Source organism: Rhizobium sp. BT04 (assembly GCF_030053135.1).
In the GTDB taxonomy this organism is placed as follows: domain Bacteria; phylum Pseudomonadota; class Alphaproteobacteria; order Rhizobiales; family Rhizobiaceae; genus Rhizobium; species Rhizobium binxianense.
Genome location: NZ_CP125652.1, coordinates 4494016 through 4607264, shown reverse-complemented (window position 1 = coordinate 4607264; position 113249 = coordinate 4494016). Strand labels below are relative to the sequence as shown.

Sequence of the window (113249 nt, the reverse complement as noted above, 5' to 3'; positions counted from 1 at the left end):
GCAATCTGCAGATCGGCGCTGAGATCGGAGACGGAGACGACATTCCAGGTTTCGGCGAGCGCCTTCAATTCGCTGGCGTCGGCCTCGACATGGACCTCGACGGGATTGGCCGAGATATGGCCGACCTTAACGTGATAGGAGAAGGGAACATCGTCCCGATCGTTCTTCATCACTTCCTCCTTCAGGCGACCGGTGGACAGGCGACCGGCGGGAGCGTTGCCGAGCCGGTGGCGATCTCCTCTTCGGCAAGGGCCGACAGATGCGATTCCGCAGCCATCATCCATCCGGCGAGGCCGGACATATCGGCCGGCGCCGAGGTTTCGGGGTAGATATTGCGCGTGAGCGCGAGAGCGAGCGCTTCGGCATCGCCTGTGTCCATCGCCTTCGAATAGGCTTCGAGCCGGCCATAAAACATGCCGGCGAGCTTCTTCATGCGCTTCGGTACGCTGTTGTCGCCGATGCCGAGTTCGCGGATCGAATAGTCGATATCCTGGAAGAAGGCGTCGACAATCTCCTGGGCGATCTCCTGGCCGCTGGTGGCGGAAGCACGTGTGCGGCGAAAAAACAGAATCATGGTGATCGACAGCATCTCGAAACGGCCCATGACCGTATCCGGCACATTGAGCCGCTCATAGATTTCCGGCATGCGCGCGGCCGCCGTCAGCGCCGCATATTGCCTGTCGACGATCGCTTGATTGTTGTTTTTCTTACGGAAGAGCCCGAAGATCATTGTTTTTTCCGGAAATGCCTCATTCTTCACGCTGGCCGGCCTCTGGCCTTGTTGCATGATTTCGAAAGCTGGTTTACCGAAGCAGGCGCGAATTGCAATGCCGATCATGGCCAGTTTCGGGACGACGCCTTCGATGCGTCAGCGAAACGAATTCGGGATATTCGACCCGGAATGGCCACAATGGTTTTGCAGGAGGTAAAGCGTGCAAGGCCCCAAATGGCTGCTATCGACACTCAAGGGAGTAGATGTCGTTGAAGAAACGGTATTTCAAGTCTGACGTGAAATTCTTCAGCAGTGCGGCCATTGCCTTCATAATCGCCTCCACATCAGCTCTTTCCGGTTGCCAGACCAGCACCGTGCTCAATGGCGGCTACGTCGCCGACCAGCAGTCGCTGAACCTCGTTCCGGAGGGCTCGAGCCGCGAGCAAGTGCTACTTTCGCTCGGCACCCCATCGACGACGGCGACCTTCGACGGCGAAGTCTTCTATTATATCTCGCAGCGGCGCACACGTGCCGTCGCCTTCCAGAAGCTGAAGGTCGTCGACCAGAGCGTTCTGGCGATCTATTTCGACAAGGACAGCGTTGTCAGCCGTCGCGCCAATTATACGCTGCAGGACGGCAAGGTGTTCGACACGATCGGACGCGTCACGCCGACCGGCGGCAAGGAACTCACCTTCCTGCAACAGATGCTCTCCGGCGGCAGCGCCGCGAGTGCAGCCCGCAGCCTGTTCGGCGGCGGCGCCGGCGGCACGCCGCAGAACCCAAGCAGCCTGCGCTGATCGGATACGCCTCATGCGAAACCCGCCGGATCGCTCCGGCGGGTTTTTTGGTGGTCGCTGATAGAGGCTGTAGCGAATTGCGCGTCGTCAACCGCCGCGCAATTTTTCGGTATGCATCAACCAGCAAGAACCGCGAGCAGCAGAAGTGCCACGATATTGGTGATCTTGATCGCCGGGTTGACGGCGGGGCCGGCGGTATCCTTGTAGGGATCGCCGACGGTATCGCCGGTGACCGAGGCCTTGTGCGCATCCGAACCCTTCATGTGACGCACCCCGTCCTTGTCGACGAAACCATCCTCGAAGCTCTTCTTGGCATTGTCCCAGGCGCCGCCGCCCGATGTCATCGAGATAGCGACGAAGAGGCCATTGATGATGACGCCGAGCAGCGATGCGCCGAGGGCGGCAAAGGCCGAGGCCTTGGAGCCGGAGATGAGAAGCACGCCGAAATAGACGACAATAGGCGCCAGCACCGGCAGCAGCGACGGCACGATCATCTCGCGGATGGCGGCCTTGGTCAGAAGGTCGACGGCCCTGCCGTAATCCGGCTTTTCCGTGCCCTGCATGATGCCGGGCTTTTCCTTGAACTGACGGCGGACTTCCTCGACGATGGCGCCGGCCGCACGGCCGACGGCGGTCATTGCGATGCCGCCGAAGAGGTAGGGAACGAGCCCGCCGAAGATCAATCCCGCCACCACGTACGGGTTGGAAAGATCGAAGGAAATTTCGCCTATCCCGGCGAAATAAGGGAATTTGTCGCCATTCGCCGCAAAATATTTGAGGTCGTAGGAGTAGGCTGCGAAGAGAACAAGTGCGCCGAGGCCGGCCGAACCGATGGCATAACCCTTGGTGACGGCTTTGGTCGTATTGCCGACGGCATCGAGCGCATCCGTGGATTTGCGCACTTCCGGCGGCAGATGCGACATTTCGGCGATACCGCCGGCATTGTCCGTCACCGGCCCGAAGGCGTCGAGCGCGACGATCATCCCGGCAATACCCAGCATCGCCGTGACCGCAATGCCGGTACCGAAAAGGCCGCCGAGCTGGTAGGTGGCGAGAATGCCGCCGACGATGACGATCGCCGGCAGTGCCGTCGATTCCAGCGAGACGGCAAGGCCCTGGATGACGTTGGTGCCGTGACCGGTGACCGAGGCCTGGGCGATCGAGACGACCGGGCGCTTGCCGGTGCCGGTATAGTATTCGGTGATCACCACGATCAGCGCGGTGACGACAAGGCCGATGATGCCGCAGAAGAAGAGGTGCGTGCCTGAGATATCGGCGCCGCCGACGGAGCCGATCGAGCCCCAGCCGATGGTGAGCGAAGTGGCGGCGCCGAGACCGACGATCGACAGCAGGCCGGTGACGATGAGGCCCTTGTAAAGAGCGCCCATGATCGAGCCGTTCGCACCGAGCTTGACGAAGAAGGTGCCGATGATCGAGGTGATGATGCAGGCGCCGCAGATCGCCAGCGGATAGACCATCGCAGACTGGAGGATCGGCGCGCCGGCAAAGAAGATCGCGGCGAGGACCATGGTGGCGACGACCGACACGGCATAGGTCTCGAAGAGGTCGGCGGCCATGCCGGCGCAGTCGCCGACATTGTCGCCGACGTTATCGGCAATCGTTGCCGGGTTGCGCGGATCGTCCTCGGGAATGCCGGCTTCCACCTTGCCGACGAGGTCGCCGCCGACATCGGCGCCTTTGGTGAAGATGCCGCCACCGAGACGGGCGAAGATCGAAATCAGCGAAGCGCCGAAGCCGAGCGCCACCAGCGCATCGATGACTTCGCGCGAGCCGCTCTCATGACCGAGGCCGACGGTCAAAATGGTATAGTAGATGGAGACGCCGAGCAGCGCGAGGCCCGCCACCAGCATGCCGGTGATCGCACCCGACTTGAAGGCGATGTCTAGGCCGGCGGAGAGGCTGGCGGAAGCCGCCTGGGCGGTGCGCACATTGGCGCGGACGGAGACATGCATGCCGATAAAGCCGGCAGCACCTGATAGCACGGCGCCGATCAGGAAGCCGATGGCGGCCTCGGCGGAAAGAAGCAGCCAGGCTGCGATGAAAACGACGACGCCGACAAGGGCAATGGTTCTGTATTGGCGCGTCAGATAGGCTTGAGCACCTTCGCGGATATAGCCCGCGATCTCCTGCATACGGCTATTGCCCTGATCGGCGGCAAGCACCGAACGGGTTGCCCAGGCGGCATAGACCACCGAGAGCAGACCGCATGCGATTACGCATAAAAGGATGGTCATTTCGCTCTTTCCTCCATAGGCCGGAGCTCACTCCTTCTCCGGCAGATACGCCGCCGAATCGCCTTTCCTCTCCACAGAAATGCCACAGCTAAGCGTTGCGGAGATTGCGTGGTCGATCACGTGGCGTCAAGACCGCAACGGGCGAAAACCGCTGCAGTGCGAAGAAAGACTTAGGGAGGCTGTTTGGCGGCTAAGGAGTTACTTCTTCGCCTCGCCGCGGACCTGCTTGGCGATGCGGTCGAGCACGGCGTTGACGAGCTTCGGCTCGTCGTCATCGAAGAAGGCCTGGGCGATCTCGACATATTCGGTGACGATCACCGCCACCGGAACGTCCTTGCGGTCGGTGATTTCGAAGACGCCGGCGCGCAGGATGGCGCGCACGGTGCTGTCGAGACGCGACAAGGCCCAATCATCCTGCAGAGCTGCGGCAATCAGCGGATCGAGACGGACCTGATCGCGCACGACACCGGAGACGATCGAACGGAACCATGCGGCATCGGCCTTCAGATAGGTCGCGCCGTCGAGTTCCTGGCCAAGACGGTGCGCCTCGTATTCGGCGACGATTTCCAGAACGCCGGTGCCGCCGACATCCATCTGATAAAGCGCCTGAACGGCAGCAAGGCGGGCAGCGCCCCGCTGGTTCGCAGTCTTGACCGGCCGTTCCGTCTTGTCGTCGTTCATTCGTTATGCACCCAGTTTCTGCTTCAGCTCGATCATGGTCAGAGCTGCGCGAGCGGCAAATCCGCCCTTGTCCTTTTCCGAGCGGCGCGCGCGCGTCCATGCCTGCTCGTCGTTTTCGACGGTCAGGATGCCGTTGCCGATGGCAAGGGACTCGCTGACCGCAAGATCCATCAAAGCGCGCGAGGATTCGTTCGACACGATATCGAAGTGATAGGTCTCGCCGCGAATGACCATGCCGAGCGCGACATAGCCGTCATAATGCGTGCCGCCATTGTCGTCTCCATCGAGCGACATGGCAATCGCCGCCGGAATTTCCAATGCGCCGGGAACGGTGACCACCTCGAAGGTGGCGCCGGCCTCCTGCAATGCAAAGGTCGCGCCTTCGAGCAGGGCGTCGGCCATGTCGTCGTAGAAGCGGGCTTCAACGATCAAAATATGGGGAGCAGTCTCTCTCGGCATGGTTCACCTTCGTTTTGTGGGGCGTTTTCCACTCGGCAGCCCGCGGTCAAAACATGCCTTCATCAGAATGGCAAGCACTTTCGCCCGATGCCGCAACGCCAAAGACGAAATATCCGCAAGGGGATAGCCGCGCTGCGCCCGCGTCACCGGGCAAGCCTCCGAAACCAGCTTTTCCGGATGCCTGGAAAACGGCAATTCGAAGGCCGATTTCATGAACAATTCTTAATGGGTTTTCAGTGGCTTAACCTATTGAATCGTCAAAAGGAGAACGCCAATTCCATGTCGTGACGCAGACGATCCCCTGCAACGACAGTCGACCGTCAAAGCAGATAAAAGGATACCATCATGAACCGCGTTGTCACCATTACCATCGCAGCCACCCTCTCCTCCCTCGCATTTGCCGGCGTCAGCCGGGCCGAAAGCCTTGGAATGAACACGGCCCAGGGCATCGAGCAGACGCTCCGGACCTTCCAGGGCAATGACTTCAACGTCGAGCAGGTCCGCAACTGGCGCAATCTCGACGACGAAACGACCGGCCCACGCTCGGCGCCGGAGCGTTCCGGCCAGGCCGTTCACGGCATCCAGGCCTCGATCGACGCCAACAGGTCGCTTGCCCGCCGGCTCAACAACGAAGGCGTCGATGTCCGCAACATCGTCAATGCCGAGCAGGCGGCCGACGGAAGCCTGACCTTCTACGTCCGCTGACGCTTCAGCACATCCCGGACAATCAACCGATCTTCCGGGATGCACGGGCTGAACGTGATCGAGCGTCTTGGCGTCCTGGACGCGCGGCGCTCACAGCATGGGCGGCGGTCTCCTCTCCGCCCATGCCGGGGTTTTCCGAGATAGGCGAATTCCGAGACGGGCATTGAATTTTCCGGCGCGATGATAGTTTCTCTTCCTGCAACAGGAGAACAGCATGACGACGGAACCGAAGGCGGTGATCAATATCGCCGATCTCAAGCTCGAGCACTGGAAACAGGGCGAGCTATATGAAAGCGCCGACACCTCGTTCGGCTCGCCTCTTGGCCTCGCCGGTCTCGGCGTCAGCTATAACGAAGTACCGCCGGGCAAATCGAGCTGTCCCTTCCACAATCACCATGTCGAAGACGAGCTTTTCTACGTGATATCAGGCGCCGGCGAATACCGTTTCGGCGACGAGCGCCATCCGATCAAGGCGGGGGACGTGCTCGGGGCGCCGGCCGGCGGACCGGAAACGGCACACCAGATCATCAATACCGGCACCGCCACACTCGTCTATCTCGGCATCTCGACGATGGCGAAGACCGAAATCGTCGAATATCCCGATTCCGGAAAATTCCTTGCCAAGACGAACAAGGACGGTTCAAAGGCCGGGCGCTTCCGCCATATCGGCAGGCCGGAAAGCGATCTCGACTATTGGGACGGCGAACCCGGCGCCTGAAGGCGCGATTCCACAAGGATCCGATGTGGCCGATATTCCGACCCTCGAAACGGCGCGGCTGACGCTTCGTCCTCACCGCCTCGACGATTTCGAGGCGCATGCAGCATTATGGGCGGACGAGGACGTCGTGCGCTTCATCACCGGCGTGCCATCGACACGTGAGCAGAGCTGGAGCCGCATGCTGCGCGTTGCCGGCATGTGGCACCATATGGGCTTCGGCTTTCTCGCGATCGTCGAAAAGGCGAGCGGCCGGTTCATCGGCGAAGCGGGCTTCCTGGAAGCCCGGCGCGAAATGGAACCGTCGATTGAGGGGACGATGGAGGTCGGCTGGGCGCTGATGCCGTCTGCGCACGGCCGCGGTTATGCCACCGAGGCGCTGACCGTCCTGATCGGCTGGGCGGAAACGCATTTCCCGGGAAAACGGATGAGCTGCATCATCAGCCCGGAGAATGAGACCTCGCTCAGGGTCGCAGCCAAGCTCGGTTTTCGCGAGACGGCGCGCACGCAGTATAATGGGGAAATCATTCAGTTTTCGCGTTAGAGCGTCGCGCGTCCGACAGGACGCGCTAAGGACGCTCTACTGGATCTGCGCATAAGCCCGAAAATCGATTCCGATTCTCGGGGTTATGCGCTGGGAAATTCCGCCAGCCGGGCGGCGTAGCGCGCCATGGTGTCGACTTCGAAATTGACGAAGTCGCCGGCCTTGCGCTTGCCCCACGTCGTCACTTCGAGCGTGTGACGGATGAGGAGGACGTCGAAATCCGTGCCGTCGACCGCATTGACCGTCAGCGAGGTGCCGTCGAGCGCGATCGAGCCCTTGGGGGCGACGAATTTCGCCAGATGTTCGGGCGCCCGCAGCCGGTAACGCGTGGCGTCGCCTTCCGATGTCACTGACAGGATTTCCGCCTTGCCGTCGACATGGCCGGAAACGATGTGGCCGCCGAGTTCATCGCCGATCTTCAGCGACCGTTCGAGATTGATGCGGCTGCCTTGCTGCCAGGTGCCGATCGTCGTCAGCCGCAGCGCCTCTTCCCAGGCCTCGACCTCATACCAGCGGCCGTTGCTGCCTTCGGCCGGAAGGGCGGTGACGGTCAGGCAGATGCCGGCATGCGAGATCGAGGCGCCCATGTCGATCGTCTTGGGATCATAGGCGGTCGCAACCCGCAAGCGGATACCTTCCTTCAGCGGGGAAACGGATTCGACCGTGCCGACATCGGTGACTATTCCGGTGAACATCAAAGCCCTCTTTCGTATTCGTCCAGGCGATCTTCGCCGAACATCCGCGTGCCCGTATGGGCAAAACCCGATGGTATGTCGGTTGTCTGTAGCGGGGATTCAATACCGCCTTCGCCGATGATGACAGGCGCCTGATAAAGCTGGATGCGGTCGACGAGGCCTGCTTCGAGAAAAAGTCGCGCCGTCTTTGCCCCGCCCTCGACCAGAAGCGAGGAAATGCCACGCGTTGCGAGCGCCGGCAGCAGGATTTCCGGATGGTAGGGATTGCAATAGACGACCTCGACACCAGCGGCTTCGAGGGCAGCGCGGCGGGAGTCCATGTCGGTGGCGTCGGTGGGTGAGGCACCCCCTTCTGCCCTGCCGGGCATCTCCCCCACAAGTGGGGAGATCGGCTGGGAGCTTGCTCCCTGCCCTACATCTGCCGTTGCTTGTGATGACGAGCCATCTTGGGAATTCGGATCCCGCTCCTTGCCGATCTCCGCCCTTGTGGGGGGTGAGGCGTGTGCCGGCGAAGCCGGAGCGATCGATCCAGTGGATCGATCGGAGCGCCGAACGGCCGGCAGGGCAGAGGGGGGTAAGCCCTCGGCCTCCAACAATGATACGTCCTCGCTCGCCACCACGATCACCGGCACCTCCCGCGCCGTCGCAACGAGCTTGCTGGTCAGCGGCAAAGCCAGAGTGGGATCGAGCACGATGCGAACGGGGGACTGCGCCTCGAGCCCCGGTAAACGCACCGTCAGCAGCGGATCGTCTGATATTGCCGTGCCGATGCCGACGAGGATCGCATCGGTTTCGGCGCGCAGCACCTGAACCTCGGTGCGGGCCTCCGGGCCTGTTATCGCCACTTGGCCCTCCCCTTCGCGGCCGATCATGCCATCGGCGGAAACGGCAAGCTTGAGAGTCACATAGGGGCGGTTCTTCGTCTGGCGGGTGAGATATGCGGCCAGGGAATGCCGGCCCTCCGCTTCCAGCACGCCGGCATCCACCTCTATGCCGGCGTCGCGCAGCATGGCGATGCCGCGGCCGGAGACACGCGGATCGGGATCGGTGACGCTGATGACGACGCGGGCAACGCCGTAGGCGATCAGCGCCTCGGCGCAGGGCGGCGTCTTGCCGTGATGCGAGCAGGGTTCGAGCGTCACGTAGGCGGTGGCGCCGCGAGCAGCCGCGCCGGCTTCAGCGAGCGCCTGCGGCTCGGCATGCGGGCGGCCGCCGATCGCCGTCACCGCCTGGCCGACGACGACGCCGTCCTTGACGATCAGGCAGCCAACGGAGGGGTTGGTGGCGGTGCGGCCGAGATGCAAACGCGACAGGCGGATCGCCGCCGCCATGAAACCTTCATCATGCGGCGTGATGCTCATGGCTCACCTGTCCAGCGGGTCGCGGGCGATCTTGGCGTTGATTTCGGAAATGACCTTCTCGAAATCCTCGGCAAGCGAGAAATCCCGATAGACCGAGGCATAGCGCACGAAGCCGACATCATCGAGGCTCTTCATCGCCTCCAGTACCTGCAGACCGATCTGCTCGGAAGAAATCTCGGTCTCGCCGGAGCTTTCAAGCCGGCGGACGATGCCAGAGACGGCGCGCTCGATGCGATCCCGCTCAACCGGGCGCTTGCGCAGCGCCACTTCGAAGGAGCGCACCAGCTTGTCGCGGTCGAATGGCACCTTGCGGCCGGTCTTCTTGGTGACCATCAGCTCGCGCAGCTGCACACGCTCGAAGGTGGTGAAGCGGCCGCCGCAATCCGGACAGATACGCCGCCGGCGGATGGAGGTGTTATCCTCCGCCGGACGCGAATCCTTGACCTGGGTATCTTCCGAACCGCAATAGGGGCAGCGCATCCCTACTCCTTATCCCATGTAGCCATACATGGGGAAGCGGTCGGTGAGGTTGACCACCTTGCCGCGCACGGCGGCTTCGACGGCGGCGTTGCCTTCATCGGAATTGGCGACCTTCAGGCCGTCGAGGACCTCGACGATGAGATTGCCGATCTCGCGGAATTCGGCTTCCTTGAAGCCGCGCGTCGTGCCGGCCGGGGCACCGAGGCGTACGCCCGAGGTGACGAAGGGCTTTTCCGGATCGAAGGGAATGCCGTTCTTGTTGCAGGTGACGTAGGCGCGGCCGAGCGCTGCCTCGGCGCGCTTGCCGGTGGCGTTCTTCTTGCGCAGGTCGACGAGCATCAGATGGTTGTCGGTGCCGCCGGAGACGACGTCGAGGCCGCCTGCGATCAGCGTTTCGGCAAGCGCCCGGGCGTTCTTGACGATCTGGGCGGCATAATCCTTGAACTCCGGCTGCAGCGCCTCGCCGAAGGCAACGGCCTTGGCGGCGATGATGTGCATCAGCGGACCACCCTGCAGGCCGGGGAAAACGGCCGAATTGAACTTCTTCGCCAGATCCTCGTCATTGGTGAGGATGACGCCGCCGCGCGGGCCGCGCAGCGACTTGTGGGTCGTCGTCGTCGCGACATGGCAGTGCGGGAACGGCGACGGATGCTGGCCGCCGGCAACGAGACCGGCGATATGGGCCATGTCGACCATCAGATAGGCGCCGACCGAGTCGGCGATCTCGCGGAAACGCTTCCAGTCCCAGATGCGGGAATAGGCGGTGCCGCCGGCGATGATGAGCTTCGGCTTGGTTTCTTCGGCCTTGCGGGCGACTTCATCCATATCGAGCAGGTTATCGCCTTCGCGCACGCCGTAGGAAACGACGTTGAACCACTTGCCGGACATGTTGACCGGCGAACCATGCGTGAGGTGGCCGCCCGAATTCAGGTCGAGACCCATGAAGGTATCGCCCGGCTGCAAGAGCGCCAGGAACACGGCCTGGTTCATCTGCGAGCCGGAATTCGGCTGGACGTTGGCGAAATTGACGCCGAACAGCTTCTTGGCGCGCTCGATCGCCAGTTCCTCGGCGATATCGACGAACTGGCAGCCGCCGTAATAGCGCTTGCCGGGATAACCCTCGGCATATTTGTTGGTCATGATGGAGCCCTGGGCTTCCAGCACGGCGCGGGAGACGATGTTCTCGGAAGCGATCAGTTCGATCTCGTGCCGTTGGCGACCGAGTTCCTTTCCGATCGCGCCGAAAATCTCGGGATCGACGTCCGCTAGCGAGCGATTGAAGAAGGATTCGGTGGAAGCATTGGTCATGGGCGGGCTCCTCAACTGGAATGCGCTGAGGTATTAGCCTCCCGCCGTGGCAAGGGCAATACGAAGAACGACATTTGCTGAGCAAAGCGCGCGCTCCGGTCATTTTGCGACAGCGCGGCGGCTATGAATGGTGGCCAAGGGATAGCGCGCCCTCCCCGGCATAATAAAACCGCGCCGGGAAGGCGCGGTTCGAGGGTTCGATGCAGAGGTCGCCGCTTATTGAACCGGCTGTTCCATGCCGGCCGTGGTGTCGAGCGCCAGCTCGGCATTGCCGTCCATCTGATAGATGTCGTCGCGGAACTGGACGATGCCGTCGGGCATGCCCCAGGCAGAGATGTAGACGAAATAAACCGGAACCTCCGTGGCGAGCTTGATCGGCGTGTTGACGCCGGTTGCGATCACCTGCTCCATCTGCTGGCGGTTCCAGCCGGGGGTCTCGCGCAAGAGCCAGTTCGACAGGTCGCGCACGTTCTGGACGCGGACACAGCCCGAGGATTCGAAGCGCATGAGCTTGTTGAACAGGCCCTGCTGCGGCGTGTCGTGCATATACTCGCCGTTCTTGTTGTAGAAGTTGATCTTGGTCGAGGCCATGGCGTTGGTCTTGCCGGGGTCCTGGCGGAACATCAGGTTCGGCGCCTCGCCGTTCCAGTCGATGGTCTCGGGGGCGACTTCGTTGCCCTTGCCGTCGATCAGGCGGATGGCGTTCTTTTCGAGATAGGTCGGATCCTTGCGCATCAGCGGCATGATGTCCTTCTCGACGATCGAGCGCGGCGAGGTCCAGTAAGGGTTGAGGATGACCTCGTAGATCTTCGAGTTGACGAGATGCGTCGGGCGGCTCAAGCGGCCGACAACCGCGGTGTGACGCGTCGCGACACTGCCGTCTTCGACAGCCTCGACATAGGCGGCCGGAATATTGACCATCACGTGACGGCGGCCCAGATCTTCCGGGAAGGTCTGCAGACGGACGATATTGGTGTTCAGCTGCTGCAGGCGGACATCGGCGGGGATGTTCATCGCCTTCAGCGTGAATTCGCCGAGAACGCCGTCGGCCGGCAGGCCGTGGCGCGCCTGGAAGCGCTTGACGGCGCCGTCGACATAGGAATCGAAGGCGCTCGACATGCCGGCCTCGCGCGGCAGGTCGCCAGTGATCGCAAGGCGCTGGCGCAGCGCCTGGACTGCGGGATGGCTGACGCCGAGCTGCAGGCGCTGGTCACCGGGATTGACCTCAGGCCAGCCGCCGGCTGCGGCGATCTGCTGATACTGCATGACCGCCTGCTGGGCGCTCGCAACCGATTGGGGGCCCAGGATCGGGGTGTTGGAAACGACTGCGCTTGCCGTTCGCGAAGCCGCCTTGGCGTCGAACTGGTCGTCCCAGTTGCCGCGGCGTGGCGCGTTGATCAGCGTATCGATCGCCGATTGCGCAAATGCCGGCGCGGCGATCGCGCTGGCGCCAACCGTTGCCGCGGACGCAAGGAAAGCGCGGCGCGAGAGAGCTTCAATTCCGTTTTTCTTCGACATAGTCCCAACCACTCAATGCCGCCATCAGAAGAAGCCGCGGCTCTTTGCGAAATCACTGCGCTATAACGCAGATCCCTGTCCATTCATTGTCCCGGCGTATCAAAAAACTCCGCCTGCCCATCACAAGATTGCGATGCGACAGGCTGAACATTCCTGATCGGTCCATTGAAAGCGCCGGTTGTTAAGCCTTTCGCTGCCACACCAATATGGCCAATTCGTGTTGCCGGATCGGTAGAGGACTGCCGGCTGCCGGGAACACGACGCAACGAACCATATGACGGGGTAAACCGTGCCGGTTAATAACGGCTAAAAAACGGCTTGAATACCGGGCTTTGCGCTTGTCAGCCATGCGTTGCAAAGATGCCACGCAGATCAAACGGCAAATCGGACGTGCAGGGAACACGTCCGATTTTCTGCAACCCTGAAAGGAGGTCCGGGGTCTCAGAGGCGATACATGATGCTGTCGTTCCAGAAACGGTCCAGACGCTGGAGAAGCTTGTTCATCTGGGTGAACTCGTCTGTGCCGATGCCGCCGACCTTGTCGATCGAGGTAATGTGGCGTTCGTAGAGCTTGGCGACCGTTTCGGCGATGTCCTGGCCGGTTTCGGTCAGGCTGATGCGGACCGAGCGGCGGTCGATGCGGGAGCGCTGATGGTTGATGAAGCCGAGATCGACCAGCTTCTTGACGTTGTAGGAAACATTGGAGCCGAGATAGTAGCCACGCGAGCGCAACTCGCCGGCGGTCAGCTCGGAATTGCCGATGTTGAAAAGGAGCAGCGCCTGGATGGCGTTGACGTCGCTGCGACCCTGACGGTCGAACTCGTCCTTAATGACGTCGAGAAGACGACGGTGAAGACGTTCAACAAGATGAAGGGATTCCATGTAAAGATCACGGATGCCCTGGTCCTGCTGGTCACGGAAGTTCGATACCGCCTGCGGCTTGATTTTCGTGTTCATATTGACTGCCTCACTGTTTGGTTGGCGGTGTGTTTTCTTCCCGCCTTGAGTGAGACCCTATCGAATACATATAAAATTCGACTTAAACCGCAGGCTTAACGGAGCCTTACTGGTAACTCCACGTTGTCTCAGGGTAAATCAACACTTACCTGGCGGCGGTGCCGGCGCTTTTCCAGCCACAGCAGCAGGCGGAAAATCCAGTAAACGACGGCGACCATGACATGCAGCAGGATGATCAGCTGGTTGGGGCCGAAAATATCCGGCAGCAGGCCATACATCAGGATCTGGCCGCCGGCGGCCAGCACCCAGATGACCGGTCCCCAGGAGACGGTGAGCCAGAGACCGAGAGAAGCGACGGGGAAAAGCACGGCGAGACTGGTGCTTGCCACCTTCCACGGCAGGCTCAAAAGATCGAAGCGGCCGGCGCCGACCAGCGAATAGCCGACGAGCATCGCCCAATATTGCAGGCCGAACCAGAAGCAGGAGACGGCGACCAGTCTCAGGAAGAGAATGAAGAGGATATCCGCCAGTGTGCGTTTCGGTATCGTCGGGGAATCGGTTTCCATAGCGCAGACATCGGTTCGGGGTTGCATCTTCATAAGGGCGTTAGCGCGTCCGACAAGACGCGCTGACGCCGCTCTATCACATCGAGCATGCGCATAACCGCGAAAATCGATTGGATTTCGGGATTATGCGCCAGAGGTTTTCCGCCGCGGCCAATCGTCCGGTTTGGATTTTCCGGGCGTCATGATAATGAGCGCTCCGATAAATGGAATGGGCTGGGGGCAGATATCATGCAGGACAGAACTCATCTCGTCGACGAGATCACCGGCCATCGCCGCATGCGGCGCAACCGCAAGGCGGATTGGACGCGCCGGCTGGTGCAGGAAAACCGGCTGACCGTCGACGACCTGATCTGGCCTATCTTCATCGTGCCGGGCTCCGGCATTATCGATCCGATCCCGGCCATGCCCGGCGTCAACCGCATGAGCATCGACAAAGCCGTCGAGGCGGCGCGCGAAGCGGCCGGCCTCGGCATTCCCGCACTCGCCACCTTTCCGAATATCGAGATGGAACTGCGCGACGAGACGGGCTCGAACAGTCTCGAAGCCAACAACCTGATCAATCAGGCGACGGCGGCGATCAAGAAGGCAGTGCCCAATATCGGCGTCATCACCGACGTCGCGCTCGATCCCTTCACCAGCCACGGCCATGACGGCATTCTCAGAGGCAACGAGATCGTCAACGACGAGACGGTCGACCAGGTGGCGCGCGCCGCTGTGATGCAGGCCGGTGCCGGCGCCGACATCATTGCGCCATCAGAGATGATGGACGGGCGCATCGGCGCGATCCGCATGGCGCTCGATGCGGCCGGCCACCAGAACGTCGGCATTATGAGCTATGCGACGAAATTCGCCTCCGCCTTCTACGGCCCCTATCGCGAGGCGATCTCGACGGGCGGGCTGCTGAAAGGCGACAAGAAGACCTATTATATCGACCCCGCCAACGGCACCGAGGCGATCCGCGATGCCGCCCTCGACGTCGAGGAAGGCGCCGACATGCTGATGGTCAAGCCCGGCCTGCCCTATCTCGATATCTGCTGGCGGATGAAGGAGGCCTTCGGCCTGCCGACCTTTGCCTACCAGGTTTCCGGCGAATATTCGCAGATCAAGGCGGCGGCGATGAACGGCTGGATCGATGGCGAACGGGCGATGCTCGAAACGCTGCTGTCGTTCAAGCGGGCTGGATGCGATGGTGTCCTCACCTATTTCGCTGTCGAGGTGGCGAAAATTCTCGCAAAGCGGTGATTTCGAGCGCGATTGGCGATTTAGGGGCAGATTATTGCATTTTGCCCTGCCGATACCATATCAGCCGCATCGCTTTTCCGCAGGAGATTGAGATGAGCTACAACCCCAATCCGCTTTATGCCGCACCGGAGGACTGGCGCGCCTATAGCGGCGTGTTGAGCCGCCGCGTCTTCGCCTTCATCCTCGATTACGTCATCGTGGCACTGCTCTGGATTCCAGCCGCGGTCGTGCTGTTCTTCCTGTCGATCCTGACGCTCGGGCTCGGCTTCCTGCTCTACCCTGCCCTCTTCGTCATCGTCGCCGGCATTTACTTCGGCCTGACGGTGGGCGGGTCGAGCCAGGCCTCTCTCGGCATGCGCGCCATGGGGATCGCAATCGTGCGCGTCGATGGACGGCCGATGGATTTCCTGACGGCGATCGTGCATCTGGCGCTGTTCTGGATCCTCAACTCGGTGCTGACGCCGCTTATCCTGCTTGCCGGCCTGTTTACCGAGCGCAGCCGTCTCATCCACGACCTCCTGGTCGGCACGGCGACGGTGCGTACATCCTGAGCGACTGACCGAGGCTATCGCTGAAACCTTAAGCGGAGACGAAATAAAGTCTCCGCTTTCTCTTTGCCCGGGGGCGCCAGCGCCCCATATCTAAAATTAGAAGACTGAAATGAAGGCGAAGCCCGCCTCGCTGTTGACGTTTTCTATTCTTAGGTCATGCTGTCAAGAAACGGCACGGTCTCGACAAGGAAATTTCCGCAACAGATGAATACGCAGACGACGCCATCCCCGCAGTTTTATCTGACGGCTCCGGCTGCGTGTCCGTATCTGCCGCATGAGATGGAGCGTAAGGTGTTCACCCATCTGGTCGGCCCGCGCGCCGCCGAGATGAACGACATCCTGACCCAGGGCGGTTTCCGCCGTTCCCAGAATATCGCCTACCGCCCGGCCTGCGAATCCTGTCGCGCCTGCGTTTCCGTGCGCATTCTCGCCCAGGAATTCGAACCGACGAAATCGATGAAGCGGGTGCTTGCCGCCAATTCCGACGTCATCGCCACCGAATTCGCCGCCCAGCCCTCCAGCGAGCAGTATTCGCTGTTCCGACGTTATCTCGATTCTCGCCACCAGCAGGGCGGCATGTCCGACATGACCGTTCTCGACTATGCGATCATGGTGGAAGATACGCATGTGAACACGCGAATCGTCGAATATCGCCGGCGCGAGGAAGGCTCCGGGCTGGAGCAGCGGCCGAAGGGCGAGCTGCTTGCCGCCGCCCTTACCGACACGATGAGCGACGGCCTGTCGATGGTCTATTCCTATTTCAATCCGGATATCGAGCGGCGTTCGCTCGGCACCTTCATGATTCTCGACCATATCAGGCGCACGAAAGCGCTGGGCCTGCCGCATGTCTACCTCGGCTACTGGGTTCAGGGGTCGCGAAAAATGGACTACAAGACACGCTTCCAGCCACAGGAACATCTGACCCCGCGTGGCTGGGAACGTTTCGATCCCGCCTCCATGCCCGAAAGCACCCACGATTAGAGCCTTTCCTGGCCAGATTGAATCATTCTGTTGGCTCAAACGGAGTCGGATGGTCGACCGGCTGGCGCGCGTCGTAGCCAAGCTCTACGGCCAAGCCGGCCGGTCGATCAGCCGGCCCGTTTCAGCCAACCCTCTTGCAGATTTGCGTGGCAAATCTGCAAGACTTAAAATCGCCGGACGCACTTGTCGCTTCGCCATGGCGAAGCGGTGCGGCCGGTGGGCCGGGCATCTTTCCGTCAGGGCAAAGGCGATCGGCTCGGACGTACCTTGGGGTATGCCCTTCGCCAATCGCCTTTGCCCTGACGAAAACCTGCTCCGGCAGAATGCTTCAATCTGACCAGGAAAGGCTCTGAATGTTCCCCATCGCTCTTTCCGATCATCGGAAGGGTCTGCTGCTGACGGCGGTCGGCGGGCTGGCGCTTTCCATGGATATCCCGCTCGTCCGTCTCGGCGATGGCGACATCTGGTCGATCCTGGGAATACGCAGTGCTGCAACGGTTCTCGCCACATTCGTCATCCTGGGAGCAATGCGCGTTGCCTCGGGCAAATGGCCGATCCTCGTTCCGGGGCGAGCCGGCCTAATCGCCGGCCTGCTCTACGGCATCTCGTCCCTCACCTTCGTGCTTTCAGTCTTCAACACGGCCACAGCCAATGTCGTCTTCATCGTCGCCTTCAACCCGATGTTCGCTGCGCTTCTTTCCTGGATTTTCCTCAAGGAGAAGCCGCGGCCCGCAACGCTGATCGCCATGCTGTTCATGATCTCGGGCGTCGGGCTGATCGTGCGCCAGGGGCTTGCGAGCGGTCATGTTTTTGGCGACGCCATGGCGCTTCTCAGCGCACTTATTCTTGCCGCAGCCATCACGGTAGGGCGTGCCTCGCGCCGGGAAATGGGCTTCGTACCGCTGCTGGCCGCCATCCTGCCGGCGGCACTCGGCCTCACGCAAGCCCTGCCCTCAGGGCTTGCCATCGCCCATCCCGGCTGGATCCTTTTCAATGGCGCCATCATGATGCCGGTCGCCTTCTGGTGCCTGGCGACAGGGCCGCGTTATCTCTCGGCGCCTGAAGTCGGCATGTTCTATCTCTTGGAAACGGTGCTCGCGCCGATCTGGGTCTGGCTGATCTTTGCCGAAACGCCGGCGACGATGACGCTCGTCGGCGGCGGCATCCTGGTGGTTGCAATCGCAGCGCATTCTGCTTGGATGGTGCGTAGGAAAAACATCAGGCAACTGGCAGGCTAAGACGTTGTCGCTTGCGCAGCCTCATGTTATAACGCCGTTATCACAGAGGATAAAAGCCATGAACGTCACAATCCGCAAGATCGGCAATTCCGAGGGCATTATCATCCCGAAGGAAGCTCTCGACCGTCTTGGATTGAAGACAGGCGACTCAGTGGAATTGCAGCTGGAGAACGGCGGCATCACCTTGAAACCCGCCGATGAGGATTTGTCCCGTCAGCTCGAGGCGGCGCGTTATTTCATGGACAAGTATAAGGTCGCCTTGAAAAAGCTGGCCGAATAATGGCCTTCAAATTCCTGACGCGACCATTGGTGGAGAGCCTGCAGAAAATGCAGATCGAGCGGTTCGGCGGTCTCGCAGGACTGCGTGATGAAGGCGCGCTGGAATCTGCTGTCGGCCGGCCGATGCATAAGGCAAATTGCGGCTGCGACGACGTCATCGAACTCGCCGCCGCATATCTTTTCGGCCTTGCCCGCAACCACGCATTCGTCGACGGCAACAAGCGGATAGCGATCGTCACCGCCGGTGTGTTCCTTCTCGAAAACGGCTACGAGATCGAAACGACCGATGCCAATCTCTACGCCTTCGTTCTTGCCGTCGCCGCCGGCGAGATCGACGAAGAGGGTGCGACCCGCTTCCTTCGGGATTTCAGCATAGTGCTCAACCCGTCGCCTTGAACTGCTGCTGCTCCAGTTCCCTGCCCAGCCCTTCGACCACATGCGCCCAGCCTTGCCGGGTCTTTTCCTCGTGTTCGGCCCATTCGGCGCACATTTCATGGGTCAGCGTCAGACGGCTGCCGCCTCCGAGAGGCTCGATGTCGATTTCGACACGGTCGCAATTGTGGTCGTGCTCCTCGACGGAGAAGCTGAAGACCATGCGTTGCGGGCGCTTCAGTTCCAGGAATACACCCTGGTGAAAGGCGTCGCCGGTCGGGCGGCGGTCGACGACGAAGAAACGGCCGCCGACATGCGGATCGATATCGGCGCGGATGACGTGACCGTCATCGGTGGCAAACAGGAAGCGGCGGGCGATTTCGGGGTTGAGCCAGGCATCGTAGACGACCGCGGGCGGCACCCTGTAGGTGTGGCTGACATGCAATTTGATGGTGCTGGCGGGCATCGATTTTCCTCCGGTAACGGCGTGCGCCTCTCCCAGGCGAACGTAAACTCCGGCCATTCCGCCAGCCTCGGAAGCGGCCTTCTCCTATTTTTGGTAACAATAATGAAATAGAGGAGTTCCCGCGCCCGCCAAGGGCCGAGCGCGGAATTTGTGCCTCAGCCGGCGAATTTGCCGCTGCGCGGGAAACCCTTCGGCACGGTGCGGCCGGCGGTGGCGCGGTCGGACAGCCACTCGGCAAGCTCGTCCTTGTTCTTGGTAAAGGTGCGGCCGGCGCTGTCTTCCCAGAAGAGGCCGTCTGATATCGCGAAGCAGCGGACGTCGGAAATGCCGCCATCCTTGTAGCGCTGCAGACGCACGCCCTTGCCGCGCGACATTTCCGGCACCTGCGCCAAGGGGAAGACCAGCAGCTTGCGGTTTTCACCGACGACGGCGACATGATCGCCACCGACCGGCACGAGCAGTTGGGTTTCCTCGGGCAGCGCCACATTCATGATCTGCTTGCCCTTGCGCGTATTGGCGACCAGTTCGGCCTCAGCAACGACGAAGCCGTTGCCGGCAGTGGAAACGATCAACTGCTTACGCGCGGGATCGTGGACGAATGCGGTCAGCACCGCCTGGTCGTTGTCCATGTCGACCATGATGCGCAACGGTTCGCCATGGCCGCGACCGCCCGGCAGCTTGTCGCCACCGAGCGTGAAGGCCTTGCCGCCTGTCGTGACGATCAGCATCTTGTCCGTCGTCTGCGCCGGGAAGGCCAGCTTCAAGCCGTCGCCCTCCTTGAAGGTCAGCGTCGCCGTATCGGCGATATGCCCCTTCAGGGCGCGGATCCAGCCCTTTTCGGAAATGACGACGGTGATCGGCTCCTTCTCGATCATCGCCTGCTGGATCGCTTCCTCGTCGGCTTCGGGCGCATCGGCAAACTGGGTGCGGCGGCGGCCGACCTCGGTCGCCTTGGCGAATTTCTTCTTCACTTCGCCGATTTCCCAGGCGACCGTCTGCCACTGCTTGTCGTCGGAGGAAAGCAGCGCCTCGATCTCGCCCTTTTCCTTGGTGAGTTCGTCGAACTCCTTGCGGATCTCGAACTCTTCCAGCTTGCGCAAGGCGCGCAGCCGCATGTTGAGGATCGCCTCGACCTGATTGTCGGTCAGATCCCAGCGCGCCATCATGACCGGCTTCGGCTCGTCTTCCTCGCGGATGATGCGGATGACCTCATCGATGTTGAGGTAGGCGACCAGAAGACCGCCGAGGATTTCGAGGCGTCTGTCGATCGCCGCCAGGCGGAAGCGCGAGCGGCGCTGCAGGACCTCGCGGCGGTGATCCAGCCACTCCTTCAGCACCTCGTTCAGCGCCATCACCCGCGGGATGCGGCCCATGGACAGCACGTTCATGTTGAGCGGGAAGCGGCTTTCCAGCTCCGTCAGCTTGAACATCGATTCCATCAGGATGGTCGGATCGACGCTGCGCGTCTTCGGCACCAGAACGACGCGGATGTCCTCAGCCGATTCGTCGCGGATATCTTCGAGCAACGGCAGCTTGCGGGCGATCAGCAACTCGGCAATCTTCTCGATCAGCCGCGACTTCTGCACCTGGAAGGGAATTTCGGTAATGACGATCTGGTAGCCGCCGCGGCCGAGATCTTCGGTCTGCCATTTCGCCCGCACGCGGAAACCACCGCGACCGGTGCGATAGCTCTCGATGATGCTGTCGCGGCTGTCGATGATGATGCCGCCTGTGGGGAAATCCGGGCCGGGAATGAATTCAACCAGCTTTTCGACCGTCGCATCGGGATGCTTGATCAGATGCAGGGCGGCATCGCAAAGCTCGTGGGCATTGTGCGACGGGATCGAGGTTGCCATGCCGACGGCGATGCCGGAGGAGCCGTTGGCGAGCAGGTTCGGGAAGGCGCCGGGAAGGACGACCGGCTCGGTATTCGATTCGTCGTAAGTATCACGGAAATCGACGGCATCCTGATCGATGCCTTCGAGCAGCAGTTCCGAGACCGCCGTCATCTTCGATTCCGTGTAACGCATGGCGGCAGGGCTGTCGCCGTCGATATTGCCGAAATTGCCCTGGCCGTTGACCAGCGTGTAGCGCTGCGAGAAATCCTGGGCGAGACGAGCAAGCGCATCGTAGATAGACTGGTCGCCGTGCGGATGGTAGTTACCCATCACTTCGCCGACGATCTTGGCGCATTTCCTGAAGGCTGTATTCGGCCTCAGCCCCATCTCGTTCATCGCATAGACGATGCGGCGGTGAACGGGCTTCAGCCCGTCGCGCACGTCAGGCAAAGCGCGGTGCATGATGGTCGACAGCGCATAGGCGAGATAGCGCTGCTCGAGCGCCGCCTTCAGGTCGACCGGCTGGATGTTGTCGTCGTCTCCGCCGGAAGGCGGCAAAATCTCTTGTCCCATGGGTCTTGACTAGCTCAGAAGAGCCCGCTGGGCAAGGAATCCGGGTCATAGCAGCTGTGGATGAAGTCTTCCGACTGACATCAAAGGATGTGACAAACGTTCCGCCGCAATTTGGACTTCGTTTGCCGTTCCTTTCAACGGAAATTTAGAAGTCCGCAAATATAAAGCGGGCCTAATCCGTAGTAGCGTAACTGCAGATTCAAAACCGCCACACGCCACCAGAGGAATCACCCCCATGAACTTTTACCGGACAACGCGGCTGATGCTGTCGGGCGCAGCCTTTTTCTCACTCGCCGGCTCGGCTTTCGCTCTCGATGGCACCGAGTTGCTGAAGAAGATCAATGCGGCCTACGCGGCGCAGGGCGGAACGATTTCGGCTGAAGCCGTCGATATCGACGGCACGACCGTGACCTTGAAGAACGTCACCGTCAAACCGACCGCCGGCGAAAGCCTGCCCATCGGCGAAGTCACCCTTTCCGGCGTCGAAGAAGACGAGGATGGCGGCTATTACATCGAAGAAGCCGCCTTCCCCGACATCAACAAGACGCAAGACGGCGTCACGGTGACGGCGGAGGGACTGACGCTTGGCGGCATCTCGGTCCCGGCAACGGCGGGCGGCGATACGCTCGATACCATGATGCTTTACGAAACCGCCCATACCGGCCCGCTGAAGGTGGTCAAGGACGGCGCGGAAGTGTTCTCGCTGCTCGAAAGCGACATGAACCTGACGCTGCGCGAGGATGAATCCGGCTTCGATTTCGACGGCGCCTTCAAAAGCATGAAAGCCGATCTCAGCAAGGCCGAGGATCCGCAGAGCAAGGACGCGATCGAGAAGCTCGCCCTGCAGCACGTCCAGGGCGACATCACCATGAAGGGCGCCTGGGAACTCGCCCCCGGCACGATCGACATTTCTGAATTTGCCTTCGACTTCACCAACATCGGCAAGCTGAACCTCGGGTTCAAGATCTCGGGCTACACGATGGCCTTCATGAAATCGATGCAGGATGCGATGAAGGAATCCGAAGCCAATCCGAACAAGGAACAGTCGCAGCAGGCGCTCGGCCTTGCCATGCTCGGCCTGATGCAGCAGCTTTCCTTCGAGGCGGCGCAAGTGCGTTTCGAAGATGCCTCGATCACCAAGCGTGCGCTCGATTATGCCGGTTCGCAGCAGAACATGTCGGGCAAGCAAATGGCGGATTCGCTGAAGGCGATGACGCCGATCATGCTGGCGCAGCTCAATATCCCGGAACTGCAGAATGCCGTTTCGGCAGCGGTCAACACCTTCCTCGACGACCCGAAGAGCCTGACCGTCAAGGCCGCTCCCGAAAAGCCGGTGCCGTTCCCGACGATCGTCGGTGCCGCCATGGGCGCACCGACCACCCTGCCGCAGGTGCTCGGCGTCAAGGTTTCGGCCAACGACTGACCACTTCGACCTTACGATAAAAGGCCCGGCAGTTCCGCTGCCGGGCCCTTTTGTCTTTCTGAGTTCTCTCCGGCCTCATCGCGAGGTTCCCGAAGTTGGGCCAAGCCACCCGCGCCCGTCCTTCGAGGCTTCGGCCTCTGGCCCGCGCGCCTCAGGATGAGGGCTGATCCAGATGCCGTGCGGTAAGGAAGCCGATCGGCGTGCTCTGCAGCCTGCTATATCAGTCCTTCTTGACCGGCGGGATCGGCCGGATCGAGAGTTCGCGCAGCTGCGTCGGGGTTGCCGGGGTCGGCGCGCCCATCAGCAGGTCCTGGGCCTGCTGGTTCATCGGGAACAGCGAGATTTCACGCAGGTTCTTGGCGCCGACGAGCAGCATGACGATACGGTCGATGCCGAAGGCAGCGCCGCCATGCGGCGGCGCGCCGTACTGGAAGGCGCGGTAGAGGCCGCCAAAACGGTCTTCGACATCCTGCTGGCTGAGGCCGACCTTCTCGAAGGCGGCGACCATGGTTTCCGGCGACTGGTTGCGGATCGAGCCCGAGGCGATTTCGAAACCGTTGCAGACGGCGTCGTACTGGAAAGCCTTGATGGTCAGTGGATCCTGGTTCTGCAGCGCATCGAGGCCGCCCTGCGGCATCGAGAACGGGTTGTGCGCGAAATCGACCTTCTTGTCTTCCTCGCTCCATTCGAAGAACGGGAAGTCGACGATCCAGCAGAGTTCGAACCGGTCGCGATCTACAAGGTTCAGCTCTTCGCCGGCCTTGGTGCGGGCTTCACCGGCAAACTTGTAGAACTTCGCCGGATCGCCGGCAACGAAGAAGCAGGCGTCACCGTCATCGAGGCCGAGCTGGGTGCGGATCGCGTCGGTGCGCTCCTCACCGATGTTCTTTGCAAGCGGGCCGGCGCCCTCGAGCTTGTCACCTTCCTTGCGCCAGAAGATGTAGCCGAGGCCAGGCTGACCAGTCGACTGCGCCCAGGCGTTCATACGGTCGCAGAATGCGCGCGAGCCACCCGTCTTGGCCGGGATCGCCCAGATCTCAACCTTCGGGTTGGAGGCAATCATGCCCGCGAAGACCTTGAAGCCGGAGCCGGCGAAATGCTCGGTCACGGCTTCCATGACGATCGGGTTACGCAGGTCGGGCTTGTCCGAACCGTATTTGCGGATCGCCTCGTCGTAGGGGATACGCGGCCATTCCTTGGTGACCGGCTTGCCTTCGGCGAATTCCTCGAAAATCGAGGTCATCATCGGGCCCATCGTGTCCCAGACGTCTTCCTGGGTCACGAAGCTCATTTCGAGGTCGAGCTGGTAGAATTCACCCGGCAGGCGGTCGGCTCGCGGGTCTTCGTCACGGAAGCACGGGGCGATCTGGAAATAGCGGTCGAAGCCTGCGACCATCAACAGCTGCTTGTACTGCTGCGGTGCCTGCGGCAGCGCATAGAAGGTGCCGGGATGGATGCGGGACGGCACGAGGAAGTCGCGCGCGCCTTCCGGCGAGGATGCAGTCAGAATCGGTGTCGTATACTCGGTGAAGCCGACATTGCCCATTTCGCGGCGCATGGCGGAGATGACCTGGGTGCGCTTGACGATGTTCTTGTGTAGCGTTTCGCGGCGCAGATCGAGGAAGCGGTACTTCAGGCGAACGTCTTCCGGATAGTCGGGTTCGCCGAAGACCGGCAGCGGCAATTCCTTGGCAGCCGAGAGCACTTCGATCTCCTGCGCGTAGAGTTCGATCTCGCCGGTTGCCATGTTCTTGTTGACGGTGTCTTCGGTGCGGGCCTTGACGAGGCCGTCGATGCGGATGACCCACTCGCCGCGAACCTGTTCGGCCTGCTTGAAGGCGGGCGAATCCGGATCGGCAACGACCTGGGTGATGCCGTAATGGTCGCGCAGGTCGATGAAGAGAACGCCGCCATGGTCGCGAACGCGGTGGACCCAACCGGAAATCCGGACATTGGCGCCGACGTCCGACTTGCGGAGGGCTGCACATGTGTGGCTGCGATAGCGATGCATCATCTCAATTCCCGGTATCTGGCTTAAAGACGGCAGCAAGGGGCTCCAATGGCTCTCCCGCACCGACAAGAAAATCGGGCGGAAAAGCGCATGGACGCTCCGATTTGTCAAGGCTTGGCGCGCGCAGCCCGCGCGTTTATGGCGAGTCTGCGGCCCGCATGGTGCGGCAGTTTGGCTGCGTTTGCCATATTGATGAAGATGCCTCTCAACTTTAAAAGGATCGGCACTCTCACCCATGGAGCGCCCGCATGCATCTCCTTACTCGCCGCAACCTTCTCAAGGCATCCGCCGTCGCGGGTGCCTATGGTGTCGGCATGGGCATTGCCGGCAAATTCGGGCTTGCCGAGGCAGCGCCCGAGCCGCAGCTGCTGACAGCGGTAAAGACCGAGGCGATGCTGACCGAGGCGGGCCCGACCCGGGATATCATGAGTTGGGGCGATGACGGCATGCCGCCGGTTCTGAGGATGACCAAGGGACGCCCTTACGCGGCACGGCTGAAAAACGGGCTCGACGAGCCGACGACGATCCACTGGCACGGGCTTCGCATCGACAACCGCATGGACGGCGTACCCTTCATGACGCAGCCCTACATCTATACCGGCGACAGTTTCGACTATGCCTTCACGCCGCCCGATGCCGGCACCTTCTGGTATCATCCGCATTGCAACACGCTGACGCAGATGGGGCACGGCATGACCGGCGTCATCGTCGTCGAAGATTCGGCCGATCCAGCGTTCGACGCCGAGGTAGTGCTGAACCTGCGCGACTGGCGGCTCGGCGGCGACGGGCAGTTCATCGCTCCCTTCCGGCCGCGCGACGCCGCCAAGACCGGTACCTACGGCACGGTGCGCACCGCCAACTGGCATCAGGAGCCGCGATATGACGGGCCGGCCGGCGGGCTGGTGCGGCTGCGCATTGCCGTGACCGACGTGACGCGGATCTTCTCGCTGAAGATGGAAGGAGCCGATGCGAGCGTGATTGCGATCGACGGCAATCCGGTACCGAAGCGGTTTCCCCTCGACCTGCTGCAGATCGGGCCGGGTCAGCGGCTCGATCTTGCCGTGCGCATGCCGGACAGCGAGGGCGCCACAGCGACGCTCGAAGATATCCGCGGCACGACGCCGAAGACGATCGCCAGCCTGCGCGCGGTCGGATCATCCTTGAAGCGCGATATCGGCGATCTCGGGCCGCTTGTCGAAAATCCGGTGGCGAAAGCCGATCTTTCCACCGCCGAACAGATCCCGCTGGTGCTAAGCGCCACCGCCGAGAATGCCGCCGTCGAAAGCATCTGCGGCACGCTCGGCTACAGTTTCTGGGCGATCAACAAGGTGCCGTGGCCGGGCGACACGCCCGATCCGACGGCGCCGCTGGCGGAATTGAAGCTCGGCAAGAGCTACGTTTTCAATCTCGAAAATACCACACCGCATGCGCACCCGATCCATCTGCACGGAATGAGCTTCACGGTGATCTCCTCCTCGACCAGGGAGGTAATGCCGCTGGTCTCCGATACCTATCTCATCCAGCCGGACGAGAAAGTGCAGCTCGCCTTCGTCGCCGACAATCCCGGCGACTGGCTGCTGCATTGCCATATCATCGAGCATCAGAAGACGGGGATGACCAGCTATCTCAGGGTGAGCTGATCGAGGCTGCACTTTGGGTGCCGGTGTTCGCCTTGCCTCAGTTTGGACGTGATTCTTAGCCAGCAATGCTCGAAGCCGTATGCTGTTGTATTGACATATCGAAGCGAAAGGAGAAGGAAGGTTCAACCGACCTTTTCCTGCGAATGAAATGATATGATCGAAACCACCGCCGATTTGGCGGCCGCCTGCAAAGAGCTGGCCAAGTCCGACTTCATCACCATCGACACCGAATTCCTGCGGGAGACGACCTTCTGGCCGGAGCTCTGCCTGATCCAGATGGCAAGCCCGACGACCGAAGTTCTCGTCGATCCGCTGGCGAAGGGCATCGACCTCGCCCCCTTCTTCGCGCTGATGGCCGATCCGAAGGTGCTTAAGGTCTTTCACGCGGCGCGCCAGGACATCGAAATCATCTTCAATCGCGGCAATCTCATTCCGCATCCGATCTTCGACACGCAGGTCGCCGCCATGGTCTGCGGCTTCGGCGACAGCGTCTCCTATGATCAGCTGGTCAGCCGCATCAAGAACGTCCATATCGACAAGTCGTCGCGTTTCACCGACTGGAGCCGCCGGCCGCTCTCCGACAAGCAGCTGGAATATGCACTGGCCGACGTCACCCATCTGCGCGACGTCTACCTGTCGCTGAAGGCGGAACTCGATCGCGAAGGCCGCACCTCCTGGCTCTCCGAGGAAATGGACATTCTCGAAGCGCGAGAAACCTACGACATGCACCCCGACGATGCCTGGCAGCGACTGAAGATGCGGCTGCGCAAGCCGCAGGAGCTGGCGATCCTGAAATATGTCGCCGCCTGGCGCGAACGCGAGGCACGCGCCCGCAATGTGCCGCGGTCGCGGGTGCTGAAGGATGATGCGATCTACGAGATCGCCCAGCAGCAGCCGAAAGATACCGAGGCGCTCGGCCGGTTGCGCACCATTCCGAAAGGCTGGGAGCGCTCGACGTCAGGCGCATCCGTCATCGAGGCCGTCAACGCGGCGCTTGCTCTTCCGAAGGCCGATATGCCGCATGTGCCGCGCCAGGCGCAGGCGCCCGAAGGGGCCGCTGCCGCCGTCGAACTGCTGAAGGTGCTGCTGAAGCTGATTTCGGAAAAACACGGCGTGGCGCCGAAGGTTATCGCCAACAGCGAGGATCTCGACAGGATCGCCGCCGAGGGCGAGAAGGCCGAAGTCGCTGCCCTTAACGGCTGGCGGCGCGACCTTTTCGGGGAGCCGGCGTTGCAGCTCATCCAGGGCCAGATTGGCCTGCGTTTCGTCGGCCGGAAGGTCGAAACCGTCAGTCTGTGAGACGGAACCAAATTCGCTTGACGCTTTTTTCCCAGCTGAAACAATGGCTGGAGCGACCATCACGGCGAAGAGGCGGCATGCGGGAAATATCTCCGACGCAGAACTGGATCCTGATCACGATCGTCCTGGCTGCCAGCGGCGTCGTCTACGATCTGTCGTTCTACTCCAATCAGACGCCCGTTATCGGGGCGATCTTCGCGCTGTTCATCGGCATGCCGATCATCGCCTTCGAGCGCAAGGTGCTGTTTCGCGCGCTTTACAGACGTATCCAGAAGTTGCCGACCTTTGCCTTCATCGTGACCGAACTGGTGATTTACGAGATCCTGATGAGCATCGGCTTTGCCTGCGCCGCTCTGCTGCTCTCGTCACTCGGCATGGTGAAGCCTTCGTCGTTCCTCGATCTCGTCATCATGCCGTATGAGATATTCCTCTATGCGCTGGCCGTCTGCTCGGCGATGATCTTCATCCTGCGCGTGCGGGAACTGCTCGGCCGCGACGTTTTCCTCAGCATGCTCGTCAGCCGTTACCGCAATCCGGTCAGGGAAGAACGTGTCTTCCTGTTCATCGATCTGGTCGATTCGACGGCTTTTGCCGAAAAGCACGGCGACCTCCGGGCGCAACAGCTGCTGAGTTCGCTGTTTGCGACCTTCGCCGAACCCGTCAGACGCCACAAGGGCATGATCAACGACTATGTCGGCGATGCCGCGATCATCACCTGGCCGCTGGCTCGCGGCATCAAGGGCGCTCGCTGCGTGCGCTGCATCTTCGACATTTTGGCCGATATCGAAGCCAATGCCGCCGGCTGGCGGAAAAATTACGGCCAGGTGCCGAAGCTCCGCGCCGCCCTTCACGGCGGCGAGATCATCACCGCCGAAATCGGCGTCGACCATCACAAGATCAGCTATTTCGGCGACACTGTGAACACCACCGCCCGGCTGGAAACGCTCTGCCGCAGCCTGAACCGGCCGGTGCTGATCTCCGCCGACCTTGCCCGGCGCATGGAATTTCCCGAGGACATCTCCTGCGAGGATCTCGGCACCCATGCCGTCAAGGGACGCGGCCAGGCGCTCGGTGTCATGGCACTTTCCTCACGCGCCGTCACCGTGCTGAACACGCCCGCCGTCATTCTGCACGGCTGACGAAACACTTTTAGCCGTCACCAAAGCTTCACCCAACCGTCAATTCGCTGACATCAAAGCCCTGCTAAGCGGAAGCCACTCGCATCCGTTCCATGGGGATATCATGAAGACCGTCCTTTTTGCTTCCGTATCACTTTTCATCCTGGCCGCGACCTCCGCTTCGGCCGACCAGCAGCAGTTCCCGGCCAAGCTCGCCGGCCAGGCGATCCTGCCTGCCAACACCATGGTTCCGGCACCGGCCGACGCCCCCGAATTTCTCAAGCATTCCGGCAAATTTACCACGGCGGACCGCAAGCGCACCGAAGCGCTCGGCACAGTTCCCGGTAAGGACGGCGCCCGTGTCACCGACCTGAAGCTCCCCTTCGATGGCCAGCCGGTCCAGGGCTTCTCGGGCATCAAGACGATGGCCGACGGTACCTTCTGGACGTTGACGGACAACGGTTTCGGCTCGAAGGCCAACTCTTCGGACGCCATGCTTTTCCTGCACCAGATGAAATTCGACTGGGCCGGTAACAAGGCCGAGATCATCAAGAACCTCTTCCTCTCCGATCCGAACAAGATCGCTCCGTTCCCGATCGTCCTCGAAGGCACGGATACGCGTTACCTCACCGGCGCCGACTTCGACATCGAATCGATCCAGCCGGTTGCCGACGGCTTCTGGCTCGGCGACGAATTCGGCCCCTACATCCTGAAAATCGACACGGAAGGCCGGCTGACGGATGTCATCCCGACGACGCTCGACGGCAAGCCGGTGCTTTCGCCCGACAATCCGCTGATCCAGCTCCCGGGCAACCCGGCCGCGAAGATGCCGGTCTTCAACCTGAAGCGCTCCGGCGGCTTCGAAGGCCTTGCCATGTCGAAGGACGGCTCCAAACTCTACGGCTTGCTCGAAGGCGCCCTCTATAAGGATGACGGCACGATGGAGACGGTCGATGGCCACACTGCCGTCCGCGTCATCGAATTCGACGTCGCCGCCAAGAAATGGACCGGCCGCAGCTGGCTCTATCCGTTCGAAGACAAGGGTGTGTCGATCGGCGATTTCAACATGCTCGACGACACCACCGCTCTCGTCATCGAGCGCGACAGCGGCGCCGGCACCAAGGACAGGGCCTGCGCCGACCCGAAGCAGCCGAAGCCGGATTGCTTCGAGGCTCCGGCGGAGCTGAAACGCGTCTACAAGATCGAGTTCAACGACGCCAATGTCGGCAAGGCCGTCCGCAAGATCGGCTATATCGACCTCCTGAACATTCAGGATCCCGACAATAAGAAGAAGGCGGGCAGCAAGGATGGCGTCTATGACATGCCGTTCGTGACGATCGAAAACGTCGACCGCGTCGACGCCACCCACATCATCATCGGCAACGACAACAACCTGCCCTTCTCAGCCGGCCGCGCCGTCGACAAGGCCGACAATAACGAATTCAGTCTGCTTGAGGTTGGTGAGTTCTTGAACGCGAAGTAAGCAGCAAGTCCTGAGGGCATCTGAGGGCGGCGCGATCAGCGCCGCCTCTTTTGCGCGAGGCATTGCCTCAGCCTCCCTCCTGTGCTCGTCCCAGGAATGAGGGAGGAGCGAGCTTTCAGCACGAAAAGCTAAACCACCGAATACGGCAACAGCGGACCTACCCTACTCGAACAAAAACGCCAGCCGCTTGTTCGTCAGCCTCGACAGCTGCTGCAGGCGGCCGTCCAGGCGTTCGCCGGCGAAATCGCGGTATTCGGGGGGGACGACGAATTCAAGGTCGAGATCCGGGCTCGAGGATTTGCGGAAGGTCAGGTTCTTGACGATGCCGGGCATCGAGGCCGAGAAGAGGTAGACGACCCGCAACATACCGCCGAGCAGCTTGGCGCGCTCGATGAGCAGTGGCGTGGCGATTTGCGCCAGCGGGCCGGTGGCGCCGTCGTCATGCAGGCCTTCGAAACGGTAATAGTTGGTGAGCGCGATGAAGGCGCGGCCGGGATGGCTGATGCCGACAAAGGAGGAGTGGGCGATGACGTTCAGCGCCTGCAGACCGCGATAGTCGGGATGGGCGCGCCAGCTGATATCGGCAAGCAGACAGGCGGCCTGGCGATATCGGCTTTCCTCTTCGGTTTCCTGGACGCCGAAGAGCGGCATCATCCGGCCGGTCCATTCCGCCAGTTCGCGGGCGTGCTCCGGCGAACGGGCACGCAGGATCGCCAGTTCGCCGGCAGCGGCAAGCAGCGGATCGAGGCGGCGTTCGGACTCCGACAGCAGCGAATAGAGATATCCCTCGCGCACCCCCTGCGCCGAGAAGGAAATCACCGAGGGCTTCATCGCGCTCAGCACTTCCTTCATGGCGACGGCGCCGAAGGGCAACAGCGAACGGCGATGCTTGGATACCGCCTGCAGCGCCGGCTCCCTGGAATCGCGGGCGGTCACCACCTGTTCGAGGAAAAGCATCATCGCTTCGAGCGACACCTCATAGCCCTGCATCATGTGCAGCGGATAATGGGTGATTTCCATGTGCAGCTTGGCGATGTTTCGCCAGGTGCCGCCGACGGCGTAGAAGGTGCGCCCCTCGCCTTTCGACAGCAGCTTTGCCGTCTTCACCTGCTTGCGGGCAAAGGTGCGCGCCTTGGAAAGCGAACCGCCGGCATACTCCGACAGGCGCAGGCCGCCGAGCGGCAGGGTGATGCCCTTGCCGACTTCTTTGCCCTTGATATCGATCAGTTCCAGCGAGCCGCCGCCGAGGTCGCCGGCAATACCGTCGGGATTGTAGAAGCCGCTGATGATACCGAGCGAGGCGAATTTCGCCTCCTCTTCGCCGGAGAGCACGCGGACCTTGCGGCCGAGGATTGTTTCCGCCTGATGGATGAAATCAGGACCGTTGCTCGCCTCGCGCGCGGCGGCCGTCGCCAGCACATACATGGTGGCGGCACGCGCCTGGTCGGACAGGGCCTTGAAACGATGCAGCGCCGCCAAAGCCCGGCCGACGCTGTCTTCATCCATCTTGCCGGTAAGGGCTATGCCCCTGCCGAGGCCGCAGAGAACCTTTTCATTAAAGAGGACGGTTGGTGAACGGGACATGCCTTCGTAGACGACCAGACGAATGGAATTCGATCCAATGTCGACGACGGAGACCGGGGCGATCCCCGGAAGGCGCCCCTGGGCTTCAGATTCAACCATTTAGGTCCAGTTTTACTTGTTGTTGCGGCCTTCGAGCAGACCGGCGATCAGCTTCGGCGCACTGGACTTCAGAGCTTCTCCACGGCCCGACAGGCTCGGATTGGTCATGAAATACTGCTGCGCATTGAACGGTTCCTCGCCCCTGCGCACTTCCATGCGTCGCGACGTACCGTCGGGCAATATCTCGTAGCTTTGTTGATTGTCAATCACGTTGCCGAGCATAATCTGTGACAAGACCTGCTCGTGAACGGTCGGATTCGTCAGCGGAACCATGGTTTCGACGCGGCGATCGAGATTTCGCGGCATCATGTCGGCCGAACCGATGTAAACCAGCGCCTTGTCGGACGGCAGGCCGTGGCCGTTGCCGAAGCAGAAGATGCGGCTGTGTTCCAAGAAGCGGCCGACGATCGACTTGACGCGGATCTTTTCCGAAAGGCCGGGCACCTGCGGACGCAGGCAGCAGATGCCGCGCACGACGAGATCGATCTCGACGCCGGCATGGCTGGCGCGATAGAGCGCGTCGATGATGTCGGGATCAACCAGCGAATTCATCTTCATCCAGATCGCCGCCGGCCCGCCGTTCCTGGCGTGCTGAATCTCTTCCTCGATGTGGCGCAGGATGCGCGGGCGCATCGTATAGGGCGAAATCGCGAGCTGCATGCCCTGTTCCGGCTCGCCATAGCCGGTGATGAAGTTGAAGATATTCGCCATGTCGTGGGCGATGACCGGATTGCAGGTGAAATAGGACAGGTCGGTATAGATCTTCGCGGTGATCGGGTGGTAGTTGCCCGTTCCCAGGTGGCAATAAGTCCTGAGCTTGCCTTCCTCGCGGCGCACGACCATCGACATCTTGGCGTGGGTCTTGAGCTCGATGAAGCCGAAGACGACCTGCACGCCGGCGCGCTCGAGATCGCGCGCCCAGCGGATGTTCGCCTCTTCGTCGAAGCGGGCCTTGAGTTCGACCAGCGCCGTCACCGACTTGCCGGCTTCGGCGGCGTCGACCAGGGCGCGGACGATCGGACTGTCGTTGGAGGTGCGGTAAAGCGTCTGCTTTATCGCCAGAACGTCAGGATCGCGCGCAGCCTGGAGAAGAAACTGGACCACCACGTCGAAGGATTCGTAAGGGTGATGGACGACCATGTCCTTTTCGCGAATGGCGGCGAAGCAGTCGCCGGCATGTTCGCGGACGCGCTCGGGAAATCGCGCATTGTAGGGAAGAAACCGGAGATCGTCGCGCGGCGCCTTGGTGATCTCGGACAGGGTGTTCAGCGCCAAAAGGCCCGGCAGAACGGCGACGCGATTGTCGGGGATATTAAGCGCCTGAACGACAAATTGACGGAGCGAGGCTGGCATTTCCGAATCGGTCTCGATGCGGATGACCTTGCCGCGGCGGCGGCGCTTCAGCGCCGTTTCGAAGAAGCGGACGAGATCCTCGGCCTCTTCCTCGACTTCGATATCGCTGTCGCGGATGACGCGGAACGTACCGGAGCCCTGCACCTCGTAACCCGGGTAGAGCCGATGGATGAAGATATTGGCGACATCTTCGAGGGTGATGTAGCGGATCGTGTTTCCATCATCCGGCAGGCGGACGAAGCGGTCGAGCGCCACCGGCAGGCGCAGCAGCGCCGTCATCGGCTCGCGGCCATTCTTGCTCACGAGCTGCAGACCGATCGAGAAGCCGAGATTGGGAATGAAGGGGAACGGATGGGCCGGATCGATCGAGAGCGGCGTCAGGACCGGGAAGATCGCCTGTTCGAATTCGGCGGCCAGCCACTGGCGGTCGGCATCGCTCAAGGCACCGGGGCGCACGATTAGGATGTCTTCCTTGGCGAGATACTGCTGCAGCACGGCGAGCGAGGCCTGCTGCTCCATCTGCAGATGGTCGATCTCCTGTAGGATCGAATCGAGCTGCTCGGCCGGCGTCTTGCCGTCGGGGCTACGGATGGCGATGTTCTGGCGTACCTGACCCTCGAGGCCGGCGACACGCACCATGAAGAATTCATCGAGGTTGGCGGCCGAGATCGACAGGAAGCGGACGCGCTCGAGCAGCGGATGCTCGGTATTCAGCGTTTCTTCGAGGACACGGCGGTTGAACTGCAGCCAGGAGAATTCTCGGTTGATAAAGCGCTCGGGGCTCTTGAGCAGCTCTTCCAGCGGGGGGGTGTTGTCGTTGATCTCAGGAGCGAGTTCTTGATGTTCTGCGACTGCACTATCCATTGTCCGCTTACCCCGTTCTCAATCGCCACAGGCAATTATATCAGTTTGACGACGGAACTGTGACAGTCAATCGGCCGGTTCCGAATTTCCCAATTCATTCAATACTTCGGCAGCAAGAGACCGGGTGATTTTCGTGCCCCGCGACAGGGCCAGCCGGTCAAGCCTTTCGACGATCGTCTGGGCCGCGTTCAGCGACCGCTCCATCCGGTTGACGATATAGAGCACGAGTTTGTCATCTATATAAAGCTGCCGGTCGGCAAAGAGCTTGACGATCACCTGCGACAACAGCATCTCATCAGGCTCGCCGATCTCGACGACGGTTGCGGCTTTCAGGCGCGAACGCAGATCGGGCAGCAGAACCGGCCACGACATCGGCCAGAGACGGCTTGTTATCAGCAGGCTGGTGCCGTTTTCGCGGACGCTGTTGATGACATGGAAGAGCGCATTGTCATCGAAGCCGAGGCGGTCAGCGTCCTCGAACAGCACCGGCCCAGTGGCGGCAGCAACCGCGGCGTCCGAACCGAGATCCGGATGGATGCTGACGGCGCCGCTCAATTCGCTCCAGATGCGGGCGAGATGGGATTTCCCAGAGCCGACGGGACCGGCTAGCACGACAACCGGCGACGGCCATTCCGGCCAGGCGTCGACGATCGAAACGGCGGCAGCGAGACGCTCCGAGATCAGGAGGTCGTCGCGCCCGCTGGCGGCATCGTGCGAAAAGGCCAGTGGCAGCTGCTCTCCGGCCTTGCGCTTCGGATCAGCATTCTTCACGTCATTCATTGGGAACTGATTTCGTCTTCCGGGGGCGGGTGCTCGGCGACCCGCCAAAATAAAGATCGCTCTGAAGATAGCGCGAAAGCGCAAAACGGACAAGAACGCCGACGGCGGCAGCGGCCGGCACGGCGACCAGAAGACCGACGAAACCGAAGAGTGCGCCGAAGGCAAACAACGCAAACATCAGCCAGACCGGATGCAGGCCAACGCTTTCGCCGACAAGCTTCGGCTGCAGAACATTGCCTTCCAGGAACTGGCCGGAGAAGAAGACGGCGAGCACGAGGCCGATCCAGGGATAATCCGGCCAGAACTGCACCAGCGCCACGCCGACGGCAAGAACGAGGCCGACCATCGAGCCGACATAGGGAATGAAGCTGATCATGCCGGCGAAAAGGCCGATCAGCAGACCGAAATTCAGCCCCACGAGGGAAAGGCCGACGGCATAATAGATGCCGAGGATGAGGCAGAGCGAACCCTGGCCGCGAATGAAGCCGGCGATCGCCTGATCGATCTCCTTGGCAATCTGGCGAACCTCATTGATGTAATCACGCGGAATCCAGGCATCCACCTTGGCGACCATGCGGTCCCAGTCGAGCAGGATATAGAAGGCGACGACTGGGGTGACGACGAGCAGCGAGATGACATCGACGATCGCCTTGCCGGAATTCCAGATCTGCGCGAAGAGGCCGGTGAGGAAACCCATACCCTCCGACAGGATACCGGAAAGATTGTCCTTGATCGTGCCCATCTGGTTCTTGATCCAGTCCGGCAGCAACGAATTCTGTGACTGGGTGACGAACTGCTGCAACTGACTGATATAACCCGGCAGGCGCTCGGCGAAGTCGTTGAACTGGCTGACGAGTACCGGAATGAGGATCATCAGCGCCAAGGCGAAGACGACGACGAAGGCAATGAGGATGCCGACCGTCGCCATCATGCGGCTGAGGCCAAGGCGCTCCAGCCGATCAGCCACCGGATCCAGGAAATAGGCGATCGCCATGCCGGCGATGAAAGGCAAAAGGATCGAACTGAAGACATAAAGAAAGACGATGAAAAAGACGAGCACGGCCAGCCAGAAGAAGATCTGGCGCTTGAGACTGTTGCCGCTGACATGCTGTGGCATCGCTTCCCCGCTGATCGCTCGCCGCCGCTGAATGCCGCATCCGATCCGACGCGGCCATTCAGCACATAGGATGCAGGCGCAAAGATGGTCAACCCTGTTGCGCCAAATCCCGAAAAGGCTGCGGGAGGACGTGGGAAATTGGGGGCTTTTGCCATGCAGTGCTTGCATAAACGCCCCTGTCATGCAATTGCGACCGGCAGATGACGCGGCACGTTTGCCGCCTGAAATAGCCATCGGAGACCAGCATGAGCCAGTCTGGGAAAAACGGCCTGACATATAGCGATGCGGGCGTCGACATCGATGCCGGCAACCTCCTCGTCGAGAAGATCAAGCCGGCGGTGCGCTCAACGCGCCGCCCCGGCGCCGATGGCGAGATCGGCGGCTTCGGCGGGCTCTTCGATCTCAAGGCCGCAGGCTTTACCGATCCGGTTCTGGTCGCCGCCAATGACGGCGTCGGCACCAAGCTGAAGATCGCCATCGATGCCGATTATCACGACACCGTCGGCATCGACCTCGTCGCCATGTGCGTCAACGATCTGGTGGTGCAGGGCGCCGAGCCGCTGTTCTTCCTCGATTATTTCGCGACGGGCAAACTCGATCCCGACCAGGGTGCCGCGATCGTCGGCGGCATCGCCGCCGGCTGTCGCGAGGCGGGTTGCGCGCTCATCGGCGGCGAGACGGCCGAAATGCCGGGCATGTATTCTTCTGGCGATTATGATCTCGCCGGTTTTGCCGTGGGTGCTGCCGAACGCGGCAAGCTCCTGCCCTCAGGCGATATCGCCGAGGGTGACGTGATCCTCGGCCTTGCCTCCTCCGGCGTCCATTCCAATGGCTTTTCGCTGGTGCGCAAGATCGTCGAACTCTCCGGCCTCGGCTGGGATGCGCCGGCGCCATTCGCCGAAGGCAAGAAGCTCGGCGAAGCGCTGTTAGAGCCGACCCGCATCTACGTGAAGCCGCTCCTGAAGGCGATCCGCGAGACCGGTGCGCTGAAGGCGCTTGCCCATATCACCGGCGGCGGCTTCCCGGAGAATATTCCGCGCGTGCTGCCGAAGCATCTGGCGGCCGAAATCCATCTTGACGCCGTCAAGGTGCCGCCGGTGTTTTCATGGCTCGCCAGGACGGGCGGCGTCGAGGCCAAGGAAATGCTGCGCACCTTCAACTGCGGCATCGGCATGATCGTCGTCGTCGCCGGTGAAAACGTCGCCGCGGTAACGAAGGCGCTCGAAGCCGAGGGCGAAAAGGTCGTGACCCTCGGCCGGATGATCGCCCGCGACGAAGGCGCTGCCGGCACGGTCTATAAGGGTACGCTTGCCATATGATCACGCCGCGCAAACGCGTCGTCGTCTTCATATCCGGCGGCGGCTCCAACATGATGGCGCTGGTCTCGGCGGCGAAGTCCGCCGACTACCCGGTTGAAATCGTCGGCGTGATCTCCGACAAGCCGGATGCCGGGGGGCTCTCAAAGGCGGCGGCCGAAGGCATCGCCACCTTCGCCTTCCCCCGCAAGGATTATGCCAGCAAGGAGGCGCATGAGGCGGCGATCTTTTCGGCGCTTGACGAGCTTAAACCCGACATTCTCTGCCTGGCAGGCTACATGCGGCTGCTGACGGCGACCTTCATCCAGCGTTACGAAGGCCGGATGCTCAACATCCACCCTTCCCTGCTGCCGCTGTTTCCCGGGCTGCATACGCACCAGCGCGCCATCGACGCCGGCATGCGGATCGCCGGCTGCACGGTACATTTCGTCACCGAAGGCATGGACGAGGGACCGACGATCGGCCAGGCGGCCGTCCCGGTTCTCTCCGGCGACACGGCCGAAAGCCTTGCCGCGCGCGTGCTCACCGTCGAACACCAGATCTATCCGCAAGCGCTGCGACTCTTTGCCGAAGGCCGCGTGACGATGGAAGGCGGCAAAGCGGTGGGCGCTGAGGCTTCGATTGCCGCGCCGAAGGGCCAGCTGATTTCGCTGATCGGCGACCGCGCCTAAGCGCATCGCCACGCGGCGCGAATGACCACCCTCATCCGGCTGCCGCCACCTTCTCCCCGTAAACGGGGCGAAGGGATATGCCGCACCCTCTCAGTTCCCCATCAACCTCTCGCGGGGCAGGTCCCCTCGCCCCGTTTTTACGGGGAGAGGGTTAGGGTGAGGGGCAGCCCTCTCTCTTTGTTTATGGATATCGTCGTCCCAAAACCGCAGCCTTGGGCGACATTGTCAAGCCGCCAGCGCCCGCAACGGATGCAGCGTGCCGTCACTATAGACGAAGCGGCCGGCGCGGAAGGTGGCGCGGATGCGGTTGATGTCGCCCGGCTCGACCACGACAAGATCTGCACGTTGGCCGATGGCGATCTCGCCGCGATCCGACAAGCCGGCGGAACGGGCCGCATTGCCGGTCGCCATGGCGACGGCGGCCGGCAGGCCGCCTTCCGCCATGTCGGCAAGCTTGAAGATGCCGGGCACGAAGGCAGCCGGATGATAATCGGCGGCGATGACGCTGAGCAGGCCGGCCCTTGCGGCATCAAGCGCGCTGAGATTGCCCGACATCGACTGGCCGCGCAGCGCGTTCGGCGCGCCCATCAGCGTCCAGAGGCCGCGCCGGCGCGCCTCTTCCGCTGCAGGTGCGGTGACCGGAAACTCGCTGATGGTGACGCCAAGATCGTGCATCTCGGCGACTTTTTCGACGCTGTCATCGTCATGCGAGGCAAGCGACAGCTTGTGCTTCAGCGACAACGCGACGATCTCCTTCAGCTTGGCTTCGATGTCAGGATTGCTGCGCATGGCGATGCGCTTGGCGACGATCTCCGCCGCCATTTCCTCGGAGATGGCGCGACGCTCGGAAATGCTGAGGATGTAGCTCTGTAGGTTGTTGTACTGGCCCTGGCCAGGCGTGTGGTCGGTGAGCGACACCATATCGATCTGATCGGCATCCAGCAGGCGCTCGAGCGTGGGGGCGGCGCCGACATTGGTGATTTCGTAGCGGGCGTGGACGCGGTGGTCGATCAGCAGATCGTCGCGCAGGCGGTTGATGCCTTCGATCACAGCCGAGGTCGTCTCAAGCGAGCGGACGTGGCCGTAGACGCTTTCGGTGGCGAAAGAGACCGCGGCGAACGCCGTCGTGACACCGGCGGCGGCAAGCTTCTTGTCGAGTTCGTGAATGCCGAAATCGATCGGCATATGCGCGTTCGGTCGCGGTGCAATCTCGCGCTCGATCATGTCGCCATGCAGGTCGACGAAACCGGGCATCAGCAGCCGCCCGCCGCCATCGATCGTAGCACCGGCGACAGGCTCCGGCCTGATCTCGGCAATGACGCCATCCTCAACACGCAGGGCACCTTCACTCACCACCTCGTCTGGAAGAACGAGGGTGAAATTGCTGAGCCACATGGGCTTTCTCCTACTGCATCCGATGATTGATAAACCGCAGCCCATAGAGCGGCTTCGTGACAATCGCATGAAGAACTTCCAAACTTCTTGCTCTTTCCGTTCTTGCTTTGCCATACTTGACCAATCAGTTGACCAAGTTTTGCCATGACATTACATTAGAGACAAAGTGGATGGTGGTGATGACTATCAAAGTGAAAGTGGCAGAGGCAAAAACGCATCTCTCGGAGCTTCTGACAAAGGTGGAAGCAGGCGAGGATGTGGTGATATCGCGCGGCAACAACGCGGTCGCCCGCATGATCAAGATCGATGACCGTCGCCAGAGGCTCGATGCCATCCGTGCACTCCGCAGCGAACGGGCAGAACGCGCCGGAGCGACCGCGGCTGAAATTCAGGCCTGGCGACGCGAAGGTCAGCGCTAATGCCGTTCGTGGTCGATGCTTCGGTTGCGGCGGCTTGGTTGCTTCCGGATGAGGAAAGCCGGACTGCCGAAGAAGCCTTGTCGTTTCTCGAAACGGAAGATGCCTTCGTGCCCGATCTCTTCTGGCATGAGATACGCAACATCCTATTGACCGCGGAACGGCGGAAACGCATCTCCACCGAGGACGTGCTCGCTTGTCTCATGCGACTTACCAGCCTGCCGCTACGCACTGTCTCACGAGAAGACCATCTTCCGATCTTACGACTTGCCGGAAAATATCAGCTATCGGCCTATGACGCCGCTTATCTGGCGCTTGCGGTCGCAGAGAACGTATCGCTTGCGACGCTGGACGCCAGACTGGAACGTGCCGCGTCAGCGGAAAATCTCGCCTTCGCCGGAGGTTAGGAAAGCTTCCCCCTGTTCAACAGCGCCCATTGCAAAAGCACGATGGTCTTGGCGTCGAAGATCTCGCCTGTTTCGATCATCGCCGCAGCCTCGTCGAGGGGGATTTCGAGGACCTCGATATCCTCGTGTTCCTCGTCCAGGCCGCCGCCGTCGGCCACGCGGTCGGCGGCGTCGATGAGGGCTGCGAAGAAGTGGACGACTTCGGTGATGGCACCCGGTGAGGGATAGGATTTGAAGAGGAATCGCGCATCGCGCAGACGATAGCCGGTCTCCTCCATAGCCTCGCGACGGATCGCCGCTTCGGGATGATCGTCGTCGAGAAGACCGGCCGGGACTTCGATCATCCAGGCGGGATCGCCGTTGAGATGAACGGCGAGACGGAACTGGCGGACGAGAACGACGAGGTCGCGCTTGGGATCATAAAGCAGGATGCAGGCGGCGGGCGTGCGGTGGTAGATCTCCCGCTTCAGCCGTTGGGTTGCGCCTTTGCGGTCGATATAGTCGAGCAGGTAGCCGCTCAGCCGCGTCCAGCCGTTCGACAGTGTTTCTTCGCTGACGATTTTCACCCTTGATTTCGGCTGCATCATGCTGCGTCCCTGCGAAGCCAGACCTTGTTGTCGTGTACGGCCGCCCCGCCATAGGGCGCGACGGGGTCGGCGCCGGTCAAGACGTTGATGCCCTCGCCGTCGACATGCGCCTTGTTCGGCCAAAGTCCCTCGGCGATCAGCACGCCTGATTTGACTTCGGTGGTAATGCGGGCGTGGAGACGCAGATCACCGCGGCTGTTGCCGATGCGGACAAGATCGCCGTGGGCGATACCAGCGGCGTCGGCGTCGGCCGGATTGATCATCACCTCGGGGCGGCCCTCTTTCTGGCGCGAGGTCTTGGTCTCGGAGAAGCTCGAATTCAGGAAATTGCGCGCAGGCGAGGTGGCGAGGCGGAAGGGATGCTCGGGATCAGCGACTTCGATGACATCGACCTGATCGGGGAAGGCCGGAAGCGCGGCATGCGGTCCGAGCACGCCGATTGCGGCGGGCGGCTTGTTCGGCGCCGGCTGATTGATCCAGTCCGGGCGGAAATGGAACTTGCCATCCGGATGGGCAAAGCCGTTCAGGAAATGGGCGTCCTGGAAAGCCGGCTGACGGTCGAACCATTTGTGTTCGAGGAAATGCTCGTAATCGGGCAGGCCGCTCGATTCGAGGATGCGGTCGACCATCTCGCGGGCGGTGAAACCGAAGCCGGGGCGATCGGCGACGCCGAGGCGTTTGGCCAGTTCCTCGATGACGAAGAGATTGGTGCGCAGGGTGGGTGGCGGCTCGACCAGCTTCGGCCCCAGCAGAATATGGTTCTGGCCGCCGGCCCGATAGATATCGTCATGCTCGACGAACATCGTCGCCGGAATGACGATATCGGCGATCTCGGCCGTTTCGGTCATGAATTGTTCGTGGACGGCGACGAAGAGGTCGTCACGGGCAAAGCCACGCCTGACCAGGCGCTGCTCGGGGGCGATGTTGGCGGGATTGGTGTTCTGGATCAGCATCGCCGTCACCGGGCCGCGATGGCGCAGCGCCACAGGATCGCCGGTCAGCACCCGACCGATCTGCGACTGGTCGAGCATGCGGATATCGGCATCCTTCATCGACCGGCCGGTCAGTTCGGCATTGTTCATGCGGAAGATGTCGCTGTTCGAATGGAAGGCGCCGCCGCCCTCATATTGCCAGGAGCCGAGAACGGTGGCGATCGAGGCGGCCGCATGCATGGCGACCGCGCCATTGCGCTGGCGGGTAAAGCCGTAACCGAGGCGGAAGAAGGTTTTCTTCGTCGTGCCGACGAGTCGGGCGAAGGCTTCGATTTCCTCGACCGACAGGCCGGTGATATCTGCCGCCCATTGCGGCGTCTTCGTCTTCAAATGCGCTTCGAGACCGACGGGATCGTCGGCGTACTTCGCCATGTATTCACGGTCGGCATAGCCGTCGCGGAAGGCGATGTGCATGACGGCGCAGGCGAGTGCTGCATCGGTACCGGGCCTGACGATCAGAGCCATGTCGGCCTGTTTCATCGTCGGGTTGTCGTAGATGTCGATGACGACGATCTTGGCGCCGCGCTCCTTGCGCGACTTGATGGCGTGGGTCATCACGTTGACCTGCGTCGAAACCGCATTGGTGCCCCAGATGACGACGCAATCGGTGCGGCCCATCTCGCGAGGATCGGGGCCGCGCAGCGTGCCGGTCGCCATGGTGAAGCCGGTCCAGGCGGGATTGGTGCAGATCGACGAGAAGAAGCCGGAATAGCGCTTGGCATGACGCAGGCGATCGATCGAATCGCGCTGCACCCAGCCCATGGTGCCGGCATAGAAATAGGGCCAGATCGCTTCGCTGCCGTCCCTCGCCTCGGCCTTCACAAAGGCTTCGGCGATCTCATCCAGCGCAACGTCCCAGGAAATCTGCTGCCACTGCCCTGCCCCCTTGGCGCCGGCGCGGCGCAAGGGGTGCATCAGCCGGTCGGGATGATAGAGCCGCTCGGCATAACGGGCGACCTTGGCGCAGATGACGCCCGATGTGTAGGAATGATCGCCGGCGCCGCGCACGCGGCCGATGCGGCCGTCCTCTGATATCTCGACCTCGAGCGCGCAGGTGGAGGGACAGTCGTGCGGACAGGCCGTGTGGCCGACCTTGCTGTCCAGCTTCTGGGATTTGGCTTGGATGGGGGTCGCAATGTTCATGGCATTTGTATATGCCAAGGCCTGCATGGCCAAAAGCCACAAAAACTCCCCATGACGCGAATTCATACGGACATCAGCGAAAATGAACTACCGCCACATCTACCACGCGGGCAATTTTGCCGATGTGCTGAAACATGCCGTGCTGGCGCGGCTGATCCGCTACATGCAGAAGAAGGACGGGGCGTTCCGCGTACTCGACACGCATGCCGGCATCGGGCTCTACGACCTCTCCTCCGAGGAAGCGCAGAAAACCGGCGAATGGCTGGACGGCATCGGCAAGCTGATGCAGGCCGATCTCGGATCGCAAGTTGCCGAACTGCTGGAGCCCTATCTCGCAGCAATCCGCGAGCTCAACCCTGAGGGCGGCATCCGCTTCTATCCCGGATCGCCGAAACTTGCGCGCATGCTGTTTCGGCCGCAGGACCGCTTGTCGGCCATGGAACTGCATCCCGAGGATTACCTCAGGCTGCACCGGCTGTTCGAGGGCGATCACCACGCCCGCATCACCGAACTCGACGGCTGGCTGGCGCTCGGCGCACATCTGCCGCCGAAAGAGAAGCGCGGCATCGTGCTCGTCGATCCGCCCTTCGAGGAAGAGGACGAATATCAGCGCCTGGCCGAGGGGCTGGAAAAGGCCTATCGCCGTTTTCCCGGCGGCACCTATTGCCTGTGGTATCCACTGAAGAAGGGGGCGCCGATCAAGGAATTCCACGCGACGCTGCAGGCGCAAGACATTCCGAAAATGCTCTGCGCCGAACTCACCGTTCGCAGCGACCGCGGCATAACCGGACTGACGGGCTCGGGCCTCGTCATCGTCAATCCGCCCTTCACACTGAAGGACGAGTTGCACCAGTTGCTGCCGGCGCTAAAGGACCATCTGGCGCAGGACCGTTTCGCCTCGCACCGCGCCTTCTGGCTGCGCGGCGAGACCAAGGCGGTCACGGACGATTGACCCCGTAATCGCCTTCAGGAATAGTCCGCGCCGCAGATTCACAATCTCATCAGGTGTCCCATGAAGCTCCTTTGTTCGCCCGCCTCGCCCTATTCCAACAAGGTGCGGATGGCCGCGCATTTTCTGGAGCTGGAGTTGAACGCCATCCGGGTCGACACCAATACCGCGCCGGCGATCCTGGTGGAGAACAATCCGCTCGGCAAGATCCCGACGCTGCTGACCGATGACGGCGTCTCGATCTATGACAGCGTGGCGATCATGCATTATTTCGACCGGCTGACGAAGGGCGGGCTCTATCCTTCCAAGAAGGGGAAGCGCACGGATGCGGAAATCCTCGAGGCGCTCTGCGACGGCATCTGCGATTGCCTGCTGGCGATCGTCTACGAGCGGCGCTTCCGCGACGAGGAAAAGATTCACCAGCCGTGGATCGACCGGCAATGGAAGAAGGCGACGAGCGGGCTCGCTCACCTCAGCGCCAATCCGCCGAAAACAGGCAAGAAACTCAATGGCGGACATTTCGCGCTGGCCGCGACGCTCGATTATCTCGCGCTGCGCTTCAAGGACCAGTGGGAAGCCGATCATGCGCCGCTCACCGACTGGCTGCGGCAGTTCGACAAGAAATTCCCCGCCCATAACGAGTTCAAGTCCCAGGGCTGAGTGCTTCAGAACAATGAGCCGACAGAAAAAAGCCGGGCGACGTGCCCGGCTTCTTGATGTCGGTATGTTCAGTCGGCTTAGAACTTGACGCCGATACCGAGCTTGACGCTGTTCTCGTCGTAACCGCGCGAGAAGCTGCCGGAGTCGAGGTCGTAGTCCTTGCTCTGGTAGTCGGTGTAACGATATTCCAGGCGCGTCGTGATGTTGTTGGTCACGAAGGCTTCGACGCCGGCGCCGACCGTATAGCCATAGTTCGTCTTGCTTTCGTCCGAGGTGCCGTCGGAAACCTTGACGTCGCCGATGGCAAGACCGGCCGTGCCGTAGAGCAGGAAGGGGTTCATGTCGTAGCCGACGCGGCCACGGACGGAGCCGTTCCAGCCATACTTGTTCTTGACGCCGCCCGAGGAAACGTCGTCGCCGCTGTAGCCGAGGTCGGATTCAACGCCGTAGACGATCTGGCCCGCCTGCCAGTTGTAGCCGGTGAAGACCTGGCCGCCGAAACCATAGGTGTGGCGGTCGGAACCGAAGTCACCCATGTTGTAGGTGCCGGCGCCGCCGAGGTAGAAGCCTTCCCAGTTACCAGCCGGCTTGACCGGAGCATCCTGGGCGACCGGTGCTTCCGGAATCTGGTCGACGGCATCGGCCGCCTGAGCTGCCGAGACGCCCGCAATTGCAAAAACGGAGGCCATGAGGCCAGCAATGAGTACACGCATACTTAGTCTCCTTTCAGTCCCGCGCCGCTTGTCATCTGTCTATCAGTGAAGCATTGGCGGGATATTGCCAGATGTCCCTTCCGGATCGAGACTGAAATTGGAACTCAAATGCGGATTTGAAAGAGCCAAATTGTGATATCATTGTGGCAGCCGCATGGCCGAAATTCGATGTTGCTTTGACGCAACATACATTTCATTAACCCTACTGAAAAGTTAAACTTAAAATACTTATTTTAATAAATCAAATTCTCAAATAATACATAGAATATCCCGCCCGCGGACGCAACCGCACGGCCTATTTATATAACCTTCGCCCGCGCCTATATAGTCGTCAGACAGACTCGCGGGATCAGAAGGCAGGATTTTGAACCACAACAGACTTCGCTCGGCCCTTGTAACCGGGGCCGCCAAAAGAATAGGCCGGGCAATCGCCGAAGACCTTGCTGCAAATGGCTTTTCCGTCGCGATCCACGCGAACGGCTCGATCGGCGAAGCCGAAGAGCTGGCGGCGGAATTGCGGCGGAAGGGATATAGGGCGATCGCGCTGCAGGCCGACCTTACCGATATCGGCGAAACAAGCGCGCTCGTCACAAGGGCGTCGGAAGCGCTCGGGCCGCTCGATCTGCTTGTCAATAACGCGTCGGTGTTCCAGCATGATTCCGTCCGCAGTTTCAACGCCGGCACATGGGCGCTGCACTTCGACCTGCATGTGCGCGCGCCCTCGATCCTTGCTGCCGCCTTCGCGCAGCAAATGCCCGCTGAGGCAGCCGGGCTGATCGTCAACATCATCGACCAGCGGGTCTGGGCGCTCAGACCCAGCTTCTATTCCTATACTCTCTCCAAGTCCGCGCTGTGGACGGCGACACAGACGCTTGCCCAGGCATTGGCGCCGGGCATCCGCGTCAATGCCATCGGCCCCGGCCCTGCGATGCCGAGCGAACGGCAGACGCAGGAGGACTTCCAAGCGCAGGTCTCAGCCCTTATCTTGCAGCGAGGGCCAGCGCTGGAGGAATTCGGACAAACGATTCGCTTTCTTTACGACACGCCCTCGATCACCGGCCAGATGATTGCCCTCGACGGCGGCCAGCACCTTGCCTGGCAGACGCGCGACGTGGCGGAGATTACGGAATGAACGGACGAAAGCTGCCGGATGGCGGCGTTCTCTACGACGATACGGATGAGAGCGAAGACGATATCGAGGTGGAAGGCGACATTTCCGCCGCCGCCCCGCTTGCGACCACGGTCGACTGGAACGCGGGCAGCCTCAACGAGACCGGGCTGATCGGCGCCGAACTGATCGGCGAATTCGTCAAGCGGCTGCCGAACAGCCCCGGCGTCTACCGGATGTTCAATGCCGAGGGCGACGTGCTCTATGTCGGCAAGGCGCGCAGCCTGAAGAAGCGGGTCGGCAATTACGCCGTCGGCCGCGTGCATTCCAACCGCATCGCCCAGATGGTGCGGCAGACGGCGAACATGGAGTTCGTGACGACGCGCACGGAAACCGAAGCGCTGCTCCTGGAAGCGAATCTGATCAAGCGCTTGCGGCCGCGCTTTAACGTGCTGCTGCGCGACGACAAGTCCTTTCCCTACATCCTCATCACCGGCGATCACCGGGCGCCTGCCATTTTCAAGCATCGCGGTGCGAGAGCGCGAAAGGGCGACTACTTCGGACCTTTCGCTTCGGCCGGCGCCGTCGGACGCACGATCAATTCGCTGCAGCGCGCCTTCCTGATCCGCACCTGCACCGACAGCGTCTTCGAAACGCGCACGCGCCCCTGCCTGCTCTACCAGATCAAGCGCTGTTCCGGGCCGTGCACCCATGAGGTCAGCGACGAGGGTTACGGCGAACTGGTGCAGGAGGCGAAGGACTTCCTGTCCGGCAAAAGCCAGAAGGTGAAGTCGCATATGGCCGAGGCCATGAACCAGGCGGCCGAGGACCTCGATTTCGAGCGGGCGGCAATCTATCGCGATCGCCTGGCGGCACTGTCGCATGTGCAAAGCCACCAGGGCATCAATCCGGCCGGCGTCGAAGAGGCCGACGTTTTCGCCATCCATCACGAGGGCGGCATTTCCTGCATCCAGGTGTTCTTCTTCCGCACCGGCCAGAACTGGGGCAACCGCGCCTATTTCCCCAAGGCCGATCCGCAACTGTCCGGCGCCGAAGTGCTGAATGCCTTCCTCGCCCAGTTCTACGACGACAAGCCGGTGCCGAAGCAGATCATGCTGTCGGAAACGATCGACGAGCTGGAGCTGCTTGCGGCAGCCCTCAGCGAAAAGGCCGCTCACAAGGTTTCCATCCTCGTGCCGCAGCGCGGCGAGAAGCGCGATCTGGTCGACCATGTGGTCGCCAATGCGCGCGAGGCGCATGGGCGAAAGCTCGCCGAGACGGCGTCGCAATCGCGGCTGCTCGAAGGTTTCAAGGAGACGTTCGGGCTAACCTATGCGCCGCAGCGCATCGAGATCTACGACAACTCGCACATCATGGGCACCAATGCCGTCGGCGGCATGGTGGTCGCGGGGCCGGAAGGTTTCGTCAAGAACCAGTACCGCAAGTTCAACATCAAATCGACCGACATCACCCCCGGCGACGACTTCGGCATGATGAAAGAGGTGATGATGCGGCGGTTCTCGCGGCTGATCAAGGAAGAAGGCATTCCCGACCGGACGGCGGAGAAGGCCACTTCCGATGCCGCCGACATGCCCTTCCCGGCCTGGCCGGATGTCATTCTCATCGACGGCGGCCAGGGGCAGATGACGGCGGTGCGCGCCATCCTTGCCGAGCTCGGCATCACCGACAGTGTGACGGCGATCGGCATCGCCAAGGGTGTCGACCGCGATGCCGGACGCGAACGCTTCTTCCCGCCGGGACGCGAGAGTTTTACGCTGCCGCCGCGCGATCCGGTGCTCTATTTCATCCAGCGGATGCGCGACGAGGCGCATCGTTTCGCGATCGGCTCACACCGGGCGCGGCGCAAGAAGGAAATGGTCAAGAACCCGCTCGACGAGATCGGCGGCATCGGCCCATCGCGCAAACGGGCGTTGCTTCAGCATTTCGGCACGGCGAAGGCAGTTTCGCGCGCCGCCCTGTCCGACCTGATGACGGTGGAAGGCATCTCGGAAGCGGTCGCCAGGCAGGTCTACAACCATTTCCACGACGACGCCGCGAAATAACCGGCCTCCGTCGCAAATTCCACGCAAAGGCGGTGGAAAGACAGAAAGAATGTTGACGGTCCCCGGCCAAAGCCGTCATCTACCGCATCGGCCCGAAAATCGGAATCGATTGGAAAGCACGATGCGCAGGTTCACAATGTTACAGCGTCTTTTGCGCGTCTGAAAAGCCGCGCGGTGCTGTGGCAGCGCATCAATTCAGAGAAACGATCCCATGGCATCGCGTGCGTATAGCATTCCCAATCTTCTGACCTACGGCCGTATCCTCGCGGTACCGCTGATCGTTCTCTGCTTCTTCATCGAGGGCAGGCTGTCGATCAGCAACACGGCGCGTTGGGTAGCGCTGTGGATCTTCGTCATCGCCTCGCTCACCGATTTCCTCGACGGTTATCTCGCGCGCATCTGGAACCAGACGTCGAATATCGGCCGCATGCTCGATCCGATCGCCGACAAGCTGCTGGTCGCCTCGATCCTGCTGCTGGTCGCGGCCGACCAGACCATCGCCGGCTGGTCGATCTGGGCGGCGATCACCATTCTCTGCCGCGAAATCCTGGTTTCCGGCCTGCGCGAATATCTGGCAGCGCTGAAAGTCAGCGTGCCGGTGACGCGGATCGCCAAATGGAAGACCACGCTGCAGCTCGTCGCCATCGCCTTCCTGCTCGCCGGCCCGGCCGGCGACGAGATTTTCCCCTATACGACGCAGACCGGCATCGCGCTCTTGTGGATCGCCGCACTGCTGACCATCTATACCGGCTACGACTATTTCCGCGCCGGGCTGAAACATATCGTGGATGACGAGGAATGACGCGGCTTGTCTATTTCGCATGGGTGCGCGAGCGCATCGGCAAGGGCGAGGAGGAGATCGACCTCCCCTCCTCCGTCGTCACCGTCGCCGATCTCCTAAATCATTTGAAGACGCTGGGCGAGGAATATGAGACCGCACTTCAATATCCCGAGGTGATCCGCGTGGCGCTGGATATGGAGCATGTCGAGCATGACGAGCCGATTGGCGCTGCACGGGAGATCGGGATCTTTCCGCCGATGACGGGGGGGTGAGGCCCGGTCCGCTTGGGCTTTGGAAACTGACGATGGCAAGGACTGCGTCTTCCTTTCTCTCCCTCATTCCTGTCCTCGGGCTTGACCCGAGGACAGGAATGAGGGAGCCCGGGGTTAGCGGTAACCTTCCAAATCGACTGAGGTCTGCAAAGTGACCGTCGCCCCCACCATCCGCGTCCAGCACGAAGACTTCGACCTGCAAGCCGAGGTCAATCTGCTCTCCAAGGGCAAAGCCGGTATCGGCGCCGTCGTCACTTTTTCCGGCCTCTGCCGCGATGAAGGCGGCACGCTGGCGGCTCTCGAACTCGAGCATTATCCCGGCATGGCGGAGGCGGAGATGCGGCGAATCGGCGATCTTGCCATTGCGCGTTTCGGACTTCTCGGGCTGACCGCCATCCACCGCTACGGCAAGATCGCGGCCGGCGAGAATATCGTGCTGGTCGTCGCAGCCGCGCCGCACCGGCAGGCGGCATTCGACGGCGCCAATTTCGTCATGGATTTCCTGAAGACCGCAGCCCCCTTCTGGAAGAAGGAGCACGGCAAGGACGGCGCCACCGGCGACTGGGTCGCGGCCAGAGACGCCGACGATGCGGCGCGCGACAGGTGGAAGTAATCAGAGAACGACACGCTCCCTGCGGCTCATGACCAGGAGCATGACGAGCAGCGAGAAGATGACCAGATCACGCCAGACGAAGGGGCCGTAAGCGCCCCATAGGGTTTCGACGACGGCGAGCCCGGCAGCGCCGCCTGCCGAGCGTAGCGGGTCGGAGTAGCCGCCGACAGCCGCGATCAACAGTACCTTCAGCCCGAACATCAGGCCGGCGCCGAAATCCATCGAGCCGTAGTAGAAGGTGGCGAGGATGCCGCAGATGGTGGCGACGAGGCTAGCTGCAGCATAGGCGACGAGAAAGACGCGATCGGCGCTGGTGCCGCAAAGCTCGGCGGCCAGCGGATCGTCGGTGACGGCGCGCCAGACGCGGCCCCAGGCCGTGCGTCTGAGGATCAGCGTACCCACCGCGACCATGACTGCCATCAGCGCCGTGTTGATCAGCTGGATATAGGTGAGCGTCACCTTGAACGGACCATCGCTCCAGAAGACCACCGTGTCGTTCAGAAACGGCGGTAGCCAGATCGCCCTTGTATCGGCGGCAAGCCGGGCGGTCTCCATCAGCACGATCATGATGCCGAGGGCGGCAACGATCACCGTGTTCGGCGATTTGCTGACGAGCGGCAGCATGATCGAGCGGCCGATCCAGATGCCCGCCGCCAGCGAATAGACGATCGCCGCGCCGGCGCCGATAGCAAGGGCGGCCGGCAGCACCAGCCAGAACCTGACATAGGCGAGTTCGGTGAAGAGCAGCAGGATCTGGCCTGCGAAGGCGAAGATCGCCCCATAGGTGATGTCGGCCCGTTTCGTCACGCCGAAGGCGACGGCATAACCGAAGGCGAGCGCGGCATAGAGCGCGGCCAGTGGAACCGCGTTTGCCAGCTGCTGCAGAAGATAGGCCATTCCATGCACTCCGCGTCGTCAAAATTATAACTGGTAAAACCTATTTCACCAGTTATAATTTCATCATGAGCTTTTCCTGGACCCCTCACCGCTTTGCCGGCGGCGCACTGGCGCTCGATGTCGCCAACAGCGTCGTGCTTCGCCACGATGAAGCGCGGCGGATCGACCGCTTCGCGATTGGGGCGCAGATGCGGGACTTTACGCACGCCGCCGCAAAATTCTGCGCCGAACGCGCCCTCTTCGGTGATATCGCGCCGGTCTCGGCGGAAAACGAGCGGGATTTCATCGCCCTGCGGGAAGCAATCGACCTCTATTTCCGCAAGCGTATACTCGATGGCGGCGACGACCAACTGCTGGCCGCGCTGCTGGTAGCGATGGCGAGAACGTTGCGGGAAGCAAGCCCCGCCAGCCTGGCCGCGGCCACCGCCCATTCGGTGCTGCGGCTGCTCGCCATGCCGGATCCCCAGCGCATGAAGATCTGCGGCAATTGCGGCTGGCTGTTCATCGACCGCAGCAAGAACAGGAGCCGGGCCTGGTGCGACATGGCGGTCTGCGGCAACCGCGCCAAGGCCAATCGGCACTACCGCCGCAAGAAGGAGGAGACGCCATGAGGAAACATCTGATCGCAGCGGCTGCGGCAACCGGCCTTCTGCTCTCGGCCTGCCAGCGCCAGGCGGAAAACCTGGTCGAGGTTACCGGCCATCTCTTCGTCTTCAACTATCGGGTGGCGAGCGCCACCTATCTGCTGACGCTGAAGAAGACCGGCCCCATCCCCGACGGTTCGGTGATCATCGCCGAATTCGAAAATCCGCAAGGCGGTGATCCGCTGGTGCTGAACCAGAAAATCTACCCGATCGACGAAAAGATCGCGCTGCAGAGCGAAAACCTGCACTGCGTGCGCAAGGACCGTCCCTATTCCGTCAGTGTCCGGCTGGTGGACAAGGATGGCAAGGTACTGCAGGAGTTGAAGACTGAGTTTCGCTCCGACCTCGACCAGACCGTCCTGCCGAGCAAGCCGCTCGTCGTTGGTGCGCTCTATGACAAGAACCCAGAGGTCTTCAAGCCCGACGGCAGCGTCGATTTTTCGAATACCGATAAATGCCCGGTATAGAGAAATGCATAGAAAAAGCCGGAGCAAAGCCCCGGCTTTCGAGAGTCAATTCAAGGCATTGCCAGCCAAAGCCGAAGCGTGGTCTCAGCCGACGATCTCGGTGTCGGAGAACCAGTACTTGATTTCCTGGGCAGCCGTTTCCGGAGCATCCGAGCCGTGAACGGAGTTTTCGCCGATCGAAAGGGCGTGAACCTTGCGGATCGTGCCTTCGTCAGCGTTTGCCGGGTTGGTTGCGCCCATAATCTCGCGGTTCTTGAGGATCGCGCCTTCGCCTTCCAGCACCTGGACGACGGTCGGGCCGGAGGTCATGCCTTCGACCAGTTCGCCGAAGAAGGGACGGTCCTTGTGAACGGCGTAAAAGCCTTCAGCTTCGCGGCGGCTCATCCAGACGCGCTTGGAGGCGACGACGCGCAGACCGGCATCTTCGAGCATCTTGGTGATGGCGCCAGTCAGGTTGCGCTTGGTTGCGTCAGGCTTGATCATCGAGAAGGTGCGTTCAATCGCCATAGTCAAATCCTCTGTTTTCTCGGGAAAAGTGGGCGGTCTTTACCCGCCCCAACGCCCGAAAACAAGAGGTCGGCGGCAATTTCACGCCGCTGTCACAGTCCGGCCCCGGCTTTGGTGAAGATCGAGGCAGCGTTCGAACCAGGCCATGACGGGATCGACGGCGGCCAGCATGGTAAGACCGGCGGAGACACGCAGCCATTGCAGTGCCCCGAAGACGATATAATCGGCAAAGAGCGGTGCCTGCCCGCCGATGAAGGGTTGGAACTTCAGCATGTGCCGCAGCGGCTCCAGCTTGGCGGCGAAGGCGGCCTTCTCCGCCTCGCTATCGGCGGCAACCACTTCCAGGGGCTTGCCGAGCCGAGCCTCCCGGCTTTCGCGGAAATAGGCCTTGTCGCCCTCGTCGAGGTTCGCATGGATGTCGAGAAGAGCGATGCGCATGATCGCCGGATGGATGATCATCTGCGAATAACCTTCGACCATGCGCGACAGCGCCTTGCCGCCCTCGCCGCCGAACAACGACGGCCGTTCGGGATAGACCTCCTCCAGATAAAGGGCGATGTCGAAACTGTCGGGGACCAGCCGGCCGTTATCGTCGAGCACCGGCACGGTCGACGAGACGCCGCCGCCGATCGCGCGGATGCGGGCGTAGGTCGTCGGAATCTCCTCGAAATCGAGCCCCTTATGCGCCAGCGCCATCACCGCCTTCCAGCAATGGGGTGAAAAGAAGCGCCGCTCGTCGGCGCCGCAGAGGGAATAGAGGGCTCTGGTCATGACAGTCCTTTCGAGATCACGGCTCCATCCATTCCACGACAGAAAGCGCCTGCGATCAAATCAGGAAATTTCATGGGCGCATCACTGCGATTTCAGGGGAAACCGGGCTAGACTGCGGCGACGACCAGGGGGGACCGGATGCTCAGGCACTACAGGATGTTCGCCGCTTATAACCGCTGGGCCAATGCTCAGGTCTACGCGGCGGCGGCCGACCTCAGCGACGCAGACTTCCGCAGCGACCGCGGCGCCTTTTTCGGCTCGCTGCATCGAACGCTCAATCATCTGCTCGTCGCCGACCGGATTTGGATGAAGCGCTTCACCGGCACCGGCGAAGCGCCGGCGCCACTCGATGCCGTGCTCTTCGACGATCTGGAGGCGCTGGCCGCCGCACGCAACGCAGAGGACGAGCGGATCATTGCCTGGACGGGCATGCTGGATGAGGCGGTGCTTGCCGGAAACTTCACCTACGTGCCGGTGACGCAGCCGATCGAGATCACCCAGCCGCTGTCGAGCGCACTCGCGCATCTCTTCAACCACCAGACCCATCATCGCGGCCAGTGCCATATGACGCTGACGGCGCTCGGCAAGCCGAGCCTCATGCTTGATCTCATCTATTTTCTGCGCAGCGAGGGCCGTGAATGGATGTGAGGCCGTCACCATCAAGCTGGCGTTAACCGCCTTTGCCGGTTTCCCCGCAAATCCCGAGCTTTTCGTTGAAAATTCAGCCTCTCTTAAAAGCTTGCGGGCATAGCGGGATGTGAGAGATGAGGCTGGGCCGCGAGGATCGTCATGCAGAATGCAAGCGCAAACGCATTGGTGCCGCGCGAGGCCGCACGTTCGGCGCCGGTGGCGGATATCCAGAAGATTGCCCAGCATATGGCGCGCCTCAACGTCGCTGCGCTGCCGCGCAATTACGAACTCTTCCATGAGGCGATCGTCGGGCTCAATGCCGGCCTTGCGCAGGATATCGCAGCCCTCGGGCCGCAGCCGCAGCAGCCGATGCTCGATGAACTCGGCCTGAAATACCGGCTCGTCGGCCATTGCGGGCTGGCGGGCGAGACGTCACGCAACGAGGCGAGCCGGATGTTGCGCGATGTGGCGGAAAGGCTTGCCGAAGGCCTGAAGCACAAGAATGCCTTTGCGCGCGCCTGCAGCACGATCCTGAAATCCGTTTCCGGCAACGACAATCAGAGCCTTGCCGCCTTCCTCAGCGAGATCGACTATCTCACCGCCTCGCTGACGACAGCGCTGTCGGCGGAGATGGAAATCGGCGCCAGACTGCAGGACGACATCAAGACGCTGGAAACGCTGGAGCGCGGCATTTCGGCGATGCAATCGGCCGCTGTGGCCGACAGGATCACCGGGCTTCCGAACCGCATCGCGCTGAACCGGACGATGGCAGAGCTCTACGAGCGCGAAGAAGGTGCGGCGGGCAGCGCGCTGATGATGGTCGATATCGACAATTTCACCGAGCTCAACGACAAATACGGCACGCAGGCCGGCAACAAGCTTCTGAAGAAGCTCGCCGGGCTCTTTCGCAAATGTATCAAGAAGAACGATTTCGTCGCCCGCACCGAGGCGGATGAATTCGCCTTGCTGTTTTCCAATGTCGGCATGCACGATGCGATCACGATCGCCGAGCGCCTGCGCGCCTCCGTCGAGGACAATCTCGTCTTCGCGACATCCGACAAGGCCGATCCCGGCCGGCTCACCATCTCGATCGGCGTGGCGCTCAGTGCTGACGCGGCAACGCCGGGCCAGTTGCAGGCCAATGCCCGCGTGGCGCTTCTCGCCGCCCAGTCGAATCCCCGCCAGCCGGTGCAAGCTTTCGGGCGCTAAGGGGCATAAGCATACTTGGCGCGGGGGGGCAAGCAGCTTTCCGGGGGACAAGCAAGCTTGTCCCGGGAGAAAGCGCTCTTGCCTTGGCGAGCGCTTTCGGCCAAAACCCGGCCATGATCACGCTCACCGACATATCCGCCCGCATTGCAGGCCGCCTGCTTCTCGACAATGCCAGCATTTCGCTGCCTTCGGGCACGAAGGCGGGGCTCGTCGGGCGCAACGGCGCCGGCAAGTCCACGCTGTTTCGCGTCATCACCGGCGATCTCGGCTCGGAGACCGGATCGGTGTCGATCCCGAAGGCTGCACGCATCGGCCAGGTGGCGCAGGAAGCACCGGCAACCGAGGACGCCCTGATCGAGATCGTGCTTGCCGCCGACAAGGAACGCAAAGCCCTCATCACCGAAGCGGAAACGGCGACCGATCCGCACCGCATCGCCGAAATCCAGATGCGCCTCGTCGATATCGACGCGCATTCGGCAGAAGCCCGCGCGGCGAGCATTCTTGCCGGGCTCGGCTTCGACCAGGCGGCGCAGGCCCGCCCCGCCTCCTCCTTTTCCGGCGGCTGGCGCATGCGCGTCGCCCTTGCCGCCGTGCTGTTTTCCGAGCCGGACCTGCTGCTGCTCGACGAGCCGACCAACTATCTCGACCTCGAAGGCACGCTGTGGCTGGAAGACTATGTCAGGCGCTATCCGCACACCGTCATCATCATCAGCCACGATCGTGACCTGCTGAACAATGCAGTCAATGCGATTGTCCATCTCGACCAGAAGAAGCTCACCTTCTATCGCGGCGGTTACGACCAGTTCGAGCGGCAGAAGGCTGAGGCCGACGAGCTGCAGACCAAGGCCAAGGCCAAGAACGACGCGGCCCGCAAACATCTGCAGAGCTTCATCGACCGCTTCAAGGCCAAGGCTTCCAAGGCACGCCAGGCGCAGTCCCGCGTCAAGGCGCTCGAGCGCATGGGAACGGTTGCCGCGGTGATCGAGGATCACGTAACGCCGATCACCTTTCCCGAGCCGGAAAAGCAGCCGGCTTCGCCGATCGTCGCCATCCAGGGCGGCGCCGTCGGCTACGAGCCCGGCAATCCGATCCTGAAGAACCTCAACCTGCGCATCGACAATGACGACCGCATCGCCCTGCTCGGCTCGAACGGCAACGGCAAATCGACCTTCGCCAAATTCATCTCAGGGCGACTTGCACCCGAGAGCGGCGAAGTGAAGCTGGCGCCGAGCCTGAAGATCGGCTTCTTCGCGCAGCACCAGCTCGACGACCTCATTCCCGAGCAGTCGCCGGTGGAGCATGTGCGCCGGCTGATGCCCGGCGCGCCGGAGGCCAAGGTGCGCGCCCGCGTCGCCCAGATGGGGCTTGCGACCGAGAAGATGTCGACGGCCGCCAAGGATCTTTCCGGCGGCGAAAAAGCCCGTCTGCTGATGGGGCTTGCCGCCTTCCATGCACCCAACCTGCTGATCCTCGACGAGCCGACCAACCATCTCGACATCGACAGCCGCCGCGCGCTGATCGAGGCGCTGAACAATTACGAAGGCGCCGTCATCCTGATCTCGCACGATCGCCATCTGATCGAGGCGACGGTCGACCGGCTGTGGCTGGTCAATGGCGGTACGGTCACGAGTTTCGAAGGCGATATGGACGAGTATCGCGACCTGATCGTCACATCCGGTAAAAAAAAAGAAGAAAAGCCGCAGCTAGCTGAAGATGCAACGTCGAAGGCGGAGCAGCGCAAGCTCAACGCCGAACGTCGCGCCTCGCTGACGCCGCTCAGAAAAAAGATCAACGAAATCGAATCCTTGACGGCCAAGCTGGAGAAACAGATTCAGGCGCTTGATGCGGAACTTGCTGATCCGGCCCTCTACGAGAAGACACCCGCCAAGGCGGCCGAGAAAGCAAAGCAGCGCGGCGAAGCGGCGGCAAAGCTCGCCGCCGCCGAGGAAGACTGGCTGATGCTGTCGGCCGAATACGAAGAAGCGATGGCGGGATAGCCACAGGCCTTTTATAAAGCGTGGCGAAGTGCCGCGGATCGGCACAATTCCCGCCACTCTCAACCAATCGTTAACCATAATTCGAAAGGTTGTCTCAACATTCGTTACCGATTTGTTGAGCCCTTTCCATGTACCGTTTTTTCGTTCTGTCCTGCATGGCCCTGACGGCCACCCTTTCGGCCTGCAGCACCACCAGACAATCCCCGCCCGACACATCGATCAAGACCTCCTCGGTGATTGCACCCGAGGGGCGGAAGCTTGCCTATTCCGGCGACGATGCGCCGCCGCGCATGACCGGCTGGCACCATCTGGCCGGGCGGACGCTGGAGGTTTCCTCGCTTGCCGATCTCAAGCTGCAGGACAAGGAAGTGATCCTAAGCTTCGACGACGGCCCGATCCCCGGCCGGACCGACAAGGTGCTGGCAATCCTCGACCAGTTCGGCGTCAAGGGCGCCTTCATGATGGTCGGCGAAATGGCCGAAATGCACCCGGCGCTGGCCCGCAAGGTCGCGGAGGACGGCAACACGATCGGCAGTCACACCTATGACCACGCCAATTTGAGTTCACTTGATTTCGACGCGGCGATGGCCGAGGTGATCAAGGGCGAATTGGCGGTGACCAAGGCGACGGGAACCGATGTCTCCTTCTTCCGCTTCCCCTATCTTGCCGAGAGCCACAGGCTGCGCGCCGCGATCGCCATGCGCGAAATGGTGGTCATGGATGTCGATATCGACAGCAAGGACTATTTCGCCATAACGCCGGCCTCCGTGACGCAGCGGACGATGGATCTGCTGCACAAGCGCGGCCGCGGCATCATCCTGATGCATGACATTCACAAACGCACGGCGACGATGCTGCCGACCCTGCTTTCGGAACTCGAAGCCGAAGGCTACAAGGTGGTGACGCTGAAATTCAAGAAGACGCCGGTGCCGAACAACGTCCTCGCCTCAGCCGATTTCGTGACGATCCGCTAAGGCGGGTTGCCAAGTCTGGACCGGCTGCCTAGATCTTGGCGACATCAACGGAAGCGGCAGGTCGGACATGAACCTTCATCTCGAAACGGACGAGGATCCGCGCACCCGCCAGTTCATCGACGAGCACAACGGGCTTTCCGACGCGGCATTGCGAACCCCGGAATTCGCCAGGGATCGCGACGCGATCAAGGCGCTGATCGAGCGGCAGGACAGGCTGATCGTCCCGATGCGCCGCGGCGCGTGGCTGTTCGATTTCCGGCAGAGCAAGGACAATCCGCTCGGCGTCTGGCTCCGCCTGCCCGCAGACCAGGCGCCCCTGCCCGATGCCGCCTGGGAGCCGGTCTTCGATCTCGACGCCTTCTGCGTGAGCGAAGGCAAGCGCTGGAACTGGCGCGGCGCCGTCACCTGCCCGTGGGAGCCGACGCGGGTGCTGCTTACGCTTTCGGACGGCGGCTCCGACCTTCTCCGGCTGCTCGAATTCGACGCCGAGAGCAAACAGATCGTCGAGGGCGGTTTCGATACGCCGGCGGCGCGCTCGCACGCCAATTGGCTGAGCCGCGACGAGATCTGCTATTTCGGTTCCATCGACCGATTTTCGGCGACCCGCTCGGGATGGCCGCGGGTCGGGCGGCGATTGAAGCGCGGGCAGCGGCCGGAAGAGGCCGCCATCATGTTCGAGGCCGCCGACGAGGACGTTTACGGTTTCAATCTCGTCATCGACCCTGCCCTGTGGGGCGCTTCGGCGGATGCCGGACTGATCGATATTTTCGTCGCCGCCCATGAGATCGGCGTTTCGAGCGCGTTCCTGATCGGCAAAGACGGCGCGCGGCGGCGCATCGATCTGCCTGAGCAGGCGGACTTCCAGTTCAATCACGATCATTGCCTCTGGCGGGCTAAGACGGACGAGCGCGTCGCGACAGGCAGCCTCGTGCTGCAGCGTTTCGATCCCAGCTCGGAGACAACAGTGCTCGGGCCGGAGCGGATCCTGTTTCAGCCCAGCGAGGGCCAGGCGATCTCGCAGATGATGCTGATGCGCGAGTGGTGTGTCTTCATCATCTCCGATCGGCTGCGGCCGCGTCTCATGGTGCTGGACCTGACGAGGCCCGATGCCGAACAGCGCGAGATCGGCCTGCCGGCGGACATGCAGACAGCTCATTTCAGGCCGCTTCATGCCGATCTGCATCTTGGCGACGATACGCTCTGCATCATCGGTCAAGGCTTCCTGCAGCCTCCGGCCTGTTACCGCCTCGAGCTGTCGGATCGCAGCAGAGAGGCCGAGCCGATTTTCGTCGCCGCAGCGCCGCGCTATTTCGATGCGACCGATATGTCATCCGAACTGCTGGAGGCCGTTTCCGAGGACGGAACCAGGGTTGCGTACCGGCTGGTCCTGCCGAAGCAGTGGATCAAGGGCGCGCTGCCGGTGCTGCTGTACGGCTATGGCGGCTTCGATGTTTCGCTATCGCCGAACTATTCCGGCGTGACCGGACGCTGGCTGGAGCAAGGCGGCGCCTATGTGCAGGCCTATATCCGCGGCGGCGGCGAATTCGGCCCCGACTGGTATAGCAGCGCCAAGCGGCATGGGCGCGACCGGGCGTTTGCCGATTTCGTCGCCATCGCCCGCGACCTCGTCGCCCGCGGCTACACCGTGCCGTCACGAATCGCCTGCCAGGGCGGCAGCAATGGCGGCCTGCTGACCGGGGTGATGCTGACGCGTTACCCACAGGATTTCGGCGCCGTCTGGTGCCAGGTGCCGGTGCTCGACATGATACGCTTCCACCTGTTCAGCGCAGGACAGGCCTGGATGGATGAATATGGCGATCCCGAGATGCCGGAAGACCGGGATTTCATGCTCGGCTATTCGCCGCTTCACAATGTCAGGCCGGCAACGGAGGTTGCCTATCCGCCGATCTATATCGAAAGCTCCGCCAATGACGACCGCGTGCATCCGTCGCATGCGCGCCGCTTTGCCGCCCGGCTGGAAGAGGCAGGACACCGGCCGCTCTTTCATGAATTCGGCTCGGGGGGGCATGGCGGCGACGGCAATTCCGAGGAGCGCGCCGCCCGCGCGGCGATGGGTTACAGCTTCCTTCGCCAAACTATCATGAGGTAGACGGACCATCATGCGCTAGGATGCAACAGAATGGAGGAGGAGAGCTTGTCGGCGCGACTCTTTCTGCTACAAACAGGCTCAATAAATCATACTTTTTAAAACAGACTCGAGCGAAACCATGTCTCCTATCAACCTCGCCATCGTCGGCGTCGGCAAGATCGTCCGCGACCAGCACCTTCCTTCTATCGCCAAGAACCCGGATTTCAAGCTCGCCGCCACGGCAAGCCGCCACGGCACGGTCGAAGGCGTCAACAGCTATACGACGATCGAGGCGATGCTCGACGCCGAGCCCTCGATCGATGCCGTCTCGCTCTGCATGCCGCCGCAATATCGCTACGAGGCAGCCTATAAGGCGCTCGTCGCCGGCAAGCATGTCTTCCTGGAAAAGCCGCCCGGTGCGACGCTCAGCGAAGTCGCCGATCTCGAGGCGCTTGCCAGCAAGCAGGGCGCCTCGCTCTTTGCCAGCTGGCATTCGCGCTATGCGCCGGCCGTCGAGGCCGCCAAGGCGTTTCTTGCCGCAACCACGATCAAAAGCGTGCATGTGATCTGGAAGGAGGATGTCCGCCACTGGCATCCGAACCAGGATTGGATCTGGCAGGCCGGCGGCCTCGGGGTTTTCGATCCCGGCATCAACGCATTGTCGATCGTCACCCATATTCTGCCGCGGCCGATCTTCATCACCGAGGCCGTGCTCGAATTTCCCGACAACCGCGATGCGCCGATCGCGGCCGACATCCATTTCCGCAATGCCGACGGCCTGCCGGTGCATGCCGAATTCGACTGGCGCCAGACCGGCAAGCAGAGCTGGGACATCATCGCGGAAACGGCAGCCGGCCAGATGGTGCTTTCCGAGGGCGGCGCCAAGCTTTCGATCGACGGTAAGCTGACCTTTGCCGAGCCGGAGCAGGAATATCCCTCGCTCTACCACCGCTTCGCCGAAATCATCAAGGCCGGCACATCGGATGTCGATGTCGCGCCGCTGCGTCACGTCGCCGACGCCTTCATGCTCGGTAAGCGGAAATTCGTGGAAGCCTTCCACGACTGAGCCGCCGGCAGCTTTTGCCCGAGGAATTGCCCGTCAAGCGTGACGGGCAACGGCCTGTTTAACCTGGCTTTCGGATGCGCCAGCGGGAAACAGCGAGACATATGTCGTTTGGTATTGTCGTCATGCCGTTGTAGAAAGCGGCAAGACTTGCAGACGTACAGCTGTTTCCGGGGGCTCCGCACATGAGCATCAAAACCCGCCGCAAGGGTCGATTTTTCCGCAGCTTGGCGATCGGCGCCGTTCTGGTGCCGCTTGCCAGTCTTGCTGGGTGTTCGGACGACAAGCCCGCCATCCCTCCTGACGCGCCCGGCGTTTCCCGATCGGAGGAATATTCGTTCGGATCGGCAACCCATGCTCAGGACTGGCAGGCTACCCGCAAGATCCTGGACCAACTGGAAGGGCGGTTTGGAGAGAAATCCGTGCGTGTCCTTTCGCGCAATCTCGCCAGCACCACCGACCCGCAGGCCATCAAGGCCTATTATGCCGAACGCCTTGCCCATCAAGCGGGCTGGGCGGAAATCCCGGTGAGCACCTTTGCTGACAGGGCATGGGCCTTCGCTTTCGTCAGTCCACAGGGAGATTGGGTTCTGGCGGTGGAGGCGCTCAACGCCTCGGAAGGTGCGGCAGGGATCGTGCCACTCAATATCCTGACGAACCTCGACGACGACAAAGGGTCGAGGCAGTAGCGTCTTCTGCCTCGACGAAAGAAAAGCTCTACGCCTTCTTCTCCCACCGCCCCTCCGGCGTCTGCTGCCAATAGGTGAGGTTATGCCCCTCGCCTTTCAGCCTCTTCCATTGCGCACGGGCCGCCTCCAACTGCTCCTGGTCGTGGCCGTCGAACATGAAGACGATGCGCTGATAGGCATCGACCGGCGGCGGCTCGGCGCCGTCGATGATGAAACGCACGGTCGCCGCATTGGCATTGTCCGATGTCACCGTCAGAAGCACCGGCTGGCTTTCGGCGAAATCGCTCTCGTCGGTGCCGTGCGGCAGGAAGCTTTCCTCGCGAAACGTCCAAAGATGCTGATCAAGAGCATCGCGCCGCGCCGGCTCACGCGTCTGGACGGCAACGCGCCAGCCGCGCTCGACGCTTTTGTCGATCAGCGGCGGCAGCGCGTCTTCCAGCCTGGTTTCGGTCAGATGATAAAAGAGAACGTCGGTCATCAGGATTCATAATGGGCGCGAACGAGCTCGTCGAGCAGGCGCACGCCGAAACCGGAACCCCAGGACTGGTTTATCTCATCCTGCGGCGAGCCCATCGCCGTGCCGGCGATATCGAGATGCGCCCAGGGCGTATCCTGGACGAAACGCTTGAGGAAATGCGCCGCGGTGATCGAGCCGGCCTGTCGGCCGCCGGTGTTCTTCATGTCGGCGAACTTGCTGTCGATCAGCTTGTCGTAGTCCTTGCCGAGCGGCATGCGCCAGAGCTTCTCGTTCGTGGAAAGGCCGGCTGCCGTCAGCTGAGCGGAAAGCTGGTCGTCATTGGAGAACAGACCGGCATGCACATTGCCGAGCGCCACGACGATCGCGCCGGTCAGCGTGGCGAGATTGATCATGAACTGCGGATTGAAACGATCATTGCAGTACCAGAGGGCATCGCAGAGCACGAGGCGGCCTTCGGCATCGGTATTGATCACCTCGATCGTCTGGCCGGACATCGAGGTGACGATGTCGCCCGGACGCTGGGCGTTGCCGTCAGGCATGTTCTCGACCAGGCCGATGATGCCGACGGCATTGACGGCGGCTTTGCGGGCGGCGAGCACGTGCATGAGGCCGGTGACGGCTGCAGCACCGCCCATATCGCCCTTCATGTCCTCCATGCCGGCGGCCGGCTTGATCGAAATGCCGCCGGTATCGAAAACGACACCCTTGCCGATGAAGGCGATGGGACGATCCTTGCCCTTGCCGCCTTTCCACTGCATGACCGCCAGGCGCGGCGGGCGCACCGAGCCTTGGGCGACGCCGAGAAGGGCGCCCATGCCAAGACGGCGCATCTCCTTCTCGGTCAGGATTTCCACTTCGACGCCGAGCTTTTCCAGCTCCTTCGCCTTGGCGGCGAACTCGACGGGGCCGAGCACGTTCGGCGGTTCGTTGACGAGGTCGCGGGCAAGATTGACGCCGCTAGCGATCGCTTCGGAATCGGCAAACGCCTTCTTGGCAGCACCCGGATCGGCCGTGACGATCGTCACCTTGACCGACTTCGCCGGCTTTTCCTCGTCGTCACCCTTCTTCGTCTTGTAGGTATCGAAGCTATAGGCGCGCAGCAGCATGCCGAGGGCGAAATCGGCGGCCGCCCGCGCGCTTGTCTCGAGACCAGGCACGTCGATGAAGACGGCGGCCTTGTCGGTATTCTTGATTCTCGCCGCCGCAGTACCGCCGGCCTTCAACCAATCATGGGTGGTGAGGCCGGCGGCCTTGCCAAGCCCGACGACGACGATGCGCTCGACGGACGCGCCTTCCGGGGCGACAATATCGAGCACGCTCATGGATTTCGCGGAGAACCGGGCGATCCTGGCAGCCTTGGCGATCACACCGGCCGGATCGACTGTTTCGGCGCCCGCAGGACTGTCGGAGTCTATGGTCCTCAACAAGATCGCCAGGCCGCCATTGAGCTTTGCCGACTTTGAGAATGAAATTTCGAACTTAGCTGACATGTCTTCTCCGCTGGGATTCTTGAAATCCGTCCCTGGCGGATAATTTCGCGTTTGGCGGGTCTGTCAATGGCTGGCGACAATTGTTATGGTCCCCCGCGGCCATCACGGCCCTCCTGTTTTCGTCAGTTTCGTAGATATTCGCGTTGACAATTTTTCCGAAAAATCCACGGCGGGGCCTGGCAATCCGCCTGCCGAAAACGACTTTCGGTGTATCCATGCTGCTGTTCTGGACGTGGTGGGGGCTGCTTGCCGTCTTTCGCGCCTTCCCCGGGATAGACATCTATTTTTCCCAGCTTTTTTTCGTCAGTGCAGATTGCGATACGACTGCCGCCGGCAGCATCTGCGGCGGCTTTCCCTACCGCGACGTCGCGACCTTCGACCTGCTGCGCACCGTGTTCTTCCGCCTGCCCTATGTCGTGGCGATCGTGATGCTGTGGAAACTCATCGAATGCTACCAGCAGCATGGCGCGACCTTCAACGCCGACCGGGCGAACAAGCTGAAAGTCGCCCTCGGAACGCTGCTGATCGGCCCCGTGCTGCTCGTCAACGTGATCCTGAAGGAACATTGGGGTCGGCCGCGGCCGATACAGACGGACATTTTCGGCGGTGCGCTGCATTTCGTCGAGGCCGGTTCGCTTGCCGGAAAATGCGTTTCGAACTGCTCGTTCATCTCAGGCGAGGCAGCGAGCGCCGGCTGGCTATTCTGCCTTCTGCTCTTCGTTCCCAAATCCCTGCGTTATGCACTGGCAGCACCCGTGGCGGCGATCTCGATCCTCACACCGGCGATGCGGCTATCCTTCGGCGCGCACTACCTCTCCGACGTCGTTCTCGGATGGCTTTCGTCGCTTGTCGTCTTCGCCGCCTTGCTGGCGTTAACTGAGTCGCAACAGCCTCAAAAAAATTCTGAAAATTGAATGAATTTTTGACACCAGCTTGTCGCAAAAGCACGACAAAGAGCGTAGAGGGATTCTCCTGCAAAGCCATTTGGGCGTGCAGGTGCTTTCAAGGGCAGGCATGAAACTACTCGAGACATACATATTGCGGCGCGTCGGCCAGATGTTTCTCGTGGCGCTCCTGCCCGTTCTGGCGATCATTTGGACGACACAGGTTCTGCAGCGCATCAACCTGGTCACCGACAGCGGCCAGTCGATCGGCTCGTTCGCCAAGCTCGCGACGATGATCCTGCCGTCGATCATTCCTGTTGTCCTGCCCTTCGCCCTCGTTATCGCGATCACCCAGACGCTGACGACGATGAACAACGATTCGGAACTCACCGTCATCGACGCCGCCGGAGCCAGGCGCAGCGTGCTGACCCGCCCGATCCTGCTGCTTGCGGCCGTCGTCAGCGTGTTTTCCTTCTTCGTCGACAACGTCGTCGAGCCGCGCGCAAAAACCGTCGTGCGCCAGATGATCGCCGAGACCTATGCCGACCTGCTCTCTTCGGTGATCGAAGAAAAGACCTTCCGCAAGCTTGACGAAGGCCTTTATGTGCAGATCTCGAAGCGAATGGCCGGGCGCATGCTGAAGGGGCTTTTCGTCGCCGACGAGCGCGACCCGGCCTACGAGCTGATCTATTATGCGAAGGAAGGCGCCGTCGACGATACGGGCACGACGCTGATCATGCATGAGGGCGAAGTGCACCGCAAAACGCCTGACGGCAACGTCTCGGTGATCAATTTCGATTCCTATTCCTTCGACCTCTCCGACATGACCGAGAATCGCGGCCAGGCGACGCTGCGCGCCAGCGACCGTGACCTGTGGTTCCTGCTCAATCCGGATCCAGCCGACAAGGACTATACGATCCGGCCGCAGAGCTATCGCGCCGAACTGCATCGCCGGCTGACGGACTGGATCCTGCCTGTCGTCTTTGCCCTGTTTTCCCTGGCGATCGCCGGCGATGCGCGCTCGCACCGTGAAGCGCGGCTGCATCCGATGGTGAGCGCGCTCGCCTATGCCTTCGCGCTCAGATGGGCGGCTTTCTACGCGGCCAATCAGATCGACACCGATCCTGAATATATCGCCGTCCTCTACGCCATCCCGATCGTCAGCAGCATCATCTCGATCGTCTTCCTCGGCCTGCACAAACGACTGGCCATGCCGTCGTTCCTTCGGGACCGGATGTCGTCTTTCTGGAGACGAATGCAGGAAAGGCTGCTTGCGGCTACCGGCAGGACCGGCAGGGATGCGGCCCAATGATGTTCGGGACATTGTCGCGTTATTTCTTTCGCCGCTACCTGGTGACGATGGGCTGGTTCCTGATCGGCGTCTCGGCGATTTCTTTCCTCCTCGACTTCAGCGAGACGGCGGGCCGCATGTCCGGCCTGCCCGGCTACACGATCGGCGGCGGCATCCTGATGACCGCCGTGCGCCTGCCGCTCATCCTGCAGCAGACCGTGCCCTTCATCGCGCTGTTCGTCGGCATGACGGTGCTGATCGGACTCAACCGCAAATATGAGCTCGTCGTCACGCGCGCCGCCGGCATTTCGGTCTGGCAGTTCATGTTCCCCTTCATCGCCGGCTCGCTGCTGCTCGGCCTGCTGACGATGACGGCGCTCAACCCGCTTGCCGCCTGGGGACAGCGCCAGGCGCTGCTGGTCGAATCCGACTGGCGCGGCGAGAATGCGGTTCTGCGCAAGGCGCCGCAGATTCCGTGGCTGCGCCAGATCAGCGGCCGGGACGATGTGATCATCGGCGCCCAGACGGTTCAGGAGAACGGAACCAAGCTGATCGACGCCGTGCTGATCCATTTCGATTCAAGCGGTCAGGTCATTCTGAGACAGGACGCCGCGACGGCAAAATTGGAAGATGGTTACTGGCAACTTAACAACGTTGTCGAGCGCAAGCCTGGCGAAATCCCCGTGCGTAAAGCTTCGGTTCAACTTCGCACCAATCTGAAACAGGACTTCGTCCAGGAGCGGCTGACGGCGCCGGAAACAATTGGTTTCTTTGACCTTTCCAACCGCATTGCCGCGGCCAAATCCTTCGGTATCTCCACCAAGGCGCTGGAGACGCAATTCAACTCCCTGTTGTCCCAGCCATTGCTGCTGGTGGCCATGACTTTCATTGCTGCAACAGTGTCCCTAAAATTTAGCCGGTTCAACCAATCCCGCTCCGTGATTCTGGGTGGCATCCTTTCGGGCTTCATGCTTTATGTCATCACCGTGCTTGTAAAGGCATTCGGAAGCAGTGGAGTCGTGCCTCCCTTCGTGGCGACGTGGATACCGGTGGTCGTCGCGCTGGCCTTGGGTGCGACTATTCTGCTTCATCAGGAGGACGGCTAGTGGCGGCAGGCGACCGCAAGTATTTTAGTAAACAGTTGGTTGCCCTGCTTGTCGGTGCGGCTTTATATTCCTATTTCGGCAGTGTCTCGGCCTCCTACGGCCAGGCCAGCGCGCCCGAACAAAATATAGAGAAGAAGATTCCCGAAGGCGCGAAGCTTCTGCTTTCGGCCAATGAACTCGTCTATAACCGTGACGCCGACCTGGTGTCGGCGGTCGGCGGCGTGCAGATCAACTATGGCGGCTATAAAATGGTCGCCCAGAAGGTCGAGTACAATCAGAAGACCGGCCGGATGATGGCGCTCGGCAATGTCGAGCTGGTCAGCCCGGACGGCAATCGTATCTATGCCGACAACCTTGACGTGACCGACAATTTTGCCGACGGGTTCCTGAACTCGTTGCGCATCGAGACATCAGACAATACCCGCATCGTTGCCGAATCCGGCCAGCGCGTCGGCGGCACGATGATGATTCTCAACAAGGGCGTCTACACGGCCTGCCTTCCCTGCGCCGAAGATCCGAAGCGCGCACCTTTCTGGCAGGTCAAGGCCAAGCGCGTGATCCAGAACGGCGTGACGCACACGATCCGTCTGGAGAGTGCGCGCTTCGAGCTGCTCGGTTATCCGATCGCCTTCCTGCCATTCATCGAGGTTCCCGACAATACGGTGAAGCGCAAGTCGGGCTTTCTCTTCCCGACGATGAGCCTGTCGCAGAATCTCGGCTTCGGTCTTTCCGTTCCTTATTATTACGTGATCTCGCCGAGCATGGACGCGACGGTCACCACCACCGGCTACACCGCCCAGGGCTTCCTCGTCGAAGGCGAATTCCGCCAGCGCTTCGAAAATGGCACGCATATCCTGCGCGTCGCCGGCATCGACCAGGCAAAGCCGGACAATTTCAGCTCAGGCACCAGCGATGCCGAAGCCAGCCAGCGTGGCATGGTGGCGTCGAAGGCCGAATTCCGCATCAATCCCCGCTGGACGTTCGGCTGGGACGTCATGATGCAGAGCGACAACAATTTCTCGAAGACCTACAAGCTGCGCGGTCTGAGCGGCACGGATCGTACCAACCAGATCTACCTGACGGGACTTGGGAAACGCAATTATTTCGACATGCGGGCGTTCTATTTCGACGTCCAGGATGCCGATCGGACCAACACCGCCGAAAAACAGCAGGCGATCGTCTATCCCGCGATGGACTATCACTATGTGGCACCGCAGCCGCTTGCAGGCGGCGAACTGTCGGCTGACGTCAACTTGACGAATATTTCGCGCACCCATGACGACTTCTATACCGTCGACGGGTTCGACCGCTTCCGCGGCCTGAAGGGCCAGACGTCGCGACTGACCGGCGAACTGCAGTGGAAGCGCACCTATGTCACGCCGACCGGCCTGGTCATCACGCCGCTGCTGGCTGCGCGCGGCGACGCCTTCGCGTTGAACATGGACGACCCCACGGGCTACACCGGCAACTATATCGACGGCAATTCCGCCACCCGCTCGATGTTCACGGCCGGGCTGGAGATGCGCTATCCGATCCTGATGACGACGGATAATAGCACCCATATCCTCGAGCCGATCGCACAGATCTATGCCCGCCCCGACGAGCAGCTCGCAGGCCGCCTGCCAAACGAGGATGCGCAGAGCTTCGTCTTCGACGCCACCTCACTGTTCGACCGCGACAAATTCTCGGGCTACGACCGTGTCGAAGGCGGTACGCGTGCCAATCTCGGCGTCCAGTATACCGGTACGTTTGATAGCGGTTACAAGCTGCACGGCATCTTCGGCCAATCCTACCAGATCGCCGGCCAGAACTCGTTTGCGACCGATGATCTCGTCAATGTCGGCGCGGATTCGGGTCTTGAAACCACGCGCTCCGACTATGTCGGCCTCGGCGGCATCGAGACACCGTACGGCGTTTCGATGACGGCCTCCTACCGCCTCGACGAGAAGGATTTCGAGTTCCGCCGCGGCGACCTGACGACGGCTTACCAGAACGACACCTTCTCTTCGCAGGTGACCTTCACCCATCTCAGCGCCCAGCCGGAATATGGCTTCGACGAGGACAAGGACGAGGTCCAGACGAACGGCAAGGTCAAATTCAAGGATTACTGGTCGATCTTCGGCGGCATCGCCTGGGATCTGAACAATGATGTGATCAGCCGCCGGACGCTTGGCCTCTCCTATGACGACGAATGCACGATCTTCACGATCGCCTATACAGACAGCAGGGATTCCGACGACGAGACGGCAAGCGACTGGACGATCGGCGCGCGGCTGACCTTCCGCACGCTCGGCGACATCAAGATCGGCACCGACACCCTCGAGTGACGGGCGGGCGGCGCAAACATGGCCTGAAGCCATTCTTTCGCCGTAAGCCTGTGCAGGACATTGCCGCCAGTCGATATCTGAGGCATAGGGGTTTCGCGCCGTGACGGAAGCGATTTCCGCGTGTCTCGCACTGTGGTAAGAACGCCGCGAACAACGTCTCGCGGCGCTATCGGGAGGTCAACGGATGATTGACGCGAAAAAAGCTATAACCACCTTCCTCGCCGGGGCGGCGCTTGCCTTGCTGACGGGGGTTGCCGCTCCAGCGCTTGCGGCAAGTGAGGTCAAGGCCGTGGTGAACGGCACGGCCATCACCAGCGGCGATGTCGCCAAGCGTCAGGCCTTTCTGCGCCTGCAGCATACCAAGGCCGACGCCAAGGCTGCCGAGGAGCAATTGATCGACGAGGCGCTCAAGCGCCAGGAGGTCGCCCGCGTCCATATGTCGGTTTCGCAGCAGGACGTCGACGCGTCTTTCGCCCGTTTTTCGAGTGGCAACAAGCTTTCCGTCGAACAGATGTCACAGATCCTCGATCGTGCCGGCGTCGGCGTCGACCATTTCAAGGGTTTCATCGCCGTGCAGATGAGCTGGCCGCGGGTCGTCAACGCGCGCTACGGTTCGACCGCGCGGCTGTCGAACTATGACCTCGTCTCGCGCATGATGCAGAATAACAAGCAGAAGCCGGTGACGACCGAATATATGCTGCAGCAGGTCATCTTCGTCATTCCGCAAGCCAAGCGCAACGCCATCACCGGCAAGCGCAAGGGTGAAGCCGAGGCGTCGCGCTCGAAATTTCCCGGCTGCGATCAGGCAAAGGTCTTTGCTGCGACGATGCGCGACGTTTCCGTGCGCGATCTCGGCCGCATGCTCGCCCCCGAGATCCCGCCGGATTGGAAGCCGCTGGTCGAGCAGGCCAAGGGGAATACGACAGGCACCCGCGTCACCGACAAGGGCGTCGAATATCTGGCAATTTGCAGCCAGCGCCAGGTTTCCGACGACCAGGCGGCCGAAATGGTTTTCCGCCAGGAGGACCTCGGCAAGTCCAAGGCCGGCAAGGACGCCAGCCCGGAAAACGAAAACAGCAAGAAGTACCTGGATGAACTGCGCAAGAAGGCGCAGATCGCCTATCGTTGACCGACAATGACGATACCGTTTTCGCGACCGCTCGCGCTGAGCCAGGGCGACCCCGCCGGCATCGGGCCGGATATTACCCTGATGGCCTGGCTCCGGCGGCGCGAACTCGGGCTGCCGCCTTTCTTCCTGATCGGCGATCCCGGCGTATTGGCGTTGCGAGCGCGCCAGCTCAATCTGGCGGTTACGATCCGCGAGACCGATAGAGCCAGCGAGGCCGCCGGCATGTTCGGCGACGCGCTGCCCGTCATGACGGTGCCTGTTGGCATCGAAGTGGTGGCCGGCGAGCCGCATGCGGCAACGGCGAAGGGCACGATCGCGGCGATCGAAAAAGCCGTGTCGCTCGTCATCGACGGCGAGGCGCTGGCGGTCGTCACCAACCCGATCGCCAAGGCCGTGCTCTATGAGGCGGGCTTCCGGTTTCCCGGCCATACCGAATTTCTCGCCGATCTCGCCGCCAGGGCGACCGGCAAGCCGGTGACGCCTGTCATGATGCTGTCCGGACCAAAGCTCCGGGCCATCCCGGTCACCATCCACATTCCGATCCGGGACGTGCCGCAGGCGCTGACGCGCGAACTGATTGTCGACACCTGCCGGATCGCCCATGAAGACCTGAGGCAGCGCTTCGGCATCGAGGCGCCGCGGCTGGCTGTCGCCGGCCTCAACCCGCATGCGGGCGAAGACGGCACGATCGGCAAGGAGGACGAGGATGTCATCCGCCCGGCGATCGAACGCCTGCGCGACGAGGGCATCGATGCGATCGGCCCCCTGCCCGCCGACACGATGTTCCATGACGAAGCGCGGACGCGATATGACGTCGCCGTCTGCATGTATCACGATCAGGCGCTGATCCCGGCCAAGGCACTCGGCTTCGACGACAGCGTTAACGTGACGCTCGGGCTTCCCTTCGTGCGCACCTCGCCGGATCACGGCACCGCTTTCGGCATTGCCGGCAAGGGGCTGGCGCGCGAGCAGAGCCTCGTTGCGGCGCTGAAGCTCGCCGCCCAGCTCGGCCGCAGTGCGGAAAGCCGCCGCTAATGGCAGCACTCGATGGTCTACCGCCGCTTCGCGACGTCATCCAGCGTCACGGCCTCGATGCCCGCAAGGCGCTCGGGCAGAACTTCCTGCTCGACCTCAACCTCACGCAGAAGATCGCCCGCACGGCCGGCGCGCTCGAAGAGGCAACCGTCTTCGAGGTTGGCCCTGGCCCCGGCGGACTGACGCGGGCGATCCTGGCGCTCGGCGCCCGGAAGGTCATCGCCATCGAGCGCGATGCCCGCTGCCTGCCGGCGCTTGCCGAGATCGCCGATCACTATCCCGGCCGGCTGGAAGTCGTCGAAGGCGATGCGCTGAAGACGGATTTCGAGGCATTGGCACCGGAAGGCCCGATCAAGATCATTGCCAACCTGCCCTACAATGTCGGCACGCAGCTTTTGGTCAACTGGCTGCTGCCGAAAGCCTGGCCGCCCTTCTGGCAGTCGCTGACGCTGATGTTTCAGAAGGAAGTCGGCGAACGTATCGTCGCCGGCGAAGACGACGACCATTACGGCCGCCTCGGCGTGCTCTGCGGCTGGCGGACGGAGGCTCGCATGGCCTTCGACGTGCCGCCGCAAGCCTTCACGCCGCCGCCGAAGGTAACGTCGACGGTCGTGCATCTGACACCCCGGAGAAACCCGATCCCCTGCGCTGTCGCCGATCTGGAAAAGGTGACGCAGGTGGCCTTCGGCCAGCGTCGCAAGATGCTGCGTCAGAGCCTGAAGCCGCTCGGCGGCGAGCGCCTGCTCGTCAAGGCCGGGATCGATCCGGCGCGGCGGGCCGAAACCCTGTCCGTCGAGGAATTCTGCCTTCTGGCAAACAGCCTTTAAAGGCTCGGCGTCTCTTCCAGCAGTTCACGGACGAAATCGAACATGCCATGGCGGCGGTCGCGGCGCAGGCGTTCGGCCTTGACGATCGACTGGACGGCATCGAGGGCGGCGTTGAGATCGTCGTTTACGATGACATAGTCGTATTCGCGCCAGTGGGCGATCTCGGCGCGGCTATTGGCGAGGCGGGTCTGGATGACCTCCTCGGAATCCTCGGCGCGGCGGTGCAGCCGCGACTGCAGCTCGGTCATGGTCGGCGGCAGCACGAAGATCGAGACCACGTCGGCAGACATTTTCTCCTGCAATTGCTGGGCGCCCTGCCAGTCGATGTCGAAGAGCATGTCGCGGCCTTCGGCCATGGCCTGCTCCACAGGCTCGCGCGGCGTGCCGTAGAAATTGCCGTGCACCTCGGCCCATTCGAGCAGTGCGTCGCTATCGCGCAGCCGCTCGAACTCGCGCACACTCTTGAAGTGGTAGTGCACATCCTCGACCTCGCTCGGACGGCGCTGGCGCGTGGTGACGCTGACGGAAAGGCCGATATTCTTGTCGGTCTCCAGCAGCGTGCGCGCAATGGTGGACTTGCCGGCGCCTGACGGCGACGAGATGACAAGCATCAGACCGCGGCGGGCGATCTGCACGGGCGAGGATTTCGCCGGTTTCATGTCTTACTCCAAATTCTGGACCTGCTCGCGGAACTGGTCGATCACGACTTTCAACTCGATGCCGGCAGCGGTGACCGCCGAGGCATTCGACTTCGAGCAGATGGTATTCGATTCGCGGTTAAATTCCTGTGCAAGGAAATCCAACCGGCGGCCGGCCGGACCATCTTTCACCAAGAGATCGCGCGCTGCGGCGACATGCGCCTTCAGACGATCGATTTCCTCGCGCAGATCCGCCTTGGTCGCCAGCAATGCGGCTTCGGCATGCAGCCTGTCGCGGTCGAGCGCCGCCGTGCCGTCCATCAACATCGCAACCTGCGCGGCAAGCCGCGCGGCGATCTCCTGCGGCGAACGTGAGGGATCGGCCTCGATCGCTCGTGTCAGGCCTTCGATCGTCGTGACATGGTCGAGCAGGATGCGGGTCAGCGCCGACCCTTCCTGTTCCCGCATCGCTCTGAGATCGGAAAGCGCGGCGAGCAGGCCGGCAGCGATCTCGGCATCACGGGCGGCGAGCGCCTCCTCGCCATCCTCGCTTTCGCGGAATTCGACGATGCCGCGCACCAGAAGCAGCGTATCGAGCTTCAGCGGTGACGGGTCGATTGTTCCGTCCAGTTGCTCGCGCATGGCCAGCACGGCGGCGAGCGCCTGCCTGTTCAACACGGCCTCGAAGCGGTTCTCGTCGGCGGTGACGGATAGCGATGCCTGCAGGTTGCCGCGGCTGAAGCTTTCGCCGGCCAGGCGGCGGACCTCTGCCTCCATGCGTTCGAGGCCGGGTGGCAGGCGCAGCCGCAGGTCAAGGCCCTTGCCGTTGACCGAGCGCAATTCCCATGCCCAGCGCCAGCGGCCGCTCGTTCCCTCGCGTCGCGCAAAACCGGTCATGGACTGCAAAGCCATGCGAGCCTCCAGAAAGTATCAGTTGATTTTCTTTTTCTTCGGCGGCACGACGGTCGCGCCGCTATCGGCCGGCTGTTCTTCCGGCTGGCCGTCGACTGCGATGTTCGGGTCCGAGCCCTTGTCGGCCTCGAGCTTGCGCCAGCGCTTGACGTTGGCATTGTGCTCCTCGAGCGTCGCGGCGAAAACATGGCCACCGGTGCCGTCGGCAACGAAATAGAGATCCTGCGTCTTCCAGGGATTGGCGACGGCTTCCAGCGCATCCTTGCCAGGATTGGCGATCGGCGTCGGCGGCAGACCCTTGATGACATAGGTATTGTATGGTGTGTCGCGCTTCAGGTCCGACTGGTAGATCGGCCGGTCGGCCGGTTTGCCGTCGCCGCCGAAGAGACCGTAGATGATCGTCGGATCGGACTGCAGGCGCATGCCTTTGCCGAGCCGGTTGAGGAAAACGGAGGCGACATGAGCGCGCTCGTCGGCAACGCCGGTTTCCTTTTCGACGATCGAGGCAAGTGTGACGAATTCCTCCTTGGACCGCAACGGCAGCGAGGAGTCGCGCTTGTCCCAGATCTGATCGACGATTTTCTGCTGGGCCGCCGCCATCTGCTGGATGATTTCCGAGCGTTTGGTGCCGCGCGAGAACTTATAGGTATCCGGGCGCAGGCTGCCCTCGGGCGGAAGGGCGGCCGGCAGATCGCCCTCAAGCACCTTATCCTCCAGCATGCGGTTGAACATCTGGCGGACCGTCAGGCCCTCAGGGAAGGAAACCGAATAGAGAATGGATTTGCCCGATTTCAGAAGCTCCATGATATCGCTCATGGAGGCTCCGGCCTTGATCTCATATTCACCGGCCTTCAGGCTTTCACCGGCAGAAAGATGCGTTGCCGTGAGATAGCGGAAGATGCGGGCATCGCTGATGATCGCGTTGCGCTCGAGGTTCGAGGCGATTTCGGCCAGACCCGCGCCATTGCGGATGATGAAATTGGTGTTGGTCTGCAGCGGACCGGGGCTCCGATAGGTCGATGTGGCATAGTAGAAGCCGATAACGGCGACGACGCAGACCAGAACCGCCATCGTCATGATGAAGTTCAGGAAAAGAACGACCTGGCCGCGGGCTTTCTTGGAGCGTTTCGGCGGCTCCGGAACGCGCTCCGGACGCAGGGCTTCGCTCGGCGACTTCGGGATGATCGGTCCCTTCTGCGCCTGCCGGTCGTTCTCGCCTTGCGGGGTATCGTTGCTCTGGTTCGTCGTATCGCTCACCGGCAATCCTCTAAAACTTGACCCTCACTTCGCTATTTCGCGAAGCAATGCGGCAAAAGCAGGTTCTGCCGCCGTTCAACGGCGCCGTTGCCGGTCGTTATGCTCCCGCACGCCGTGCTACGCAACACAGAGAACCGGCCCTTGCGGCGTAAGGGACACACCCGTTACACCGCGCGCAGGGCTCTTATTGCGCGTAACGGCGCAGGACGAGCGATGCATTCGTGCCGCCGAATCCGAACGAGTTGGACAGCGCCACATTGATTTCTCGCTCACGCGCCTTGTGCGGAACAAGATCGATCGCCGTCTCACGCTCGGGATTGTCGAGATTGAGCGTCGGCGGCGCGACATTGTCGCGGATGGCGAGCGTGGTAAAGATCGCCTCGATCGCGCCGGCAGCGCCGAGAAGGTGTCCGGTCGCCGACTTGGTCGAGGACATAGAGATCTTCGACGCCGCGTTGCCGACCAGTCGCTCGACAGCGCCGAGTTCGATCGTGTCGGCCATGGTCGAGGTGCCGTGGGCGTTGATATAATCGATATCGGCCGGCGTCAGGCCGGCGCGCTTCAGCGCCATCGCCATGCAGCGGCCGGCGCCCTCGCCGTCATCGGAGGGCGCGGTGATGTGATAGGCATCACCCGACAGGCCGTAGCCGACGACTTCGGCATAGATCCTGGCGCCGCGCGCCTTGGCGTGTTCCAGTTCCTCGAGCACGACGATGCCGGCGCCCTCGCCCATGACGAAGCCGTCACGGTCGCGGTCATAGGGGCGCGACGCCTTCTGCGGGTCGTCGTTGTGCTGGGTCGACAGCGCCTTGCAGGCGGCAAAGCCGGCAAGCGAAATGCGGCTGACGGGAGATTCTGTGCCGCCGGCGACCATGACGTCGGCATCACCCAGCGCGATCAGCCGCGCGGCATCGCCGATCGCATGCGCGCCAGTCGAGCAGGCGGTGACGACCGAATGATTGGGGCCGCGCAGCTTGTGGCGGATCGAGACCTGGCCGGAGACCAGGTTGATCAGGCGGCCGGGAATGAAGAAGGGGGAGATGCGGCGCGGGCCCTTGTCGCGCAGGGTATAACCCGCCTCGACGATGCCTTCGATGCCGCCGATGCCGGAGCCGATCAACACGCCGGTGGCGATCTGCTCCTCATCGGTTTCGGGGTGCCAGCCGGCATCGGCAAGCGCCATGTCGGCGGCGGCCATGCCGTAGATGATGAAGGGATCGACCTTGCGCTGCTCTTTCGGCTCCATCCACTGATCGACATTGAAGGTGCCGTCGGTGCCGTCACCGACGGGAATACGGCAGGCGATCTTGGCGGGAAGGTCGTCGACTTCGAATTCGGTGACGAGGCGGGCGCCGTTCTGGCCGGCAAGCAGCCGGGACCAGGTCACCTCTGTTCCGCATCCCAAGGGTGATACCATGCCGGTACCGGTGATGACGACACGTCTCATCGCGTGCTTTCCCCCGTCTCTTATGTTCTATGGAGAAATATGCCGAAAAGAAAAGGGCGGACTCCAGGCCCGCCCTTTCTCAAAATTACAGGATCAGGCCTGGGCCTTCTCGATAAACTTCACGGCATCGCCGACCGTCAGGATCGAGTCGGCAGCGTCGTCAGGAATTTCAACGCCGAATTCTTCTTCGAAAGCCATGACAAGTTCGACCGTGTCGAGCGAGTCAGCGCCCAGATCGTCGATAAAGCTGGCGCTCTCGACGACCTTGTCGGCATCGACGCCAAGATGATCAATAACAATTTTCTTTACGCGTTCTGCGATATCGCTCATGTCGGTTTCCTCGACCTTATGTCCTGATCGGAATGCCGTTGCGGCACCCTTACCCTGTTTCAGCCTGCGATGTTTTCAGACATCCTCGGCAAACTCGTTTACCCGGCTTCAGAGATGTCCCAGGCTTGCAAAAAGCCCGCCGGTCCGTCTGCTTTCTCGGGACGACTGTTCACAGTCATGGCCCGCTTAACATGCTTTATGTCTGCCGCAAAGCCAGAAAATCAACGGTTCGTGATTGCTCAACATGCTATTGGCGGAATTATTCCCACGCCGACAGTTTGTCGTTTCAGATCATCGCCATGCCGCCGTTTACGTGCAGCGTCTGGCCTGTCATGTAAGCGGCCTCGGAAGAGGCAAGATAAGCGACCGCCGAAGCGACCTCGCCGCCCGTGCCCATGCGCTTCATCGGGATCGCTCCCATGATCGCTTCCTTCTGCTTGTCGTTCAGCTTGCCGGTCATGGCGCTCTCGATGAAGCCGGGCGCCACGCAGTTGACCGTCACGTTGCGGGTGGCGATTTCCTGCGCGAGCGACTTGGTGAAGCCGATCATGCCCGCCTTGGAGGCGCAGTAATTGGCCTGGCCCGGATTGCCGGTGACGCCGACGACGGAGGTGATGTTGATGATGCGGCCATAGCGGCGGCGCATCATCGGATGCGTCAATTCGCGCGTCAGGCGGAAGGTCGACGTCAGATTCACTTCGAGAACGGCGTCCCAATCCTCGTCGCTCATGCGCACGAACAGGCCGTCGCGGGTGATGCCGGCATTGTTGACGAGGATGTCGACGCCTTCGAGTTCGGCTTCGGCCTTCTGGCCGAGCGCCTTGACCTCGTCACGGTCGGAGAGGTTGGCCGGGAAAATCTTGACGCGCTCGCCGAGTTCGGCCGCCAGCGCTTCCAGCTTCTCGACGCGGGTGCCGTGCAGGCCGACGATGGCGCCCTGCTTATGAAGAAGGCGGGCGATTTCCTCGCCGATACCACCCGATGCGCCGGTGACGAGAGCCTTGCGGCCGGAAAGATCGAGCATGGAAACGTTCCTTATATCTGGAGATACCAATCAGGCCGTGAGGGCGGCAACAGTCGCGTCGATATCCGCCGGACCGTTGACGGAGATGCCGTTGATCGTCTTGTCGATGCGGCGGGCAAGGCCGGTCAGCACCTTGCCGGAGCCGAGTTCATAGAGCGTCGTCACGCCATTGCCGGCAAACCATTCCACCGTCTCGCGCCAGCGGACCTGACCGGTCACCTGCTCGACAAGGAGACGGGCGATCTCGTCGGCGCCGGTCACCGGGGCCGCGCGGACATTGGCGATGAGGGGCACGACGGGATCGGACTTGGCGACCGTTGCCAGTGCCGCGCGCATGGCCTCGGCCGCCGGCGCCATCAGCTTGGAATGGAAGGGAGCGGAAACCGGCAGCAGGATGGCGCGCTTGGCGCCCTTGTCGGTCGCAAGGCCGGCGGCCTTTTCGACGGCTGCCTTCTCGCCTGATATGACGATCTGGCCGCCGCCATTGTCGTTGGCGATCTGGCAGGCGCCGATGGCCGCCGCTGCCTCGCAGACGGCAATAACGTCGGCATGTTCGAGGCCGATAATCGCGGCCATGGCGCCGACGCCGACGGGGACGGCGGCCTGCATGGCATTGCCGCGAATGCGCAGGAGTCGCGCGGTATCGGCGAGCGAAAAGGTGCCGGCGGCGCAGAGTGCCGAATATTCGCCGAGCGAGTGGCCGGCGACGTAGGCGACCTTGGACTTCAGATCCAGCCCTTTGGCTTCGAGCACGCGGACGACGGCGATCGAGACGGCCATCAACGCCGGCTGGGCGTTCGCCGTCAGGGTCAAGGTCTCCTCGGGACCATTGAACAAGACGTCCGAAAGCTTTTCACCGAGCGCCTCATCGACCTCGTCGAAAACGGCGCGGGCCTCGGCGAAATTCTCGGCCAAGTCCTTGCCCATGCCGACGGCCTGACTGCCCTGACCGGGAAAAGTGAAAGCGATGGTCATGCTCATGTCCCTGGCTCATGCCCCTGATTGCGCCCCTTGAGGCTGTTTTGCCTCCAATTGACATTCTTTCCGGCAGAGTCAAGTGGCGGCTCATTCTCCGCAAAGCCTTTCGCACGCGCACAAAAGCCAGGTTTTTGCTCTTGCGCTCTGCCAAATCGAGCCTAGATTTGCGCAGGCCCTCCCAAGCCTTCACCTCGCTCCCAAGGTTTTCTCATGAAGTACAATTCGCTAGGCCGCACCGACATTTCCGTTTCAGAGATTTGCCTGGGCACCATGACCTGGGGCTCGCAGAACAGCGAAACCGACGCGCATGCGCAGATGGATTACGCCGTCGAAAAGGGCGTCAATTTCTTCGATACCGCCGAACTCTACCCAACCACCCCGGTTTCGCCCGAAACACAGGGCTGGACTGAAGACTATATCGGCAGTTGGTTCAAGAAGACCGGCAAGCGTGGAGATATCGTGCTCGCCACCAAGGTCGCCGGCCGGGGCCGCGACTATATACGCGGCGGCGAAGGCGCGGATGCAAAGAATATCCGCCTGGCGCTCGAGGCCAGCCTGACGCGGCTGAAGACCGAATACGTCGACCTCTACCAGATCCACTGGCCGAACCGCGGCCATTTCCATTTCCGCCAGAACTGGAGCTACAATCCCTTCAACCAGGATCGCGACAAGACCGTCGCCAATATGCTCGACATCCTGGAAACGCTCGGCGCGCTGGTGCAGGAAGGCAAGATCCGGGCGATCGGGCTTTCCAACGAAACCACCTGGGGCATCCAGAAATACCTGACGCTGTCCGAACAGAAAAGCCTGCCACGCGTTGCCAGCGTCCAGAACGAATACAATCTCCTCTACCGCCATTTCGACCTCGATCTCGCCGAACTCTCGCATCACGAGGATGTCGGGCTGCTCGCCTATTCGCCGCTCGCCGGCGGCATCCTGACCGGCAAATATGTCGATGGCGGCAGGCCGAAGGGTTCGCGCGGTTCGATCAACCACGATATCGGCGGCCGCCTGCAGCCGCTGCAGGAGCCGGCGACCAAAGCCTATCTGCAGATCGCGGCAACCTTCGGTCTCGACCCGGCGGCCATGGCGCTCGCCTTTTGCCTGTCCAGACCCTTCATGGCCTCCGCCATCATCGGCGCGACGTCGATGGAGCAGTTGAAAATCGATATCGGCGCGGCCGACCTGACGCTTTCGCACGAGGTGCTGGCGGAGATCGCCAAGGTGCACCGGCAGTATCCGCTGACGCTGTGATCATATTGCCGTAACGCCCCCGACGCCAACCATCGGTTTGCGTCGGGTCCGATTGCGCTTGCCTTTGCCCAAAAAATCCGTATAAGCCGCCCTGTTCGTTAACCCGGTCTTCTGGCTGGTGGCTGAACGGAGGGCCGGTTTCCCCGTGGAAATCGTTCGGAACGGAAGCGTTCCAGCCTCCCGTGTCTCCGCTCTCGACCGTCTCGGAAAACGCTTTCTTGCCTGGGTCCGCCCAATCAGGAGCAGTCGTTGAGGCTTAGCCGCCGAATATCGGGTTGAACCAAACGCAAGAAAGGCAAAGCTGTCATGGCTCTTTATGAACATGTATTCCTTGCCCGGCAGGATATTTCCGCTCAGCAGGTCGATGCCCTCGTAGAACAGTACAAGGGTGTGATCGAAGCTAACGGCGGTAAGGTCGGGCGTATCGAGAACTGGGGCCTCAAGTCCCTCACCTATCGCATCAAGAAGAACCGCAAGGCGCACTACGCCCTGATGGACATCGATGCACCGGCTGCTGCCGTCCAGGAAATGGAACGTCAGATGCGCATCAGCGAAGACGTTCTTCGCTACATGACGATCGCCGTCGAGAAGCATGAAGAAGGTCCGTCTGCCATGATGCAGAAGCGCGACCGTGACGACCGTCCGCGCGAAGGCGGCCGTGGCCCGCGTGAAGGCGGCTTCGGCGATCGTGATCGTGGCCCGCGTCCGCCGCGTGAAGGTGGCTTCGGCGACCGTGACGACCGTCCGCGCCGTCCGCGCGAAGACCGTGTATAAGGGAGATCCGAGATATGTCTGAAACTTCCTCCGCTCCGGTCCGCCGCCCGTTCCATCGCCGCCGCAAGACCTGCCCGTTCTCCGGCGCCAACGCACCGCGGATCGACTACAAGGACGTACGCCTGCTGCAGCGCTACATTTCCGAGCGCGGCAAGATCGTTCCGTCCCGCATCACGGCCGTTTCCCAGAAGAAGCAGCGCGAACTCGCCCAGGCGATCAAGCGCGCCCGTTTCCTCGGCCTGCTGCCCTACGTCGTCGCCTGATCGGCTGACGTGACCACCAATGAGGGAAGGCATTCGTGCCTTCCCTTCTCCCTTCCGCGATGGGCGCGGATCGGAACTCTTAAAACCCATGTTGAGACGTTTCTGAATTCGATTCAGCAACATCCTCTAACTGCTTGATGAAGCAGGACAGCGACCTTGAAACGACCGAACCTTAGAACGCTGCTGATCGGCGCACTCGCCGGATTGACCGCCGCCCTGCTGGTGCTGGGCGCGAGCATGCAGCCGTCGTTTTTCAGCGCGCTGCTCTATACGGCCTCGGCCCTGCCGATCCTGATCGTCGGGCTCGGATGGGGCAATGCTGCCGCCGTTTCGGCCGTCGCTACCGCTGCGGCACTCGGCGCAATCTTCATCTCGCCTTCCTTCGCGCTGATCATGACGCTGGTGACGCTGCTGCCGGCCGGTTGGCTTAGCCACCTTGCCAATCTGGCGCGGCCCGCCTCCGAACTCGGCGGCCCCGACCATCTGCTTGCCTGGTATCCGCTCTCCGATATCCTGCTGCATCTCTGCGGCCTGGTGACGATCGCCGTCATCGTCATCGGCGTGATGATCAGCTACGGGCCCGAGATCACCGATCCGATCGTCGATCTGCTGATCACCTCGCTCAAGCAGCAGCAGCCGGAATTCATGCCAGATCCGACAGCGACCGCACAGACCAAATCGCTGATCCTGCTGATGCTGCCGGCTTTGCAGGGCGGCATGTGGGTCTCCATGCTGTTTGCCGCGTATTATTTCGCCGTGCGCATCGTTGCTGCGTCCGGCCGCGGCCTTCGCCCGCGCGAGGACATTCCCTCGTCGCTGCGCATGAACCGCAACTCGATCTTCATCTTCCTCGCCGGGCTTGCCGCATGCTTCTTCGGCGGCGTTCCGGCACTGGTCGGGGCGACTGTGATCGGGACTTTCGGCGCCGGCTTCATGCTGTCCGGTTTCGCCTCGCTACATTTCCGCACGCGCGGCAAGGACTGGCGCCTGCCGGCCCTCATCCTCAGCTACCTGGCCTCGATGCTCATGCTGCTGCCAGCTCTCCTCATCCTCGTTCTCGGTCTCAGCGATACGCGCAAGGCGATCGCGCTGACCCCGACGAAAGATGCTGATGCCCCCAAACAATCCGACACGAAAATCTGAGACACAAGAAAGGAAAAAGAAAATGGAAGTCATCCTCCTCGAACGCATCTCCAAGCTCGGCCAGATGGGCGAAACCGTAAAGGTTCGCGACGGCTTTGCCCGTAACTACCTGCTGCCGCTCGGCAAGGCGCTGCGCGCCAACGCCGCCAACAAGACCCGCTTCGAAGCCGAGCGCGCGACGCTCGAAGCCCGCAACCTCGAGCGCAAATCGGAAGCCCAGAAGGTCGCCGACGTTCTCGACGGCAAGTCCTTCATCGTCGTGCGTTCCGCCGGCGAAACCGGCCAGCTCTATGGTTCGGTCGCTGCCCGTGACGTCGTCGAGATCCTCGCCGCCGAAGGCTTCAACATCGGCCGCAACCAGGTTCACCTCAACACGCCGATCAAGGCGATCGGCCTGCACAAGGTCGAGCTGCAGCTGCACGCCGAAGTCGAAATCCACGTCGAGCTGAACGTTGCCCGCTCCGCCGAAGAGGCAGAGCGCCAGGCCAAGGGCGAAGAGCTCACCTCGGTCGACGCGATCTACGGCGTCGACGAAGACGCGCTGCGTCCTGAGGACTTCTTCGATCCGGAAGCCGACGGCGTCGACGAAGACGAAGCATAATTCTCGCCGGAGCAATCCACGAGAGGAAAGCCCGGCCACCGCGCCGGGCTTTTTCGTTGGGGATTCTACGGTTGTTTTGCTGCGAGTCTTATCGCATTGCGCTAAGATAAAGTTCTGCGAAACGGATAGACTGAGTCGGCCCCATACCGTGTCGTGCGGGTGACACTGCCAGTATTTCTCCTTTGTGACGCCCAGGACTGTGGAGAAGTCGAACAATGTGCACAGCGTTCAGGATTTAAGCGAAGCGAGCCCCCGCTCCTTTCGCAGCCTCTTGATTTTCGCGTCCGGAATTGCAAATCCGGAACTGGAAAAAGACAGAACGGATGATGATGAACGACGCCGCTCGAAAGATTGCAGCTGTTGCTCCGTCGGAGCAGCATTATCGCGAAGCACCCAACAATATCGAAGCCGAGCAAGCGCTTCTGGGTGCGATCCTGATGAACAACGACGCCTATTACCGGGTGTCGGACTTCCTGAAGCCGATCCATCTCTACGAACCGCTGCACCGGAAGATCTTCGAGGTTGCCGGCGATATCATCCGCATGGGCAAGATCGCCAATCCGGTGACGATCAAGACCTTCCTGAAGGCCGACGAGAAGGTCGGCGACATGACGGTTTCGCAATATCTGGCGAGCCTCGTCAGCAACGCCGTCACCGTCATCAATGCCGAGGATTACGGCCGGGCGATCTACGATCTGGCGCTGCGCCGGGCGCTGATCACCATCGGCGAGGATGTCGTCAACATCGCCTATGACGCGCCGCTCGACATGCCGCCGCAGTCGCAGATCGAGGATACCGAACGCCGCCTTTTCGAACTGGCGGAGAACGGCCGCTACGACGGCGGCTTCCAGGCTTTCAACGATGCGGTTGCGCTGGCGATCGACATGGCGGCCGTCGCCAAGGAGCGTGACGGCGGGCTTTCCGGCATTTCCACCGGCATCCATTCGCTGGATTCCAAAATGGGCGGCTTGCAGCGTTCGGACTTGATCGTGCTCGCCGGACGCCCGGGCATGGGCAAGACCTCGCTGGCCACCAACATCGCCTACAATATCGCCGCCGCCTACGAGGGCGAGGTCCAGTCGGACGGCAGCATGAAGGCCAAGAACGGCGGCGTCGTCGGCTTCTATTCGCTCGAAATGTCGTCCGAACAGCTCGCCACCCGTATCATCTCCGAGCAGACGGAAGTCTCCTCCTCGAAGATCCGCCGCGGCGACATCAACGATGCCGATTTCGAAAAGCTCGTCGCCTGCTCGATGATGATGCAGAAGGTGCCGCTCTATATCGACCAGACCGGCGGTATCTCGATCGCCCAGCTTTCGGCGCGCGCGCGCCGCCTCAAGCGCCAGCGCGGCCTCGACGTACTGGTGGTCGACTACGTGCAGCTGATGACCGGCTCGGGCAAGTCAAGCGACAACCGCGTGCAGGAAATCACCCAGATCACCACCGGCCTGAAGGCACTCGGCAAGGAACTCAACGTTCCGATCATCGCGCTGTCGCAGCTCTCGCGTCAGGTCGAAAGCCGCGACGACAAACGGCCGCAGCTGTCCGACCTTCGCGAATCCGGCTCGATCGAGCAGGACGCCGACGTCGTGCTCTTCGTGTTCCGCGAGGAATATTACGTCAAGAACCAGGAGCCGCGCGACATTCACGATCCGAAATATCCGGAATGGGAAGCGCTGTTCGACAAGGTGAAAGGCACGGCCGACGTCATTATCGCCAAGCAGCGCCACGGACCGACCGGCACGGTGAAGCTCGCCTTCCAGGCGGAGTTCACCCGCTTTGCCGATCTCGCCGATCCCTCCTTCACCCAATATGAAGAGCATTGATCGTGGGCCAGTGCTGCAACGCAGCGGCCGGACTTTCCCCCGACACCTTTGACCTCTAGACTGGCCGGAGATTCCTTCTCCGGCCTCTTTTCGATGTGGATCATGAGCGAATTTTTCGACGCACCCGAAGACGACAATTTTGCCTCGGCAGGCCTGCGGCTGACCGTCGACCTGACCGCCTTGACCGAGAACTGGCGTGATATGGCGCGCCGCTCCGGTGCTGCGCGCACGTCTGCCGTCGTCAAGGCGGATGCCTATGGCATGGGTATCGAGGATGCCGGCGAAGCGCTCTATATGGCAGGCACCCGCGACTTCTTCGTTGCCACCGTCGACGAGGGCGTCACCCTTCGCCTCTATGCGCCCGAGGCGCGCATCTTCGTGCTGTCGGGCATATGGCCGGGCACCGAGCGGCGCTTCTTCGACAATGATCTGGTGCCGGTGATTTCCTCCGACGAGCAGCTCGCCTTCTGGATGGCGGTGCTTGCCGATTACGGCGACTACCCCTGCGCGCTGCATGTCGATACCGGCTTCAATCGGCTGGGACTGCATATCGACGATGCGATCGCGCTCGCCGACGACGTCTCGCGGCCGGCGAGTTTCGCGCCGGTGCTGGTCATGAGCCACCTCGCCTGCGGCGACGATCCCAGCCATGCGATGAACCGGCGGCAGCTCGAATCATTCCACAGGGTTAGCGCCGCCTATGAAGGCATCGATTCAAGTCTTGCCGCCTCGGCCGGCATTTTTCTTGGCGAAGATTATCACTTCGACCTGACGCGGCCCGGCATCGCGCTTTATGGCGGCGAGGCAGTCAACGGCCTAGCGAACCCGATGCGGCCGGTCGCGACCGCGGAAGCGCGCATCATCCAGGTGCGCAGCGTCGAGGCCGGCGAGACCGTCAGTTACGGGCGGGCGCTGCAGCTTCGCCGCGACAGCCGGCTGGCGATCGCTTCGGCCGGCTATGCCGACGGCTATATGCGCAGCCAGTCGAGCGGCGGCGTGCCGCTGCGCCAGGTGGTGCCGCAAGGCGGACAAGGTTTCATCGCCGGACACAAGGTTCCGGTTGCCGGACGGATCACCATGGACCTGACGATCTTCGACATCACCGACCTGCCTGAGAATGCGGTGCGCGCCGGAGACTATGTCGAGCTGTTCGGCAAGAACATGGCCCTCGACGAGGTAGCGCGGGCGGCAGGCACGATCGGATACGAGATCCTGACCAGCATGGGGCTGCGCCACGAGCGGCGCTATGTCGCCGAGGAATAAGCTCCTCTCAGCGGCTGCTGAGCGCAAGCCGGACGCCGAGCGCCAGGAAAAGCGCGCCGAGGCCGCGATCCAGCCATAGCCCGATTTTCTGATTATGCCTGAGTGTATCGGCAAGGCGTCCTCCGAGAAGGACGAGCGGCGGTTCGATGAAGGCAGCGACGACAATGATGAGCCCACCATGCAGCATGAGTTGGGCCCATGCCGGCCCTGCCCCTTCGACGACGAATTGCGGCAGGAAGGCCAGGAAGAATATCGCCACCTTCGGATTGAGCAGCGACACCAGAATTCCCTGCCGGTAGATCCTTGCGACCGACATTTCTTCACCGGCAGCCTTTATCAATCCATTGCCGCCGCCGGCACGCAAGGCCTGGATACCCAGCCAGACGAGATAGGCGGCGCCGATCCACTTGACCGCGGAGAAGGCGACGGCGGAAGCGGCAAGCACGGCGGAGAGGCCGAGCGCTGCCATCAGCACGTGCAAGCAGGCGCCGGACCAGACGCCAAACAGCGCGGAAAAACCGGCACGCTTTCCACCTCTCATCGTATGACCGAGGATGAAGGCGATGTCAGGGCCGGGCGAGAGATTGAGCAAAACCGACGCCGACAGAAATGCAAACCAGTGCGCGAGCGAATAATCGAACATCTTCCACCATTCCGGATGAGCAAAGGCAAAGGATAGACACGGCGCGCGCTGATGGGGAAATCATTAGTTTTGATCCGTCGCGATAGCCATTATCTCAAGCACCACAATGATTCGATGAAGCGGCGCGTCTGCTTGCCTCGGGAACCGGACTGAAAGAGTAATCGATGGCCAAGGCCAGGACACAATTCATCTGCCAGAGCTGCGGCACGGTTCATAACCGCTGGGCCGGCAAATGCGAAAACTGCGGCGAGTGGAACACTATCGTCGAAGAAGACCCGATGGGCGGGATCGGCTCCGGTCCCGGCAAGACGCCGAAAAAGGGCCGGCCGGTGACGCTGACGGCGCTGTCGGGCGAGATCGAGGAGGCGCCGCGTATTCATACCGCCATGTCGGAGCTCGACCGGGCGCTCGGCGGTGGTTTCGTCAGGGGATCGGCAGTGCTGATCGGCGGCGATCCCGGCATCGGCAAATCGACGCTGCTGATGCAGGCGGCGGCCGCCCTTGCGCGACGCGGCCACAAGATCATCTACGTCTCCGGCGAAGAAGCCGTGGCGCAGGTCCGGCTGCGGGCGCAGCGCCTTGCGGCGGCCGATACCGACGTGATGCTGGCGGCCGAGACCAATGTCGAGGACATTCTGGCGACGCTCGCCGAGGGCAAAAGGCCTGATCTCGTCATCATCGATTCCATCCAGACGCTGTGGAGCGAACTGGCCGAATCCGCGCCGGGAACGGTGACGCAGGTGCGTACCGGCGTGCAGGCGATGATCCGTTTTGCCAAGCAGACCGGGGCTGCCATGGTGCTCGTCGGCCATGTGACCAAGGACGGGCAGATCGCCGGCCCGCGCGTCGTCGAGCACATGGTCGATGCCGTGCTCTATTTCGAAGGCGATCGCGGTCATCACTACCGCATCCTGCGCACGGTCAAGAACCGCTTCGGCCCGACCGACGAGATCGGCGTCTTCGAAATGTCCGACAAAGGCTTGCGCGAGGTCGCCAACCCCTCGGAGCTCTTCCTCGGCGAGCGCAACGAGAAATCGCCGGGCGCTGCCGTCTTTGCCGGCATGGAGGGCACGCGTCCAGTGCTCGTCGAGGTGCAGGCGCTGGTGGCGCCGACTTCACTCGGCACGCCCAGGCGCGCCGTCGTCGGCTGGGATTCGGCCCGGCTGTCGATGATCCTCGCGGTGCTCGAAGCCCATTGCGGCGTGCGGCTTGGCCAGCACGACGTCTACCTCAACGTTGCCGGCGGTTACCGCATCACCGAACCGGCGGCCGATCTGGCCGTCGCTTCGGCGCTCGTTTCCTCGCTTGCTGGTATTGCCCTTCCTGCAGATTGCGTCTATTTCGGCGAAGTCAGCCTGTCGGGCGCCATCCGGCCGGTTGCTCATACCGCCCAGCGCCTCAAGGAAGCCGAGAAGCTGGGTTTTTCCGCTGCACTGCTTCCGTCCGCCTCCGCTGAACTGCCGAAAGGTTCCGGCGGGCGCTGGAGCGAGGTCGAAAGCCTGCCGGATCTGGTCGCGCGCATCGCCGGGTCGAAGGGAGCGCTGCGTGTGGAAGACGAGGTTTGATCCTTTCATTGCCAAGATTGGTGATGATATAGGAGGCACACGATAAGGCACGACACGGCCGCCAAGCGGCAGTCCTGGAGTTGAAATTACATGCCCATTACGATTTTCGACGGTATTGTCATCGGCGTCGTGCTCTTCTCCGCCGTGCTGGCGATGGTCCGCGGCTTCTCGCGCGAGATCCTCTCGATCGCGAGCTGGGGCGGTTCGGCGGCGGCGGCCTACTATCTCTATCCCTACCTGCTGCCCTATGCGAAGAAATACACCGATGACGATCGCATCGCGATCGTCGGCTCGGCAGCGGTCGTCTTCCTGATCGCGCTCATCGTCATCTCCTTCATCACGATGAAGATCGCCGATTTCATCATCGACAGCCGCGTCGGCGCGCTCGACCGCACACTCGGCTTCCTGTTCGGGGCAGCGCGCGGCGTGCTGCTGCTCGTCGTCGCCGTCGCCTTCTGGAACTGGCTGGTCGATGTCGACCACCGCCCGGCCTGGGTCAACGACGCGAAGTCGAAGCCCTTCCTGGATTCGATGGTCGTGAAGCTGAAATCGGTTCTGCCGGAGCAATTTGCCCAGATGATACCGGCGAGCATCCGTGATAAGCTTCAGCCGCAGGCACAGGGCACGGAAGGTACCAATCCGCCGACGGGCGACCAGGCTCCGGCGGAAGACGCACCGACCGCGCCTGCACAGCAGCCGGCGAATTGACACAGTGTTCAAGAGCTTGACCCGCCTTAAGGCAATTGCCATTTGAGCGGGACGAAATGAGGGGTCCGGCCGGGCAGTCCAGCTCCGCCGGGCTTCAGTTATTTCTGGAAATGCCGATCCATTCTTGTGAGAGCAGAGGCCCGCAGAAATGAACCAGTCCCATGCCATCCCGACCGACGATCCGCTCGACGGAGATACGCTGCATGAAGAATGCGGGGTTTTCGGAATTTTGGGACATCCCGATGCCGCGGCCCTCACCGCTCTTGGCCTGCATGCGCTTCAGCATCGTGGGCAGGAAGCGGCCGGCATCGTGTCCTTCGACGGCAAGCGCTTTTATCAAGAGCGCCATATGGGCCTCGTCGGCGACCATTATACCAATCCGATGACGCTCGCCCGCCTGCCCGGCAGCATGTCGATCGGTCATACGCGCTACTCGACAACGGGCGAAGTGGCCATGCGCAACGTGCAGCCGCTCTTTGCTGAACTGGAAGAAGGCGGCATCGCCATTGCCCATAACGGCAATTTCACCAACGGCCTGACGCTGCGCCGCCAGATCATCGCCACCGGCGCCATCTGTCAGTCGACCTCCGATACCGAAGTCGTCCTCCACCTCATCGCCCGTTCCCGCCACGCTTCGACATCCGACCGCTTCATCGACGCCATTCGCCAGATGGAAGGCGGCTATTCGATGCTCGCCATGACGCGCACCAAGCTGATTGCCGCGCGCGATCCCACCGGCATCCGCCCGCTTGTCATGGGCGAACTCGACGGCAAGCCGATCTTCTGCTCGGAAACCTGCGCGCTCGACATCATCGGCGCCAAGTTCATCCGCGACGTTGAGAACGGCGAAGTCGTCATCTGCGAAATCCAGCCTGACGGCTCGATCAGCATCGATGCACGCAAGCCCAGCAAGCCGCAGCCGGAGCGCCTCTGCCTGTTCGAATATGTCTATTTCGCCCGACCGGACTCGGTCGTCGGCGGCCGCAATGTCTATACCACCCGCAAGAACATGGGCATGAACCTCGCCAAGGAATCGCCCGTCGATGCCGACGTGATCGTGCCGGTGCCGGATGGCGGCACGCCTGCGGCTCTCGGCTATGCCCAGCAGAGCGGCATTCCCTTCGAATACGGCATCATCCGCAACCATTATGTCGGGCGCACCTTCATTGAGCCGACGCAGCAGATCCGCGCCTTCGGCGTGAAGCTGAAGCATTCCGCCAACCGCGCAATGATCGAAGGCAAGCGCGTGGTGCTGGTGGACGATTCCATCGTGCGCGGCACGACCTCTCTCAAGATCGTCCAGATGATCCGTGAAGCCGGCGCACGCGAAGTTCATGTCCGCGTCGCAAGCCCGATGATCTTCTTCCCGGATTTCTACGGCATCGACACGCCCGATGCCGAAAAGCTGCTGGCGAACCAGTATGCCGATGTCGAAGCCATGGCCAAATATATCGGCGCGGATTCGCTTGCTTTCCTGTCGATCAACGGCCTCTATCGCGCCGTCGGCGGTGAGGATCGCAACCCGGCCCGGCCGCAGTTCACCGATCACTATTTCACCGGTGACTATCCGACCCGCCTCCTCGATAAGAACGGCGAGTCCATGGGCAACAAGCTTTCGATGCTTGCCAGCAACGGCTGATACGGGCCGGCTTTCCCATCATCCATCCGGAGGGGTCACCGCACCCCTCTCCCTTCGTCGGGGAATATGACATCATGAACATCAATCTTGAGGGCAAGATCGCACTCGTCACCGGTGCGTCGCGCGGCATCGGCTATTTCACGGCACTGGAACTTGCCAAAGCGGGCGCCCATGTGATTGCCTGCGCCCGCACGGTCGGCGGGCTCGAGGATCTCGACGATGCGATCAAGGCCGTCGGCGGCACGGCGACGCTGGTGCCCTTCGACCTTGCCGACATGAATGCGATCGACGCGCTCGGCGGCTCGATCTTCGAGCGCTGGGGCAGGCTCGACATCCTGGTCGCCAATGCGGGCGTGCTCGGGGTGATTTCGCCGATCGGCCATATCGAAGCGAAGGTGTTCGAAAAGGTGATGACCATCAACGTCACCGCGACATGGCGGCTGATCCGCTCGGTCGATCCGCTGCTCGCCCGTTCCGATGCCGGCCGCGCCGTCATCCTGTCTTCGGGTGCCGCGCATAAATGCCGTCCCTTCTGGGGCGCATACTCCGCGTCCAAGGCCGCCGTCGAGGCGCTGGCGCGCACCTGGGCCGGCGAGAGCCAGTCGACGGCGCTGCGCATCACCAGCGTCGATCCCGGCGCGACCCGCACCGCCATGCGGGCACAGGCCGTGCCCGGCGAAGATCCGCAGACGCTGCCGCATCCATCCGAGGTGGCGAAGGCGATCCTGCCGCTGCTCGGTCCCGGAGTGACCGAGACGGGCAAGCTGTTCATCGTGCGGGAGAACAAGCTGGTGGACTACCGCTTGCCGGAATAAGCCGCAACTCTCACTTCGCTGCAACGGCTGGGAACAGGTGCGCCAGGTCCGTTTCCGACGGGCATAGTGCATTGAGGTCCACCGGTCCCCGGATGCCGTCCAAGGTGCCGTTATCGGCAAATTGCCAGATCGACCAGCGACCGCATCCCTCGTGGCTCGGCTCCTTGAACACGCTTCGCAGCCAGAGATAGTGGTCGGGGAAGCGGGATTCATTGCCTTTCAGATACTGATCGAAGAACTCCTGCGTGACGTAGAAAATCGGCTTTTCCGGAAAGGTGCCTTTCAGCTCGGTGAAGAAGGCGTTCACCTCCGTCGCCATTTCCTCGAGCGTCGGGACCTTGTTGCAATTGCCGACAAACTCCAGGTCGACGGCGATGGGCAGGGTTCCCGGCTCCTTCGGCACGGTCGCCAGGACATTCTGCGCCTGATCCCTGCCCGGGCGGCAGAAGGTGAAGAAATGATAAGCGCCCCTGACCACTCCGGCGTCTCCGGCGCGCTGCCAGTTGTCGGCGAACCGGGAATCCTTGTGGTCGCCGCCTTCGGTCGCCTTCATGATCGCAAAACGCACGTTCGGCTGCGCGGCAACGGTCTTCCAATCGATGTCGCCCTGGTGATGGCTGACATCGATGCCTTGGATCGGATGGGTAGACAAAGATGGATTGTTGAAACGAAGCATGCCGAAATCGTATGCGAAATAAGCGGCGGATGCGACCATCAGAATTGCAGTCGCTCCGATCGTTCCCCAGACCAAGCTTCTCACTCATTCCCCCTATTTTCAACAGCCTGCCAATTGGCTATTCGCGATTTGTGCCGTGAAAATGGCGGACGAGTCTCGGCGTGCGCACCCGTGTCTTCGCCGGACGCTCGCCCTTGCAATCGAGTCACCGGATATGTCGCTCCGGTTGCCGCCGGATCGCTCCTCGTCCCTCTTGACCAAATGCCATTCCCACGCCATAAATCGCGCCATGAAAACGGTTACCTGCATTATCTGCCGGAAGATTATTCGCTAGCGCGAGCGCTGGCCCGGCCGTTTTCGTCTCCCAGATAGTCAAGATGCGAAACGCCCCGGTCCGCCGGTCGCACTATTTTTCTGATCGTGCCTTTGGGAGAGTGGAATGGACGCGACGCCGGAACTGAAGCTGTACAACACGCTGACGCGGGAAAAATCGGTGTTTGCGCCGATCGATCCCGACAATGTCCGCATGTATGTCTGCGGCCCGACCGTCTATGACTTCGCCCATATCGGCAATGCCCGGCCGGTCATCGTCTTCGACGTGCTGTTCCGGCTGCTGCGCCATATCTATGGCGCAGATCACGTCACCTATGCCCGCAACATCACTGACGTCGACGACAAGATCAATGCGCGGGCGCTGAGAGATCATCCGGGCCTGCCGCTCAATGAGGCAATCCGGGCGGTCACCGAAAAGACCGAGACGCAGTTTCACGCCGATGTCGCCGAACTCGGCTGCCTGGAGCCTGACGTCGAGCCGCGCGCCACCGACAATATCGCTGAGATGACCGAGATCATCGAGAAGCTGATCGGCAACGGCCATGCCTATGTCGCAGCGGGCGAAGTGCTGTTCGACACCAAATCCATGGCGGATTACGGCCAGCTTTCGAAGCGCCCGCTCGACGAACAGCAGGCCGGCGCCCGCGTCGCCGTCGATGCGCACAAGAAGAACCCGGGCGATTTCGTGCTCTGGAAATTGTCTGGCCATAACGAACCCGGCTGGGAGAGCCCGTGGGGCCGCGGCCGGCCCGGCTGGCACATCGAATGCTCGGCGATGAGCCGGCGTTATCTCGGCGATGTCTTCGACATTCACGGCGGCGGGCTGGACCTGATCTTCCCGCATCATGAAAACGAGATCGCCCAGTCGCGCTGCGCCCATGGGACCGAGGTGATGGCGAATGTCTGGATGCACAACGGCTTCGTGCAGGTCGAAGGCCGCAAGATGTCGAAATCCGAAGGCAATTTCGTCACCATCCACGATCTGCTGCACACGCAGATTTTCGGCGGGCGGAAATGGCCGGGGGAAGTGCTGCGGCTGGCGATGCTGATGACGCATTACCGCGAGCCGATCGATTTCTCGATCAAGCGGCTGGAAGAGGCCGAACGGCTGCTCGCCAAATGGCCGGCAACAGATGCCGGCGATGCCGCACCTGACGACGGCGTGCTGAAGGCACTGGCCGACGACCTCAACACGGTGGCGGCGGTGCAGGCATTGCATGCGCTGGCGCAGGCCGCTCATACGGATCCCGCCGCCGGCGCCACCTTTGCCGCAACGGCCGACCTTCTGGGCCTGTTGCCGAAAAAGACGGAGATCGACGAAGCCGTGGCGGCGGCGGTCGATGCGCTGGTCGCCATGCGCCTCGAAATGCTGAAGGCGAAGAATTTTGCCGAGGCCGACAAGATCCGCGAGGAACTAACGGCAAAAGGCATCCAGTTGAAGGACGGCAAGGATGCGGCGACCGGCGAGCGGGTGACGACGTGGGAGGTGAAGCGGTGAGCGCAGCGTGTTGGGATAAGGCCCCTCCCCAACCCCTCCCCACAAGGGGGAGGGGCTACGGTGCCGCGCTGCTCCGATGCGACCTCGCCATAACTGCCGGCATTCGAGGCGGAAGCGAAGGTGGTGCCACAAGCGAGCCCTCCCCCTTGTGGGGAGGGTTGGGAGGGGTCTTGGCGCCCAGGCTGGAATCCCAAGGGAGGAATAGCCGATGAATACCTACACCGGCGGCTGCCAATGCGGCGCGATCCGCTTTCGCGTCAGCGGCGAACTCAAGGATTCGTCGATCTGCCATTGCCGCATGTGCCAGAAGGCGTTCGGCGCCTACTACGCGCCGCTGGTCTCGGTGCGCGGCACCGATTTCGAATGGACGCGCGGAGAGCGGAAGCGGTTCCGCTCTTCCAATTTCGTCGAGCGCGGCTTCTGCGGCGATTGCGGCACGCCGCTGACCTATGAGGCACCGGATGGAATGGCGATTGCCGCGGGCGCCTTCGACGATCCTTCGGCGTTTCCGCCGACCATTCAATGGGGCGTGGAAGGCAAGATCGGATTCGTCGACCATCTGCACGAACTGCCCGGAGAAAGAACGGAGGCGGATCTGACGGCGGGCTCTTTCCTGCACGAACTCATCTCCTACCAGCATCCCGATCATGAAACGCAGGCATGGCCACCCAAGGAGCTCGGATGACGACGGAAACGGACAAAAGCGGCGGGTGCCAGTGCGGGGCATTGCGTTACCGTGCCAAAGGCGAACTCGGCTATCCCCATCTTTGCCATTGCCGCATGTGCCAGAAGGCGGCGGGCAATTATTTCATGCCGCTGGCTGCGGCAAATCGCCAGGATTTCGAATTGACGCGTGGCGCGCCGAAATGGTTTCAGTCGTCGGATCTGGTGCGACGCGGTTTCTGCGGCGAGTGCGGCACGCCGCTGTTCTACGACATCCCGGGGACTGATTTCATCAATCTCACCCTCGGCTCGCTCGACGAGCCTGATGTCGTCAAGCCGGTGGCGCAGTCGAATACCGGCCAGAAGATGTCCTGGTTTCACGCGCTCGACGATCTGCCGCTGGAACCGGCACCTGAAACGCCCGACCGCGAAAACGCGATCGCGGCGAGCAATCATCAGCACCCCGACCACGACACGAAAATCTGGCCCCTCGGAGAGACCTCATGACGGACACGATCAAGACCGGCGGATGCCAATGCGGCGCCGTGCGCTTCCGCATCTCGGGCACGTTGGGGCGACCCTCGATCTGCCATTGCCGCATGTGCCAGAAGCAATTCGGCGGCTTCTTCTCCGCGCTCGTCACCGCGCCTGAGGAAGGCATGGAATGGACGCGCGGCGAGCCGAGCTACTTCCAGTCCTCGGTCAATATCGAGCGCGGCTTCTGCAGCAATTGCGGCACGCCGATGACCTATCGCCATCCGGGCGGGCTGGAACTTGCGATCGGCACTTTCGACGATCGCAGCGACCTCGCACCGCAGATCCAGGTCAATTACGAGGCTCGCCTGCCCTGGGTCGAGGAAATCTTCAAGGCGCCGGTACTGAAGGATCAGGATTTCTACGCACGGCAGGAAGCGATCATCTCCTTCCAGCATCCCGATCACGATACCGCCGCCTGGCCTGCGAAAGGCGTGAAGATATGACCGAGATCCTGCGCACGCTCTATCCCGAAATCGAACCCTATGCTTCCGGCCATCTCGATGTCGGCGACGGCCATGTGATCTATTGGGAGCGCTCGGGTACGCCTGGCGCCAAGCCCGCCGTCTTTCTGCATGGCGGCCCGGGCGGCGGCATCTCGCCTGCCCATCGCCGGCTTTTCGATCCTGCGCTCTACGACGTCATGCTCTTCGACCAGCGCGGTTGCGGCAGGTCAACGCCGCATGCGGATCTCCATGCCAACACGACCTGGCATCTCGTCGCCGATATCGAGCGGCTGCGCGAAATGGCCGGCGTCGAGACCTGGCAGGTGTTCGGCGGCTCCTGGGGTTCGACGCTCGCGCTCGCCTATGCCGAGACGCATCCGGAGCACGTGTCCGAGCTCATCCTGCGCGGCATCTATACGCTGACCAAGGCCGAGCTCGACTGGTACTATCAGTTCGGCGTCTCGGAAATGTTCCCCGATAAGTGGGAGCGCTTCATCGCTCCCATTCCGCCGGAGGAGCGGCATGAGATGATGCATGCCTATCATCGCCGTCTGACGCATGAGGATCGGACGGTGCGGCTTGCAGCCGCGCGGGCCTGGAGCATCTGGGAAGGCGAAACGATTACGCTGCTGCCGGAACCTTCGACGAGCGGCAAGTTCGAGGAGGCGGAATTCGCCTATGCATTTGCGCGGATCGAGAACCATTTCTTCGTCAATGCCGGCTGGATGGATGAGGGACAGCTGATCCGCGATGCCGGCAGGCTCAAGGATATTCCCGGCGTCATCGTGCATGGCCGCTACGACATGCCCTGCCCGGCCAAATATGCCTGGCTGCTGCACAAGGCCTGGCCGAAGGCGGAGTTCCACCTGATCGAGGGTGCGGGCCATGCCTATTCGGAGCCGGGGATTCTCGATCGGCTGATCCGGGCGACGGACCAGTTTACCGGGAAGCAAGACTGATGTTGGCGAGGGGCGGCATCCGCGCTCCAGAACAACCCGCTTGGCGGGAGGAAACGATATGAAAGAACGCATCTACCTCTTCGACACGACGCTCCGGGACGGGCAGCAGACGCCCGGCATCGATTTTTCCGTCGAAGACAAGATTGCGATCGCCGCCATGCTGGACGAATTCGGCTTCGATTACGTCGAGGGCGGATATCCCGGCGCCAATCCGACCGACACCGCCTTCTTCAGCGAGAAGCGCACCAGCCAGGCCCGCTTCGTCGCCTTCGGCATGACCAAGCGGGCGGGTGTTTCGGTCTCCAACGATCCCGGCATTGCCGGGCTGCTGCAGGCCAAGAGCGACGCCATCTGTTTCGTCGCCAAGAGCTGGGATTATCACGTCGCGGTGGCGCTCGGCTGCACCAATGAGGAAAACCTTGAAAGCATTGCCGAAAGCGTCAAGGCAGCCGTCGGCGCCGGCAAGGAAGCAATCGTCGATTGCGAGCATTTCTTCGACGGCTTCAAGGCCAATCCGGCCTATGCACTCGCCTGCGCCAAGACGGCCTATGAGAGCGGTGCACGCTGGGTCGTGCTCTGCGACACCAATGGCGGCACGCAGCCGCCCGAGGTGCGGGCGATCGTCGAGGCGGTGATCGCCTCAGGGGTTCCTGGCCACTGTCTTGGCATTCATGCGCATAACGACACCGGCCAGGCGGTCGCCAATTCGCTTGCCGCGGTCGAAGCCGGCGTCCGGCAGATCCAGGGCACGCTGAACGGCATCGGCGAGCGCTGCGGCAATGCCAATCTGGTGACGCTGATCCCGACCTTGGCGCTGAAGAGCGCCTACAACACACGTTTCGAAACGGCGATCGACGAGGAGCGGCTGCTCAACCTCACCCGGCTCTCGCATGCCTTCGACGAGCTGCTCAATCGCTCGCCCGACCACCAGATGCCCTATGTCGGCGCTTCCGCCTTCGCCACCAAGGCCGGCATCCATGCATCGGCGCTGCTCAAGGACCCGCGCACCTATGAACACGTGCCGCCGGAAAGCGTCGGCAATTTCCGCAAGGTGATGGTATCGGACCAGGGCGGCAAGGCGAACTTCATCAATGCGCTGAAGCGGCGCGGCATCGAGGTCGCCAAGGACGATCCGAAGCTCGACCTGCTGATCTCCATCGTCAAGGAACGGGAATCCATCGGCTATGCCTATGAGGGCGCCGATGCGAGCTTCGAGCTCTTGGCGCGCCGCACGCTCGGCACGATCCCGGAATTCTTCACCATCGAAGGCTTCCGTGTGATGATCGAGCGCCGCTTCGACAGTCTCGGCCGCGTGAAGATCGTCTCGGAGGCGGTGGTCAAGATCACCATCGACGGCCAGACGCTGATGTCGGTCGCCGATGCGGAAGGTCCCGTCAACGCGCTCGACCTCGCGCTGCGCAAGGATTTCGGCAAGTATCAGCACGAGATCGATGATCTGGTGCTCGCCGATTTCAAGGTGCGTATCCTCAATGGCGGCACGGAGGCGATCACCCGCGTGCTGATCGAATCCACCGACAGCGACGGGGTGCGCTGGTGGACGGTCGGCGTTTCGGAAAACATCATCGACGCTTCGTTCCAGGCGCTGATGGACTCCGTCATCTACAAGCTGATGAAGAACCGGCAGCTGGCCGGCAAGATCGCGGCGGAATAAGTCTATTCCGCCGGTTCCGCTGAGAGGAGGATGCCGGCCTTTGCCGCCATCCTCCGTTCCATAGCCTCGTTCGGCTTCATATCCTCTCATCCTTCATTCAACGAAATGAATTGGCCTATTCACGGCGCTTAAGCTAGGCCGGATCAGAAGAAGAACAAAGATGGAAACACCGATGTCGACCGATGCATCCGTTCCGTTGGCCAAGAACGAAGACAGTCCGCGCGGTTTTGCCTTCGCGCTGACCGCCTATCTGCTCTGGGGCTTCCTGCCGATCTATATGAAGGCGCTGGCGCATATTTCGCCGGCCGAGGTGATCGCACACCGCATCGTCTGGTCGCTGCCGCTGGCGGGCATCGTGCTGATCGTGCTCGGACGCACTGGGGATATCCGCGCAGCACTCCGCTCGCCGCGTATGCTGGCGATGGCGGCGCTGACGGCATCGCTGATCACTGTCAACTGGGGCACTTACGTCTGGGCGATCGGCGCCGGCCATTCGCTCGATGCGGCACTCGGTTATTTCATCAATCCGCTGTTCAGCATCTTCCTGGGATCGGTTCTTCTCAAGGAGAAGCTGCAGCCGTTGCAAATCGCGGCGATCGCGCTTGCAGCGCTCGCCGTCGTCGTTCTCGCATTCGATAGCGGCGGCATTCCGTGGGTGGCGCTGACGCTGGCGATCTCCTGGGGTTTCTACGCCCTGTTCCGCAAGACGCTGCCGCTCGGGCCGAACCAGGGGTTCTTCCTCGAAGTGCTGCTCCTCAGCGGACCGGCCCTCCTCTACATCCTCTATCTCGAATTCGACAGCGGCCAGGGCCACCTCTATCGCACCGGCTTTGCCGACACGGCCCTGTTGCTCGGCTGCGGCCTCATCACCGCCGTGCCGCTGATGATCTACGCAAACGGCGCCAAGCTTCTGAAGCTCTCGACGATCGGCATCATGCAGTATATCGCGCCGACGATGATCTTCCTGATCGCCGTCTTCGCCTTCCACGAGCCGCTCGGCACAGCGCGCATGATCGCCTTCTCGCTGATCTGGGCAGGGCTGTTCCTCTATAGCTGGTCGATGCTGCAGGCAAGCCGCGGGCGCTAGCTGCTCGGTCCCGCCATTTTATGGGCATTATTCCTTCGGAGCGGAGGCATCATGGCGGAGCGCATAGGCTCAAAGCCATGATACCAGCGCCACGCGAATAATGATTCCGGCCAGCGCACACAAGACGGCGACGCCTGCAACGGGTCGGAGCGCAGGTACTGAAGCGGTAAGAATGGAGATACCGGGAAGGTCGAGAGGGTTCAGCAGCAATGCGGAACTATGAATGATTTTCTCGGTTGGGAGGCTTAGCTCCTTGTGAATGTCGAATAACAGTGTGACGGCTGCGCTCGATCCTGCCAGGCACTTCGTCAGGAAGAACAGGACATCCTGTTGCGAAACGCCGAGCAACTGCAGCAGGGGCTGCGTAACGGACGTGAATGCTGAGAGTGCTCCTGTACTTTGGATTAGTCTTACTAGCGCAAGAGAGATCACGAGCACCGGCAGGACCGCGGAAATGACCCGAATGGCATCTGCGCCACCGCGATTTATCGCCGCGAGCAGGTCAAGCCTTGCGGCGACGTGGTAATCCGCTTTGTCATCGGAACAAATCTTTCCAGACACAGGACGGCGCCCAAGCATCCAATATGCAAGAGTGGACGCGACAAGCGCTCCGCAAATGCCGTTCAATATGATCAATGCGGGATCGACACCGAGACCGGCGAGCGGAAAGCTGGCATTTGCCGGCGCCGCCGCAAGCACTGCGGCGAGGGCGGCGGCCATAAATCTGTCCGATGTTTTTCTGTGCGCCATGAGCGACAGGGCCGCAATCGGGGCAGCCGAACTTACGAGGCTGAGCTGTAAGACCGCCAAGGCTCCCAAACCATCCAAGCCGAAAGACCTGAAGAGCGGATTGGCTCGGCCGGCGACCCATCGCAATGCGCTCATTCCTTCGAGGTAACGCATCAGCGAGAATGTCACGATCATCAGCGGCAGAAACGTAAATATCGCAATATCGACGGCACTGCGCCCTGCATCCAGGATAGCATTGATCAGAATCGTCATAGAACACGAGAGGATTTGACGGCCAGGCTGAAATTCTCGGCCGGCCTGATAGGAGAAGCGCGGCCCCCGGGGATGTCGGATCCCCGGGGCCCCTTGTCGTTCAATTCCTATTCCGGTTTGAAAGTCTCATCGAAGAAATCCGCAACTTCGGAATAAACCTGCATGCGGTTGCTTTCCATGAGGGCGAGGTGTGTCGTCTCTCCGATTTCGACCCATCGCCGGTAAGGGGTGCCGGTGAGTTGCTTGAAATAGGCCTGCGCCAGATCAAGCGGAACGTCGATGTCCCACTCGCCATGCAACAGCAGCACCGGAGAGCGGATCTCGCTCGGCTGATAGTAAGGATTTCCCGCTCTCCAATAGGTGCGGATGTCCTGGATGGGACCGTTGGTGGCTCGGAGTTTTCCTTGCTCCCTGTCAGCTTCCGAGGTCTCTTCTGAAAGCGTGAATTTTGCCCAAAGATCGAACCAGCCCTCGGGAACAAGACGTTCACGCGCGTATTCGGGTGCCGTGCTCAACCAACGAGCCAAGGCGGCGTGAACCGGAACAAGCCGATAGGAACCCAGGGGGCCGCCCTGGTCAATCGGGATGGGAATGTCGCTGAGCCATTGCGGCGCGAGCAGCGCGAGCTTGACAACCTTGTCCCCGTTGCGCGCGGCATATGCGCCCGCCACGGTACCACCCCACGACATTGCGAAGACGTTGACGGCCTTGAGACCGCGAAGTCGGAGGACGAAATCGACCGCCGTAGCGAAGTCCGCAACACCAGTGTCGGTGGCGACAAGTGGCGGGTTCAGATCGGGCTCCGCCAGCATTTCCGGCGGTCGGCCGGACTTTCCGTAGCCCCGGACATCAACCGCAAAGACGTCGAAGCCTTGATATGCAAGGAAGTCAATGAAGGAGATCCCGTTGAAAGGAACATCGTAAAGACTTCCGGATGAGAAGGTCGCCCCGTGCACCATCACGATGGTTCTCTCCGCGAGAAAGGCTTTATGGTCTTTCCTTCTCTTGTTGCGTACATAGAGCTTGATGCCATCGGTTCCGCTATCGACGTAGTGCTCTTCGAATGCAATCTCGCCGGCGTGAAAACCTGAAAATGTGAGCTTGTTCTTAGACATAGGACCACCTGAATTTTTCGCCATCGCGGGTGACATATCCGGCAGACGAGCCGGGGAAATGCGTTGAGAAGTACATCGCGTGTTTGTCGGCTGTGAGTTCAAGTACGCGCCGTCTGGACTGGGCCGCCAGGTCCAAAAACTCGCAGAAGACCGTGTTGAAGTCCGGACGTTCCACCTGGATTGGGTGATGCATGACATCGCCTGCGAATATTGCCGATTCATTATCCGCTTCCAGCAGAACGGACATGTGGCCGATGCTGTGCCCGGGCGTCGGCAAGAAGGTGAAGCGATCCAGGAATGTGCCACCTTCGCTGTCGATGAAATCAGCAATCCCCGCGTCGATTACGGGCCATACGCTGTCTTCATAGACGCCGGAACTGGGAATATTGACGTCGTTGTGGCTGGCCGTTGACGAGTAGTATTCCTGCTCGACGCGCGGAAAGATGTAACGCGCATTCTTGAAAGTGGGGACCCATTTCCCATCCTGCAGCACGGTATTCCAGCCGGAATGATCGACGTGGAGATGGGTATTTATGACGAAGTCAACATCTTCCGGCGCAACACCTGCACGACGCAGTCTGTCGAGAAATGGAATGGTCTGATGATGAAAACCGGGGTTGCGAGGCCTTTCCTTGTCGTTACCCGAACCCGTATCAATCAGAATGACGTGATCGGGCGTCTTTACCAGCCAGGTGTGTATGCTGACGACAAGGGTGTCGCGGTCCTCGTCCATATCGATCCCGGCGAGCCTGGGCCCGATCGCTTTGATCTCTTCAGCTTTGGCGCTCGGGTAAAGAAACGAGGGCGGTACATCGTGCAGGTACTGTTCCTGCACTTTCCTCACCGTAACGCCGGCAATATGATATTCCTTTCCAAGATCGCTCATGGAACTTCCTTTCAAATTGAACTGAACCGGGACAGCGCTGTCTGATGGCCATGGACAATAAGAAGAATTCGTGCAACGATCAAATCGATGAATGAGATTGTCTCCATCGATCATTTCAATTTGTGGTCCTTCGACCTGAACCTGCTTGTTGCGTTCGATGCGCTCATGAAGGAGCGGAGCGTGACGAAGGCTGCTGTTCGCCTGAAAATCCAGCAGCCTGCCATGAGCCACAATCTCGGAACTCTTCGGACGTTGCTCCAGGACGAGCTCTTTGTGCGTGTCGGCCAGGTGATGCAGCCAACCCATCGAGCGCTACAGTTCGCGGAAGCCGTAGAGCAGATACTGAGCCGCACACAGCAAGCAATTGTAACTTCGACGACCTTCGAACCTGGTCTGGCGGAGCAGATATTCCGCATCGGTTTTTCCAGTGAGCTGGAGGTGTTGCTGGTGCCGCGTCTGGCGGCCATGCTGAACGAGACAGCCCCGGGTATCAAAGTGCTTGCCCGTTCGGTCGATCCGGAACTGGTTCACAAGCTTCTTGACGACACTGTCATCGATCTTGGCGTCGGCTGCTTTGATGACGGCAACAATAGACATCGGCGAAGCCTGCTATTCGAGCAGTCTCTGATGTGTTGCTACAATCCGAGGCTTGTTGAACTTCCCGAAATATTGGATCGTGACACCTATCTCGGGCTGAAGCATGCACTGGTTTCACAAAAGGATGCCATCGAAGGCTGCATTGATACAGCCCTCAAGCGCATTAACGTGCATCTCGACGTGTCGGTGGCGGCTCCGGAATTTTTGACTGTGCTTACCGCTGTCCTGGAAGCGCCCTTGATCGCGACCCTGCCGACCAGAATCGTGAAGCGGTATGCCGGCCTGTTTGGCTTGGCGGTCGCCGACGTTCCCCTCGATTTAACGGTAAGCCCGATATCGATGGTCTGGTCGGCGGCAAGCGACAATGATCCCGCCAACCGATGGATGCGATCTCAGGTGACGCAGCTTGTTTCGGCTTATAGCTGAATTCGCCTGCAATATAGCTTGACCGCGCCAGGGCCCCCCTGCCCCGCCTACATTTTCGAAATCACCTCGTCCTCGCCGTCACGATCGGCGGCGAGTTGGGCTGCCTGGGCCATAATCGCCGGAATGATGCCGGGGATCTCGTCGACGACGAGCGGCTGCACCCGGTGGGCGGTGTGCAGGAAGCCTTCGTCGGTCATATGGCGCATCAGTTCCATCATCGGATCCCAGAAGCCGTTGATGTTAGCAAAAACCATCGGCTTTTCGTGGCGGCCGAGCTGCGCCCAGGTCATGATCTCGACGATCTCTTCCAGCGTGCCGATGCCGCCGGGGAGCGCGACGAAGGCGTCGGAGCGCTCGAACATCGTATGTTTGCGCGCATGCATGTCAGGGGTTACAATAAGTTCGTTGAGCTGACCGAGCGAGTGGCGAGTCGCTTCCATATCGATCAGGAATTCGGGAATGATGCCCGTCACCTGACCGCCGCCTGAAAGCACCCCGCTGGCAACCGCGCCCATGATGCCTTTGGTACCCCCGCCATAGACGAGGCGCAGGCCGTATTCGGCGATCTCTCGTCCGAGAGCACGCCCGGCCGCCATGTGGGAGGGATCGCGTCCCGGCCTAGAGCCGCAGTAAACGCAGATGGATCGAATCGATACAGATTGCTCGGTCATGAGGGCAAACAACTATTCCATTTCAATGCAGTCAAGAAAATTGACTGAAAAGCAGCGTGCCTAGCTTGCCTAATTGCTTTGAATGCTTGTGAAAAGCAACGGGAATCGCTAGCAATTTCGGTTACTACGGCAAATTGCCGCCTTGGGAGACATAATGATGAAGAACCGTGCCGGCTTGCTGGCCCTTGCAGTCCTCGTAATCGCAATCTTACTGATGGTGTTTTTCGTCATGCCGCGCATCGGCGGCGATGCAGCCAAGGTCGGCGACGCCATCAACCAGGCGAGCACGGAGCTCAAGAACACGGTTAACGAGGCAGCAAAGACATCGCGCTCGGCCGTCGCCGACACGGCTGGGGTCGCCGATCGGGTCGGTCGCCTGTCGGCTGATGCCGGCGTCTCTCTCAGCGAGCTCAAGGCACTGTTTGCCGACGGCAAAGGCCCTGCCGACGATGTCTTCACCGCAGCCAAGACCAAAGCCGTCAAGGCGCTGACGGCGCTTGCCGAGTTCGCCATCCCCGAGGGTCTCGATCCCGCAACGCAGACGCTTGCCGTCAAGGCCAAGGAAGGCGGCACGAAGGCGCTCGCCATCGTCCAAACCCTGCCCGAGAACATCGCCGATGCGCTTGCCGCGATCGCCAAGGCCGAGGCTGCGCTGAGCGGTGCGCCCGAGCCCGCCCCTGCTGCAAATAACGTGGCGGCGAATACCGGCCCGAAGCTTCCGGCTTTCGACGTCTTGCGTGTCGAACCCGACGGCTCGACGGTGATTGCCGGCTCCGCCGAACCGAACGGCAAGCTCGAAGTGCTTGACGGCGAAAAGGTGGTGACGACGGCCAATGTCGATGCGAGCGGCGATTTTGCCGCCGTCCTCGACGATCCGCTTTCGGCCGGCGACCACCAGCTCGTGCTCAAATTCACCGGCAAGGACGGCAAGAGCACGCTTTCCGAAGAGGTCGCGACGATTTCCGTGCCGAAGGACGGCAATGGCGCCAATCTGCTCGCCATGGTCTCCAAACCCGGCGCGGCGAGCCGCATCATCACCGCACCGAAGGCCGGAACCGAAGTCGCCGATGCCTCCGATCCGATGGCGCCGCCTGCGGACAAGCCGGCAGAGACCGCGGCTGCGCCCGCCGCAACCGGCGAGCTGGCGCTGCAGACGCCTGATGTCACCGACGCCGCCTCCGGCACGGATACGGCACCGGCCGTTCCCGGCACCGCCGCACCTGATAAGACCAATGCGCCTGATGTGATGGTCAATGCCGTCGAGATCGAAGGCAACAAGATCTTCGTTGCCGGCACGACACGCGCCAACGCCAAGGTCATCGGTTATGCCGACGACAGCCTCATCGGCCAGGACACCGCCGGCTCCGACGGCCATTTTATCATCGACGGCGTGGTGGCGCTTTCGGTCGGCGACCACAAGATCCGCGTCGATGTCGTCGATCCCGCCGGCAAGGTGATCGTGCGTGCAGCGGTGAATTTCAATCGCCCGGCCGGCGATCAGGTCAGGGTCGCCGCGCAAGCCGGTCCGGCCGACGCGGACGGATCTTCCGCGATGGTGCCGCTCGACGAAGGCGAACTCGGCAAACGCAAGGCCGAGGCCGGCAAGGCCTTCGGCCTGCTGAAGGGGCTGTTTGCCGATGGCAAGCTGCCCGGCGCCGAACAGCTTGCAGCGGCACGCTCGGCCACGGAATTCGCGTTGCGCTCCGTCGCCGATTTCCGCCCCGCTGCCGATGCGCCCGACGCCTTCAAGCAAGCGTCCGGCTCCGCCTCGCAGGTCGCCACCAATGCGCTGAAGCTCCTGCAGGGCCTGCCTGGGGATGCGAAGTCCGTCGGCGCAGAACTCGACAGGCTGGGCGCTATGATCGCCGAGCTCACCGCGGCACCTGCCCCGACCGCACCCGCTGCAAACGAGGTTGGGAGCAACCAGCCGAAGACGATCGAACAGGCGCCGCTGACGGCAAACAACGCGGCGGTCATCATTCGCCGCGGCGACACGCTGTGGCAGATCTCACGCCGCACCTATGGCCTCGGCGTTCGCTACACGACGATCTACATCGCCAATGAGGACAAGATCATCGATCCCGACCGCATCCGCCCCGGCCAGATCTTCGGGCTGCCGAAGGATGCGCTGCCGAACGCCGAAGAGCTGCACCGCAAGCGCATGTCTCACCAGCGTCTCTAGGCGCCAAATAACATGACGAGGCCGAGACTTGCGCGTCTGAAAAGCAGCGCTGTAGTTGCCCGGCCTGTCTTTTCCTGACCCTTGCATTTGTTGTATTCGTCCGCCCGGCACCTTATCTGGCGGTAGCGGCTGCGGATCAATTGCGGGAAGCGCTCTCAGGCACGTCCCGGTCCCCACTCCTGCATCGAAGCGCCGCAAATCGCGGCAAGCCCATCCGGGCTGGAGACAATCATGGCAAACAGCAAGACAGTCTCGGAATCCAACCTGCTGCGCACACTTCTCAACCTATGGCCCTATATGTGGCCGGCCGGCCGCACCGACCTGAAGATGCGCGTCGTCTGGGCCTCGGTCTTTCTGCTGATTTCCAAGTTCGTGCTGCTGCTCGTTCCCTATTTCTTCAAGTGGTCGACCGATGCGCTGAACGGCAGGATGGATCTTGCCGGCTCGGTGCCGCCGCTGCTTGCCGGCGCCATCGCCCTTGTCATCGCCTACAACATCACCCGGCTCATCCAGCTCGGCCTCAACCAGCTGCGCGATGCGCTGTTTGCCAGCGTCGGCCAACATGCGGTGCGCCAGCTCGCCTACCGGACCTTCGTGCACATGCACGAGCTGTCGCTGCGCTTCCATCTGGAGCGCAAGACCGGCGGCCTCTCGCGCATCATCGAGCGCGGCACCAAGGGCATCGAAACGATCGTGCGTTTCACGATCCTCAATTCGGTGCCGACCGTCATCGAATTCCTGCTGACGGCAGCGATCTTCTGGTGGGGCTACGGCTTCTCCTATCTCACTGTCACCGCCTTCACCGTCTGGGCCTATATCTGGTTCACAATCCGCGCGTCCGACTGGCGGATCGCCATCCGCCGGTCGATGAACGACAGCGATACCGACGCCAACACCAAGGCGATCGACTCTCTCCTCAATTTCGAGACCGTCAAATATTTCGGCAACGAAGAGATGGAGGCGAAACGCTTCGACAAATCGATGGAACGCTACGAGAAGGCCGCGACCGATGTCTGGACTTCGCTCGGCTGGCTGAACTTCGGCCAGGGCGTCATCTTCGGCATCGGCACGACCATCATGCTGGTGCTGTCGGCGTTGGCCGTGCAGCGCGGCGAGCAGACGGTCGGTGATTTCGTCTTCGTCAATTCGATGCTGCTGCAGCTTTCCGCACCGCTCAACTTCATCGGCTTCGTCTACCGCGAAATCCGCCAGGGGCTGACCGATATCGAGCAGATGTTCGATCTGCTCGAAGTGAAGGCCGAGGTCAGGGATGCGCCTGACGCAGACGAGCTTCGGATCGGCCAGGGCGCTATCGCCTTCAAGGACGTGCACTTCTCCTATGATCCGGCCCGTCCGATCCTGAAGGGTATTTCCTTCGAGGTGCCGGCCGGCAAGACGGTCGCCGTCGTCGGCCCGTCGGGCGCCGGCAAATCGACGCTGTCGCGGCTGCTCTATCGTTTCTACGATATCCAGAGCGGCACGATCACCGTTGACGGCCAGGATATCCGCACGGTGACGCAGAAAAGCCTGCGCTCGGCGATCGGCATGGTGCCGCAGGATACCGTACTCTTCAACGACACGGTCGCCTACAACATCCGCTACGGCCGCACATCGGCGAGCGACGGCGAGGTCTTTGCAGCAGCCGAGGTGGCGCAGATTGCCCATTTCATCGAGACGCTGCCCGAGGGGTTCGAGACCAAGGTCGGCGAACGCGGCCTGAAGCTATCGGGCGGCGAGAAGCAGCGGGTGGCGATCGCCCGCACCATCCTCAAGGCGCCGCCGATCCTGATTCTCGACGAGGCGACGTCGGCGCTCGACACGACGACGGAACGGGAAATCCAGACCGCACTCGACGTGGTGTCGAAAAACCGCACCACGCTTGTTATCGCCCACCGGCTTTCCACCGTCATCGGCGCCGACGAGATCATCGTCTTGAAAAGCGGCGAGATCGCCGAGCGCGGGACGCATGCTGCCCTGCTCGAACAGAACGGCCTCTATGCCTCGATGTGGAACCGCCAGCGCGAAGCGATCCAGGCGGAGGAACATCTGAAGCAGGTGCGCGAAAGCGACGACCTCGGCGTGATCACCCGGCTTGCTCCGGCAAGCTGAACCAGAGACCGATGCCGGCAGGCTTTTGTTGTTCAGAACCCCGGCGTAGGAACCAGTGCCGGGGCCACAGCATTGCCCCGGAGACGGTTTTTCGCTAACCAGCAAAAAACGACAACGCAAGGAGACCGGCAGCATGAGCCTGTTCAACACGGTTCGCAACACGATCGTCCCCGTGCATAAGGAGGGTTATCCCTTCGTTGCCGCCTTCTTCGTCGCATCGCTGGTCCTCGGCTGGATCTTCAAGCCGCTCTTCTGGATCGGCATGATCTTCACGCTGTGGTGCGCCTATTTCTTCCGCGATCCCGAACGCGTGACCCCGCAGGACGACGATCTGGTGATCTCTCCCGCCGACGGCAAGGTCTCGGCGATCCAAATGGTGACCCCGCCGGCCGAGCTCAACCTCGGCTCCGAGCCGATGCTGCGCATTTCCGTTTTCATGAACGTCTTCAATTGCCACGTGAACCGGGCGCCGATGCGCGGGCGGATCGTCAGCATCAACTACCGCTCCGGCAGCTTCGTCAATGCCGAGCTCGACAAGGCGAGCGAGGACAATGAGCGCAACGGGCTTGTCATCGAAACCCGCCACGGCCAGATCGGCGTCGTGCAGATCGCCGGCCTCGTGGCGCGCCGCATCCTCTGCTGGGCGAACCCCAACGAGCCGGTGGATGCCGGCGAGCGCTTCGGGCTGATCCGTTTCGGCTCGCGGCTCGACGTGTTCCTGCCGGCCGGTGCGGCACCCCGCGTCTCGCTCGGCCAGACGGCAGTTGCGGGAGAAACCGTGATCGCCGAATTCGCCTCCGCCAAGGGTCCCGTCATCAGCCGCCGCAGCTAGGAACGTCGATATGGAAACGCCCTTTCCGCCCTTCGAGCCCAATGGACCTGATGATTCCGCCCGCGGCCCCCGGCTGCGCGAAATCCCGCTGCGCCTCGTCTTCCCGAACCTCATCACCATTCTGGCGATCTGCGCCGGGCTGACCGGCATCCGGCTGGCTTTCGAGAACCGTTACGAACTCGCCGTCTCGATGGTGCTGCTCGCCGCCTTCCTCGACGGCATCGACGGGCGCGTGGCGCGGCTGATGAAGGCGACCTCGAAGTTCGGGGCGCAGATGGATTCGCTTGCCGACATCGTCAATTTCGGCGTCGCACCCGCCCTCGTCGTTTATGTCTTCGCACTCGACCAGGCCCGTTCGCTCGGCTGGATCGCCGCCCTGATCTATGCGATCGCCGCGGGGCTTCGCCTTGCCCGCTTCAACGTCATGGCCGAACGCGAGAACAAGGCGAGCTGGCAATCGGAATATTTCGTCGGCGTGCCGGCGCCGGCCGGCGCCATGCTGGTGCTGTTGCCGGTCTATCTCGGCTTCCTCGGACTGACGACGGACCGCACCTTTGCCTATCTCTCGTCGATCTACACCGTGCTCATCGCCTTCCTGCTGATCAGCCGGCTGCCGGTCTGGTCGGGCAAATCGGAAGGCAACCGCCTGCGGCGCGATCTCGTGCTGCCGATGATGCTCGGCGTCGTGCTCTATGTGGCGCTGCTGATGAGCTACACCTGGGAAGTGATGGTCTTTACCGTTGCCGCCTACCTCGCATCGCTTCCCTTCGGCGCGCGGAAATGGCAGCGGAAATACGGGACGCTGACGATCGAGGAACCCGGCGTCGGCGACGACGACATCGGCCGGCACATCTGACCTCCGAGCATTTCCGGATTTCTCGAATGACGGAAATGCTTCTCTCCCCGTCGTTCTAACGGATCACCGGGAAAAGCATGCGCTTTGTCCCGGGGAAAACCGTTGCGTGCCTTTCCCCAGAAAACCGCTTTCGCGTTTTTATCGGAACCGCTCCCTTCAGTAAGTATTAACCAACGTAGGCTCCAGTTAAGCCTCGCGAATTATGGTGGGCGTTTACAATTCCTGATAAGCTACGCCCCCGTTTTGTCGCTATTCGTGACGAAACATCAAACGATAAAATACCCAGGGAAGAACCACGTAAGGAGAGTATCGTGACTTCGAAGAAAAGCAGTATCGGCGAACAGCAGGCGGCCAAGCCAGACCTCGCCGCCAACTATCGCCCCCTCGGCCTGAAGGCTGTTGCCGCAGCATCGCTGATGGCGAAGCACAAGCCGACCAGCGTCAAGAAATCCGCTTGAGGCGGAAGGCTTCAAATTGGGGTCATGCGTGCTTTCGGGTTACATGCGTTAGGCACCGCTGACGAAATGCATGACGAGGCGATCGCCGGAAATCTCCCGACGACGCTCTGGCGACATAAGCACAACCCGAAAAAAATCTGATGGATGAAGCGACGCATCGCCGCCGCTGATGCGAGACGTCGGCGCCGATAGGTCGCCGACGTGGATAGGGTTCAGAAAAAGCTGAGCTGGCCGTCGTCAGGTCTTTGTTTCTCGGGCGCCTTCAGCGGCTTTTCGATGACGACCGGCTCCTGCAGGTCGGGACCCATATTGGCGACCTTGTTGACCTTGTCGGAGACCGGGACGGCCTCGAAGAAGTCGTCCTGAACGGGCCGCATCAGCTCTGCCACCTCGCGCGGTTCCTGCCTCTTGCAATCGAGCCAGCGCGAAAAATCTTCGGGTTTGATGACGACAGGCATGCGATCATGGATCGCTGAAATGCCCGAATTGGCTGACGTCGTCAGGATCGCACCGGTATCGACCTCGGAGCCGTCAGCCGAGGACCATGTCTCCATCAGCCCGGCAAAGGCGACGACCCCGCCCCGACGCGGCCTGATCCAATAGGCCTGCGGCCGTTCGCCGCTTTCCTTGGACGGGCGGTGCCATTCATAAAAGCCGGAGGCCGGGATAAGCACGCGGCGATGACGCATGGCGGCCCGAAAGGAGGCCTTGCCGATCGCGGTCTCAGAGCGCGCATTGATCAGCAACGGGAAGTCCCTCGGATCCTTGACCCAGCCCGGCGTCAGGCCCCAGCGCACGAGCACGGCGCGGCGATCGGCCAAATTGCTGCCCTGGTCCCTGCCCTCGCCCGCGATGACGACGAGGATCGGTTGCGTCGGCGCGATATTGTAGCGCGCCGGAAAGTCGTCGAGATCGAGACCGGAGAAGAAGTCGCGCAGGTCGGCGCTGGAGATTGTCAGAGCGAAACGTCCACACATCGGCCTGTCTTTGCACCCGTCCCGAGTCTGGTCAAGGCGCCTCAACCTCTCGGCGCGAAGAGGATGAGGCTGGCGCCAGCAAGGCAGATCAGCGCGCCGCCGATATCGTAACGATCAGGCACGCGGGCTTCGACCAACCACAGCCAGAGCAGCGAGGCAAGGATGTAAATGCCGCCATAGGCCGCGAAAGTGCGGCCGGCGGCCCCGCTCGGCACAAGCGTCAGAAGCCAGGCAAAAAGTGCGAGCGAGACCATGCCCGGCGCCAGCCACCAGACGGGCTTTTCGAGCTTCAGCCATGCCCAGAAGGCAAAGCAGCCAGATATCTCGAGGAGAGCGGCAAAGGCAAAGATGATGTAGGTCACGGAAGCACCTTTCGAATCCCGGTCGCACTCTTCATCCGATAAGATGGGCGACCACAGCAAGAGCAGACCCGATGACCTCCACCGCCAAAGCCGCCTCGTCCGCCATTCTCGAACGCGACGGACGCTTCCTTCTGGTATTGCGGCGCAACTCGCCTTCCGCCGACATGTATGCCTTTCCCGGCGGACGCGCCGAACCGGGTGAAACGCCGGAGGAAACGGCATTGCGGGAATTCCGCGAGGAAACCGGCATTTTCGCCCGTAATCCGCGGCTGTTTTCGACCTATGACCTGAAGACGCATGCCGCCGACGGCAGCATCAACAGCCATTTCCTGCTGTCGGTCTTTCGCGTCGATGCGGATGAGGACGCCGTGGCCGAAGCCGCCGACGATGCCGCCGCTCTCGGCTGGTACACGGTGGAGGAAATCCGGCGATTGCCCGTGCCGCAGAGCGTGCTCGAATGCGCGGAGCGGATTTCGGGCGGCGAATAGAAGTGGAAACTTTCAGGCGCGCCTTGTTGCCGTCATGCTCAGCGTATCAACTGTGAAGCATGATTCCCGTGCGACGCGTTTTCCTGTCTCTGCCCGTGCTGGCCCTCGTCTTGGCCGGCCCCACTATGGCGCAGGGCAAGAATACGCCGCCTCCGCAGACGCAGGAGATTGCGCCGCCACCAGCCGCGACCGTGCCCTATGACGACAAGCTGGCGCGGCTCGCGGAGGTGTTGGGTTCGGTGCATTATCTCAGAACGCTCTGCAAGGCGGCAGGCGGCGACGAGTGGCGAAGCGGCATGCAGCAGTTGCTCGATTCGGAGACCGGGGGCGAGCCGCAGCGTCGGGAAAAGCTCACGGCGGCCTTCAATCGCGGCTATCGCGCCTTCGCCTCGGTCTATACCGATTGCACCCCGGCGGCCATCGTGGCAGAAGGGCGCTACCGTAACGAAGGTGCAACACTCGCCACAGAAATTACCTCGCGTTTTGGAAATTGACGTTTAATTAACCTGTTTTCGCATGCGGACGTGTCGTTTTGGGAAAAGGCTGTTAGTGTTGTTAACGGTGCAGTAAGACATGAGAAGTTCTGAGGAAAAAACAATGGAAGCAAGCCTCAACGAGATCGACGACATGATCGTCCACGAAAAGATGCAGGCGGCTCTGGAGTACCAGAACGAGGCTTGGGCCGA

General features: G+C 61.7%; 112 protein-coding genes (2 of these 112 only partly in view). 69 read left to right on the top strand and 43 right to left on the bottom strand.

Going from position 1 to position 113249, the window contains the following annotated elements:
• Both QMO82_RS30920 and QMO82_RS30915 read right to left on the bottom strand, forming a co-directional pair.
• Positions 1–170: the 5' portion of a DUF177 domain-containing protein gene (locus tag QMO82_RS30920; RefSeq protein ID WP_183606470.1), read on the bottom strand. It extends 385 nt beyond the left edge of the window; 170 of the gene's 555 nt are visible here — the first part of the coding sequence; it begins with the start codon at positions 168–170; the stop codon falls past the left edge of the window.
• 11 nt (positions 171–181) lie between these two features.
• Complete coding sequence (locus tag QMO82_RS30915) at positions 182–838, bottom strand: ubiquinol-cytochrome C chaperone family protein (RefSeq protein ID WP_183606469.1); 657 nt, start codon at positions 836–838, stop codon at positions 182–184.
• A 137-nt stretch (positions 839–975) separates the two neighbouring features.
• Between QMO82_RS30915 and QMO82_RS30910 the strand changes: the two genes are divergently transcribed.
• Positions 976–1509 carry an outer membrane protein assembly factor BamE gene (locus QMO82_RS30910; protein ID WP_097617587.1) on the top strand — a complete coding sequence of 178 codons (534 nt, stop codon included), beginning with the start codon at positions 976–978 and terminating at the stop codon, positions 1507–1509.
• A 116-nt stretch (positions 1510–1625) separates the two neighbouring features.
• On the opposite strand, the gene QMO82_RS30905 is transcribed toward QMO82_RS30910, so the two are convergent.
• The 3 genes from QMO82_RS30905 to ribH all read right to left on the bottom strand — a co-directional run bounded on the left by QMO82_RS30905 (position 1626) and on the right by ribH (position 4904).
• On the bottom strand, positions 1626–3764 hold the full coding sequence (locus QMO82_RS30905; protein ID WP_183606467.1) for a sodium-translocating pyrophosphatase: 2139 nt from the start codon (positions 3762–3764) through the stop codon (positions 1626–1628).
• A 198-nt stretch (positions 3765–3962) separates the two neighbouring features.
• On the bottom strand, positions 3963–4445 hold the full coding sequence (gene nusB, locus QMO82_RS30900; RefSeq protein ID WP_018241520.1) for a transcription antitermination factor NusB: 483 nt from the start codon (positions 4443–4445) through the stop codon (positions 3963–3965).
• A gap of 3 nt (positions 4446–4448) precedes the next feature.
• Positions 4449–4904 carry a 6,7-dimethyl-8-ribityllumazine synthase gene (gene ribH, locus QMO82_RS30895; protein ID WP_183606465.1) on the bottom strand — a complete coding sequence of 152 codons (456 nt, stop codon included), beginning with the start codon at positions 4902–4904 and terminating at the stop codon, positions 4449–4451.
• A 345-nt stretch (positions 4905–5249) separates the two neighbouring features.
• Here ribH and QMO82_RS30890 point away from each other — a divergent pair, with 345 nt between their 5' ends.
• From QMO82_RS30890 to QMO82_RS30880, 3 genes are all read left to right on the top strand, one after another.
• Entirely contained in the window at positions 5250–5609 is a 360-nt protein-coding gene (locus QMO82_RS30890; RefSeq protein ID WP_183606463.1) for a hypothetical protein, read from the top strand.
• A 214-nt stretch (positions 5610–5823) separates the two neighbouring features.
• Positions 5824–6327: a cupin domain-containing protein gene (locus tag QMO82_RS30885; protein ID WP_183606461.1), complete on the top strand. Its 504-nt coding sequence runs from the start codon at positions 5824–5826 to the stop codon at positions 6325–6327.
• Positions 6328–6352: 25 nt separating this feature from the next.
• Positions 6353–6868: a GNAT family N-acetyltransferase gene (locus tag QMO82_RS30880; RefSeq protein WP_183606459.1), complete on the top strand. Its 516-nt coding sequence runs from the start codon at positions 6353–6355 to the stop codon at positions 6866–6868.
• 83 nt (positions 6869–6951) lie between these two features.
• Here the strand turns inward: QMO82_RS30880 and QMO82_RS30875 are convergent, their stop codons facing one another.
• From QMO82_RS30875 to QMO82_RS30845, 7 genes are all read right to left on the bottom strand, one after another.
• Complete coding sequence (locus QMO82_RS30875) at positions 6952–7563, bottom strand: riboflavin synthase (protein WP_183606457.1); 612 nt, start codon at positions 7561–7563, stop codon at positions 6952–6954.
• Positions 7563–8924: a bifunctional diaminohydroxyphosphoribosylaminopyrimidine deaminase/5-amino-6-(5-phosphoribosylamino)uracil reductase RibD gene (gene ribD / locus QMO82_RS30870; protein WP_183606455.1), complete on the bottom strand. Its 1362-nt coding sequence runs from the start codon at positions 8922–8924 to the stop codon at positions 7563–7565. The genes QMO82_RS30875 and ribD overlap by 1 nt, the downstream gene beginning before the upstream one ends.
• A 3-nt stretch (positions 8925–8927) precedes the next feature.
• On the bottom strand, positions 8928–9404 hold the full coding sequence (gene nrdR, locus QMO82_RS30865) for a transcriptional regulator NrdR (protein WP_097617579.1): 477 nt from the start codon (positions 9402–9404) through the stop codon (positions 8928–8930).
• A 9-nt stretch (positions 9405–9413) separates the two neighbouring features.
• A complete protein-coding gene (glyA, locus tag QMO82_RS30860; protein ID WP_183606454.1) occupies positions 9414–10712 on the bottom strand; it encodes a serine hydroxymethyltransferase in 1299 nt (432 codons plus the stop codon).
• A gap of 216 nt (positions 10713–10928) precedes the next feature.
• A complete protein-coding gene (locus QMO82_RS30855; RefSeq protein WP_183606452.1) occupies positions 10929–12230 on the bottom strand; it encodes a murein L,D-transpeptidase in 1302 nt (433 codons plus the stop codon).
• A 441-nt stretch (positions 12231–12671) separates the two neighbouring features.
• Positions 12672–13187, bottom strand: coding sequence for a transcriptional regulator LdtR (locus QMO82_RS30850; RefSeq protein ID WP_003574072.1), 516 nt, complete (start codon positions 13185–13187; stop codon positions 12672–12674).
• Between the two features lie 128 nt (positions 13188–13315).
• A complete protein-coding gene (locus QMO82_RS30845; protein WP_063474274.1) occupies positions 13316–13753 on the bottom strand; it encodes a DUF6163 family protein in 438 nt (145 codons plus the stop codon).
• Between the two features lie 228 nt (positions 13754–13981).
• On the opposite strand from QMO82_RS30845, the gene hemB reads away from it, so the two are divergent.
• The 6 genes from hemB to QMO82_RS30815 all read left to right on the top strand — a co-directional run bounded on the left by hemB (position 13982) and on the right by QMO82_RS30815 (position 18440).
• Complete coding sequence (gene hemB, locus QMO82_RS30840) at positions 13982–14995, top strand: porphobilinogen synthase (RefSeq protein WP_183606450.1); 1014 nt, start codon at positions 13982–13984, stop codon at positions 14993–14995.
• 92 nt (positions 14996–15087) lie between these two features.
• Complete coding sequence (locus tag QMO82_RS30835) at positions 15088–15546, top strand: RDD family protein (RefSeq protein WP_183606448.1); 459 nt, start codon at positions 15088–15090, stop codon at positions 15544–15546.
• A 204-nt stretch (positions 15547–15750) separates the two neighbouring features.
• A complete protein-coding gene (locus QMO82_RS30830; protein WP_183606447.1) occupies positions 15751–16527 on the top strand; it encodes an arginyltransferase in 777 nt (258 codons plus the stop codon).
• Positions 16528–16880: 353 nt separating this feature from the next.
• Complete coding sequence (locus QMO82_RS30825; RefSeq protein WP_183606445.1) at positions 16881–17765, top strand: DMT family transporter; 885 nt, start codon at positions 16881–16883, stop codon at positions 17763–17765.
• 58 nt (positions 17766–17823) lie between these two features.
• Positions 17824–18045: an AbrB/MazE/SpoVT family DNA-binding domain-containing protein gene (locus tag QMO82_RS30820; RefSeq protein ID WP_183606443.1), complete on the top strand. Its 222-nt coding sequence runs from the start codon at positions 17824–17826 to the stop codon at positions 18043–18045.
• Complete coding sequence (locus QMO82_RS30815; RefSeq protein ID WP_183606442.1) at positions 18045–18440, top strand: type II toxin-antitoxin system death-on-curing family toxin; 396 nt, start codon at positions 18045–18047, stop codon at positions 18438–18440. Before QMO82_RS30820 ends, QMO82_RS30815 begins: the two co-directional genes overlap by 1 nt.
• On the opposite strand, the gene QMO82_RS30810 is transcribed toward QMO82_RS30815, so the two are convergent.
• Positions 18424–18882 (bottom strand): SRPBCC domain-containing protein, encoded by a 459-nt coding sequence (locus QMO82_RS30810; RefSeq protein WP_183606441.1) that lies wholly within the window; start codon positions 18880–18882, stop codon positions 18424–18426. The genes QMO82_RS30815 and QMO82_RS30810 overlap by 17 nt on opposite strands.
• Before the next feature lie 155 nt (positions 18883–19037).
• Positions 19038–21293 carry a DNA topoisomerase IV subunit A gene (parC, locus tag QMO82_RS30805; RefSeq protein ID WP_183606440.1) on the bottom strand — a complete coding sequence of 752 codons (2256 nt, stop codon included), beginning with the start codon at positions 21291–21293 and terminating at the stop codon, positions 19038–19040.
• A gap of 235 nt (positions 21294–21528) precedes the next feature.
• On the opposite strand from parC, the gene QMO82_RS30800 reads away from it, so the two are divergent.
• A complete protein-coding gene (locus tag QMO82_RS30800; RefSeq protein WP_183606438.1) occupies positions 21529–22716 on the top strand; it encodes a hypothetical protein in 1188 nt (395 codons plus the stop codon).
• A gap of 220 nt (positions 22717–22936) precedes the next feature.
• Here QMO82_RS30800 and aspS read toward each other — a convergent pair whose 3' ends face one another.
• Positions 22937–24727, bottom strand: a complete 1791-nt coding sequence (gene aspS, locus QMO82_RS30795) for an aspartate--tRNA ligase (protein WP_183606672.1) — start codon at positions 24725–24727, stop codon at positions 22937–22939.
• Between the two features lie 248 nt (positions 24728–24975).
• Between aspS and QMO82_RS30790 the strand changes: the two genes are divergently transcribed.
• From QMO82_RS30790 to QMO82_RS30775, 4 genes are all read left to right on the top strand, one after another.
• Entirely contained in the window at positions 24976–26367 is a 1392-nt protein-coding gene (locus QMO82_RS30790; RefSeq protein WP_183606437.1) for a multicopper oxidase family protein, read from the top strand.
• 153 nt (positions 26368–26520) lie between these two features.
• On the top strand, positions 26521–27666 hold the full coding sequence (gene rnd / locus QMO82_RS30785) for a ribonuclease D (protein ID WP_183606435.1): 1146 nt from the start codon (positions 26521–26523) through the stop codon (positions 27664–27666).
• 77 nt (positions 27667–27743) lie between these two features.
• Positions 27744–28805 (top strand): adenylate/guanylate cyclase domain-containing protein, encoded by a 1062-nt coding sequence (locus QMO82_RS30780; RefSeq protein WP_183606433.1) that lies wholly within the window; start codon positions 27744–27746, stop codon positions 28803–28805.
• Between the two features lie 103 nt (positions 28806–28908).
• On the top strand, positions 28909–30267 hold the full coding sequence (locus QMO82_RS30775) for an esterase-like activity of phytase family protein (protein WP_183606432.1): 1359 nt from the start codon (positions 28909–28911) through the stop codon (positions 30265–30267).
• A gap of 162 nt (positions 30268–30429) precedes the next feature.
• Here QMO82_RS30775 and ppx read toward each other — a convergent pair whose 3' ends face one another.
• The 4 genes from ppx to QMO82_RS30755 all read right to left on the bottom strand — a co-directional run bounded on the left by ppx (position 30430) and on the right by QMO82_RS30755 (position 36064).
• A complete protein-coding gene (gene ppx / locus QMO82_RS30770) occupies positions 30430–31950 on the bottom strand; it encodes an exopolyphosphatase (RefSeq protein WP_183606430.1) in 1521 nt (506 codons plus the stop codon).
• Positions 31951–31962: 12 nt separating this feature from the next.
• A complete protein-coding gene (locus QMO82_RS30765) occupies positions 31963–34167 on the bottom strand; it encodes an RNA degradosome polyphosphate kinase (protein WP_183606429.1) in 2205 nt (734 codons plus the stop codon).
• A gap of 66 nt (positions 34168–34233) precedes the next feature.
• Positions 34234–34947, bottom strand: a complete 714-nt coding sequence (gene hdaA, locus QMO82_RS30760; protein ID WP_183606428.1) for a DnaA regulatory inactivator HdaA — start codon at positions 34945–34947, stop codon at positions 34234–34236.
• On the bottom strand, positions 34940–36064 hold the full coding sequence (locus QMO82_RS30755) for an AI-2E family transporter (RefSeq protein ID WP_183606427.1): 1125 nt from the start codon (positions 36062–36064) through the stop codon (positions 34940–34942). The genes hdaA and QMO82_RS30755 overlap by 8 nt, the downstream gene beginning before the upstream one ends.
• A gap of 245 nt (positions 36065–36309) precedes the next feature.
• Between QMO82_RS30755 and purM the strand changes: the two genes are divergently transcribed.
• Positions 36310–37383 (top strand): phosphoribosylformylglycinamidine cyclo-ligase, encoded by a 1074-nt coding sequence (gene purM / locus QMO82_RS30750; RefSeq protein WP_183606425.1) that lies wholly within the window; start codon positions 36310–36312, stop codon positions 37381–37383.
• Positions 37380–38051, top strand: a complete 672-nt coding sequence (purN, locus tag QMO82_RS30745; RefSeq protein ID WP_183606423.1) for a phosphoribosylglycinamide formyltransferase — start codon at positions 37380–37382, stop codon at positions 38049–38051. Before purM ends, purN begins: the two co-directional genes overlap by 4 nt.
• Before the next feature lie 225 nt (positions 38052–38276).
• Here the strand turns inward: purN and QMO82_RS30740 are convergent, their stop codons facing one another.
• Entirely contained in the window at positions 38277–39446 is a 1170-nt protein-coding gene (locus QMO82_RS30740; RefSeq protein WP_183606422.1) for an alpha-D-ribose 1-methylphosphonate 5-triphosphate diphosphatase, read from the bottom strand.
• Between the two features lie 179 nt (positions 39447–39625).
• Here QMO82_RS30740 and QMO82_RS30735 point away from each other — a divergent pair, with 179 nt between their 5' ends.
• Positions 39626–39865: a type II toxin-antitoxin system Phd/YefM family antitoxin gene (locus QMO82_RS30735; protein ID WP_017959842.1), complete on the top strand. Its 240-nt coding sequence runs from the start codon at positions 39626–39628 to the stop codon at positions 39863–39865.
• Positions 39865–40269 (top strand): type II toxin-antitoxin system VapC family toxin, encoded by a 405-nt coding sequence (locus tag QMO82_RS30730; RefSeq protein WP_183606421.1) that lies wholly within the window; start codon positions 39865–39867, stop codon positions 40267–40269. Before QMO82_RS30735 ends, QMO82_RS30730 begins: the two co-directional genes overlap by 1 nt.
• On the opposite strand, the gene QMO82_RS30725 is transcribed toward QMO82_RS30730, so the two are convergent.
• Positions 40266–40856, bottom strand: coding sequence for an NUDIX domain-containing protein (locus tag QMO82_RS30725; protein WP_183606419.1), 591 nt, complete (start codon positions 40854–40856; stop codon positions 40266–40268). The two genes, QMO82_RS30730 and QMO82_RS30725, sit on opposite strands and share 4 nt — an antisense overlap.
• Positions 40853–43057, bottom strand: a complete 2205-nt coding sequence (locus QMO82_RS30720) for a molybdopterin oxidoreductase family protein (protein WP_183606418.1) — start codon at positions 43055–43057, stop codon at positions 40853–40855. The genes QMO82_RS30725 and QMO82_RS30720 overlap by 4 nt, the downstream gene beginning before the upstream one ends.
• 16 nt (positions 43058–43073) lie before the next feature.
• On the opposite strand from QMO82_RS30720, the gene QMO82_RS30715 reads away from it, so the two are divergent.
• On the top strand, positions 43074–43943 hold the full coding sequence (locus tag QMO82_RS30715; protein ID WP_183606416.1) for a 23S rRNA (adenine(2030)-N(6))-methyltransferase RlmJ: 870 nt from the start codon (positions 43074–43076) through the stop codon (positions 43941–43943).
• Positions 43944–44003: 60 nt separating this feature from the next.
• The gene (locus QMO82_RS30710) at positions 44004–44600 is read left to right on the top strand and encodes a glutathione S-transferase (RefSeq protein WP_183606414.1); all 597 of its coding nucleotides are present in this window, start codon (positions 44004–44006) and stop codon (positions 44598–44600) included.
• A gap of 77 nt (positions 44601–44677) precedes the next feature.
• On the opposite strand, the gene QMO82_RS30705 is transcribed toward QMO82_RS30710, so the two are convergent.
• Positions 44678–45313: an outer membrane protein gene (locus tag QMO82_RS30705; protein ID WP_097617553.1), complete on the bottom strand. Its 636-nt coding sequence runs from the start codon at positions 45311–45313 to the stop codon at positions 44678–44680.
• A gap of 364 nt (positions 45314–45677) precedes the next feature.
• Between QMO82_RS30705 and QMO82_RS30700 the strand changes: the two genes are divergently transcribed.
• From QMO82_RS30700 to QMO82_RS30680, 5 genes are all read left to right on the top strand, one after another.
• Positions 45678–46445 carry an SDR family oxidoreductase gene (locus tag QMO82_RS30700; RefSeq protein WP_183606412.1) on the top strand — a complete coding sequence of 256 codons (768 nt, stop codon included), beginning with the start codon at positions 45678–45680 and terminating at the stop codon, positions 46443–46445.
• On the top strand, positions 46442–48484 hold the full coding sequence (gene uvrC / locus QMO82_RS30695) for an excinuclease ABC subunit UvrC (RefSeq protein WP_183606410.1): 2043 nt from the start codon (positions 46442–46444) through the stop codon (positions 48482–48484). Before QMO82_RS30700 ends, uvrC begins: the two co-directional genes overlap by 4 nt.
• Before the next feature lie 211 nt (positions 48485–48695).
• Complete coding sequence (gene pgsA / locus QMO82_RS30690) at positions 48696–49286, top strand: CDP-diacylglycerol--glycerol-3-phosphate 3-phosphatidyltransferase (protein WP_003574129.1); 591 nt, start codon at positions 48696–48698, stop codon at positions 49284–49286.
• Positions 49283–49537, top strand: coding sequence for a molybdopterin converting factor subunit 1 (moaD, locus tag QMO82_RS30685; protein WP_025570203.1), 255 nt, complete (start codon positions 49283–49285; stop codon positions 49535–49537). Before pgsA ends, moaD begins: the two co-directional genes overlap by 4 nt.
• A gap of 151 nt (positions 49538–49688) precedes the next feature.
• Positions 49689–50150 carry a molybdenum cofactor biosynthesis protein MoaE gene (locus QMO82_RS30680; protein WP_183606408.1) on the top strand — a complete coding sequence of 154 codons (462 nt, stop codon included), beginning with the start codon at positions 49689–49691 and terminating at the stop codon, positions 50148–50150.
• Here the strand turns inward: QMO82_RS30680 and QMO82_RS30675 are convergent, their stop codons facing one another.
• On the bottom strand, positions 50151–51047 hold the full coding sequence (locus QMO82_RS30675) for a branched-chain amino acid ABC transporter permease (protein WP_183606407.1): 897 nt from the start codon (positions 51045–51047) through the stop codon (positions 50151–50153).
• A 65-nt stretch (positions 51048–51112) separates the two neighbouring features.
• Here QMO82_RS30675 and QMO82_RS30670 point away from each other — a divergent pair, with 65 nt between their 5' ends.
• Together QMO82_RS30670 and QMO82_RS30665 are read left to right on the top strand one after the other, a co-directional pair.
• Entirely contained in the window at positions 51113–51658 is a 546-nt protein-coding gene (locus QMO82_RS30670; protein WP_183606405.1) for a CGNR zinc finger domain-containing protein, read from the top strand.
• Positions 51655–52158: a hypothetical protein gene (locus tag QMO82_RS30665; protein WP_183606403.1), complete on the top strand. Its 504-nt coding sequence runs from the start codon at positions 51655–51657 to the stop codon at positions 52156–52158. Before QMO82_RS30670 ends, QMO82_RS30665 begins: the two co-directional genes overlap by 4 nt.
• 84 nt (positions 52159–52242) lie before the next feature.
• On the opposite strand, the gene ndk is transcribed toward QMO82_RS30665, so the two are convergent.
• Both ndk and QMO82_RS30655 read right to left on the bottom strand, forming a co-directional pair.
• On the bottom strand, positions 52243–52665 hold the full coding sequence (gene ndk, locus QMO82_RS30660; RefSeq protein ID WP_004680549.1) for a nucleoside-diphosphate kinase: 423 nt from the start codon (positions 52663–52665) through the stop codon (positions 52243–52245).
• Between the two features lie 81 nt (positions 52666–52746).
• Positions 52747–53436: a glutathione S-transferase family protein gene (locus tag QMO82_RS30655; protein WP_183606401.1), complete on the bottom strand. Its 690-nt coding sequence runs from the start codon at positions 53434–53436 to the stop codon at positions 52747–52749.
• Positions 53437–53574: 138 nt separating this feature from the next.
• Between QMO82_RS30655 and QMO82_RS30650 the strand changes: the two genes are divergently transcribed.
• The 7 genes from QMO82_RS30650 to QMO82_RS30620 all read left to right on the top strand — a co-directional run bounded on the left by QMO82_RS30650 (position 53575) and on the right by QMO82_RS30620 (position 62087).
• Positions 53575–54084 (top strand): DinB family protein, encoded by a 510-nt coding sequence (locus QMO82_RS30650; protein WP_183606399.1) that lies wholly within the window; start codon positions 53575–53577, stop codon positions 54082–54084.
• A gap of 141 nt (positions 54085–54225) precedes the next feature.
• On the top strand, positions 54226–55275 hold the full coding sequence (locus tag QMO82_RS30645; RefSeq protein WP_183606398.1) for a GGDEF domain-containing protein: 1050 nt from the start codon (positions 54226–54228) through the stop codon (positions 55273–55275).
• A 113-nt stretch (positions 55276–55388) separates the two neighbouring features.
• The gene (locus tag QMO82_RS30640) at positions 55389–57272 is read left to right on the top strand and encodes an ABC-F family ATP-binding cassette domain-containing protein (RefSeq protein WP_183606396.1); all 1884 of its coding nucleotides are present in this window, start codon (positions 55389–55391) and stop codon (positions 57270–57272) included.
• 128 nt (positions 57273–57400) lie between these two features.
• Positions 57401–58246 (top strand): polysaccharide deacetylase family protein, encoded by an 846-nt coding sequence (locus tag QMO82_RS30635; RefSeq protein ID WP_183606395.1) that lies wholly within the window; start codon positions 57401–57403, stop codon positions 58244–58246.
• Positions 58247–58289: 43 nt separating this feature from the next.
• Entirely contained in the window at positions 58290–60356 is a 2067-nt protein-coding gene (locus QMO82_RS30630; RefSeq protein ID WP_277544619.1) for a prolyl oligopeptidase family serine peptidase, read from the top strand.
• 118 nt (positions 60357–60474) lie between these two features.
• Positions 60475–61401: a Gfo/Idh/MocA family protein gene (locus QMO82_RS30625; RefSeq protein ID WP_183606392.1), complete on the top strand. Its 927-nt coding sequence runs from the start codon at positions 60475–60477 to the stop codon at positions 61399–61401.
• Between the two features lie 182 nt (positions 61402–61583).
• Positions 61584–62087, top strand: coding sequence for a hypothetical protein (locus tag QMO82_RS30620; RefSeq protein ID WP_183606391.1), 504 nt, complete (start codon positions 61584–61586; stop codon positions 62085–62087).
• 28 nt (positions 62088–62115) lie between these two features.
• Here the strand turns inward: QMO82_RS30620 and QMO82_RS30615 are convergent, their stop codons facing one another.
• Together QMO82_RS30615 and QMO82_RS30610 are read right to left on the bottom strand one after the other, a co-directional pair.
• Entirely contained in the window at positions 62116–62565 is a 450-nt protein-coding gene (locus QMO82_RS30615; protein ID WP_183606390.1) for a DNA polymerase III subunit chi, read from the bottom strand.
• The gene (locus tag QMO82_RS30610) at positions 62565–64055 is read right to left on the bottom strand and encodes a leucyl aminopeptidase (protein ID WP_183606389.1); all 1491 of its coding nucleotides are present in this window, start codon (positions 64053–64055) and stop codon (positions 62565–62567) included. Before QMO82_RS30610 ends, QMO82_RS30615 begins: the two co-directional genes overlap by 1 nt.
• 143 nt (positions 64056–64198) lie before the next feature.
• Here QMO82_RS30610 and QMO82_RS30605 point away from each other — a divergent pair, with 143 nt between their 5' ends.
• The 7 genes from QMO82_RS30605 to rsmA all read left to right on the top strand — a co-directional run bounded on the left by QMO82_RS30605 (position 64199) and on the right by rsmA (position 72654).
• On the top strand, positions 64199–64969 hold the full coding sequence (locus QMO82_RS30605; RefSeq protein ID WP_183606387.1) for a phosphatase PAP2 family protein: 771 nt from the start codon (positions 64199–64201) through the stop codon (positions 64967–64969).
• A gap of 100 nt (positions 64970–65069) precedes the next feature.
• The gene (lptF, locus tag QMO82_RS30600; RefSeq protein WP_183606385.1) at positions 65070–66251 is read left to right on the top strand and encodes an LPS export ABC transporter permease LptF; all 1182 of its coding nucleotides are present in this window, start codon (positions 65070–65072) and stop codon (positions 66249–66251) included.
• The gene (gene lptG, locus QMO82_RS30595) at positions 66248–67336 is read left to right on the top strand and encodes an LPS export ABC transporter permease LptG (protein WP_097617538.1); all 1089 of its coding nucleotides are present in this window, start codon (positions 66248–66250) and stop codon (positions 67334–67336) included. The genes lptF and lptG overlap by 4 nt, the downstream gene beginning before the upstream one ends.
• Positions 67336–69663, top strand: a complete 2328-nt coding sequence (locus QMO82_RS30590) for an LPS-assembly protein LptD (RefSeq protein ID WP_183606383.1) — start codon at positions 67336–67338, stop codon at positions 69661–69663. Before lptG ends, QMO82_RS30590 begins: the two co-directional genes overlap by 1 nt.
• 184 nt (positions 69664–69847) lie before the next feature.
• On the top strand, positions 69848–70792 hold the full coding sequence (locus tag QMO82_RS30585) for a peptidylprolyl isomerase (RefSeq protein ID WP_183606382.1): 945 nt from the start codon (positions 69848–69850) through the stop codon (positions 70790–70792).
• A gap of 6 nt (positions 70793–70798) precedes the next feature.
• Positions 70799–71827: a 4-hydroxythreonine-4-phosphate dehydrogenase PdxA gene (gene pdxA, locus QMO82_RS30580; RefSeq protein ID WP_183606381.1), complete on the top strand. Its 1029-nt coding sequence runs from the start codon at positions 70799–70801 to the stop codon at positions 71825–71827.
• Positions 71827–72654 carry a 16S rRNA (adenine(1518)-N(6)/adenine(1519)-N(6))-dimethyltransferase RsmA gene (gene rsmA / locus QMO82_RS30575; RefSeq protein WP_183606380.1) on the top strand — a complete coding sequence of 276 codons (828 nt, stop codon included), beginning with the start codon at positions 71827–71829 and terminating at the stop codon, positions 72652–72654. Before pdxA ends, rsmA begins: the two co-directional genes overlap by 1 nt.
• Here the strand turns inward: rsmA and gmk are convergent.
• The 7 genes from gmk to fabD form a co-directional block, all read right to left on the bottom strand.
• Positions 72651–73313: a guanylate kinase gene (gmk, locus tag QMO82_RS30570; protein ID WP_183606379.1), complete on the bottom strand. Its 663-nt coding sequence runs from the start codon at positions 73311–73313 to the stop codon at positions 72651–72653. The genes rsmA and gmk overlap by 4 nt on opposite strands.
• A gap of 3 nt (positions 73314–73316) precedes the next feature.
• Positions 73317–74204: a YicC/YloC family endoribonuclease gene (locus QMO82_RS30565; protein ID WP_183606378.1), complete on the bottom strand. Its 888-nt coding sequence runs from the start codon at positions 74202–74204 to the stop codon at positions 73317–73319.
• 18 nt (positions 74205–74222) lie between these two features.
• On the bottom strand, positions 74223–75461 hold the full coding sequence (mltG, locus tag QMO82_RS30560) for an endolytic transglycosylase MltG (protein WP_183606377.1): 1239 nt from the start codon (positions 75459–75461) through the stop codon (positions 74223–74225).
• 184 nt (positions 75462–75645) lie between these two features.
• Positions 75646–76908, bottom strand: a complete 1263-nt coding sequence (fabF, locus tag QMO82_RS30555) for a beta-ketoacyl-ACP synthase II (RefSeq protein ID WP_183606376.1) — start codon at positions 76906–76908, stop codon at positions 75646–75648.
• Positions 76909–77001: 93 nt separating this feature from the next.
• Entirely contained in the window at positions 77002–77238 is a 237-nt protein-coding gene (locus tag QMO82_RS30550; protein WP_003547058.1) for an acyl carrier protein, read from the bottom strand.
• Positions 77239–77524: 286 nt separating this feature from the next.
• The gene (gene fabG / locus QMO82_RS30545) at positions 77525–78262 is read right to left on the bottom strand and encodes a 3-oxoacyl-[acyl-carrier-protein] reductase (RefSeq protein ID WP_039618906.1); all 738 of its coding nucleotides are present in this window, start codon (positions 78260–78262) and stop codon (positions 77525–77527) included.
• 30 nt (positions 78263–78292) lie between these two features.
• On the bottom strand, positions 78293–79237 hold the full coding sequence (fabD, locus tag QMO82_RS30540; protein WP_183606375.1) for an ACP S-malonyltransferase: 945 nt from the start codon (positions 79235–79237) through the stop codon (positions 78293–78295).
• A 213-nt stretch (positions 79238–79450) separates the two neighbouring features.
• Between fabD and QMO82_RS30535 the strand changes: the two genes are divergently transcribed.
• From QMO82_RS30535 to alr, 7 genes are all read left to right on the top strand, one after another.
• Complete coding sequence (locus QMO82_RS30535; RefSeq protein WP_183606374.1) at positions 79451–80494, top strand: aldo/keto reductase; 1044 nt, start codon at positions 79451–79453, stop codon at positions 80492–80494.
• Between the two features lie 306 nt (positions 80495–80800).
• Complete coding sequence (gene rpsF, locus QMO82_RS30530) at positions 80801–81268, top strand: 30S ribosomal protein S6 (RefSeq protein ID WP_003547040.1); 468 nt, start codon at positions 80801–80803, stop codon at positions 81266–81268.
• Positions 81269–81282: 14 nt separating this feature from the next.
• A complete protein-coding gene (gene rpsR, locus QMO82_RS30525) occupies positions 81283–81531 on the top strand; it encodes a 30S ribosomal protein S18 (RefSeq protein WP_003547038.1) in 249 nt (82 codons plus the stop codon).
• A 156-nt stretch (positions 81532–81687) separates the two neighbouring features.
• Positions 81688–82674 carry a DUF2232 domain-containing protein gene (locus tag QMO82_RS30520; RefSeq protein ID WP_183606373.1) on the top strand — a complete coding sequence of 329 codons (987 nt, stop codon included), beginning with the start codon at positions 81688–81690 and terminating at the stop codon, positions 82672–82674.
• Between the two features lie 22 nt (positions 82675–82696).
• On the top strand, positions 82697–83275 hold the full coding sequence (rplI, locus tag QMO82_RS30515) for a 50S ribosomal protein L9 (protein WP_049733920.1): 579 nt from the start codon (positions 82697–82699) through the stop codon (positions 83273–83275).
• 329 nt (positions 83276–83604) lie between these two features.
• Positions 83605–85101, top strand: coding sequence for a replicative DNA helicase (locus QMO82_RS30510; RefSeq protein WP_183606671.1), 1497 nt, complete (start codon positions 83605–83607; stop codon positions 85099–85101).
• 93 nt (positions 85102–85194) lie between these two features.
• Positions 85195–86364 carry an alanine racemase gene (alr, locus tag QMO82_RS30505; RefSeq protein WP_183606670.1) on the top strand — a complete coding sequence of 390 codons (1170 nt, stop codon included), beginning with the start codon at positions 85195–85197 and terminating at the stop codon, positions 86362–86364.
• A 7-nt stretch (positions 86365–86371) separates the two neighbouring features.
• Here the strand turns inward: alr and QMO82_RS30500 are convergent, their stop codons facing one another.
• A complete protein-coding gene (locus tag QMO82_RS30500) occupies positions 86372–87007 on the bottom strand; it encodes a LysE family translocator (protein ID WP_183606372.1) in 636 nt (211 codons plus the stop codon).
• 164 nt (positions 87008–87171) lie between these two features.
• Here QMO82_RS30500 and radA point away from each other — a divergent pair, with 164 nt between their 5' ends.
• From radA to QMO82_RS30480, 4 genes are all read left to right on the top strand, one after another.
• The gene (radA, locus tag QMO82_RS30495) at positions 87172–88572 is read left to right on the top strand and encodes a DNA repair protein RadA (protein WP_183606371.1); all 1401 of its coding nucleotides are present in this window, start codon (positions 87172–87174) and stop codon (positions 88570–88572) included.
• Positions 88573–88662: 90 nt separating this feature from the next.
• Positions 88663–89280 (top strand): CvpA family protein, encoded by a 618-nt coding sequence (locus tag QMO82_RS30490; protein WP_183606370.1) that lies wholly within the window; start codon positions 88663–88665, stop codon positions 89278–89280.
• 148 nt (positions 89281–89428) lie between these two features.
• A complete protein-coding gene (gene purF, locus QMO82_RS30485; protein WP_183606369.1) occupies positions 89429–90919 on the top strand; it encodes an amidophosphoribosyltransferase in 1491 nt (496 codons plus the stop codon).
• 74 nt (positions 90920–90993) lie between these two features.
• The gene (locus QMO82_RS30480; protein WP_183606368.1) at positions 90994–91734 is read left to right on the top strand and encodes an SDR family NAD(P)-dependent oxidoreductase; all 741 of its coding nucleotides are present in this window, start codon (positions 90994–90996) and stop codon (positions 91732–91734) included.
• 10 nt (positions 91735–91744) lie between these two features.
• Here QMO82_RS30480 and QMO82_RS30475 read toward each other — a convergent pair whose 3' ends face one another.
• Positions 91745–92449: a GH25 family lysozyme gene (locus tag QMO82_RS30475; RefSeq protein ID WP_183606669.1), complete on the bottom strand. Its 705-nt coding sequence runs from the start codon at positions 92447–92449 to the stop codon at positions 91745–91747.
• 400 nt (positions 92450–92849) lie between these two features.
• On the opposite strand from QMO82_RS30475, the gene cysS reads away from it, so the two are divergent.
• The 7 genes from cysS (at position 92850) to rarD (ending at position 99602) form a co-directional block, all read left to right on the top strand.
• Positions 92850–94241: a cysteine--tRNA ligase gene (cysS, locus tag QMO82_RS30470; RefSeq protein ID WP_183606367.1), complete on the top strand. Its 1392-nt coding sequence runs from the start codon at positions 92850–92852 to the stop codon at positions 94239–94241.
• 208 nt (positions 94242–94449) lie between these two features.
• Positions 94450–94926: a GFA family protein gene (locus QMO82_RS30465; RefSeq protein WP_183606366.1), complete on the top strand. Its 477-nt coding sequence runs from the start codon at positions 94450–94452 to the stop codon at positions 94924–94926.
• Positions 94923–95411 (top strand): GFA family protein, encoded by a 489-nt coding sequence (locus tag QMO82_RS30460; RefSeq protein ID WP_183606365.1) that lies wholly within the window; start codon positions 94923–94925, stop codon positions 95409–95411. Before QMO82_RS30465 ends, QMO82_RS30460 begins: the two co-directional genes overlap by 4 nt.
• Complete coding sequence (locus tag QMO82_RS30455) at positions 95408–95884, top strand: GFA family protein (RefSeq protein ID WP_183606364.1); 477 nt, start codon at positions 95408–95410, stop codon at positions 95882–95884. The genes QMO82_RS30460 and QMO82_RS30455 overlap by 4 nt, the downstream gene beginning before the upstream one ends.
• On the top strand, positions 95881–96843 hold the full coding sequence (gene pip / locus QMO82_RS30450; RefSeq protein ID WP_183606363.1) for a prolyl aminopeptidase: 963 nt from the start codon (positions 95881–95883) through the stop codon (positions 96841–96843). The genes QMO82_RS30455 and pip overlap by 4 nt, the downstream gene beginning before the upstream one ends.
• A 58-nt stretch (positions 96844–96901) precedes the next feature.
• A complete protein-coding gene (gene cimA, locus QMO82_RS30445) occupies positions 96902–98515 on the top strand; it encodes a citramalate synthase (protein WP_183606362.1) in 1614 nt (537 codons plus the stop codon).
• Between the two features lie 172 nt (positions 98516–98687).
• Entirely contained in the window at positions 98688–99602 is a 915-nt protein-coding gene (rarD, locus tag QMO82_RS30440; protein WP_183606361.1) for an EamA family transporter RarD, read from the top strand.
• A gap of 69 nt (positions 99603–99671) precedes the next feature.
• On the opposite strand, the gene QMO82_RS30435 is transcribed toward rarD, so the two are convergent.
• From QMO82_RS30435 to QMO82_RS30425, 3 genes are all read right to left on the bottom strand, one after another.
• Positions 99672–100604, bottom strand: a complete 933-nt coding sequence (locus QMO82_RS30435; RefSeq protein WP_183606360.1) for a hypothetical protein — start codon at positions 100602–100604, stop codon at positions 99672–99674.
• 107 nt (positions 100605–100711) lie between these two features.
• Complete coding sequence (locus QMO82_RS30430; protein ID WP_183606359.1) at positions 100712–101719, bottom strand: alpha/beta hydrolase; 1008 nt, start codon at positions 101717–101719, stop codon at positions 100712–100714.
• The gene (locus QMO82_RS30425) at positions 101712–102605 is read right to left on the bottom strand and encodes an MBL fold metallo-hydrolase (RefSeq protein WP_183606358.1); all 894 of its coding nucleotides are present in this window, start codon (positions 102603–102605) and stop codon (positions 101712–101714) included. Before QMO82_RS30425 ends, QMO82_RS30430 begins: the two co-directional genes overlap by 8 nt.
• Positions 102606–102692: 87 nt before the next feature.
• On the opposite strand from QMO82_RS30425, the gene QMO82_RS30420 reads away from it, so the two are divergent.
• The gene (locus QMO82_RS30420) at positions 102693–103628 is read left to right on the top strand and encodes a LysR family transcriptional regulator (protein ID WP_183606357.1); all 936 of its coding nucleotides are present in this window, start codon (positions 102693–102695) and stop codon (positions 103626–103628) included.
• A 47-nt stretch (positions 103629–103675) separates the two neighbouring features.
• Here QMO82_RS30420 and QMO82_RS30415 read toward each other — a convergent pair whose 3' ends face one another.
• Positions 103676–104299 carry a TIGR00730 family Rossman fold protein gene (locus tag QMO82_RS30415; RefSeq protein WP_183606356.1) on the bottom strand — a complete coding sequence of 208 codons (624 nt, stop codon included), beginning with the start codon at positions 104297–104299 and terminating at the stop codon, positions 103676–103678.
• A gap of 154 nt (positions 104300–104453) precedes the next feature.
• Between QMO82_RS30415 and QMO82_RS30410 the strand changes: the two genes are divergently transcribed.
• The 5 genes from QMO82_RS30410 to QMO82_RS30390 all read left to right on the top strand — a co-directional run bounded on the left by QMO82_RS30410 (position 104454) and on the right by QMO82_RS30390 (position 110736).
• The gene (locus tag QMO82_RS30410; protein ID WP_183606355.1) at positions 104454–106481 is read left to right on the top strand and encodes a LysM peptidoglycan-binding domain-containing protein; all 2028 of its coding nucleotides are present in this window, start codon (positions 104454–104456) and stop codon (positions 106479–106481) included.
• Between the two features lie 231 nt (positions 106482–106712).
• On the top strand, positions 106713–108590 hold the full coding sequence (locus QMO82_RS30405) for an ABC transporter ATP-binding protein/permease (RefSeq protein WP_183606354.1): 1878 nt from the start codon (positions 106713–106715) through the stop codon (positions 108588–108590).
• A 55-nt stretch (positions 108591–108645) separates the two neighbouring features.
• Positions 108646–109422 carry a phosphatidylserine decarboxylase gene (locus QMO82_RS30400; protein ID WP_272783363.1) on the top strand — a complete coding sequence of 259 codons (777 nt, stop codon included), beginning with the start codon at positions 108646–108648 and terminating at the stop codon, positions 109420–109422.
• A gap of 10 nt (positions 109423–109432) precedes the next feature.
• A complete protein-coding gene (pssA, locus tag QMO82_RS30395) occupies positions 109433–110278 on the top strand; it encodes a CDP-diacylglycerol--serine O-phosphatidyltransferase (RefSeq protein ID WP_183606353.1) in 846 nt (281 codons plus the stop codon).
• A gap of 311 nt (positions 110279–110589) precedes the next feature.
• Positions 110590–110736: a hypothetical protein gene (locus tag QMO82_RS30390; RefSeq protein WP_183606352.1), complete on the top strand. Its 147-nt coding sequence runs from the start codon at positions 110590–110592 to the stop codon at positions 110734–110736.
• Between the two features lie 212 nt (positions 110737–110948).
• Here the strand turns inward: QMO82_RS30390 and QMO82_RS30385 are convergent, their stop codons facing one another.
• Both QMO82_RS30385 and QMO82_RS30380 read right to left on the bottom strand, forming a co-directional pair.
• Positions 110949–111713 (bottom strand): SOS response-associated peptidase, encoded by a 765-nt coding sequence (locus QMO82_RS30385; protein ID WP_183606351.1) that lies wholly within the window; start codon positions 111711–111713, stop codon positions 110949–110951.
• 41 nt (positions 111714–111754) lie between these two features.
• Positions 111755–112075, bottom strand: a complete 321-nt coding sequence (locus QMO82_RS30380; RefSeq protein WP_183606350.1) for a YnfA family protein — start codon at positions 112073–112075, stop codon at positions 111755–111757.
• A gap of 71 nt (positions 112076–112146) precedes the next feature.
• Between QMO82_RS30380 and QMO82_RS30375 the strand changes: the two genes are divergently transcribed.
• From QMO82_RS30375 to QMO82_RS30365, 3 genes are all read left to right on the top strand, one after another.
• On the top strand, positions 112147–112563 hold the full coding sequence (locus QMO82_RS30375) for an NUDIX hydrolase (protein WP_183606349.1): 417 nt from the start codon (positions 112147–112149) through the stop codon (positions 112561–112563).
• Between the two features lie 59 nt (positions 112564–112622).
• Positions 112623–113057 carry a TIGR02301 family protein gene (locus QMO82_RS30370; protein WP_183606348.1) on the top strand — a complete coding sequence of 145 codons (435 nt, stop codon included), beginning with the start codon at positions 112623–112625 and terminating at the stop codon, positions 113055–113057.
• A gap of 103 nt (positions 113058–113160) precedes the next feature.
• A protein-coding gene (locus tag QMO82_RS30365) for a hypothetical protein (protein ID WP_183606347.1) crosses the window boundary here: on the top strand, positions 113161–113249 show its beginning. 169 nt of this gene lie beyond the right edge of the window; only the first 89 of its 258 coding nucleotides appear in the window; the start codon lies at positions 113161–113163; its stop codon lies off the right edge, out of view.

Bases quoted from the DNA above. Each gene is read 5' to 3' on its own strand.
- QMO82_RS30845 (WP_063474274.1), bottom strand. From the start codon at position 13,753: ATGGAAACCGATTCCCCGACGATACCGAAACGCACACTGGCGGATATC.
- QMO82_RS30755 (WP_183606427.1), bottom strand. From the start codon at position 36,064: ATGCCACAGCATGTCAGCGGCAACAGTCTCAAGCGCCAGATCTTCTTC.
- radA (WP_183606371.1), top strand. From the start codon at position 87,172: ATGGCCAAGGCCAGGACACAATTCATCTGCCAGAGCTGCGGCACGGTT.
- QMO82_RS30780 (WP_183606433.1), top strand. From the start codon at position 27,744: ATGCGGGAAATATCTCCGACGCAGAACTGGATCCTGATCACGATCGTC.
- ppx (WP_183606430.1), bottom strand. From the start codon at position 31,950: ATGGTTGAATCTGAAGCCCAGGGGCGCCTTCCGGGGATCGCCCCGGTC.
- QMO82_RS30410 (WP_183606355.1), top strand. From the start codon at position 104,454: ATGATGAAGAACCGTGCCGGCTTGCTGGCCCTTGCAGTCCTCGTAATC.
- QMO82_RS30385 (WP_183606351.1), bottom strand. From the start codon at position 111,713: ATGTGTGGACGTTTCGCTCTGACAATCTCCAGCGCCGACCTGCGCGAC.
- rpsF (WP_003547040.1), top strand. From the start codon at position 80,801: ATGGCTCTTTATGAACATGTATTCCTTGCCCGGCAGGATATTTCCGCT.
- QMO82_RS30645 (WP_183606398.1), top strand. From the start codon at position 54,226: ATGCAGAATGCAAGCGCAAACGCATTGGTGCCGCGCGAGGCCGCACGT.
- cimA (WP_183606362.1), top strand. From the start codon at position 96,902: ATGAAAGAACGCATCTACCTCTTCGACACGACGCTCCGGGACGGGCAG.
- QMO82_RS30375 (WP_183606349.1), top strand. From the start codon at position 112,147: ATGACCTCCACCGCCAAAGCCGCCTCGTCCGCCATTCTCGAACGCGAC.
- QMO82_RS30710 (WP_183606414.1), top strand. From the start codon at position 44,004: ATGAAGCTCCTTTGTTCGCCCGCCTCGCCCTATTCCAACAAGGTGCGG.
- QMO82_RS30435 (WP_183606360.1), bottom strand. From the start codon at position 100,604: ATGACGATTCTGATCAATGCTATCCTGGATGCAGGGCGCAGTGCCGTC.
- QMO82_RS30465 (WP_183606366.1), top strand. From the start codon at position 94,450: ATGAATACCTACACCGGCGGCTGCCAATGCGGCGCGATCCGCTTTCGC.
- rarD (WP_183606361.1), top strand. From the start codon at position 98,688: ATGTCGACCGATGCATCCGTTCCGTTGGCCAAGAACGAAGACAGTCCG.
- aspS (WP_183606672.1), bottom strand. From the start codon at position 24,727: ATGCATCGCTATCGCAGCCACACATGTGCAGCCCTCCGCAAGTCGGAC.
- QMO82_RS30675 (WP_183606407.1), bottom strand. From the start codon at position 51,047: ATGGCCTATCTTCTGCAGCAGCTGGCAAACGCGGTTCCACTGGCCGCG.
- gmk (WP_183606379.1), bottom strand. From the start codon at position 73,313: ATGAAACCGGCGAAATCCTCGCCCGTGCAGATCGCCCGCCGCGGTCTG.
- pssA (WP_183606353.1), top strand. From the start codon at position 109,433: ATGGAAACGCCCTTTCCGCCCTTCGAGCCCAATGGACCTGATGATTCC.
- lptG (WP_097617538.1), top strand. From the start codon at position 66,248: ATGATGTTCGGGACATTGTCGCGTTATTTCTTTCGCCGCTACCTGGTG.
- QMO82_RS30825 (WP_183606445.1), top strand. From the start codon at position 16,881: ATGTTCCCCATCGCTCTTTCCGATCATCGGAAGGGTCTGCTGCTGACG.
- QMO82_RS30775 (WP_183606432.1), top strand. From the start codon at position 28,909: ATGAAGACCGTCCTTTTTGCTTCCGTATCACTTTTCATCCTGGCCGCG.
- fabG (WP_039618906.1), bottom strand. From the start codon at position 78,262: ATGCTCGATCTTTCCGGCCGCAAGGCTCTCGTCACCGGCGCATCGGGT.
- fabF (WP_183606376.1), bottom strand. From the start codon at position 76,908: ATGAGACGTGTCGTCATCACCGGTACCGGCATGGTATCACCCTTGGGA.
- QMO82_RS30460 (WP_183606365.1), top strand. From the start codon at position 94,923: ATGACGACGGAAACGGACAAAAGCGGCGGGTGCCAGTGCGGGGCATTG.
- QMO82_RS30640 (WP_183606396.1), top strand. From the start codon at position 55,389: ATGATCACGCTCACCGACATATCCGCCCGCATTGCAGGCCGCCTGCTT.
- QMO82_RS30885 (WP_183606461.1), top strand. From the start codon at position 5,824: ATGACGACGGAACCGAAGGCGGTGATCAATATCGCCGATCTCAAGCTC.
- cysS (WP_183606367.1), top strand. From the start codon at position 92,850: ATGGACGCGACGCCGGAACTGAAGCTGTACAACACGCTGACGCGGGAA.
- QMO82_RS30455 (WP_183606364.1), top strand. From the start codon at position 95,408: ATGACGGACACGATCAAGACCGGCGGATGCCAATGCGGCGCCGTGCGC.
- QMO82_RS30705 (WP_097617553.1), bottom strand. From the start codon at position 45,313: ATGCGTGTACTCATTGCTGGCCTCATGGCCTCCGTTTTTGCAATTGCG.
- pgsA (WP_003574129.1), top strand. From the start codon at position 48,696: ATGGCATCGCGTGCGTATAGCATTCCCAATCTTCTGACCTACGGCCGT.
- QMO82_RS30740 (WP_183606422.1), bottom strand. From the start codon at position 39,446: ATGTGGCTCAGCAATTTCACCCTCGTTCTTCCAGACGAGGTGGTGAGT.
- QMO82_RS30720 (WP_183606418.1), bottom strand. From the start codon at position 43,057: ATGAATTCGCGTCATGGGGAGTTTTTGTGGCTTTTGGCCATGCAGGCC.
- QMO82_RS30480 (WP_183606368.1), top strand. From the start codon at position 90,994: ATGAACATCAATCTTGAGGGCAAGATCGCACTCGTCACCGGTGCGTCG.
- QMO82_RS30910 (WP_097617587.1), top strand. From the start codon at position 976: ATGTCGTTGAAGAAACGGTATTTCAAGTCTGACGTGAAATTCTTCAGC.
- rnd (WP_183606435.1), top strand. From the start codon at position 26,521: ATGATCGAAACCACCGCCGATTTGGCGGCCGCCTGCAAAGAGCTGGCC.
- ribH (WP_183606465.1), bottom strand. From the start codon at position 4,904: ATGCCGAGAGAGACTGCTCCCCATATTTTGATCGTTGAAGCCCGCTTC.
- rsmA (WP_183606380.1), top strand. From the start codon at position 71,827: ATGGCAGCACTCGATGGTCTACCGCCGCTTCGCGACGTCATCCAGCGT.
- QMO82_RS30425 (WP_183606358.1), bottom strand. From the start codon at position 102,605: ATGAGCGATCTTGGAAAGGAATATCATATTGCCGGCGTTACGGTGAGG.
- rpsR (WP_003547038.1), top strand. From the start codon at position 81,283: ATGTCTGAAACTTCCTCCGCTCCGGTCCGCCGCCCGTTCCATCGCCGC.
- QMO82_RS30405 (WP_183606354.1), top strand. From the start codon at position 106,713: ATGGCAAACAGCAAGACAGTCTCGGAATCCAACCTGCTGCGCACACTT.
- parC (WP_183606440.1), bottom strand. From the start codon at position 21,293: ATGGGACAAGAGATTTTGCCGCCTTCCGGCGGAGACGACGACAACATC.
- moaD (WP_025570203.1), top strand. From the start codon at position 49,283: ATGACGCGGCTTGTCTATTTCGCATGGGTGCGCGAGCGCATCGGCAAG.
- QMO82_RS30475 (WP_183606669.1), bottom strand. From the start codon at position 92,449: ATGGTCGCATCCGCCGCTTATTTCGCATACGATTTCGGCATGCTTCGT.
- QMO82_RS30420 (WP_183606357.1), top strand. From the start codon at position 102,693: ATGAATGAGATTGTCTCCATCGATCATTTCAATTTGTGGTCCTTCGAC.
- QMO82_RS30550 (WP_003547058.1), bottom strand. From the start codon at position 77,238: ATGAGCGATATCGCAGAACGCGTAAAGAAAATTGTTATTGATCATCTT.
- lptF (WP_183606385.1), top strand. From the start codon at position 65,070: ATGAAACTACTCGAGACATACATATTGCGGCGCGTCGGCCAGATGTTT.
- QMO82_RS30535 (WP_183606374.1), top strand. From the start codon at position 79,451: ATGAAGTACAATTCGCTAGGCCGCACCGACATTTCCGTTTCAGAGATT.
- QMO82_RS30905 (WP_183606467.1), bottom strand. From the start codon at position 3,764: ATGACCATCCTTTTATGCGTAATCGCATGCGGTCTGCTCTCGGTGGTC.
- uvrC (WP_183606410.1), top strand. From the start codon at position 46,442: ATGAACGGACGAAAGCTGCCGGATGGCGGCGTTCTCTACGACGATACG.
- QMO82_RS30815 (WP_183606442.1), top strand. From the start codon at position 18,045: ATGGCCTTCAAATTCCTGACGCGACCATTGGTGGAGAGCCTGCAGAAA.
- QMO82_RS30725 (WP_183606419.1), bottom strand. From the start codon at position 40,856: ATGATGCAGCCGAAATCAAGGGTGAAAATCGTCAGCGAAGAAACACTG.
- QMO82_RS30585 (WP_183606382.1), top strand. From the start codon at position 69,848: ATGATTGACGCGAAAAAAGCTATAACCACCTTCCTCGCCGGGGCGGCG.
- QMO82_RS30490 (WP_183606370.1), top strand. From the start codon at position 88,663: ATGCCCATTACGATTTTCGACGGTATTGTCATCGGCGTCGTGCTCTTC.
- QMO82_RS30635 (WP_183606395.1), top strand. From the start codon at position 57,401: ATGTACCGTTTTTTCGTTCTGTCCTGCATGGCCCTGACGGCCACCCTT.
- hemB (WP_183606450.1), top strand. From the start codon at position 13,982: ATGCAGGACAGAACTCATCTCGTCGACGAGATCACCGGCCATCGCCGC.
- QMO82_RS30915 (WP_183606469.1), bottom strand. From the start codon at position 838: ATGATCGGCATTGCAATTCGCGCCTGCTTCGGTAAACCAGCTTTCGAA.
- glyA (WP_183606454.1), bottom strand. From the start codon at position 10,712: ATGACCAATGCTTCCACCGAATCCTTCTTCAATCGCTCGCTAGCGGAC.
- QMO82_RS30855 (WP_183606452.1), bottom strand. From the start codon at position 12,230: ATGTCGAAGAAAAACGGAATTGAAGCTCTCTCGCGCCGCGCTTTCCTT.
- pdxA (WP_183606381.1), top strand. From the start codon at position 70,799: ATGACGATACCGTTTTCGCGACCGCTCGCGCTGAGCCAGGGCGACCCC.
- alr (WP_183606670.1), top strand. From the start codon at position 85,195: ATGTGGATCATGAGCGAATTTTTCGACGCACCCGAAGACGACAATTTT.
- nrdR (WP_097617579.1), bottom strand. From the start codon at position 9,404: ATGCGCTGCCCCTATTGCGGTTCGGAAGATACCCAGGTCAAGGATTCG.
- QMO82_RS30610 (WP_183606389.1), bottom strand. From the start codon at position 64,055: ATGTCAGCTAAGTTCGAAATTTCATTCTCAAAGTCGGCAAAGCTCAAT.
- QMO82_RS30835 (WP_183606448.1), top strand. From the start codon at position 15,088: ATGAGCTACAACCCCAATCCGCTTTATGCCGCACCGGAGGACTGGCGC.
- QMO82_RS30735 (WP_017959842.1), top strand. From the start codon at position 39,626: ATGACTATCAAAGTGAAAGTGGCAGAGGCAAAAACGCATCTCTCGGAG.
- QMO82_RS30830 (WP_183606447.1), top strand. From the start codon at position 15,751: ATGAATACGCAGACGACGCCATCCCCGCAGTTTTATCTGACGGCTCCG.
- QMO82_RS30370 (WP_183606348.1), top strand. From the start codon at position 112,623: ATGATTCCCGTGCGACGCGTTTTCCTGTCTCTGCCCGTGCTGGCCCTC.
- QMO82_RS30800 (WP_183606438.1), top strand. From the start codon at position 21,529: ATGAACTTTTACCGGACAACGCGGCTGATGCTGTCGGGCGCAGCCTTT.
- QMO82_RS30500 (WP_183606372.1), bottom strand. From the start codon at position 87,007: ATGTTCGATTATTCGCTCGCGCACTGGTTTGCATTTCTGTCGGCGTCG.
- QMO82_RS30670 (WP_183606405.1), top strand. From the start codon at position 51,113: ATGAGCTTTTCCTGGACCCCTCACCGCTTTGCCGGCGGCGCACTGGCG.
- QMO82_RS30615 (WP_183606390.1), bottom strand. From the start codon at position 62,565: ATGACCGACGTTCTCTTTTATCATCTGACCGAAACCAGGCTGGAAGAC.
- ndk (WP_004680549.1), bottom strand. From the start codon at position 52,665: ATGGCGATTGAACGCACCTTCTCGATGATCAAGCCTGACGCAACCAAG.
- nusB (WP_018241520.1), bottom strand. From the start codon at position 4,445: ATGAACGACGACAAGACGGAACGGCCGGTCAAGACTGCGAACCAGCGG.
- purF (WP_183606369.1), top strand. From the start codon at position 89,429: ATGAACCAGTCCCATGCCATCCCGACCGACGATCCGCTCGACGGAGAT.
- QMO82_RS30790 (WP_183606437.1), top strand. From the start codon at position 24,976: ATGCATCTCCTTACTCGCCGCAACCTTCTCAAGGCATCCGCCGTCGCG.
- QMO82_RS30620 (WP_183606391.1), top strand. From the start codon at position 61,584: ATGAGCATCAAAACCCGCCGCAAGGGTCGATTTTTCCGCAGCTTGGCG.
- purM (WP_183606425.1), top strand. From the start codon at position 36,310: ATGAGCCAGTCTGGGAAAAACGGCCTGACATATAGCGATGCGGGCGTC.
- QMO82_RS30850 (WP_003574072.1), bottom strand. From the start codon at position 13,187: ATGAACACGAAAATCAAGCCGCAGGCGGTATCGAACTTCCGTGACCAG.
- QMO82_RS30820 (WP_183606443.1), top strand. From the start codon at position 17,824: ATGAACGTCACAATCCGCAAGATCGGCAATTCCGAGGGCATTATCATC.
- QMO82_RS30655 (WP_183606401.1), bottom strand. From the start codon at position 53,436: ATGACCAGAGCCCTCTATTCCCTCTGCGGCGCCGACGAGCGGCGCTTC.
- purN (WP_183606423.1), top strand. From the start codon at position 37,380: ATGATCACGCCGCGCAAACGCGTCGTCGTCTTCATATCCGGCGGCGGC.
- pip (WP_183606363.1), top strand. From the start codon at position 95,881: ATGACCGAGATCCTGCGCACGCTCTATCCCGAAATCGAACCCTATGCT.
- QMO82_RS30510 (WP_183606671.1), top strand. From the start codon at position 83,605: ATGAACGACGCCGCTCGAAAGATTGCAGCTGTTGCTCCGTCGGAGCAG.
- QMO82_RS30415 (WP_183606356.1), bottom strand. From the start codon at position 104,299: ATGACCGAGCAATCTGTATCGATTCGATCCATCTGCGTTTACTGCGGC.
- fabD (WP_183606375.1), bottom strand. From the start codon at position 79,237: ATGACCATCGCTTTCACTTTTCCCGGTCAGGGCAGTCAGGCCGTCGGC.
- QMO82_RS30565 (WP_183606378.1), bottom strand. From the start codon at position 74,204: ATGGCTTTGCAGTCCATGACCGGTTTTGCGCGACGCGAGGGAACGAGC.
- QMO82_RS30875 (WP_183606457.1), bottom strand. From the start codon at position 7,563: ATGTTCACCGGAATAGTCACCGATGTCGGCACGGTCGAATCCGTTTCC.
- QMO82_RS30890 (WP_183606463.1), top strand. From the start codon at position 5,250: ATGAACCGCGTTGTCACCATTACCATCGCAGCCACCCTCTCCTCCCTC.
- QMO82_RS30765 (WP_183606429.1), bottom strand. From the start codon at position 34,167: ATGGATAGTGCAGTCGCAGAACATCAAGAACTCGCTCCTGAGATCAAC.
- QMO82_RS30625 (WP_183606392.1), top strand. From the start codon at position 60,475: ATGTCTCCTATCAACCTCGCCATCGTCGGCGTCGGCAAGATCGTCCGC.
- hdaA (WP_183606428.1), bottom strand. From the start codon at position 34,947: ATGAATGACGTGAAGAATGCTGATCCGAAGCGCAAGGCCGGAGAGCAG.
- QMO82_RS30650 (WP_183606399.1), top strand. From the start codon at position 53,575: ATGCTCAGGCACTACAGGATGTTCGCCGCTTATAACCGCTGGGCCAAT.
- QMO82_RS30730 (WP_183606421.1), top strand. From the start codon at position 39,865: ATGCCGTTCGTGGTCGATGCTTCGGTTGCGGCGGCTTGGTTGCTTCCG.
- QMO82_RS30715 (WP_183606416.1), top strand. From the start codon at position 43,074: ATGAACTACCGCCACATCTACCACGCGGGCAATTTTGCCGATGTGCTG.
- QMO82_RS30430 (WP_183606359.1), bottom strand. From the start codon at position 101,719: ATGTCTAAGAACAAGCTCACATTTTCAGGTTTTCACGCCGGCGAGATT.
- QMO82_RS30665 (WP_183606403.1), top strand. From the start codon at position 51,655: ATGAGGAAACATCTGATCGCAGCGGCTGCGGCAACCGGCCTTCTGCTC.
- QMO82_RS30810 (WP_183606441.1), bottom strand. From the start codon at position 18,882: ATGCCCGCCAGCACCATCAAATTGCATGTCAGCCACACCTACAGGGTG.
- rplI (WP_049733920.1), top strand. From the start codon at position 82,697: ATGGAAGTCATCCTCCTCGAACGCATCTCCAAGCTCGGCCAGATGGGC.
- ribD (WP_183606455.1), bottom strand. From the start codon at position 8,924: ATGAGCATCACGCCGCATGATGAAGGTTTCATGGCGGCGGCGATCCGC.